General features: G+C 67.8%; 93 protein-coding genes and 2 tRNA genes (2 of these 95 running past the window's edge). 48 read left to right on the top strand and 47 right to left on the bottom strand.

The features are described 5' to 3' along the window. The 3 genes from pepN (ACNI14_RS04015) to ACNI14_RS04005 form a co-directional block, all read right to left on the bottom strand. Window positions 1-2525: the 5' portion of an aminopeptidase N gene (gene pepN / locus ACNI14_RS04015; RefSeq protein WP_420518680.1), read on the bottom strand. The gene continues 22 nt to the left of window position 1, outside the view; the window shows 2525 of its 2547 coding nt (coding positions 1-2525); its start codon is at window positions 2523-2525; its stop codon lies off the left edge, out of view. Between the two features lie 94 nt (window positions 2526-2619). Beyond that, a complete protein-coding gene (gene pepN, locus ACNI14_RS04010; protein WP_420518679.1) occupies window positions 2620-5208 on the bottom strand; it encodes an aminopeptidase N in 2589 nt (862 codons plus the stop codon). Window positions 5209-5278: 70 nt separating this feature from the next. Next, the gene (locus ACNI14_RS04005) at window positions 5279-8272 is read right to left on the bottom strand and encodes an EAL domain-containing protein (RefSeq protein WP_420518678.1); all 2994 of its coding nucleotides are present in this window, start codon (window positions 8270-8272) and stop codon (window positions 5279-5281) included. A gap of 191 nt (window positions 8273-8463) precedes the next feature. On the opposite strand from ACNI14_RS04005, the gene ACNI14_RS04000 reads away from it, so the two are divergent. Then, the gene (locus ACNI14_RS04000) at window positions 8464-9828 is read left to right on the top strand and encodes an MFS transporter (RefSeq protein WP_420518677.1); all 1365 of its coding nucleotides are present in this window, start codon (window positions 8464-8466) and stop codon (window positions 9826-9828) included. Window positions 9829-9883: 55 nt separating this feature from the next. On the opposite strand, the gene ACNI14_RS03995 is transcribed toward ACNI14_RS04000, so the two are convergent. From ACNI14_RS03995 to ACNI14_RS03980, 4 genes are read right to left on the bottom strand one after another with little or no spacing between them, the layout of a single operon-like run. Continuing rightward, window positions 9884-10618: a polyamine aminopropyltransferase gene (locus ACNI14_RS03995; RefSeq protein WP_420518676.1), complete on the bottom strand. Its 735-nt coding sequence runs from the start codon at window positions 10616-10618 to the stop codon at window positions 9884-9886. Then, window positions 10615-11112: a tRNA (cytidine(34)-2'-O)-methyltransferase gene (locus ACNI14_RS03990; protein ID WP_420518675.1), complete on the bottom strand. Its 498-nt coding sequence runs from the start codon at window positions 11110-11112 to the stop codon at window positions 10615-10617. Before ACNI14_RS03990 ends, ACNI14_RS03995 begins: the two co-directional genes overlap by 4 nt. Before the next feature lie 43 nt (window positions 11113-11155). Beyond that, window positions 11156-11815 (bottom strand): pentapeptide repeat-containing protein, encoded by a 660-nt coding sequence (locus ACNI14_RS03985; RefSeq protein ID WP_420518674.1) that lies wholly within the window; start codon window positions 11813-11815, stop codon window positions 11156-11158. Window positions 11816-11850: 35 nt separating this feature from the next. Next, window positions 11851-12687, bottom strand: coding sequence for a CDP-alcohol phosphatidyltransferase family protein (locus ACNI14_RS03980; protein ID WP_420518673.1), 837 nt, complete (start codon window positions 12685-12687; stop codon window positions 11851-11853). Between the two features lie 119 nt (window positions 12688-12806). Here ACNI14_RS03980 and ACNI14_RS03975 point away from each other — a divergent pair, with 119 nt between their 5' ends. Further along, window positions 12807-14711, top strand: coding sequence for an ABC transporter ATP-binding protein (locus tag ACNI14_RS03975; protein ID WP_420518672.1), 1905 nt, complete (start codon window positions 12807-12809; stop codon window positions 14709-14711). Between the two features lie 402 nt (window positions 14712-15113). Here ACNI14_RS03975 and ACNI14_RS03970 read toward each other — a convergent pair whose 3' ends face one another. Then, the gene (locus tag ACNI14_RS03970; RefSeq protein ID WP_420518671.1) at window positions 15114-17051 is read right to left on the bottom strand and encodes a M13 family metallopeptidase; all 1938 of its coding nucleotides are present in this window, start codon (window positions 17049-17051) and stop codon (window positions 15114-15116) included. A 115-nt stretch (window positions 17052-17166) separates the two neighbouring features. Between ACNI14_RS03970 and ACNI14_RS03965 the strand changes: the two genes are divergently transcribed. After that, a complete protein-coding gene (locus ACNI14_RS03965; RefSeq protein WP_420518670.1) occupies window positions 17167-17616 on the top strand; it encodes a ribose-5-phosphate isomerase in 450 nt (149 codons plus the stop codon). A gap of 95 nt (window positions 17617-17711) precedes the next feature. Here ACNI14_RS03965 and ACNI14_RS03960 read toward each other — a convergent pair whose 3' ends face one another. The 3 genes from ACNI14_RS03960 to ACNI14_RS03950 form a co-directional block, all read right to left on the bottom strand. Then, a complete protein-coding gene (locus tag ACNI14_RS03960) occupies window positions 17712-18974 on the bottom strand; it encodes a GNAT family N-acetyltransferase (RefSeq protein WP_420518669.1) in 1263 nt (420 codons plus the stop codon). A gap of 89 nt (window positions 18975-19063) precedes the next feature. Next, window positions 19064-20335 (bottom strand): GNAT family N-acetyltransferase, encoded by a 1272-nt coding sequence (locus tag ACNI14_RS03955; protein ID WP_420518668.1) that lies wholly within the window; start codon window positions 20333-20335, stop codon window positions 19064-19066. A gap of 82 nt (window positions 20336-20417) precedes the next feature. Next, a complete protein-coding gene (locus tag ACNI14_RS03950; RefSeq protein ID WP_420518667.1) occupies window positions 20418-20924 on the bottom strand; it encodes a CoA-binding protein in 507 nt (168 codons plus the stop codon). 117 nt (window positions 20925-21041) lie between these two features. Between ACNI14_RS03950 and ACNI14_RS03945 the strand changes: the two genes are divergently transcribed. Next, window positions 21042-21521: a Dps family protein gene (locus tag ACNI14_RS03945; RefSeq protein ID WP_420518666.1), complete on the top strand. Its 480-nt coding sequence runs from the start codon at window positions 21042-21044 to the stop codon at window positions 21519-21521. A gap of 466 nt (window positions 21522-21987) precedes the next feature. On the opposite strand, the gene cysE is transcribed toward ACNI14_RS03945, so the two are convergent. Both cysE and cysK read right to left on the bottom strand, forming a co-directional pair. After that, window positions 21988-22650 carry a serine O-acetyltransferase gene (gene cysE, locus ACNI14_RS03940; protein ID WP_420518665.1) on the bottom strand — a complete coding sequence of 221 codons (663 nt, stop codon included), beginning with the start codon at window positions 22648-22650 and terminating at the stop codon, window positions 21988-21990. Window positions 22651-22675: 25 nt separating this feature from the next. After that, window positions 22676-23611, bottom strand: coding sequence for a cysteine synthase A (gene cysK, locus ACNI14_RS03935; RefSeq protein ID WP_420518664.1), 936 nt, complete (start codon window positions 23609-23611; stop codon window positions 22676-22678). 374 nt (window positions 23612-23985) lie between these two features. On the opposite strand from cysK, the gene ACNI14_RS03930 reads away from it, so the two are divergent. Next, on the top strand, window positions 23986-24447 hold the full coding sequence (locus ACNI14_RS03930) for an SRPBCC family protein (RefSeq protein WP_420518663.1): 462 nt from the start codon (window positions 23986-23988) through the stop codon (window positions 24445-24447). A gap of 200 nt (window positions 24448-24647) precedes the next feature. On the opposite strand, the gene ACNI14_RS03925 is transcribed toward ACNI14_RS03930, so the two are convergent. Further along, window positions 24648-24721: transfer RNA gene (locus ACNI14_RS03925), tRNA-Gly, on the bottom strand. 99 nt (window positions 24722-24820) lie between these two features. Between ACNI14_RS03925 and ACNI14_RS03920 the strand changes: the two genes are divergently transcribed. Further along, a tRNA-Pro gene (locus ACNI14_RS03920) sits at window positions 24821-24894 on the top strand. A gap of 172 nt (window positions 24895-25066) precedes the next feature. Here the strand turns inward: ACNI14_RS03920 and ACNI14_RS03915 are convergent. Both ACNI14_RS03915 and ACNI14_RS03910 read right to left on the bottom strand, forming a co-directional pair. Next, window positions 25067-25297 carry a hypothetical protein gene (locus tag ACNI14_RS03915; protein ID WP_420518662.1) on the bottom strand — a complete coding sequence of 77 codons (231 nt, stop codon included), beginning with the start codon at window positions 25295-25297 and terminating at the stop codon, window positions 25067-25069. A gap of 508 nt (window positions 25298-25805) precedes the next feature. Next, window positions 25806-26543, bottom strand: a complete 738-nt coding sequence (locus ACNI14_RS03910; RefSeq protein WP_420518661.1) for a ZIP family metal transporter — start codon at window positions 26541-26543, stop codon at window positions 25806-25808. A gap of 474 nt (window positions 26544-27017) precedes the next feature. Between ACNI14_RS03910 and ACNI14_RS03905 the strand changes: the two genes are divergently transcribed. Both ACNI14_RS03905 and ACNI14_RS03900 read left to right on the top strand, forming a co-directional pair. Further along, window positions 27018-27431, top strand: a complete 414-nt coding sequence (locus ACNI14_RS03905) for a hypothetical protein (protein ID WP_420518660.1) — start codon at window positions 27018-27020, stop codon at window positions 27429-27431. A gap of 193 nt (window positions 27432-27624) precedes the next feature. Next, entirely contained in the window at window positions 27625-30324 is a 2700-nt protein-coding gene (locus ACNI14_RS03900; protein ID WP_420518659.1) for a cation-translocating P-type ATPase, read from the top strand. A 71-nt stretch (window positions 30325-30395) separates the two neighbouring features. On the opposite strand, the gene ACNI14_RS03895 is transcribed toward ACNI14_RS03900, so the two are convergent. The 3 genes from ACNI14_RS03895 to ACNI14_RS03885 form a co-directional block, all read right to left on the bottom strand. Further along, the gene (locus tag ACNI14_RS03895) at window positions 30396-32936 is read right to left on the bottom strand and encodes a cation-translocating P-type ATPase (protein ID WP_420518658.1); all 2541 of its coding nucleotides are present in this window, start codon (window positions 32934-32936) and stop codon (window positions 30396-30398) included. A 131-nt stretch (window positions 32937-33067) separates the two neighbouring features. Next, entirely contained in the window at window positions 33068-34669 is a 1602-nt protein-coding gene (locus tag ACNI14_RS03890; RefSeq protein ID WP_420518657.1) for a xylulokinase, read from the bottom strand. A 145-nt stretch (window positions 34670-34814) separates the two neighbouring features. After that, the gene (locus ACNI14_RS03885; protein WP_420518655.1) at window positions 34815-35552 is read right to left on the bottom strand and encodes an SDR family NAD(P)-dependent oxidoreductase; all 738 of its coding nucleotides are present in this window, start codon (window positions 35550-35552) and stop codon (window positions 34815-34817) included. Window positions 35553-35767: 215 nt separating this feature from the next. Between ACNI14_RS03885 and tig the strand changes: the two genes are divergently transcribed. Beyond that, a complete protein-coding gene (tig, locus tag ACNI14_RS03880; RefSeq protein WP_420518654.1) occupies window positions 35768-37186 on the top strand; it encodes a trigger factor in 1419 nt (472 codons plus the stop codon). A gap of 121 nt (window positions 37187-37307) precedes the next feature. Here tig and ACNI14_RS03875 read toward each other — a convergent pair whose 3' ends face one another. Next, on the bottom strand, window positions 37308-37871 hold the full coding sequence (locus ACNI14_RS03875; RefSeq protein ID WP_420518653.1) for a DUF4190 domain-containing protein: 564 nt from the start codon (window positions 37869-37871) through the stop codon (window positions 37308-37310). 109 nt (window positions 37872-37980) lie between these two features. Continuing rightward, window positions 37981-38253, bottom strand: a complete 273-nt coding sequence (locus ACNI14_RS03870; protein ID WP_420518652.1) for a hypothetical protein — start codon at window positions 38251-38253, stop codon at window positions 37981-37983. 148 nt (window positions 38254-38401) lie between these two features. Between ACNI14_RS03870 and ACNI14_RS03865 the strand changes: the two genes are divergently transcribed. The 3 genes from ACNI14_RS03865 to clpX all read left to right on the top strand — a co-directional run bounded on the left by ACNI14_RS03865 (window position 38402) and on the right by clpX (window position 41304). After that, window positions 38402-39019 carry an ATP-dependent Clp protease proteolytic subunit gene (locus ACNI14_RS03865; RefSeq protein WP_420518651.1) on the top strand — a complete coding sequence of 206 codons (618 nt, stop codon included), beginning with the start codon at window positions 38402-38404 and terminating at the stop codon, window positions 39017-39019. Further along, a complete protein-coding gene (locus ACNI14_RS03860) occupies window positions 39016-39810 on the top strand; it encodes an ATP-dependent Clp protease proteolytic subunit (RefSeq protein WP_420518650.1) in 795 nt (264 codons plus the stop codon). Before ACNI14_RS03865 ends, ACNI14_RS03860 begins: the two co-directional genes overlap by 4 nt. 231 nt (window positions 39811-40041) lie before the next feature. Then, window positions 40042-41304, top strand: a complete 1263-nt coding sequence (gene clpX / locus ACNI14_RS03855; protein WP_420518649.1) for an ATP-dependent Clp protease ATP-binding subunit ClpX — start codon at window positions 40042-40044, stop codon at window positions 41302-41304. A gap of 94 nt (window positions 41305-41398) precedes the next feature. On the opposite strand, the gene ACNI14_RS03850 is transcribed toward clpX, so the two are convergent. From ACNI14_RS03850 to ACNI14_RS03835, 4 genes are all read right to left on the bottom strand, one after another. Continuing rightward, complete coding sequence (locus ACNI14_RS03850) at window positions 41399-42328, bottom strand: DUF559 domain-containing protein (protein ID WP_420518648.1); 930 nt, start codon at window positions 42326-42328, stop codon at window positions 41399-41401. A 186-nt stretch (window positions 42329-42514) separates the two neighbouring features. Beyond that, window positions 42515-45337: a valine--tRNA ligase gene (gene valS, locus ACNI14_RS03845; protein ID WP_420518647.1), complete on the bottom strand. Its 2823-nt coding sequence runs from the start codon at window positions 45335-45337 to the stop codon at window positions 42515-42517. Between the two features lie 137 nt (window positions 45338-45474). Further along, window positions 45475-46245, bottom strand: a complete 771-nt coding sequence (locus ACNI14_RS03840) for an anti-sigma factor (RefSeq protein WP_420518646.1) — start codon at window positions 46243-46245, stop codon at window positions 45475-45477. Window positions 46246-46247: 2 nt separating this feature from the next. After that, window positions 46248-46877 (bottom strand): sigma-70 family RNA polymerase sigma factor, encoded by a 630-nt coding sequence (locus ACNI14_RS03835; RefSeq protein ID WP_420518645.1) that lies wholly within the window; start codon window positions 46875-46877, stop codon window positions 46248-46250. A 235-nt stretch (window positions 46878-47112) separates the two neighbouring features. On the opposite strand from ACNI14_RS03835, the gene ACNI14_RS03830 reads away from it, so the two are divergent. From ACNI14_RS03830 to ACNI14_RS03815, 4 genes are all read left to right on the top strand, one after another. Then, on the top strand, window positions 47113-47529 hold the full coding sequence (locus tag ACNI14_RS03830; protein WP_420518644.1) for a carboxymuconolactone decarboxylase family protein: 417 nt from the start codon (window positions 47113-47115) through the stop codon (window positions 47527-47529). A 51-nt stretch (window positions 47530-47580) separates the two neighbouring features. Beyond that, on the top strand, window positions 47581-47970 hold the full coding sequence (locus ACNI14_RS03825; RefSeq protein WP_420518643.1) for a hypothetical protein: 390 nt from the start codon (window positions 47581-47583) through the stop codon (window positions 47968-47970). Window positions 47971-48101: 131 nt separating this feature from the next. Then, the gene (locus ACNI14_RS03820; RefSeq protein WP_420518642.1) at window positions 48102-49562 is read left to right on the top strand and encodes an NAD(P)/FAD-dependent oxidoreductase; all 1461 of its coding nucleotides are present in this window, start codon (window positions 48102-48104) and stop codon (window positions 49560-49562) included. An 11-nt stretch (window positions 49563-49573) separates the two neighbouring features. Next, a complete protein-coding gene (locus ACNI14_RS03815; protein WP_420518641.1) occupies window positions 49574-49717 on the top strand; it encodes a hypothetical protein in 144 nt (47 codons plus the stop codon). Window positions 49718-49737: 20 nt separating this feature from the next. On the opposite strand, the gene ACNI14_RS03810 is transcribed toward ACNI14_RS03815, so the two are convergent. The 4 genes from ACNI14_RS03810 to ACNI14_RS03795 all read right to left on the bottom strand — a co-directional run bounded on the left by ACNI14_RS03810 (window position 49738) and on the right by ACNI14_RS03795 (window position 55222). Then, window positions 49738-51360 carry a cation:proton antiporter domain-containing protein gene (locus ACNI14_RS03810; protein WP_420518640.1) on the bottom strand — a complete coding sequence of 541 codons (1623 nt, stop codon included), beginning with the start codon at window positions 51358-51360 and terminating at the stop codon, window positions 49738-49740. An 80-nt stretch (window positions 51361-51440) separates the two neighbouring features. Continuing rightward, window positions 51441-53183 (bottom strand): alpha/beta hydrolase, encoded by a 1743-nt coding sequence (locus tag ACNI14_RS03805; protein WP_420518639.1) that lies wholly within the window; start codon window positions 53181-53183, stop codon window positions 51441-51443. A 75-nt stretch (window positions 53184-53258) separates the two neighbouring features. Then, the gene (locus tag ACNI14_RS03800; RefSeq protein ID WP_420518638.1) at window positions 53259-53906 is read right to left on the bottom strand and encodes a biliverdin-producing heme oxygenase; all 648 of its coding nucleotides are present in this window, start codon (window positions 53904-53906) and stop codon (window positions 53259-53261) included. A 59-nt stretch (window positions 53907-53965) separates the two neighbouring features. After that, entirely contained in the window at window positions 53966-55222 is a 1257-nt protein-coding gene (locus tag ACNI14_RS03795) for an arginine deiminase (RefSeq protein ID WP_420518637.1), read from the bottom strand. 180 nt (window positions 55223-55402) lie between these two features. On the opposite strand from ACNI14_RS03795, the gene ACNI14_RS03790 reads away from it, so the two are divergent. Continuing rightward, window positions 55403-55810, top strand: a complete 408-nt coding sequence (locus tag ACNI14_RS03790) for a ribonuclease E inhibitor RraB (RefSeq protein WP_420518636.1) — start codon at window positions 55403-55405, stop codon at window positions 55808-55810. Between the two features lie 69 nt (window positions 55811-55879). Here the strand turns inward: ACNI14_RS03790 and ACNI14_RS12770 are convergent, their stop codons facing one another. The 4 genes from ACNI14_RS12770 to ACNI14_RS03775 form a co-directional block, all read right to left on the bottom strand. Next, a complete protein-coding gene (locus ACNI14_RS12770; protein WP_518486577.1) occupies window positions 55880-55999 on the bottom strand; it encodes a DUF8730 family Cys-rich protein in 120 nt (39 codons plus the stop codon). Between the two features lie 89 nt (window positions 56000-56088). Continuing rightward, window positions 56089-56787, bottom strand: a complete 699-nt coding sequence (locus ACNI14_RS03785) for an alpha/beta fold hydrolase (RefSeq protein WP_420518635.1) — start codon at window positions 56785-56787, stop codon at window positions 56089-56091. 12 nt (window positions 56788-56799) lie between these two features. Continuing rightward, the gene (locus tag ACNI14_RS03780) at window positions 56800-57804 is read right to left on the bottom strand and encodes a LacI family DNA-binding transcriptional regulator (RefSeq protein ID WP_420518634.1); all 1005 of its coding nucleotides are present in this window, start codon (window positions 57802-57804) and stop codon (window positions 56800-56802) included. 180 nt (window positions 57805-57984) lie between these two features. Beyond that, window positions 57985-59322, bottom strand: coding sequence for an MFS transporter (locus ACNI14_RS03775; protein WP_420518897.1), 1338 nt, complete (start codon window positions 59320-59322; stop codon window positions 57985-57987). Window positions 59323-59457: 135 nt separating this feature from the next. Between ACNI14_RS03775 and ACNI14_RS03770 the strand changes: the two genes are divergently transcribed. The 3 genes from ACNI14_RS03770 to ACNI14_RS03760 are packed head-to-tail and all read left to right on the top strand — an operon-like array spanning window position 59458 to window position 61336. After that, complete coding sequence (locus ACNI14_RS03770) at window positions 59458-60507, top strand: serine hydrolase domain-containing protein (protein WP_420518633.1); 1050 nt, start codon at window positions 59458-59460, stop codon at window positions 60505-60507. After that, on the top strand, window positions 60504-61145 hold the full coding sequence (locus ACNI14_RS03765; protein WP_420518632.1) for a nucleoside/nucleotide kinase family protein: 642 nt from the start codon (window positions 60504-60506) through the stop codon (window positions 61143-61145). The genes ACNI14_RS03770 and ACNI14_RS03765 overlap by 4 nt, the downstream gene beginning before the upstream one ends. Continuing rightward, on the top strand, window positions 61142-61336 hold the full coding sequence (locus ACNI14_RS03760; protein ID WP_420518631.1) for a hypothetical protein: 195 nt from the start codon (window positions 61142-61144) through the stop codon (window positions 61334-61336). The genes ACNI14_RS03765 and ACNI14_RS03760 overlap by 4 nt, the downstream gene beginning before the upstream one ends. Window positions 61337-61345: 9 nt before the next feature. Here ACNI14_RS03760 and ACNI14_RS03755 read toward each other — a convergent pair whose 3' ends face one another. The 3 genes from ACNI14_RS03755 to ACNI14_RS03745 form a co-directional block, all read right to left on the bottom strand. After that, window positions 61346-62035: a DUF4287 domain-containing protein gene (locus tag ACNI14_RS03755; protein WP_420518630.1), complete on the bottom strand. Its 690-nt coding sequence runs from the start codon at window positions 62033-62035 to the stop codon at window positions 61346-61348. Between the two features lie 440 nt (window positions 62036-62475). Then, window positions 62476-63063, bottom strand: coding sequence for a hypothetical protein (locus tag ACNI14_RS03750; RefSeq protein WP_420518629.1), 588 nt, complete (start codon window positions 63061-63063; stop codon window positions 62476-62478). Window positions 63064-63539: 476 nt separating this feature from the next. Continuing rightward, window positions 63540-63962: a DUF6318 family protein gene (locus ACNI14_RS03745; protein ID WP_420518628.1), complete on the bottom strand. Its 423-nt coding sequence runs from the start codon at window positions 63960-63962 to the stop codon at window positions 63540-63542. A gap of 297 nt (window positions 63963-64259) precedes the next feature. Between ACNI14_RS03745 and ACNI14_RS03740 the strand changes: the two genes are divergently transcribed. The 6 genes from ACNI14_RS03740 to ACNI14_RS03715 all read left to right on the top strand — a co-directional run bounded on the left by ACNI14_RS03740 (window position 64260) and on the right by ACNI14_RS03715 (window position 71872). Further along, on the top strand, window positions 64260-65729 hold the full coding sequence (locus tag ACNI14_RS03740; RefSeq protein ID WP_420518627.1) for a glycoside hydrolase family 32 protein: 1470 nt from the start codon (window positions 64260-64262) through the stop codon (window positions 65727-65729). 101 nt (window positions 65730-65830) lie between these two features. Then, a complete protein-coding gene (locus ACNI14_RS03735) occupies window positions 65831-66505 on the top strand; it encodes an SDR family NAD(P)-dependent oxidoreductase (RefSeq protein WP_420518626.1) in 675 nt (224 codons plus the stop codon). A 150-nt stretch (window positions 66506-66655) separates the two neighbouring features. After that, window positions 66656-68680 carry a CLIPPER-2 domain-containing protein gene (locus ACNI14_RS03730; RefSeq protein ID WP_420518625.1) on the top strand — a complete coding sequence of 675 codons (2025 nt, stop codon included), beginning with the start codon at window positions 66656-66658 and terminating at the stop codon, window positions 68678-68680. Window positions 68681-68720: 40 nt separating this feature from the next. Then, window positions 68721-69671, top strand: a complete 951-nt coding sequence (locus ACNI14_RS03725; RefSeq protein ID WP_420518624.1) for a 5'-nucleotidase — start codon at window positions 68721-68723, stop codon at window positions 69669-69671. A 203-nt stretch (window positions 69672-69874) separates the two neighbouring features. Further along, window positions 69875-70546, top strand: a complete 672-nt coding sequence (locus ACNI14_RS03720; protein WP_420518623.1) for an AMIN-like domain-containing (lipo)protein — start codon at window positions 69875-69877, stop codon at window positions 70544-70546. A gap of 153 nt (window positions 70547-70699) precedes the next feature. Continuing rightward, the gene (locus ACNI14_RS03715; protein ID WP_420518622.1) at window positions 70700-71872 is read left to right on the top strand and encodes an alkene reductase; all 1173 of its coding nucleotides are present in this window, start codon (window positions 70700-70702) and stop codon (window positions 71870-71872) included. Between the two features lie 7 nt (window positions 71873-71879). On the opposite strand, the gene ACNI14_RS03710 is transcribed toward ACNI14_RS03715, so the two are convergent. Beyond that, window positions 71880-72338: a hypothetical protein gene (locus ACNI14_RS03710; RefSeq protein WP_420518621.1), complete on the bottom strand. Its 459-nt coding sequence runs from the start codon at window positions 72336-72338 to the stop codon at window positions 71880-71882. Then, on the bottom strand, window positions 72335-72934 hold the full coding sequence (locus ACNI14_RS03705) for an ArsR family transcriptional regulator (protein ID WP_420518620.1): 600 nt from the start codon (window positions 72932-72934) through the stop codon (window positions 72335-72337). The genes ACNI14_RS03710 and ACNI14_RS03705 overlap by 4 nt, the downstream gene beginning before the upstream one ends. Window positions 72935-72979: 45 nt before the next feature. On the opposite strand from ACNI14_RS03705, the gene ACNI14_RS03700 reads away from it, so the two are divergent. Continuing rightward, on the top strand, window positions 72980-73393 hold the full coding sequence (locus ACNI14_RS03700) for a hypothetical protein (protein ID WP_420518619.1): 414 nt from the start codon (window positions 72980-72982) through the stop codon (window positions 73391-73393). A gap of 6 nt (window positions 73394-73399) precedes the next feature. Here the strand turns inward: ACNI14_RS03700 and ACNI14_RS03695 are convergent, their stop codons facing one another. Both ACNI14_RS03695 and ACNI14_RS03690 read right to left on the bottom strand, forming a co-directional pair. After that, window positions 73400-74377 (bottom strand): zinc-binding dehydrogenase, encoded by a 978-nt coding sequence (locus ACNI14_RS03695; RefSeq protein ID WP_420518618.1) that lies wholly within the window; start codon window positions 74375-74377, stop codon window positions 73400-73402. 74 nt (window positions 74378-74451) lie between these two features. Further along, the gene (locus tag ACNI14_RS03690) at window positions 74452-75135 is read right to left on the bottom strand and encodes a DUF6308 family protein (protein WP_420518617.1); all 684 of its coding nucleotides are present in this window, start codon (window positions 75133-75135) and stop codon (window positions 74452-74454) included. A gap of 90 nt (window positions 75136-75225) precedes the next feature. Between ACNI14_RS03690 and ACNI14_RS03685 the strand changes: the two genes are divergently transcribed. The 3 genes from ACNI14_RS03685 (at window position 75226) to ACNI14_RS03675 (ending at window position 77349) form a co-directional block, all read left to right on the top strand. Then, a complete protein-coding gene (locus ACNI14_RS03685; RefSeq protein ID WP_420518616.1) occupies window positions 75226-75969 on the top strand; it encodes an NYN domain-containing protein in 744 nt (247 codons plus the stop codon). A 493-nt stretch (window positions 75970-76462) separates the two neighbouring features. After that, window positions 76463-76702 (top strand): DUF7660 family protein, encoded by a 240-nt coding sequence (locus tag ACNI14_RS03680; RefSeq protein WP_420518615.1) that lies wholly within the window; start codon window positions 76463-76465, stop codon window positions 76700-76702. Between the two features lie 119 nt (window positions 76703-76821). Further along, window positions 76822-77349: a hypothetical protein gene (locus ACNI14_RS03675; RefSeq protein WP_420518614.1), complete on the top strand. Its 528-nt coding sequence runs from the start codon at window positions 76822-76824 to the stop codon at window positions 77347-77349. 174 nt (window positions 77350-77523) lie between these two features. Here the strand turns inward: ACNI14_RS03675 and ACNI14_RS03670 are convergent, their stop codons facing one another. Both ACNI14_RS03670 and ACNI14_RS03665 read right to left on the bottom strand, forming a co-directional pair. Next, window positions 77524-78117: a hypothetical protein gene (locus tag ACNI14_RS03670; protein WP_420518613.1), complete on the bottom strand. Its 594-nt coding sequence runs from the start codon at window positions 78115-78117 to the stop codon at window positions 77524-77526. Window positions 78118-78277: 160 nt separating this feature from the next. Beyond that, window positions 78278-78916, bottom strand: coding sequence for a methyltransferase domain-containing protein (locus ACNI14_RS03665; protein WP_420518612.1), 639 nt, complete (start codon window positions 78914-78916; stop codon window positions 78278-78280). Between the two features lie 269 nt (window positions 78917-79185). Here ACNI14_RS03665 and ACNI14_RS03660 point away from each other — a divergent pair, with 269 nt between their 5' ends. The 3 genes from ACNI14_RS03660 (at window position 79186) to ACNI14_RS03650 (ending at window position 82993) form a co-directional block, all read left to right on the top strand. Further along, on the top strand, window positions 79186-80358 hold the full coding sequence (locus ACNI14_RS03660) for a PD-(D/E)XK nuclease family protein (RefSeq protein ID WP_420518611.1): 1173 nt from the start codon (window positions 79186-79188) through the stop codon (window positions 80356-80358). A 343-nt stretch (window positions 80359-80701) separates the two neighbouring features. Further along, window positions 80702-81472 (top strand): SDR family NAD(P)-dependent oxidoreductase, encoded by a 771-nt coding sequence (locus ACNI14_RS03655; RefSeq protein WP_420518610.1) that lies wholly within the window; start codon window positions 80702-80704, stop codon window positions 81470-81472. A 93-nt stretch (window positions 81473-81565) separates the two neighbouring features. Further along, window positions 81566-82993: a DUF2252 domain-containing protein gene (locus tag ACNI14_RS03650; RefSeq protein WP_420518609.1), complete on the top strand. Its 1428-nt coding sequence runs from the start codon at window positions 81566-81568 to the stop codon at window positions 82991-82993. Between the two features lie 114 nt (window positions 82994-83107). On the opposite strand, the gene ACNI14_RS03645 is transcribed toward ACNI14_RS03650, so the two are convergent. From ACNI14_RS03645 to ACNI14_RS03635, 3 genes are all read right to left on the bottom strand, one after another. Next, on the bottom strand, window positions 83108-83662 hold the full coding sequence (locus tag ACNI14_RS03645) for a hypothetical protein (RefSeq protein ID WP_420518608.1): 555 nt from the start codon (window positions 83660-83662) through the stop codon (window positions 83108-83110). A 272-nt stretch (window positions 83663-83934) separates the two neighbouring features. Then, the gene (locus tag ACNI14_RS03640; RefSeq protein WP_420518607.1) at window positions 83935-84918 is read right to left on the bottom strand and encodes a nuclease-related domain-containing protein; all 984 of its coding nucleotides are present in this window, start codon (window positions 84916-84918) and stop codon (window positions 83935-83937) included. A gap of 1 nt (window position 84919) precedes the next feature. Next, a complete protein-coding gene (locus ACNI14_RS03635) occupies window positions 84920-85645 on the bottom strand; it encodes a DUF429 domain-containing protein (RefSeq protein ID WP_420518606.1) in 726 nt (241 codons plus the stop codon). A gap of 59 nt (window positions 85646-85704) precedes the next feature. Here ACNI14_RS03635 and ACNI14_RS03630 point away from each other — a divergent pair, with 59 nt between their 5' ends. From ACNI14_RS03630 to drmC, 9 genes are all read left to right on the top strand, one after another. Next, on the top strand, window positions 85705-86907 hold the full coding sequence (locus tag ACNI14_RS03630; protein ID WP_420518605.1) for a DUF6361 family protein: 1203 nt from the start codon (window positions 85705-85707) through the stop codon (window positions 86905-86907). Continuing rightward, on the top strand, window positions 86904-88730 hold the full coding sequence (locus ACNI14_RS03625; protein ID WP_420518604.1) for a phospholipase D family protein: 1827 nt from the start codon (window positions 86904-86906) through the stop codon (window positions 88728-88730). The genes ACNI14_RS03630 and ACNI14_RS03625 overlap by 4 nt, the downstream gene beginning before the upstream one ends. Then, on the top strand, window positions 88727-91939 hold the full coding sequence (locus ACNI14_RS03620) for a DEAD/DEAH box helicase (RefSeq protein WP_420518603.1): 3213 nt from the start codon (window positions 88727-88729) through the stop codon (window positions 91937-91939). Before ACNI14_RS03625 ends, ACNI14_RS03620 begins: the two co-directional genes overlap by 4 nt. A 5-nt stretch (window positions 91940-91944) precedes the next feature. Then, window positions 91945-93744, top strand: a complete 1800-nt coding sequence (locus tag ACNI14_RS03615; RefSeq protein WP_420518602.1) for an alpha/beta hydrolase family protein — start codon at window positions 91945-91947, stop codon at window positions 93742-93744. Window positions 93745-93846: 102 nt separating this feature from the next. Then, a complete protein-coding gene (drmD, locus tag ACNI14_RS03610) occupies window positions 93847-96999 on the top strand; it encodes a DISARM system SNF2-like helicase DrmD (protein ID WP_420518601.1) in 3153 nt (1050 codons plus the stop codon). Next, a complete protein-coding gene (locus ACNI14_RS03605) occupies window positions 96996-101066 on the top strand; it encodes a DNA methyltransferase (RefSeq protein ID WP_420518600.1) in 4071 nt (1356 codons plus the stop codon). The genes drmD and ACNI14_RS03605 overlap by 4 nt, the downstream gene beginning before the upstream one ends. Beyond that, a complete protein-coding gene (gene drmA, locus ACNI14_RS03600; RefSeq protein WP_420518599.1) occupies window positions 101063-104788 on the top strand; it encodes a DISARM system helicase DrmA in 3726 nt (1241 codons plus the stop codon). The genes ACNI14_RS03605 and drmA overlap by 4 nt, the downstream gene beginning before the upstream one ends. Beyond that, window positions 104781-106793 (top strand): DrmB family protein, encoded by a 2013-nt coding sequence (drmB, locus tag ACNI14_RS03595; RefSeq protein WP_420518598.1) that lies wholly within the window; start codon window positions 104781-104783, stop codon window positions 106791-106793. The genes drmA and drmB overlap by 8 nt, the downstream gene beginning before the upstream one ends. Beyond that, the gene (drmC, locus tag ACNI14_RS03590) at window positions 106777-107511 is read left to right on the top strand and encodes a DISARM system phospholipase D-like protein DrmC (protein WP_420518597.1); all 735 of its coding nucleotides are present in this window, start codon (window positions 106777-106779) and stop codon (window positions 107509-107511) included. Before drmB ends, drmC begins: the two co-directional genes overlap by 17 nt. Window positions 107512-107554: 43 nt before the next feature. Here the strand turns inward: drmC and ACNI14_RS03585 are convergent, their stop codons facing one another. Beyond that, entirely contained in the window at window positions 107555-110341 is a 2787-nt protein-coding gene (locus ACNI14_RS03585) for a reverse transcriptase domain-containing protein (RefSeq protein WP_420518596.1), read from the bottom strand. A gap of 677 nt (window positions 110342-111018) precedes the next feature. On the opposite strand from ACNI14_RS03585, the gene ACNI14_RS03580 reads away from it, so the two are divergent. After that, the gene (locus ACNI14_RS03580; protein ID WP_420518595.1) at window positions 111019-111285 is read left to right on the top strand and encodes a hypothetical protein; all 267 of its coding nucleotides are present in this window, start codon (window positions 111019-111021) and stop codon (window positions 111283-111285) included. A 157-nt stretch (window positions 111286-111442) separates the two neighbouring features. Here ACNI14_RS03580 and ACNI14_RS03575 read toward each other — a convergent pair whose 3' ends face one another. Continuing rightward, window positions 111443-112099 (bottom strand): DUF6308 family protein, encoded by a 657-nt coding sequence (locus ACNI14_RS03575; RefSeq protein ID WP_420518594.1) that lies wholly within the window; start codon window positions 112097-112099, stop codon window positions 111443-111445. A gap of 131 nt (window positions 112100-112230) precedes the next feature. Here ACNI14_RS03575 and ACNI14_RS03570 point away from each other — a divergent pair, with 131 nt between their 5' ends. From ACNI14_RS03570 to ACNI14_RS03550, 5 genes are all read left to right on the top strand, one after another. Continuing rightward, window positions 112231-112857: a hypothetical protein gene (locus tag ACNI14_RS03570; protein ID WP_420518593.1), complete on the top strand. Its 627-nt coding sequence runs from the start codon at window positions 112231-112233 to the stop codon at window positions 112855-112857. Window positions 112858-112866: 9 nt separating this feature from the next. After that, the gene (locus ACNI14_RS03565; protein ID WP_420518592.1) at window positions 112867-113376 is read left to right on the top strand and encodes a hypothetical protein; all 510 of its coding nucleotides are present in this window, start codon (window positions 112867-112869) and stop codon (window positions 113374-113376) included. Between the two features lie 71 nt (window positions 113377-113447). Beyond that, entirely contained in the window at window positions 113448-114548 is a 1101-nt protein-coding gene (locus ACNI14_RS03560; RefSeq protein WP_420518591.1) for a hypothetical protein, read from the top strand. A 264-nt stretch (window positions 114549-114812) separates the two neighbouring features. Then, the gene (locus tag ACNI14_RS03555; RefSeq protein ID WP_420518590.1) at window positions 114813-115322 is read left to right on the top strand and encodes a hypothetical protein; all 510 of its coding nucleotides are present in this window, start codon (window positions 114813-114815) and stop codon (window positions 115320-115322) included. 3 nt (window positions 115323-115325) lie between these two features. Further along, window positions 115326-115343, top strand: the 5' portion of a protein-coding gene (locus ACNI14_RS03550; RefSeq protein WP_420518589.1) for a PrsW family glutamic-type intramembrane protease. 1101 nt of this gene lie beyond the right edge of the window; 18 of the gene's 1119 nt are visible here — the first part of the coding sequence; its start codon is at window positions 115326-115328; its stop codon lies off the right edge, out of view.

The raw sequence follows: 115343 nt of genomic DNA, 5'->3' as shown, positions 1-115343 counted from the left end.
GCGTGGAGGGCGCGTCGCACCTCGTCTGCGCCCTCGGTGACGACCTTGCGCAGGACTGAGGGAGCGTCCGGGTGGTCGGCGAGCCACGCGTCCAGCGTGGCGTCGAGCCCGTCGACGCGACCCGCGGCCCAGGCGGGGAACACGTAGGTCGCGACGCGCTTGCCTACGAAGCCCTCGTTCGCGGCGTAGTACTCGGTGAGCTCCGCGAGGATCGTGGGGACGAGCGGGACCATCAGGTCCGGATCGGCCGCGCGCGCCAGGCCCTGAGCGATCTCGTACTGCACGGCATTGGGCACCGGCGTGTCCGGCCGCACCAGCGATTCCCACGCCTCGCGCTTGGCCTCCGGCGTGGCGGCGGCGGCTCGCACGCCGGCGGCGCGGCGGCGGCCGATCGCGCCCGGGTCCGACTCGAGCGCGGCGGCGACGCGATCCTCGGCGTCCTCGCCGCAGGCCGCCATCCCCGCGAGCAGATCCCACCTGAGGTCGGTGTCGATCTCGAGACCCTCGAGCGACTCGTCGCCCTCGGCCAGGGCCGCGAGGTGCGCGGCGTGCTCGGGCGTCGACGCGAGCCGCGCAAAGCCCTTGAGGGCCTGGAGCTGGAGGTCCGAGCCAGCCGGCGCATCGGCGAGGATGGCCCACAGGCGCGTGGCCGCATCGGCCGTCTGCGAAGCCGCCGCCGCAGGCGGCACGTAGCGGGACAGCGCCGTGACGGTGGTGCGCAGGTGCGACTGGAGCGTCTCGGAGTTCGTGACGCCGGGCAGGGCGGTCAGGACGGCGTCGACGTACGTGGCGGCCGGCAGCTGCGCGTCCCGCACCATGTGCCACAGCGCGTCGAGCACGAGCCCGAGCGCCATGGGATCGCGCAGGTCGGCGATGTGCTCGGTCACGGCGGCCAGCGAGACGTCGTCGAGGACGATCTTGGCGTACGTGAGGTCGCGGTCGTTGACCAGCAGCAGGTCCGGGCGGGGCTCTCCGGCGGCGGGCAGCACCTCGGTGAGCGACCCGTCGACGGTGACCTCGGCGGACCAGGCCTCGGTGAACGCGCCGGCTTCACCATCGTGCATGTAGCCGGCCACGCGCACCTGGTGCGGACGGTACATCGAGTACTCCTCGGGCACGTCCTGAGCGACCCACAGGGCGGTGATCACGCCGTCTCGCTCCTCGATCACCGGGCGCAGCGTGGACGGGCCGGGCGTCTCGAGCCACGCGCCAGCCCACGCGTCGAGGTCGTGACCGGTGATCTCCTCGAGCTCGTCGAGGAAGTCCGCGAGCGTCGCGTTGCCGTGCGAATAGCGCGTGAGATACGCGTGAACTCCCGCGAAGAACCGGTCCTCGCCCACGAATGCGACCAGCTGCTTGAGGGCCGAGGCGCCCTTGGCGTACGTGATCATGTCGAAGGCGGAGACGGTGGCCTCCGTGTCCGGCACCTGCGCGACGATGGGGTGAGTGGTCGGGAGCTGGTCCTGGACGTAGGCGATCGACTTGCGCTCGGCGGTGAACGTGACCCACGAGTCGGTCCAGGGCGTGACCTTGGACGTCGCCCACGCGCCCATGAATTCCGCGAAGGACTCGTTGAGCCACAGGTCGTCCCACCAGCGCATCGTCACGAGGTTGCCGAACCACTGGTGGCTGAGCTCGTGGAGAGTCACGTTGGTGCGGAACTCCCGCATGGCGTCCGAGGCGCGCGAGCGGAACACCAGGCGGTCCTCCGAGAACGTCACGCAGCCGGCGTTCTCCATCGCGCCCAGGTTGTACTCGGGCACGAAGATCTGGTCGTACTTCTCGTACGGGTACGGGATCCCGAACACTTCCTCGAACAGGGTGAGTCCCGCCTGCACCGTCGCGATCATCTCCTCGGCGTCGAGATGGTCGGCGAGACCCGCGCGCCCGTAGACACGTGCGGGCACGTCACCCTTGGAGGACCTCAGGGTCCCGCCGGCCGATGCGTACGTCCCGGCGACCACGGCCGCCACGTAGCAGGGGAGAGGGACGGTCGGGGCGAAGACCCAGCGGTTCGCGTCCGCACCCTCCACGCCCTCGGGCTCGGGGGTGGGGGAGTTGGAGATGACGGTCCAGGCGCTCGGCGCGGTGACGGTGAAGGCGAAGGTGCCCTTGATGTCCGGCTGGTCGAAGCACGCGAACGCACGCCGCGCATCGTCCGCCGCGAACTGGCTGTACAGGTAGGTGCTGCCGTCCTCGGGATCCACGAACCGGTGGATGCCCTGACCGTCGGTGCGATAGTCGCAGTCGGCCTCGACGGTGACGGTGGTGGGCCCGTCGAGGTCCGTGAGGGCGATCCGCCCGTCCCCGTAGGCCTCGGAGACGCTCGCGGGCCGGCCGTTCACCTCGATGCGGTGGACGCGTCCCACGAGGTCGAGGAAGGTCGTGGTGCCCGGCGCGGCCTCGAAGGACACCGTCGTGACCGAGCGGAAGGTGTCGCCCGGCGGCGTGAAGTCCAGGTGCACCTCGTATGCGGCGGCGCCGATTCTGCGGGCGCGGGTGACTGCTTCTTCGCGAGTGAGCATGTCCTCAGTTTTTCACGCTTGGACGTGGCGCGTGCTCACGTGCGACGGGCAGGCGGCGGAGTGCCCGCCCACCTGCCCGTCGCACGCGGTGGTGCTACTTGTCCTTCGCCTGGTTCTCGAGCGCGCGCCGCACGCCGTCGCGACCCTCGATGACCAGCCGCTTGAGGGCGTCGTGGGCATCCGCGTTCTCGGCGAGCCAGGCATCGGCCTTGTCCTGGAGATCGTCCACGCGGCCGGCGAGCAGGACCGGGTACAGGCCCTCGATCAGCCCGGTCGCCATCTCGTTGGTCTTGTCGTTGTAGATGCGCCGGATCGACGCGAAGTACTCGTCGACATAGGGCTCGAGCAGCGACGTGTCGTTGACGTGCATGAACCCGGCGGTCGCGGAGAACTGCAGCGCGTTCGGCATGTCCTTGTCCGCGTTGACCAGCGAGTCCCAGGCACGGCGCTTGTCCTCCGGCGTCGCCATGGCGGCCCGGGCGTGCGCCGCACGGCGCTGCCCCGATGCGGTCGCGTCCCTGGCCAGCTGCAGCTCGATCGCGTACTCATTGGCACGGCCGCCCACAGCGAGGCCGATCAGCAGGTCCCATGCCAGGTCGGAGTCGATGTCCAGACCGCCCAAGCTCAACTTGCCGTCCAACAGGCCCTGGAGGTTGTCGAGTTGGATGTCGGTGCAGGCGAGCGATGCGAATGCGCGCACGAACTGGAGCTGGTGGTCCGAGCCCGGCTCGGACTCGATCGCGAGCAGCCACAGCGCCTCCGCGGTCTCGCTGCAGGTCTCCTCCGCGTGGTCGGGGTGGACGTAGAGGGACAGCGCGGTGGCGAGCTGGCGCAGCAGCACCATCACCGTCGTCGACTGGGACTCGTGCGCGATGTTGCTGAGGACCAGGTCCACGAACTGGCGGGCGGGCATCTCGCCGTCGCGGGTCATGTCCCACGCGGCGGTGAGCACCATTGAGCGGGCGAGCGGGTCGGAGAATCCGCTCACGTGCTCCACGGCAGTGGCGAGCGACTGCTCGTCCAGACGGACCTTCGCGTAGGCCAGGTCCTCGTCGTTGACGAGGATCAGTGCGGGGCGGTGGTTGCCCACGAGCTCCGGGATGTCGGTGCGCGGCCCACTGATGTCGGTCTCGACGAACATGGTGCGCTCGAGCCGCGTCTCACCGGAATCCGAGACCACGACGTCGTACCCGCCGATGCCGATGCGGTGCGGCCGGTAGGTGGGCCACTCCTTGGGGACCTCCTGGATGACGGCGAAGGCCGCGATGTCGTCGTGAGTGTCGACCTCGATCTGGGGCCGCAGGGTGGTGATGCCCGCCTTCTGGAGCCACGCCTCCGACCACGCGGACAGGTCCCGGCCCGAGGTGGCCTCGAGCTCGACCAGCAGGTCGCTGAGCGTGGTGTTGGAGTGGTGGTGCTTGCGGAAGTACTCGGCGACGCCGGCGAAGAACTCGTCCTGGCCCACCCACGCCGCGAGCTGCTTGAGCACCGAGGCGCCCTTCGCGTACGTGATGCCGTCGAAGTTCACCTCGACGTCCTCGAGGTCGGCGATGTCGGCCATGATCGGGTGGGTCGAGGGCAGCTGGTCCTGGCGCGCGGCCCACGTCTTCTCGAGAGAGTTGAACGTGACCCAGTTGTCCTTCCACTTGGTGGTCTCGACCGTCGCGACCGTGGAGACGTACTCCGCGAAGGACTCGTTGAGCCACAGGTCGTTCCACCACTTCATGGTGACCAGGTCGCCGAACCACATGTGCGCGAGCTCGTGCAGCACGGTGACGGTGCGGCGCTCGATGCGGGCCTCAGCGGCCTTGGAGCGGAACACGTAGTCCTCGAGGAACGTCACGCAGCCCGCGTTCTCCATGGCGCCCGCGTTGAACTCGGGCACGAAGATCTGGTCGTACTTCTCGAACGGGTAGTCCATCTGGAACTTGTCCTCGTAGAACGTGAAGCCCGCCTGGGCGTCGCCCCGGATCACGTCCGCATCGAGGAACTCCGCGAGGGCCTCCCGGCAGTACACATCAGCCCCGATGGTGCCCTTGCGGGACTCGATCGTGCCCGCGACCCGGTGGTAGGGGCCGGCGACGATGGCGGTCACGTAGCAGGGCAGGCGCGTGGTCTCGGAGAATTCCCAGCGGGCCTTTCCTCGGGTCTGGCCGGCGATCGCGACCTCGCCGTCCACCGATTCCTTCTCCCCGGGGTTGTTGCTCAGCACGTGCCAGTGCTCGGGGGCGATCACCGAGAACGTGAAGGCGGCCTTCAGGTCGGGCTGCTCGAACACGGCGTAGACGCGGCGCGTGTCGGCGACCTCGAACTGGCTGTAGAGGTAGACCTCGCCGTCCTCGGGGTCGATGAAACGGTGCAGGCCCTCGCCCGTGTTCATGTAGGCGCAGTCGGCCACCACGGTCAGCTCGTTGTCGGCCTGCAGGTCCGGCAGCGCGATGCGGCTGTCCGCGAAGTGCTCCGCGGGGTCGAGCTCCACGCCGTTGAGCGTGATGCGGTGCACCGTCGGTGCGATGAGGTCGATGAACGTCGCTTCCCCGGGGGTGGCGGAGAAGCGCACGGTGGACGTCGAGCGGAAGGTGTCCTCGGATGTGGTGAGGTCCAGCTCGACGGCGTAGGTCTCGGTGGAGATGATGGCGGCGCGGGCCTCGGCCTCTGCGCGCGTGAGGTTCGTACCAGGCATGCGCCGATTCTGTCATGACTGGCTGACATGCGACGGCCCACACGGAGCGCCGCTGACGGGCGCCGTCGGGTCAGTCGGGACCGGCCTCGTGCAAGGAGCGCCCCAACAGGTTGCCGGCACGCTCTCCCGTGACCGCGGGCATGAAGAGGTATCCCTGGCCCGTGGCGCAGCCGAGCTCGCGGAGCAGAGCGAGCTGCGCCTCGGTCTCGACGCCTTCCGCGACCACCGCGAGCCCGAGCGCCCCGCCCATCTTGACGAGCGAGGAGATCAGCTCGGAGCTGTTGTCCGCGCTCGACAGAGACTGGATGAATGTCTGGTCGATCTTGAAGGCCTCGACCGGAAACCGGTGGAGCGTCTCGAGCGAGGAGTATCCCGTGCCGAAGTCATCGATGTGGAGCGCGAGCCCGGCGTCGTGAAGCTTGTGCATGATGCGCAGCGCGATCTCGGGACGGCGCATCAGCACGCTTTCGGTGATGTCGAGAGTGAGGAGGCTCGGCGAGAGGCCGTAGCGCTCGAGGGTCGAGAGCACTCGGCTGAGGAGATTCTGACTCCAGAACTCCTTGTCGGAGATATTCACGCTCACGTTCGCGGCTCGCGGCGCCCATTCGGCGAGCTGACGGCAGACCTCGTCAAGCACCCAGTGACCGAGCTCGATGATGAGCGACGTCTCCTCGATGTCGGCAAGGAACTCGGAGGGTTCGATCAGTCCGCGGGTGGGGTGATTCCAGCGCACCAGCGCCTCGAAGCGATCCGTCCGGCCGGTGTCCAGGTTGACGATCGGCTGATAGTGCACCTCGAACTGGCCCTCACGCAGCCCCAGCAGCACCTCCTCGGCGAGGCGCGCCCGGCGCACCGCGCTCGCATGCATCAGAGAGTCGAAATAGGCCACCGACCCCGGCTCCGCCGACTTCGCGTTGTACATCGCGGCGTCGGCATCGCGCAGCACCTCGTCCGCCGAGTCGTACTCGACCTCGCTCGACGCGATCCCGATGCTCGCCCGCGTGACGATCTCGTGTCCGCCGACGAGGCGCACCTTGTCCAGCGCGGACTGCAGCCGGCGCGCTGCGTCGATGGCCCCGCCGGTACTCGTGTCCGCGAGCAGCACGACGAACTCGTCCCCGCCGAATCGGGCCGCAGTGTCGACGTCCCGGCACGTGGCTGAGATCTCGGACGCGACCTGGGTCAGCACGCGGTCGCCCATCTGGTGCCCCAGCGAGTCGTTGATGAGCTTGAAGCCGTCCAGATCCAGGAAGAGCACGGCGAACGGGGTTGCGGAACGCCGGTGCAGAGCGATGGCCTGATTGAGCTGCTCGATGAGCAGCTGGCGGTTCGGCAGGCCCGTGAGCGAGTCGAACAGCGCGCTCCTGCGGACCTCCTCCTGCCGTCGCTGAGACTCGAGGGCCGCGCACAGCAGCGCCGCCCAGTGCTGGAAGGTGTCGCGCACGGCGGTCGGGTCGACCTCGACCACGACGGCGAGCAGTCCCCAGTCCTGCTCCTCGGTGCACACCGGCACCACGAGGCACACCTCGCGGTCCGCGGCCGAGGCGCGGGACACCAGCGCCTCCGGGGGGAAGCTCTGGGCCGCCAGCTCGGTGCCGACCAGGTCCAGGGGCGCGCCGGATCGGTCGTATTCGCCGACGATCATCAGCTCGCCAGGGGTGGGGGCGTCCGCCCACAGGCCCAGCAGCCCGGCCTTGACGTGGGTGCCCCGGAGCCAGCCGAGGTCGCGTGGGTCCGACACTTCCGTCTCGAGCAGGCCGGCGTCGACGACGTACTGCTCGGTGATCGCGGCATCGGTCCGCTCCGCCTGGAGCTGAGAGGCCCGTGCATGCGCCTTCCACAGCGCGGACGCGATTCTGACCGAGGCCGGAGACGCCACGTCGCCTGGCGCGGTGGACCACAGCCCCGCGCGCCGGGCCGCTGTCGTCATGGCGTCCATGAACCGCCGCAACGTGTCAGGACGGGACACGACCTGGCGCAGCGACGCGGTGAACTCGGTGATCTGCGCGGCCGTCACGTCGTCGCCGAGCTCCAGCAGTCGAGCCGTGTCGCGCACGCACGCGTCGATCGCCTCCCGAGCGGGCGCATCGGCCCGCTCGACGCCGGTCAGCAGCTCGTGTTCGAGCGCAGCACGGACGCCGGCGTCCAGGGTCGCGGTGAGTGCCGCGGGAGACTGGCCCGCACCACCATCGTGAGAGTGGACGTCCGCTTCGCAGCCGCACGACTCGCGCACCATGAGCACCGCCGAGCCCGGCGTGACGGTCTCGTTCGGCCCGCTGTCGCCGCTCACGTGCGTGAGGAGCAGGCGGCCCGCGAGGGCGCCCACGCGATCGAACCGCGGGTCGATGCTCGTCAGCGAGGGAGTGGAGAACGTGCCGGCCGCAGTGTTGTCGAAGGCCACGAACGCGAGGTCGCGCGGGAGGGTCAGCCCCGCGTCGGTCAGCGCGCCCATGAGACCGATCGCGTTGCGATCAGTCCCGACCACGAGGGCCGTGGGCCGGACCGGGGATGCGAGCACGGCGTCGGCGGCGACGGCGCCGCCTGCCTCGCCGTTCTCTGGAGTCACGAACGTCAGGTCCGGGTCGGCCGGGAGGCCGTGCGCCGACATCGCGTCGCGATATGCGTCGAACCGGTCGCGGATGTCCCGCTGCGCGAGGTTGCCCGCGAAGCCGATCCGGGTGTGCCCGTGCGCGACCAGATGATCGACCGCGGTGACGATGCCCTGCCGGTTGTCCGGCCGCGCCACCGGTGCCTCGAAGCCGCCCATCTGGGTGCTCGACAGCAGCACGACCGACTTGCCGGCCTCGCGAGCGCGCGTGAGGTAGTCCTCGCCGGCGGCGGTCGTGACCGAGACGATCCCGTCGATGTCCGACCACGCGACGGGAGTGGAGAACTCGCCCGCCTCGCCGGCCTCGTCGCGAGGAGAGTGCTTCTGCCTGGTCTCCACCACGATGAGCCGTCCGTCGGCGCCGACGATCTCCCTGGCCAGGCCCGGGAGCACGCTGCCGAAGAAGTCCCCGCCGAGGCTGGGGGTGAGGACCAGAGCCGTGAGCGGGCGCGTCATGCTCCCCCGCCCTTGGCGCGTGACAGTCTCAGCATGTCGCCCCTTCATTGTGGCGTGGTGACGCATCGTGCATGCTATCCGCGGCACCTCTCGCGAGGCGTGGATAACGATTTAGTGAAACGCCCAGACTAGTCCACGCGCACCGCCTGAGTCCGCACATCGCCTCGTGCATCGGTCCGTAGAATACTCCGATGACCCGATCCGACGCTGCGGGGCAGCGCCGCCGTCGGATGGTGGACCTCGCCCCCCTGAGAGCCAGCCCCGCATTCGCGCGCCTGTGGATCGGCGGCGTCGTCGCGGGCATCGGCTCGCAGATGTCGATCGTCGCGGTCGGTCTGCAGATCTACGAGATCACCGAGTCGACATTCGCCGTGGGCCTCGTGGGCGGCATCGCCCTGCTGCCGATGATCGTGGCCGGCCTGTGGGGCGGCATGCTCGCGGACGTGTTCGACCGCCGCCGGCTGCTCATCGCCTCGTCCCTGATCGCGTGGTTGTCCGTCCTTGGCCTGGTGGCGCTGTCGACGTGGGACGCGATCCTGAGCTCCGGTCCGGGCGCCGCCCACGCGCCCGTGTGGCCGTTCTACCTGGTCACCACCATCAATGCGGTCGCCGCGACCATCTCGGGCGCCACCCGCGGATCCGTCGTGGGGCGCATCCTCCCGCCCGAGCTGATCTCCCGTGCCACGGCGTTGAACGGCATCGGCTTCGGCACCCAGCTGACGGTCGGGCCCGCGCTCGCCGGCGTGCTCGCGGCCAGCGTCGGCCTGCCGTGGACCTTCGTCGTGGACGCGGCGCTGTTCACGGTGGGCTTCCTGGGCGTGTGGATGCTGCCGTCGCTGCCGCGACTGGGAGAGCGAGTCGAGGCGGGCTGGGGTCAGGTGCGTGCGGGGCTGGGGTTCCTGAAGCGCAGCCCCAACATCCGCATGAGCTTCATCGTCGACATCGTCGCGATGACCTTCGCCCGCCCCTACGTGCTGTTCCCGGCACTCGGAGCGACGGTGGTGGGCGGCGGCGCCCTCACCGTCGGCGCACTGACTGCTGCGGGCGCGGTCGGCACGATCCTCGTGAGCCTGTTCTCGGGGCCCGTTGCGCACATCCACCGCCACGGCGTGGCGATCGCGCGCGCGATCACGGTGTTCGGGGCGTTCGCGCTGCTGTTCGGAGCCGGCACTCTCGCGATGACCGTCATCGATCACGATGCTGAGCCGGGATGGTCCGGCATCTATTGGCCCGCACTGATCCTCCTCGGCGTCGCGATGGCCGGCATGGGGGCGTCGGACGAGGTCAGCGCGATCTTCCGTCAGACCATGATCATCAAGGCCGCCCCGGACGAGATGCGCGGCCGGCTCCAGGGCATCTTCGTCGTGGTCGTCACGGGTGGCCCGCGGATCGGCGACATGTACGCCGGAATCCTCGCGACCGCCGTCGCGCTGTGGTGCCCGCCGCTCGTCGGCGGCCTCGCGATCATCGGTCTCATCGCGGTGCTGACGCGCCTGCGGCGCTCGCGAGACGGGCAGTCCTTCCGCGACTACGACGACCGTCACCCGGTCGCGTAGCCGCTCCGGCAATGCGGCCGATGCGCCAGCGGGCTGACCTCGCGCGGTGAGTGGGCTACTCGCTCGGCTTGGTCGCCAGGTAGATGGTCGCCGTGGCGTCGCGGCCCTGCAGCGGGTTGTGGAACGTGATGACCTCGGCCTCGACGTCCACGAACACCTGCTCGAGGATCGCGACGTACTCGGCGTCCGGCGGGTCGTTGGACCACATCGCGTAGACGCCGCCGGGCGAGATGCGGGAGGCGACGGCGCGCATGCCCTCGACGCCGTAGAAGCCGGCGCTGCCGTCGTCCAGCACGTGCTGCGGGGAGTGGTCGATGTCCAGCAGCACCGCGTCGAAGGTGCGCGCGGCGTCAGCCGGGTCGTATCCGCCCTCGTGACTCATCGCGAAGAAGTCGCCCTGCACGAACCGGCACCGCGCATCGGCCGTCAGCACCGGTCCCAGGGGCACCAGCCCCTGCTCGTGCCACTCGATCACCGGCTCCAAGAGCTCCACGACTGCCATGTCCCGCACGGCAGAGTGCTCGAGGGCGCTCGCGGCGGTGTAGCCGAGCCCCAGGCCGCCCACCACGACGTCCACCGGGCGGTCGCCCCGCTCGTGGTCACTCAGCCGCGCGAGACCGCGGTGCGCGAGCGCCTCTTCGGCGACCGTGAACTGGCTCGACATCAACCACTCGTCGTTCAGCTTGACCTCGAACACGTCCACGCGCGTCACCGGGTCCAGGCGCCGGCGCAGGCTCACCTCGCCGATGGGCGTGGGGCCCCAGCCGAGCTCCTCGAATCGTGCGCTCATCGGCGGTCTCCTTGCGGTGGGTCGGTGTCGTGGGCGAATCCCGCCTGTCGCCACGCCTCGTAGGTCACCAGCGCCGCCGAATTCGACAGGTTGAGCGAGCGCCGGCCGGGCAGCATGGGGATGCGCACGCGGTCGGTGACTCGCGGGTGCGCCATGGCCTCCTCCGGCAGGCCGGTGGGCTCGGGGCCGAACAGCAGCACGTCGTCCGGTCGGTAGGCGATGTCCGAGTAGACCGTCGTGGCGTGCGCGGTGAAGGCGAACACCCGCGCGCCCGGCATCGCCACGAGAAGATCGTCGAAGGACGGGTGCACGGTGACTGTCGCGAGGTCGTGATAGTCGAGTCCTGCGCGCTTGAGCTTGGGCTCGGACAGGTCGAAGCCCAGCGGCTCGATCAGGTGCAGGTGAGAGCCCGTCACCGCCGAGAGTCGGATCGCGGCGCCGGTGTTCTCCGGGATGCGCGGCTCGTAGAAGGCGACGTGGGGCGCGGCGGACATGCCGTCCATCATCCCAGGCCGCCGAGGGGCGCACGCGCGCCCTTCACGCGTCGTCGACGACGATCCCCAGATGGGAGGCCAGCATCGGTGCGAGATCGAGCAGCTGCTGCTGGGACACCGCGGCTCCCCGCAGCGCCTGCGGGTCGTCCAGGCCGGCGAAGTCGAGACCGCGCATATCGACGTCGGTCATGGTCGCGCGGCGGACGGTCAGCGTGCGCACGCGGCAGCCCACGAACGCGACGCGCGTGAGCGCGGCGTCCATGAGGTCCAGGTCGTCGAACACGCAATCCTCGAAGGCGACGTCCGTGAGCTGCGTCCCCCGGAGATTCAGGTAGCCGAACTTGCATCCCGTGACGACGGACTCCGTCCACTCGCCGCTGTGCACTTCTGCAGCGCCGATGCGCGAGCGGCTGATCTCGCAGCGTCGCCATCTGCTTGCGGGCGCGTTCAGCGACGCGGCGGCGAGGGACTCGGCGCGACAGCCCGTGAACTCCACGCCGTGCAGCGTCGCCTCGCCGAGCCCGGCGCGGCTCAGATCGCAGTCCGTGAATGCGGCGTCGGTGAGGTCGCGATCGCCGAAGTCGAGCCCGGAGAGGTCGAGATCGTCGTATCGCGGTCCCTCGTCGAGGTCGTAGGCATCGGCGCGCATCACGTGCGCCAGGGACACCGCCTCCGGGCGCGGAGCGGCGATCGGGAGGGACATGGCGCCACTGTAGGTTGCGGCGGGTCGAGCTGGTGCTAGCGAATGGGGCGCAGCTTGGGCGAGTTCACGATCGCCACGAAGTGTCCGGCGAGCACGAACGGCGTCAGCACGACCAGCGCGATCAGGGTCCACCACAGCACGGGGGCGCCCACCAGCGTCTGCACGAGCGCCGCCACCAGGATGACGTGCGTCATCTCGACCGAGTGGTACACACGGTGGAGCGGCACCAGGTTGAACGCCTTGCGGGCGAGCCGCAGCAGCGGACGGCCGATCTCGCGGGCCTCGTGAGAATCGGGCACGTTCGGCATGCCGACCGCCCCACGGGCCACGTGCACCGCGTCGTTGAGGACCTTGTTCATCAGCACCATGGCACCCAGCAGGGCGCCGAGGGCGAGCGGCATGGCGTCGCCCATCGAGATGGCGAGCGAGGCGCCCAAGGCGATGGGGATGCCTCCCTCGGTCGTGTAGTGCGCGATCTTGTCGAGGAACACTCCGCGAGGACCAGAGGTGCCGCGCACCCGCGCGACCTCGCCGTCGGAGGCGTCGACGAGCATCTGCAGCTGAGCGAAGACCGCGGCCAGCAGGGGTCCCGCGATCGAGGGGATGAGCAGCGACAGCGCGGCCATCCACCCGGTGACGATGACGCCCACTGTGACGGCATCGGCGCTCAGGCCGGCGGCCAGGAATCGCTGGGTCAGGCGCGGGGACACCTTGCGCCAGTACAGCGAGGCGCTCCAGTGCTCGGCCATCGCGCGGCCCCGGATCGCGGGAGGCTGACCGACGGAGCGAATCACGTCCACGGGGACATCCAGGCGCGGCGAAGCGTCGCGCATGACGCGCCCGTTCTCGTGCACCGGTATGTCAATCCCCATTTGCCCATTTTATCAGCGCGTTCACCTTCTGTTAAGCCCCGCGTCACCGGCTGTTTGCCAGGGCCCACGCGCACTCTCGACGCAAAGTCGGCCCCGCGACGCGCATTACGCTGACGAGCATGAGCATCTCCCCGCCGCCCGGATCGCGCCGCGCCGCGCTCGGCGGGGTCGGCCACGGTCGTGGAACGGCGGGCCGGGACGAGTCCGCGCTCAAGGCGGCGAACGCCCAGGCCCCCGACATCCCCGACCTGTGGCACCGCGTCGCCGCGCTGTTCTCGCCGTACCGGACCCAGCTGGGGCTGACGGCCGTGCTCGTAGTCGTGACCGCATCGGCCGGAGTGATCCCGCCGCTGATCATCGAGCGGATCTTCGACGATGCCCTGTTCCCGGAGGGCGCTGCCGCCCCCAACCTTTCGCTGCTGGTCGAGCTCGTCGGGATCATCATCGCGATCTTTCTCGCGGTGGCGGCCCTCGGCGTGTGGCAGACCTACGTCACGGCGTCGGTGGGCAACAGGGTCACCGGCGACCTGCGCACGCGGCTGTTCGACAAGCTCCAGTCCATGGACCTCGCGTTCTTCACGCGCACCAAGACGGGTGTGATCCAGTCCCGCCTGCAGAACGACGTGGGCGGCGTGTCCGGGGTGCTCACCACCTTCGTGTCGAGCATCGTCGGCAACTCGGTGACGGTGCTCGCGTCGCTCGTGGCGATGATCCTGCTCGACTGGCGGCTCACGCTCATCGCCGTGGTGCTGATGCCCGCGCTCGTGATGGTGCAGCGGCGCGTGGGCCAGATCCGGGCGCGACTGGCCGCGCGCACGCAGGAGTCGCTGTCCGAGATGACCGCGATCACCCAGGAGACGCTGTCGGTGAGCGGGATCCTGCTGTCCAAGGTCTACAACCGGCAGCGGCTCGAGTCGCAGCGCTACGGCGCCGAGAACGACAACCAGATCGATCTGCAGGTGCGGCTGTCGATGTCGGGGCAGTGGTTCTTCGGCCTCGTCACGGTGATCATGAGCTCGGTCCCCGCCGTGATCTACCTCGCGGCCGGCGTGCTGATCGCGCGCGCCGCCGATCAGGGCGCCGAGCCCGCCATCACCGCCGGCACCGTGGTCGCGTTCACCGCGATCCAGGCGCGGCTGCTGTTCCCGCTCATGGCGCTCATGCGCGTCGCTCTCGAGGTGCAGACCTCGCGCGCGCTGTTCGCGCGCATCTTCGAGTACCTGGACCTGCAGCCCGCGATCGTGGATGCGGCCGATGCGCGGGACGCCGCGGACGGGCCCGGCCCCTTGGGCCGGGTGGAGTTCCGCGACGTCACCTTCCGCTACCCGGACGCGGCGGCCGATGCGGTCCCCACCTTGGACGGCGTGTCCTTCGTCGCGGAGCCCGGCAAGACGGTGGCCTTCGTGGGGCCCTCGGGTGCGGGCAAGACCACCGTGGTGTACCTCGCGGCTCGGCTGCACGAGGCGAGCTCCGGCGCGGTGCTGTTCGCGGGCTCCGACGTCCGGGAGCTCACCCACGAGTCCATCGTCGAGAAGGTGGGCGTGGTGAGCCAGGAGACCTACCTGTTCCACGCGTCGATCGCGGAGAACCTGCGCTACGCGAAGCCCGGCGCCACGGACGAGGAGCTCGTCGAGGCCTGCCGCGACGCGAACATCCACGACCAGATCCAGCGCTTCGAGCACGGGTACGACACGGTCGTGGGGGAGCGCGGCTACCGGCTGTCCGGGGGAGAGAAGCAGCGCATCGCGATCGCGCGCGTGCTGCTCAAGGACCCGCCGGTGCTGCTGCTCGACGAGGCCACCAGCGCGCTCGACACGGTGAGCGAGCGGATCGTGCAGGTGGCGCTGGACCGTGCGTCGAAGGGGCGCACCACGCTCGTGGTCGCGCACCGGCTGTCCACGATCGTCGATGCCGACGTGATCCACGTGGTCGAGGGCGGCCGCATCGTCGAGTCAGGCACGGCCGCGGAGCTCGGCGCGGCGGGCGGGCTGTTTGCCCGGCTCAAGGCCGAGCAGCGGGACTGACGAGCGCTCCCCAGCCCCCGCATCGGCCGGGCAGCGCGGCTTGCCCACTGACGGGGCGCCGCAGGGCCCGTGCGGAAGCTTCAGCCGTAGGTTCCGCACGGGCGCTCAGGCAATCGGCCAGTGCGCACGCTGCAGGACTGGGCCAAGCAAGAGGCGGGCCTGTGCCAAGCAAAAGGCGGGACCGGGCCCGTAGGCCCGATCCCGCCAGTTGTCGAGAACTTATGGGTCGACTAGTGGCCGCAGCCGCAGCTGCCGCCACAGCATCCGCCGGTGTTCTCGGCGGCGGGCGTCTCTGCACCCTTGTCGATCAGGTCGATGCTCTGCTTCTCAGCCATGCGTGACTCCTCTTGCTCGGCGACAGCCCCACCACGGGGCCTGGTTCCAGGGTAACCCCGGGCTGGACTACCAGATGCTCACGCGCTTGTCGGTGGCGAGCCACAGCTCGTCGTCTTCCGTGACGCCGAACGCGTCGTACCAGGCGGCGACATTGCGCACGATGCCGTTGACGCGGAACTCGCTCGGCGAGTGCGGGTCCATGGCCAGGCGCGTGACGAGCGCCTCGTCGCGGGTGACCATGCGCTCGGTGAGCGCATAGCCGATGAAGAACCGCTGCGTGGCCGTGAGGCCGTCGACCTCGGGGGCGTCCGCGATGGGGCCGCCCAGTGCGATCTCGTACGCCTTCAGCGCGATCTCGACGCCCGCCAGGTCGCCGATGTTCTCGCCGACCGTCAACGCGCCGTTGACCACGTGCTCGTCGCTCAGCTGCGCGGGGGAGTAGCCGTCGTACTGCTCGATGAGCAGGTGCGCGCGCTCCATGAACGCCGCGCGGTCCTCCTCGGTCCACCAGTCGTCGAGCTTGCCGCGGCCGTCGTACTTGGATCCCTGGTCGTCGAAGCCGTGACCGATTTCGTGGCCGATCACGGAGCCGATGCCGCCGTAGTTCACCGCATCGTCCGCGTCGGGGTGGAAGAACGGCGGCTGCAGGATGGCCGCGGGGAAGGCGATCTCGTTCGCGAGCGGCAGGTAGTAGGCGTTGACGGTCTGCGGCGTCATCAGCCACTCCGAGCGGTCCACGGGCTTGCCGATCTTGGACCATTCCCAGTCCTCGTCGAACGTGGACGAGGAGCGCATGTTGCCCACCAGGTCGTGAGGGGACACCTCGAGGCCGGTGAAGTCGCGCCACTTCTCGGGGTAGCCGATCTTGGGCGTGAACTGCGCGAGCTTGTCGAGGGCGCGCTGCTTGGTCGCGGGCGTCATCCAGTCGAGCTCGGTGATGGAGACCCGGTACGCCTCGATGAGGTTCGCGACCAGGCGGTCCATGTGCTGCTTGTGCGTGGGCGGGAAGTGGACCTTCACGTACTCCTTGCCCACCAGCTCGCCGGCGACGGCCTCGACGAACCCCACGCCGCGCTTCCAGCGCTCGCGCTGCTGCGTCGCGCCGGACAGCACGGTGCCGTAGAACTCGAAGTTGGCCTTGGAGAGGTCCTCCGTCAGGTAGGGGGCGCGCGAGTTCACCACGCGCCAGCGCAGGTACGACTGCCACGAGGCGACGTCGGTCTCCTCCCACAGCCGTGCGAAGGCCTCGAAGTAGCTCGGCTCGCCCGCGATGAGCAGGTCGTGCGCGGCCTCGGGCAGGTGGATCGCCTCCGCCCACGCCCGCCAGTCGAAGCCGGGCGCCTCGGTGACGAGCCGGTCGAGGGTGGTCGGGTTGTGCGTGAGCTCGGCCTCGCGGGTCTTGACGACGTCCCAGTGGTGGGCCGCCAGCGCGGTCTCGAGCGCCATGATGCCCTCGCCGCTGAAGTCGACGCCGGTCATCTCCGCCATGCGGTCGATGTGGGCCACGTAGCTCTTGCGAGTCTCCGCGTGAGAGTCCTCGCGGTAGTACGCCTCGTCGGGGAGGCCGAGTCCGAACTGCGACAGGTAGACCACGTTCTTGTCCGGGTTGTTCTTGTCCGCGAACACGTAGTAGCCGACCGCGCCGACCACACCCGTGCGCTGCAGCGCACCCATGGTGACGGCGAGCGCCGTCCTGTCCTGCGCATCGGCGATCGCCACGAGGTCCTCCTCGAGCGGCGTCGTGCCCAGCGCGTTGACACGCTCGACGTCCATGAAGCTCGCGTACAGCCCGCCGATCTGCGAGGCGGGATCCGCGGCCTCGATGATCTCGCGGGTGTGCTTCTCGGCCTCGTCCCGCAGCGTGTAGAAGCTGCCGTCGGCCGCCCGGTCATCCGGGATGACCCTCGATGCCTCCCACGGGCCGTTCACGTAGCGGAAGAAGTCGTCCTGCGGACGAACGGTCGGGGAGAATTCGGACTGGTCGATACCGGAGTGTTGAGCCATGGCCCCACCCTATGTGCGGCCGATGCGCGGGCCGGGACGGTTTCGCTGTCGGCGAGGGCGGCCGGCGCACGCCCCGGTGCCCGCAGGACGGGCGGGCGCCTGGCAGGATGGACCCATGCGCATTCACATCGCTGCCGATCATGCCGGATTCGAGCTCAAGGAGCACCTCAAGGCCCACTTCCTGGAGGCGGGCCACGCCGTAGTCGATCACGGCGCCGACGAGTACGACGCTCAGGACGACTACCCGGCGTTCTGCATCTCCGCCGCCGAGGGGGTGCGCGGTGACTCCGAGTCGCTCGGCATCGTCATCGGCGGTTCGGGCAATGGCGAGCAGCTGGCCGCGAACCGCGTGACGGGGATTCGCGCCGCGCTGATCTGGTCCGAGGAGACCGCACGGCTCGCGCGCCAGCACAACGATGCCCAGGTGGGGTCGATCGGCGCGCGCATGCACTCCCTCGAGGAGGCCACCGCGATCGCGGAGGCGTTCGTGGCAGAGCCGTTCAGCGGCGACGCCCGCCACCAGCGCCGCATCGACGCGATGACCACATACGAGAAGCGCCGCTGAGCCTCACTCGACTGACGCCTGGGCGCCCCATGAGGCGCTCAGTGCCCAGAATCGGCGATTTCGGGCACTGAGCACCTGCTAGGGCGCAACGGCGGCTAGAAGTCCCAGTTGGCGAGAGGGGCGATGGGCGACATCATCGCCACCGCGAGCTCGCGGGCCTGACCGGGCGTGTGCTCGAGGACCTGGCCGGCGGCGGCGAGCGACTCGACGCTGGTGCCCCCGAGGTAGACGGTCGACAGGTGGCGCACGTCCATGCTGAGGTCGGGCTCGGCGCCCTCGGCGCGGGTCACCTCGGCCTCCCCGTCGCTCACCACGATCCGCCAGGTGCCGGCGTTGTCCGGGACGTGCTTGTCGGTGAGCCCCACCGTCACGTCGCAGTCGTGGTAGTACTCGCGTGACTGGAGAGCCGTCGGGACGTCGAGCAGCCGCACCCACAGGTTGTCGATCACCTTGGAGCGTGCGCCGCGGGCGTCCTTGAGCTGGTGCAGCAGCGGGTCGTCGGTCGCGAGGTTCTCCGTGTACGTGGTCTCGACCAGGTCGAAGTCCGTGAGCGTCTCCCACAGCCGCTGCGACGCGGCGGGCGTGAGCGCGCCGTGCTCGCGCACCTGGCAGATGCCGTCGTGGATGCCGATGTCCGAATCGGCCTTGCGGCGGAAGAACGCGTAGCCGACGGGCTCGCCGCGGTCCTCGACGATCGCGATGCGCCACTTCTCCATGCCCTTGCGGTTGCCGATCGGGTCGGTGAAGCGCGCGTTCCGGCCCGAGCCCTCGGGGTTCAGCACCGTGCCCGGGCGGGTGAGCTTGGCCTGCAGGTCGGCGACCAGCTGGTCGTGCTTGTCGAAGTCGGCGCGCTCGAGGCGCACGTTCAGCTCGTCGGCTCCCTCGACCTTCCACATGCGCGGGCCGCGCGGGATGGACGCCTTGACCGTCTGGGCTCCCATGCCGTAGCCGAAGCGCGCGTAGATCTCGGCCTCCATCGCGTACAGCGAGCTCACGGCCTCGCCGCGCTCGAGGCATCGGCGGAAGTGGTCGTGCATCATCTCGGTCATGAGGCCGCGGCGGCGGTGCGACGGATGGACGCCGAGCCACGACAGTCCGGCAGTCGGCACGCGCCGGCCCCCCGGCGTGATCATGTCGGTGCCGAAGCTCGCGTGGACCGCGGCGATCTCGCCCACGTCGCCGCGGCGCTCGTCGGTGACCTCGAGGCCTCGCGCCCGCTCGACGGGAAGCGCATCGATGTAGTCCTGGCGGTCATCGATGAGCCACTCGCCGACGAAGGCCCATTGCACCACCTGGAAGAACTCGTCGAGGCGTGCCTCGGGGACGGTGATGGACTGGTAACCCTCTGCCTTCTTCATGGTCCTAGGTTTCCAGGTTTCTGCCCCGTCCCCAAACCGTGGGGGTGATGGGGGGCGGGGGAATCCCGCGGCCGGGGTGCGAAAGGGCGCTAGAAGCCGAAGTTGGCGAGGGGTTTGACGTCGGATGCCATCGCGCTCGACAGCTCCGCGGCGGTTCCCGGCGTCCGCTCGTCGGCGAGCCGTGCGCGGACCAGCTCCATCACAGTGGTGCCACCCAGATACACGGCGCCGAGCTCCTGGATGTCGAGTCGCAGGTCGGCCGATGCGGGGTCCGTGGTGTCGTCTCGAGTCACGCTCGCCTCGCCCGCAGCGACGTGCACCCTCCACACGCCCGCATTGTGAGGGAGGAAGGCATCGTCGATCTGCACGGTGACGTCGCAGTCCGCGGCGTAGCCGCGCGCCTCGAGCGCCTCGGACACGTCGAGAATGCGCACCCAGAGGTTGTCGGCGATGGTGACCTTCGCGGAACGGAAGTCCTTGAGCCTCAGCAGCAGGGGATCGTCCAGGGCGAACTTTCCGGCGTGAGTGGACGACATGAGGTCGAAGTCGGCGAGCACGCCCCACAGCCGCATGGTCGCCGCGGCGTCGAGAGCGCCCCACGCACGCACCCTGACCTTGCCATCCGGTCCCGAGTCTGCCCAGTCCTGCTTGCGTTGGAACAGCGCCCACGCCACGGGGTCGGCGCCGTCGCGCACCAAGGCGATGCGCAGCTCCTCGCTGCCCTCTCGATCGATCTCGAGGTCCATGAGGATGTCCGCGAGGGACTGCGGGGCGAGCGTGGTGACCGTGCCCGGGCGGGACATGCGGGACTGAATGGAGGCGATCGCGTCGCCGTGACGCTCGAGCGACGCGGAGTCCACCTCCACGATCAGGTCCTCGGAGCCGGGCAGCGGGCGCACCTCCGCGCCGCGGCCCAACTGCACGCGTGCCTCCGTGGCCGCCATCCCGTAGCCGAAGCGCTGGTAGATCTGCGTCTCCGCGGCGAAGAGGGTGGAGATCACCTCCCCGCGCGCGAGCGACCGGGCGAAGTGGTCGCCGATCATCGCCCGCAGCAGCCCGCGCCGGCGGTGGCCCGGGTGCACGCCGACCCAGCTCAGTCCCGAGGTCGGCACCTCGCGCCCGCCGGGCACTCGGGTGCCGAACTTGAACGAGGCGTGGACGGCCGCGAGCGTGCCCTCGGTGCCGCGCATCGGGTCGGCGACCTCGATCGCGCGGGTGCGATCCCACGGGAGGATCTCGTGGATGAAGCCCGCGTCCTTCTCCGGGACGGTGAAGGCGAAGGCAAAGGCATCGACGTGGAGGACCTCGCGCGCACGCGACTCGTCGACGGAGATGAGGCGGTATCCCTGGGGTGTGTTCACCCGACTGATTCTGTCACCGAGGTGCGACTTCGCGCCTGAGGAAACCCGCGCATCGGCGCCTGAGAGTGGGGCGCGGCCGCGGCTACTGCGCGGCGGCCTGCTCCACCGCGTCGCGCAGGCGCTCGTACTCGACCTTGATGCAGCGGTTCTGCACCACGTCGAGACCGGCGTCGAGGGCCTGCGACGCGGCGTCCTCGTGCGAGACGCCCAGCTGCATCCACAGCGCCCCGGCCCCCACCTCGATCGCATCCTCGGCGACCGGCGGGACATGTTCGGAGCGACGGAACACATCGACGATGTCGGGCACCACCGGCAGGTCCGCGAGCGAGGCGTAGAAGCCGTGGCCGCGGATCTCCTGACCCTCAGCCATCGGATTCACGAGGTAGATCTCGTACGGGGTGCGCGTCATCAGCCACGCGGCGATCGAGTAGCTGGTGCGGTGGTCGTTCGGTGACGCGCCGACCACGGCGACGGTGCGGGCGCGAGCCAGCAGCTCCACCAATGCGTCGTCGTCAGGCGCGCTCGCGCGACCGGCGGTCGGGGTGGGGCAGGCTTCGCCCGCAGGCGTTCCAGGCAGCTCGATGCTCATAGTGTCGGAAACGTACCGTTCGGCTCAGCATTCCCGAAATCGGTGGGGGAATGGCCGGCACGGGGCACCCGTTACCTGGGTGTCCCCATACGCGGAACAGATGTGAAGGAGAGTGCCATGGCGACTGAGCCCACGCCCGAGATCGGTATCAAGGAATCGGACCTGAAGTCCATCAACGCAGGACTCGGACAGGCGCTGGCGGACACGTTCACGCTGTACCTGAAGACTCAGGGCTACCACTGGAACGTCACGGGCCCGCACTTCCGTTCGTTGCACCTCATGCTCGAGGAGCAGTACAACGCGCTGTTCCTGGCGGCGGACGACCTCGCGGAGCGCATGCGCGCCCTCGGCGTCAAGGCCCCCGGGTCGATGGCGGAGATGATCGAGCTGTCGACGCTCAAGGACCACGAGCCCACGGACGACGCGATGACCATGGTCAAGAACCTGCAGCGCGACCACGAGGCGATCGCGGCGGCGATCCGGCCCCTGTCGGTGGCCGCGGACGAGGCGGGCGACGGCGCGACTGCGGACCTGTACAACGGCCGGCTCGACTTCCACGAGGAGACCGCCTGGATGCTGCGTTCGTTCGCCTCCTGACGACCGGCCGGGCCGATTTCCCGTAGAGGCAGACTCGAAACGATTGAAGCGTGACGACAGTGCCCGTGTCTTGTCTTGACCGCTTCGTAGACCTGAGACACTAGATCCGTCCCCCCCCGGGACGAGTCCCGACCCCCCTCGGGACTGACGGGCCCCCGCCGCAAGGCGGGGGCCCGTTCTCGTTTCCCGGCGCAGGCCGTGCCCCGCAGCCAGGCCGTGCCCCGCAGCGCGGTCCGCTCGCCGAGCTGCGTCCACCAACGATCGCCGCGCCCCCAGGTGACCGTCGCTCCCGCGAACGTCGACCGCCCCCACAGACGACAACAGGCCCCCCGCCATATGCGAGGGGCCTGCCGTCCATGGCGCGGCTGAGGGGCACGCCAGGTCTCTTTTGTCCGATTCTGAGGATAGGCTAGCGCCTTCGCGCGCCCAGCAACAGCGTCTGGGTCAAGAAAACCGCAGAGAATTTTCAGATGTAGTACATCGCTGGCTCTCGCTGCTCGTGAGCCGCAGCCTCCTCGGGCACCGCGTCCGGGTCCGGGTGCCGGTAGGAGTCGCCCGCGTCGATCGACGATGCCGCCGTACCCGCCTCGCGCGGGTTCGGGTGCTCCCGGATCTTCGCGGGAATCCCCACGGCGGTCGCCCCATCCGGCACGTCCTTCACCAGCACCGCGTTCGCGCCGATGCGCGCGTCGCAGCCGATGTGCACGGGGCCGAGCACCTTGGCGCCGGCGCCGATCACCACGCGGTCGCCCACGGTGGGGTGGCGCTTGCCGGGGCTCATGGTGGTGCCCCCGAGCGTCACGCCGTGGAACAGCAGCACGTCGTTGCCGATGACGGCGGTCTCGCCGATCACCACGCCCATGCCGTGGTCGATGAACACGCGCCGTCCGACCGTCGCACCGGGGTGGATCTCAATCCCGGTGCGACGGCGGGCGTGCTGCGACCACAGCCGCGCGTAGGTGAGCAGACCGCGGTTCCACAGCCAATGGGCCGCACGGTGGTGCCAGATGGCGTGGACTCCCTGGTAGGACAGCGCGATCACGATCCACGACCGCGCGGCGGGGTCGCGTCTCATGGCGGTGCGGATGTCCTCGAGCGCGAGGCTCAGGATTCCAGTGCGGTCAGACATGCGGGGACGGGCCTCTCGTGCTCTCTCAGTCCATCAGATCGGCGTAGAGCACCGAGGACAGGTAGCGCTCGCCGAAGGACGGGATGATGGTGACGATCGTCTTGCCGGCATTCTCGGGGCGCTTGGCGACCTCGATGGCCGCGTGGAGAGCGGCGCCCGACGAGATTCCCACGAGCAGGCCGTCCTTGCGGGCCGCGGCGCGGGCGGTCGCGACCGAGGTCTCGGAGTCGACGTCGATGACCTCGTCGTAGATCTCCGTGTTGAGCACCTCGGGCACGAAGTTGGCGCCGATTCCCTGGATCTTGTGCGGGCCGGGCTCGCCACCGTTGAGGATGGGGCTCTCGGCGGGCTCGACGGCGATGATCTGGATGCTGGGCTTGCGCTCCTTCAGCACCTCGCCCACACCGGTGATGGTCCCGCCGGTGCCGATTCCGGCGACGACGATGTCGACCTCGCCGTCCGTGTCGTTCCAGATCTCCTCGGCGGTGGTGCGGCGGTGGATCTCCGGGTTCGCCTCGTTCGCGAACTGGCGCGCGAGCACCGAACCGGGGCGCTCCTCGGCGATCTTGTTCGCGGCCTCGACGGCGCCCTTCATGCCCTCGGGTCCGGGGGTGAGGATGAGCTCGGCGCCGAACGCGCGCAGCAGGGCGCGGCGCTCCTTCGACATCGTCTCGGGCATGGTCAGCACGACGTTGTAGCCGCGGGCCGCGCCCACCATGGCCAGCGCGATGCCGGTGTTCCCCGACGTGGCCTCGATGATGGTGCCGCCGGGCTGCAGCGCGCCGTCCTTCTCCGCGGCGTCGACGATCGCGACGCCCAGGCGGTCCTTGACCGAGTTGGCGGGGTTGTAGAACTCGAGCTTGCCCAGCACCGTGGCTCCCGCGCCTTCGGCGAGAGCGTTGATCTTGACGAGCGGGGTGTTGCCGATGAGGGCCGTAGCGTCCTCGTAGATCTTTGCCATGGAGACTCTTCCTTTGATGGGTGGGCCCGGAAAGGGCGTGTCTGGTGGGAACAACAGAGGTGCATCGGGATTCGATACCGGGGCGAGCGCTGGCGTGTATCGAGCCCGCTCGTCGCGGGCGCGCGTCAGCGCTCTAGAGACAGCAGCAGCACATGCAGGCGCTGGGGGTCGCGCACATCAGCGGGGCGTGCGAGTACGGCGCGGAGGCGCGGTACTCGAAGCTCATCTCGCTGACCTTTCTGTGCGGACTTTCGCCAGCGTAGCGCCGATGCGCGGGCTGAGGCAAGGCGTGCCCGTCCGGCCGCGTGCGGCGGGGCGGGCACCTGCGGCGCTACTGTGACTTCAATCAGTACCTGCGACGAAGGAGGTCGGCGATGGCAGTCGCGACAGTGCACGTGGAGCGAGAGGTCGAGGCCGATCCGCGCGCCGTATGGAGCATCATCACGGACCTGGACCGCGCGCCCGAGGTGCTGACCGGCGTCGTCAAGGTCGAGCGGCTCGAGGGCGAGGGCTACGAGGTGGGCGTCAAGTGGCGCGAGACCCGGCGCATGCTCGGCAAGGAGGCAACCGAGGACATGTGGGTGGTCGCGGCCGACGAGCCGCACACCACCACCGTGAGCGCCGAGTCCAACGGCACCCGCTACTCGACGGTCTTCGTGTGCGAGCCGATCGATGGCGGCACGCGGCTGAGCGTGGACTTCGGCGGCGAGACGGTGAGCCCCACCCTGGGCCAGAAGATCGCGTGGGCGATGTTCGGGAAGATGGGGCTCAAGGCGTCCCGGAAGGCCCTGGTCCAGGATCTCGAGGACATCGCGAAGGCGGCCGAGTCGCGCTGATCCCCATCTCCGCTCCGCCTTAGCGCCCTAGTGGGCGGCCAGTGTCGGCGCTGGAGGGTTGTCGTCTCCTGGAGGACCGTGAGCGTCGGAGTCGAGGACCGCAGCGACACCAAGCCCTTCGGAGGCCGCAGTTCTACGGCTGATGTGCGCCCGCCTGTCCGGCACTCGCTGTCGCTTAGCGCAGCACCTGCCTGGGCAAATGGAGCGGGTGACGGGAATCGAACCCGCACCATCAGTTTGGAAGACTGAGGCTCTACCATTGAGCTACACCCGCGTTGCCGGGTTGAAGGGCGTGTTCACGCCTTCCCGGCGCGTACTAGAGTAGCCGAGCCCGGCCGATGCGGGTACCGCCTTCGCAACAGCGTCGCGCGGACGGGGTGTAGCGCAGCTTGGTAGCGCATCTGCTTTGGGAGCAGAGGGTCGCAGGTTCAAATCCTGTCACCCCGACTTCTGGCAGGGGGCCTCTCCTGTCGCTTTCGGCCTTGAAGCCGTGGGGGACATGTCCTGGACATCGGCAGGAGACCCCCGTCGGAGCGCGGCCCTCATCGCCACGTAGACGGTGACGGCGGCGGTGCTGAGGTTGTCCGGCGACTCGTGCGCATAGGTGCCGCAGCGTGCCTCACCGTGCGCGTCGCGCGATCCGGTATCCCAGAATGCCGCCGACGACGGCCAAGAGCGGCGCGAGGTTCCACACCAATCCCTGCGTCTCGCGTAGCCAGCCCTGCGACGCCTCCAATGCGGGAGCGATCAGCTCGTAGAGGCCGGCGCCCACGAGGAAGCCGGCCGACGCTCCCACCGCTGTTCCGACCCATGCCCGAACCGCGCGGCCGCGAGTGTGGGGTTCGGCCATGCTCACCTCCCGTGTCGCCGGTGGACGAGCACGGCGCACGGGGCGCAGCGGTGGGCGGCAGAGCGAACACGGACACGTTCCCCGCGTCTGCGCCCGCGGACGCCAACAATGAGCAGTCCGGCCTGTCGTGCTCGCGGGGACGAGGCTGCCCCCGGCCGCGCCTTCGTGAGACCCCCGGTCACGGGCAGCCGCTCGGTGTCGGTGCTCACCTGTCCGCTGCCGTGATCGAGCGCCTCGCTGTGCGCCCGCCCGCGTCCGACCTCTGTCGTGGCGGGCGAGATCGTGATGGTGCATAGTGGCTTGGACGTCGTCAGCACGGTCACAGCAGCCCCGCGGGCACAGGGGAACTCGACGGTCCTGCGCGGCGCGACCATGCTCATCTCAGAGCCGTCTTCGCCGACCGCGCTGGCGGCGGGAGCGGTCCACGTCATCGTCACTACCCCCTTGACTGCCTGTCTACACCCGGGTCATTCGGACGTCCAGTGCCTGTGGCGAGGCGGACCCTCCACTAGCCAGTTGACAGAGCGACGGCGAGCAGGATGACCAGGCCGATCACGAAGGCGCTTGTATGAATGAGCTTCGAGCTCCAACTCTCTTGCGCGGTGAACTGTGGGATCAGGTCTGCGGCGGCGATGTAGAGGAAGTTGCCAGCCGCAAACGGGATGAGTATGGCGACATCGAACGTGCCTGCAACGCCATAAGCGACCAGGCATCCGAGCAGGAACGTCAACGCTGAGGCCACGTTGTACAGCAGTGCGCGGCGGGGACTCCAGCCGCTGTGCACTAGGAGGCCGAAGTCACCCAGCTCCTGCGGAATCTCATGCGCGGCCGCGACGAGCCAGGTGACGACACCCAGTCGGATGTCGATGAGAAAGGCGCTGGCGACGGCGAGGCCGCCGATGAAGTTGTGAAGCCCGTCCGCGACGAGAACGAGGTAGCCGACAGGACGGTGCCGCCCTAGGCCGCGGTGGCAGTGGTGCCAGTGCAGGAACTGTTCCAGCACAAGGAAAGCGACGAATCCCAGGACGAGGACACCGTAGACCGACAGTTCGTTGCCCAGAGTGTCGACCGCTTCGGGGAGCATATGGAAGAGGGCGCCCCCCAGGAGAGACCCGGCCGCAAGCGCAACCAACGGCAGCACTGCCCGCTTCAGGGCACGCTCGGGGAGAAGGAGCGTCACGCTCCCCACCAGAGCCAACGCGCTCATCGCGAGCCCTGCCAGGACGATCCAGCTCAGAACAGGCATGCCCCACCTCGTTCAACGAATCCATCATCTCAGTGATGGCTGCTGCGAGGAAGGAGACGCAGCATTCGCCGGTCAATCGGCACCGACGCGACGCCATGGCGCCCTCATGTGGGGGGTGCTTCGTCATGCGTAGCGATTCTTCGCGGCATCCTTGTCACGCCATCGCTCGCGTCGCGGGACAACACCACCGCGTGAGCAAGAACGGGGTCCAGGTGCTCGGTGAGCACCTCGGCACTCATTAACTCCCGCGAGTACGGGCGATACACGGAAGCCTTCGGCGCCGGCATACGTGGCCATTGCTGCGGTGGTCAGGGGGATGGAGAGGAGGGTGGTCAAGCCGATGCGGCCGCGCGCCGCCGCGTCTGAGCGGCGCCCCCGGCCTACACCCCGCGCCCGCCGGCCGGATTCCCGGGCCAGGCGAGCGACAGGTGACGTTGATTGACACCGTCGATCGGCGAGGGCTAGCTTCTGCAAATGAAGATCGAGCGCCTCACCATGCCGCAACGGATCTCCGCAGTTGCGATTCTGGTGGTGATCCTGGCGGCCTTTCTTCCCTGGGTCTCGGTCCTGGGAGTGAGCGTGATCGGCCTCGAGGTCGACGGCGTCATGACCCTGGTGCTGGCGTTGGCCGGCGCAGTGGTGCTGGCCGTCACGACCGGCGTCGTCGGTGGTACTCGTAAGCCCGGCCGGGCGTCGCGCATCGTGCTTCTGGTGCTAGCGATCCTCGTCGCTCTGATTGGCGTGGTGGACATGAACGGCGCAGCAGCCGTCGGTCTGTATCTGACGCTGTTCGGTGGCCTGGCCTGGGTGGTCGGCGCAGTGTGGGAATTGAATTCGATGCAGAAGCCGAGAATCGCTCCGGGCGACGGTCCTCAGCACCAGGATTGACCCCGACCCTCGTGGCCCGGCCGCGCGGATGAGCAGCCGATGCGACATGATCGGTGAGTGCGCGGGCGGCGGTCCTGCACGGGTCCGCCAGCCTTGTCAGCGCGTCGTCCGCGGCCATACGATGGGGTGAGGAGCCCCGTCCGCTCTGGTCCCGGCGGGCTCGGCCTGAGCGCGCATCGAAGGGACCATCGCCATGGCGGCCACCGCTTCTCCACCGCCCCCGGGAGCACCGACCAGCGTCGCGTGGCACGCGCGTGACGCGGACAGCGTCCTGGAGTCGTGGCACAGCGACGCCACGGCAGGACTCGACGCCGACGAGGCCCGCGGCCGGCTCGAGGAGTACGGACCCAACCGCCTTCCGGAGGCCAGCCGCCGCGGTCCGCTGACTCGGGCCATCGCACAGTTCAACAATCCATTGATCCTGGTGCTGATCGTCGCGGGCGTCGTCACGCTCCTGTTGCAGCACTACCTCGACTCGGCCGTGATCTTCGGCGTGGTCGTCATCAACGCGATCATCGGCTTCATTCAGGAGGGCAAGGCCGAGAACGCCCTCGAAGCGGTGCGCGCCATGCTCGCCAGTCACGCGACAGTGCTGCGCGATGGCCGGCGTCAGCAGATAGAGGCCGCCGAGGTGGTCCCCGGCGACGTGGTGCTGCTGGAGTCCGGGGATCGGGTCCCGGCGGACCTTCGCCTGCTGCGCGTGCACAACCTGCGCATCGAGGAGTCGGCTCTGACGGGGGAGTCCGTCCCCGTCGAGAAGAGCGTCGACGCCGCCACCGAGGGGGCCAGCGTCGGAGATCGCACCTGTATCGCGTACTCCGGGACCCTCGTCGTCTACGGCCAGGCGCGCGGCGTGGTGGTCGCGACGGGGGCCGGCACCGAGATGGGACAGATCGGGGCGCTGGTCAGCGAGGCCGCGTCGTTGGCGACGCCCCTGACCAAGCGGCTCGACCAGTTCGCGCGCCAGATCACGGCATTCATCCTCCTCGTCGGCGTCGTCGCGTTCCTCTACGCGCGGTTCGCCGGCGGGTACGGGTACCTCGATGCGTTCCTGGTGGTGGTGGGCCTCGCCGTGGCGGCGATCCCCGAGGGATTGCCGGCGATCATCACGATCGTGCTCGCGATCGGCACCCGCGCCATGGCGAGCCAGCGCGCCATCGTGCGGCGGCTCCCGGCGGTGGAGACCTTGGGCTCGGTCACGGTGATCTGCTCCGACAAGACCGGCACGCTCACTCGCAACGAGATGACCGCGGTGCGGGTGATGCTCCCCGAGGGTGACGTCGCCTGCGGCGGGGTCGGCTACGCCCCCGACGGAGGGTTCTCCGACGAGCACGGCCGTGTCCAGCGGTCGGACTTCCCGGGGCTGCAGCGGCTGGCCATGGCAGGTCTGCTCTGCAATGACGCGGTGCTGCACCACCACGACGACGACTCGTGGAGCGTGGCCGGAGACCCCACCGAGGGCGCGCTGGTGACGCTGGCGATCAAGGCCGGCCTCGAACAGCGGGAGTCGCAGTCCGACTTCCCGCGGGTCGATGAGGTGCCGTTCGAGTCCGAGAACCGGTTCATGGCCACGCTGCATCACGACCACCATGGGAATGCCTTCGTGCTGCTCAAGGGCGCCCCCGAGCGCGTTCTCGACATGTGTGGGATGGCCGAGGACGAGCAGTGGCCCCAGCGCGTGCTCCGGGCCGCGGACGGGGGAGAGCGGGTGCTCGCGCTGGCCAGGGCCGACGTCGACTCCGACTCCGACAGCCTCGATCTTGACCGCCTGCCGAGTTTCGACCTGCTCGGCATGGTGGGGCTGCTCGACCCGCCGCGTCCGGAGGCCGTCGCCGCGGTCGCGGAGTGTCAGAGCGCCGGGATCACCGTCAAGATGATCACCGGAGACCACGGCGCAACCGCCGCCGCCATCGGCCGGGACCTCGGACTGCACTCCGAGAAGGTGCTCACGGGCGAGGCCATCGAGGCGATGAGCGACGACGAGCTCCAGGCCGCGGTCGCCCAGAACGACGTGATCGCACGGGCCAGTCCGGAGCACAAGATGCGCCTGATGGCCGCGTTGCAGGCCGGCGGCGATTACGTCGCGATGACCGGGGACGGCGTCAACGACGCCCCGGCGCTCAAGTCCGCGGACATCGGCGTGGCGATGGGCGACCGCGGCACCGATGCCGCGCGCGAGGCCTCCGACCTGGTGCTGACCGACGACAACTTCGCGACCATCGCACGTGCGGTCAGGCAGGGCCGCGTGGTGTTCGACAACATCAAGAAGGCCCTGCTGTTCATCCTTCCCACGAACGGCGGCGAGGCGGGGCTGATCCTGGTGGCGCTGCTGCTGGCGCAGACCATGCCCGTCACCGTCGGCCAGATTCTGTGGGTCAACATGGTCACCGCCGTCACCTTGGCGCTGGCGCTGGCGTTCGAGCCCGCCGAGCCCGGGGTGATGCGCCAGCCGCCTCGGGCGCCCAAGGAGCCCCTGATCACCCGGCCGCTCGGCGTGCGGATCGCCTATGTGAGCTTCCTGATGGCGCTCATCACTCTGGTCGCCTTCGAGTGGGAGCTCTCGCGAGGCGCCTCCATCGAGGTGGCGCGGACCACGGCGGTCAACGTGCTCGTCTTCGCCGAGATCCTCTACCTGATCAACGTCCGGCACTTCACCAAGTCCGCCCTCAACGTGGACGCCTTCACCGGCAACAGGGTCGCAGTGATCGTGATCGGGGTGCTGATCGCGCTGCAGATGGCCTTCACCTACGCGCCGCCCTTGCAGCAGGTGTTCGCCAGCGAGGGGCTCGGGTGGGCGTCCTGGGCGGTGATCCTCGGTCTGAGCGTCGCCAAGTTCCTCGCGGTCGAGGCGGAGAAGGCGTTCTGGAGACACCGCGGCGTGCGGCGCATGTAGCGCGGGGCACATGTAGCGCGCCTGCCGCGAGTGGGGCCGCGCGAGCGACAGAACAGCGGGGGCGCTCGTCCTCAGTGCTTGCGCACCGCGCGCGTGGTCTGCACCGCGACGAGCGGCAGCAGCGCCAGTGCCATCGCGACGCCCCATGCCTCGCCGGGGATGACGGCGAGCCCCAGGATGTCGCGCAGGGGCGGGAAGGTCATGGCGAAAGCGGTGAGCGACCCGACGACGGCGAGCGCCGCCCACAGCCACGGGTTGGCGCCCGCCCCCCGGAATCCCGAGCCCGATTCCGACCGCGCGTTGAAGACGGCGAGGGTCTGGGCGGCGGACATCGCGAGGAACGTCACGGTCTGGGCCTGAGCGTCGCTCAGGTCGAGCCACAGGTGTGCCGCGCCGTAGGCGGCGAAGCCCGTGGTGGCGACCAGCAGGCCGTGCAGCCCGATGCGCACGAGCACCGAGCGCGAGATCACGGCCTCGCGCGGGTCGCGCGGCGGGTCCTTCATGACGTCGCGGCGGCTCGGCTCGAGCGCCAGCGCGAACGACGGGATCACGTCGATCACCAGGTTGTTCCACAGGATCATGAGGCCGGCGAGCGGAGCGGGCCAGCCGGCGAGGACCGCGACCGTGATCACCACCACCTCGGACACGTGCCACGAGAACAGGAACTGGCCGAACCGGCGAATGTTCGCGAAGATGCGCCGGCCCTCCTGCACGGCCAGCTCGATGGTGCCGAAGTGGTCATCGAGCAGCACCACGTCGGCCGCGTCCTTGGCGACGTCCGTGCCCGAACCCATCGCGACGCCCACGTCCGCCTGGCGCAGGGCGGGCGCGTCGTTGACCCCGTCGCCGGTGACGGCGACCACCTCGCCCTGACCCTGCAGCACCTCGATGATGCGCAGCTTGTGCTCGGGGGCCACGCGAGCGAAGACCGCGTCGCCGTCCAGGTGACCGCGAAGTTCCTGGTCGCTCATGTCTGACATCTCCGCGCCCGTGACCGCGGCTTCCGCGCGGAAGCCGAGCTGCCGGCCGATCGCCGTCGCGGTGTCCGGCCGGTCCCCGGTGATCATGAGCACGCGCACCCCGGCGGAGTGCAGCACCTCGACGGCGTCGTCGACCTTCTCGCGGGGCGGATCCTGCATCGCGACCACGCCGACGGCGCGCAGCCCCTCGAACAGCGCGTCGCCGTCGCCCGAGGCGTCGCCGCGCGCGAACGCGAGGGTGCGCAGCCCCTGCGATGCCCACTCCTCGGCGGCGCGCACCAGGACCTCGTCGCGCGCGTCGTCCAGGATCACCTCCGGCGCGCCCTTGGCGTGGACGATCCCGTCGACCACCACCGCCATGCGCTTGCTCGTCGAGTCGAACGGCACCTCGTCGTCCCGGCTGGTGGACTCCCTCAACTGTCGCCAGTCGAGGCCGGCATCGCCCGCCGCCTCGAGCAGCGCCACCTCGGTGGGGTCGCCGACGGGGTCGCCGTCCGTGTCGACATCCGCGTCATTGCACAGGGCCGATGCGTGCCACAGGTGATCTTCGTCGGCACCTTCGGCGAGGCGCGCCTCGACGACGGTCATCTCGTTGCGCGTCAGCGTGCCGGTCTTGTCGGAGCACACCACCGTGGTGGAGCCGAGCGTCTCCACCGCCGGCAGCCGCCGCACCAGCGCGTTTCCCTTGGCCATGCGCCGCATGCCCACCGCCATGGTGAGCGTCGCCACCGCGGGGAGCCCCTCCGGCACCACCGCGATCGCGAGCGCCACGGCGATCTCCACCATCTCGGCGATGTCGTTCCCTCGCCACCACCCGACCAGGAACAGCACGGCTGCGCCGATCACGACGCCGATCGCGAGCCTGCTCGACAGCTGGTTGAGCCCCGCCTGCAGGGGCGCCTGGGTCTGCTCCGCAGACGATGCGAGCTCCGCGATGCGGCCCATCTCGGTGGCCGTCCCCGTCGCCACGACCACGCCCCGTCCCCGGCCGGCGAGCACGGTCGTGCCCATGTACGCCATGCAGGTGCGGTCGGCGAGGGCCACTGAACGGTCCACGGGCTCCGTCTGCTTGTCGACCCCGGCCGACTCCCCGGTGAGACCGGCCTCCTCGATCTGCAGTCCCTCGGCGTCGATGATCCGGATGTCCGCGGGCACCTGCTCGCCGGCCTCGATGCCTACGATGTCGCCCGGCACGAGCTCCGCGGCGTCGATCTCCTCGCGGCGGTTGTCGCGCTCGACCTCGGCGACGGTGCGCAGCATGTCCTTGAGGGCGGCCATGGACTTCGCGGCCTTGAACTCGGTGCCAAAGCCCACGGCGACGTTGACGATCAGCGCGACCATGATGGCGATGGCCTCGACCACCTCGCCGATCACGAGGCCGACGACGGCTGCACCCAGCAGCAACACGATCACGGCGTTGGCGATCTGGCGCCACAGCAGCACCCACCACGGGGTGCCGCCGTCGTCGCCGATCTCGTTGCGGCCCGCTCGTTCGCGGCGTCGCGACGCCTCGGTCGAGCTGAGGCCGGACTCGCCGTCGACGTCGAGGGTGGTGAGAACCTCGTCGACGGCGCGGGCATGCGCGGCGTCGACCCTGAGGTCGGCCGATGCCGTGCGCGGGATCTTGTTCACGGATGTGCTCTCGAACGTCGGTTCGCTAGGGAGAGGACTCGATCCCACGCTACTCCCGGCGCCCCGGGCGTCGCCGGGACCGAGTTCCTACCCCCGCACAGTCGCCGCGCCCCACCGGCGCGCGCGGCAGGCTAGTGAATGGCCTCCGTCGCGGCCCGCTGAATCGCGAGGCCGGCACTGTACTGATCGAGCCACGCCTCGTACCCCGCTACGTCCGCGGGGTCGGGCTGAGCGACGTCCTGCGCCGCGCCGTCGAACACGCGCTGCGCGAGGTAGTCGCCCAGCGGCATGCCGTCACCGGTGCGCCGGTACTCCGCGAGCACCGCGATTCCCCAGGCGCCACCCTCGCTTGCCGTCTCGCCCACGGTGACGGGGGCGTCGATCGCGGCCGCAAGCAGCCGCTGCGCGACCCCCGCGGTCTTGAACATGCCGCCGTGCGCGAACATCGAGTCCAGCTGGACGCCCTCGCGGTGCAGCACCCTCATCCCGAGGCTCAGCGTGCCGAACGCCGCGTACACCTGCGTGCGCATGAAGTTGGCCAGGGTGAGCCGGCTGTCGGGGGTGCGGACGAACAGCGGCCGGCCCTCGTCGAGACCCGTGATCGGCTCGCCGGACAGGTAGTTGTAGGCCAGCAGCCCGCCGCCGTCCGCCTCGCCCTCGATGGCGGCCCCGAACAGGGCCTCGAACACGGCGTCCGGTCCGCGGTCCACACCCATGGCGCTCGCGAACTCGGTGAACATGGACGCCCACGCGCCGAGTTCGCTGGCGCCGTTGTTGCAGTGCACCATCGCCACCAGATCGCCGGCGGGGGTGGTGACGATGTCGAGCTCCTCGTGCACGGAGTCGAGGGGCTTCTCCAGCACGATCATGGCGAAGATCGACGTGCCCGCGGAGATGTTGCCGGTGCGCGGCGCGACCGCGTTGGTGGCGACCATGCCGGTCCCGGCATCGCCCTCGGGCGGGCACACCGGCGCGCCGGCGGCGAGCGTGCCGGTGGGATCGAGCAGGGCGGCACCTTCAGCGGTGAGCGAGCCGGCGTCCTCTCCTGCGGACAGGACCTGGGGGAGCAGGGCCGCGACGTCGAGCCCGGACCGGCGCTCGGCGATCATGGCCTGGAATCCCTCGAGCATCGTCGCGTCGTATGTCCCGGTGGCGGGGTCGATCGGGAACACTCCCGAGGCGTCGCCCACGCCCAGCACCCGCTGGCCGGTCAGGCGCCAGTGGACGTAGCCCGCCAGGGTGGTGATGGAGTCGAGCCTGTCGACGTGCGGCTCGTCGTCGACGATCGCCTGGTAGAGGTGCGAGGCGGACCAGCGCAGGGGGAAGGCGAAGCCGAGCTTCGCGGTGAGCTCGGAGGCCGCGACGCCGGTGTTGGTGTTGCGCCAGGTGCGGAACGGCACCAGCAGCTCGCCGGAGGAGTCGAACGCGAGGTAGCCGTGCATCATCGCGGACACGCCCACCGCGCCCACGGACGTCAGTTCGGTCCCGTAGGAGGTCTTCACCGCGGCCATGAGGTCCGTGACGGCGGCGCTCAGCCCTGCCCAGATCTCCTCATCGGGGTAGGTCCACAACCGGTCCACGAACTGGTTCTCCCACTCGTGGCTGCCCGTCGCCAGGACCTCGTGTCCCGGTCCGATCAGGCACGCCTTGATGCGCGTCGAGCCCAGCTCGATCCCGAGCGACGTGCGCCCCTCGGCGATCGCTGCGGCTGCAGTGCGGTCATTTTCGGTCATCGGGTACCCACTCCTCGAAGCTTCGCCTGCGTCGACGCAGGCGTTAGATGTGAACGTCTCCCAATACTGTAGGGCCCCCGGGGCCCTGGACGCGTGTGCGCCGCGGGGGCGGCCGCGCTCGACGACCGCCCCCGCGTGCCACGCCTCAGCCTGCCGAGCGACCGCCGTCCACGACCCACACCTGTCCGGTGACGTGAGAGGCCTCATCGCTGGCCAGGAACGCCGCGACGTTCGCGGCCTCATCCGACGTCCCCACGCGGCCCTGAGGAACCTGTGCCGCGAGAGTGTCGATGAGATCCTCGCTGAGACCGGAGAGCCACGGCGTGCGGATGATCCCTGGTGCCACCGCGTTGACGCGGATCCCCTGCTTCGCGTATTCGAGGGCGGCCGTCTTGGTCATCATGACGACGGCTCCCTTCGATGTGATGTACGCGGAGGCGGATGGGGTGGCGAAGAGCCCGCCGATCGAAGCCGTGTTGACGATCGCTCCACCGCCGTCGAGCATCAGCCTGAGCCCCATGCGCTGCACCATGAACGCGCCCCGCACGTTGACCGCTTGGACCTTGTCGAACGAGTCCATCGGGTACTCGTGGCTCAGCGCCGCCACGCCGTTGACGCCCGCGTTGTTGAACAGCACATCGATGCGCCCGTATCGGTCGCGAAGCCAGGCCTCGAACGCCTCCACTGCCGCCTCGTCCGCGACATCGAGTGCGTAGCCGATCGCGCCCCCTCCGATGGCGGCGGCGACATCGTCCTGGTGCCCTGAGATGTCCGCGACCACCACCGTGGCGCCCTCGCCCGCGAGCTTCTTCGCGATTGACTCGCCCAGACCAGATGCGGCTCCGGTGACGACCGCGATCTTTCCTTCGAACGTGGGTGACATGACAGATCCTCCTCCATTGGTGGATTGATGTCATTCGAGCCAAACACCGCGACAGCGCGCCCTTGAGGGACGTTGGTCTCAGCCCTTCCCCGTGGATGCGTGAGCAGGCTCGCGCGACCCTGCCCCCGCATCGGCCGCCGTCCTGACCGCGACGCGACATCGCCCAGAGCGAACCCGTTTGGGCCCCAGCACGCACGGTGGCTAGACTCGACGGGTTGCCGAACTGCAGCATGCCCGCGTTCGGCGAGGCCATCACCCCCATTCATTGGAGCACATTCGTGACCAGCGCCATCGAGAAGATCGACGCCACGACCGTCAAGCTGACGGTCAATCTGACCGAAGAGGACATCCAGCCCTCGCTCGACCACGCCTACCAGCACATCGGCGAGCAGGTCCAGATCCCCGGCTTCCGCAAGGGCAAGGTGCCGCCGAAGATCCTCGAGCAGCGCGTGGGCAAGGGCGCCGTCATCGAGCACGCCGTCAACGACGGCCTCCCGGGCTGGTACTCGGCCGCAGTCGAGGAGCAGGGCATCCGCCCCTTCGGCCAGCCCGAGGTCGAGGTCACCAAGGTTCCCGGCTCCGAAGAGGGCGACAACAGCCTGGAGTTCACGGCCACCGTCGAGATCCGCCCCGAGGTCGAGCTGCCCAAGTCGGAGGACCTCACCCTCGAGGTCGAGCCCGTCGAGGTCTCGGACGAGGACGTGCAGGAGCGCCTGGACCAGCTCCGTGAGCGGTTCGGATCGCTGAAGACCATCGACCGCCCCGTCAAGGACGGCGACTTCGTCACGATCGACATGGCCGCCAAGCTCGACGGCCAGGACGTGGACAACGTCCAGGGCACCTCCTACCAGGTCGGTTCGGGCAACATGCTCGAGGGCCTGGACGACGCCCTGATCGGCCTGTCCGCCGACGAGGAGACCACGTTCGAGGCGCCGCTCGCCGCGGGTGAGGCCGCCGGCCAGAACGCGCTGATCACCGTCAAGGTCACGGCCGTCAAGGAGCGCGAGCTCCCCGAGGTGGACGACGACTTCGCGCAGCTCGCCTCCGAGTTCGACACCGTCGACGAGCTGAAGGACGACCTGCGCGAGCAGGCCGCCCGCATCAAGGCCAACAACCAGGCCGTCGAGGCGCGTGAGAAGCTCATCGACGCCCTCAAGGACGCCACCGACTTCGAGCTCCCCAAGAAGGTCATCGAGGCCGAGGTCCACTCGCACCTCGAGAACGAGAACCGCCTCGAGGACGACGAGCACCGCGCCGAGGTCACCGAGGAGGCTCACAACGCGCTGCGTGCGCAGATCCTCCTGGACACCCTCGCGGACGACCTCGACATCCAGGTCGAGCAGAACGAGCTCCTCGACTACCTGATGAACGCGTCGCGCCAGTACAACATGGACCCGAACGAGTTCATCCAGCAGGTCGAGAAGTCCGGCCAGATCCCCGCGATCATCGCCGAGGTCGCGCGCTCCAAGGCCACCGCCTTCGCGCTGCGCCGCACCACCATCAAGGACACCGCCGGCAACGCCGTCGACCTGTCCGCGGTGATCGGCTCGATCGAGGACGAGAAGAAGGACGACGAGATCGACGAGGACGCAGTCGCGGCAGCGGTGCAGGACGCCGCCGGCGACGACAAGTAGCCCTCAGCTCACGCACAGAAGCCCGGGCGACCAGTGGTCGCCCGGGCTTCTTGCTGTCTGCGGGGATGCGGCCGATGCGCGGGCCGGGCGGGGCGGTTCGGCCCGCCACGGCACGGATGGCCTAGGCGGCGAAGGCCTCGATCTCGATCGAGGTGCCGCCGTCGGTGCACCAGTTCGCCGGGTTGTCGCCGCCGCACTCGCTGACGAACCAGCCGAAGAACAGGAAGAAGCCGACGAGGGCGATCAGGCCAAGCACCATGACGATGTAGCTGATGATCAGGCCCGCGAGGCCGAGGCCGCCGTTGTCCGCCTGGCCCTTCTTCTCTGCGCTGCGGCCCATGTGGCCCAGGATGATGCCGCCGATCGCCGTGAACCACGTGAAGAGCCCCACGATGCCCAGCACCAATGAGGTGATGTTCATCCAGTTCTTCTCGGTACCCGGACGGGGGCCGGTGTGCACTCCGTAGGGCTGCTGATACTGGCCCTGCGCGTACTGCGGCTGGGCGTTCGGCGGCGGCGCGGCGTACTGGGGCTGGCCGTACTGAGGTTGGCCCTGCTGGGGCGCGCTCTGGGGCTGGCCCTGCGGTGGCGGCGGCGGTGCGTCGCCCCAGCCCTGCGGCTGCTGCTGCTGTCCCTGACCGTCCTCGGGGCGACGGGCGAACGGGTCGTCGGGGGTGGTGCTCATGGGTGCTCCCTGTTGTCGTAGGTGGTGCACAGTCGAGCGTATCCCCGACGTTTCGTGCCGCGCATCGTCCGCACGCCCGATGCTGCCCCGGAGGTCGTCTCAGGGAGCGTCAGTCGAACTCGGCGAGGGCGCTGGCCCAGCCCGCCGCGAGCCACATCGTGACCGCGAGGGACGCCACGCCGGCCACCAGCCCCGCGATGCCCGCCCCGGCGTACCGCGCCTCGCCTCGGCGCGAGGCGCGCGCCCCCAGGAATCCCAGGCCGATGGCGGCCACCGCCGCGCCCATGCCCACCACCGGCAGCAGCAGGCTCGCGACGCCGACGCCAGCCGCGATGATGTTCAGGACGCTTCGGTCACGGCGCTCGTCCGGATGCGTGCTCATGCCCATCGCCCCCCAAGGTGAGGATTCGAGCGTAGCCGGGCGACCGCATCGGCCGTTCACCCCGTAGCGAAAACCAGGGGGAACTGGCATGGATGAGCACCTGCCCCCGTTAGGTTTGACGCAAGACTTCATGGACGAGAGGACGAACGTGAGCGACACGATCACGGCCCGCAGCGACGCCGGAGGGATGGGTCTCAACGACTCGATCTTCAACCGGTTGCTGCGCGAGCGCATCATCTGGCTTGGCGACGAGGTTCGCGACGACAACGCGAACGCCATCTGCGCGCAGCTCATGCTGCTCGCCGCAGAGGACCCGGACAAGGACATCTACCTGTACATCAACAGCCCCGGCGGATCGATCACCGCGGGCATGGCGATCTACGACACGATGAAGTACATCAAGCCCGACGTCGCCACCGTGGCGATGGGCATGGCGGCGTCGATGGGGCAGTTCCTGCTCTCGTCGGGCGCCAAGGGCAAGCGATTCGCGACCCCGCACACGCGGGTGCTGATGCACCAGCCCTCGGGCGGCATCTACGGCACCACGACGGACGTGCGGATCGGCGCCGAGCTCATCATGCACATGAAGAAGGTGCTGTCCGAGCTGACCGCCGAGCAGACCGGCAAGACGGTCGAGCAGATCACCAAGGACGCGGACCGCGACCGCTGGTTCACCGCTCAGGAGGCCCTCGAGTACGGCTTCGTCGACAAGGTGATCACGCACGCGTCCGACGCCGGCGACGAGTCGCAGGGAGGCAAGTCATGAGCGAGATCCACCAGGCCATTCAGGCCGCTGGCCGCACCGGCGGCTACGGCGGCACCGCCCCCGCCGGCCCCGATTCGCGCTACATCCTGCCCAGCTTCGAGGAGCGCACGGCCTACGGCTTCAAGCGTCAGGACCCGTACGCGAAGCTGTTCGAGGACCGCATCATCTTCCTGGGCGTGCAGATCGACGACGCCTCGGCGGACGACGTGATGGCGCAGCTGCTCGTGCTCGAGTCCCAGGACCCGGACCGCGACATCACGCTGTACATCAACTCGCCCGGTGGCTCGCAGACCGCGCTCACCGCGATCTACGACACCATGCAGTACATCAAGCCGCAGGTGCAGACGGTGTGCCTGGGTCAGGCCGCCTCCGCCGCGGCCGTGCTGCTCGCGGCGGGATCGCCCGGCAAGCGCCTGGCACTTCCCAACGCCCGCGTGATGATCCACCAGCCGCGCATCGAGGGCGGCGCGCGTGCGCAGGCCTCGGACATCGAGATCTACGCCGAAGAGATGGTGCGCATGCGCGAGTGGCTCGAGTACACGCTCGCCAAGCACACCGGGCAGACCGAAGAGAAGGTCCGCGACGACATCGAGCGCGACCGGTTCCTGTCCGCCCAGGACGCCAAGGACTACGGCCTGGTCGACCAGGTGCTCGACTCCCGCAAGGGCGTCGACACGGCGGCGCCCAGCGACCGCGCCTCCGGCCCGGTGATCGGCTCGTCCTCGAACCCGGGCGGTCCGCCCGTCGCGGACCCCGACGGACCCGAGACCAACCCCGACGGACCGGCGTAACCCGCCGCCTCCCAGCGCAATCACGGCCGTCCCCGATTCGTCGGGGGCGGCCGTTTGCCGTGTATGCACCCATCCGCCCGCCCGCCCCATGCGAACCCCGGGTGAGGCTCGCGGCATGCCCAGCGACCGCATCGGCCGTAGGCGAACGCGTGGGGCGGCGAGTCGGCAGGCGCGTGTCGGACAGCGTAGGTAGCCTGGACAGCAGATGGCCACGGCCAGAAGGAGGCCTTGATGACTCGACCGGCGGACAGCGGCGACCTGCTGAAGTGCTCGTTCTGTGGAAAGACGCAGAAGCAGGTGCGCAAGCTCATCGCGGGCGGTGGGGTGTACATCTGCGACGAGTGCATCGAGTTGTGCAACGAGATCATCGAGGAGGAGTTCGCGGAGGCGGCGCAGACGGAGTTCACCGAGCTGCCCAAGCCGCGCGAGATCTTCGACTTCCTGGAGCAGTACATCGTGGGCCAGGAGTCCGCCAAGCGGGCGCTGTCGGTCGCGGTGTACAACCACTACAAGCGCGTGCGCGCCGGCGAGGGGACGTCGACGGTCGCCGAGGACGGCATCGAGATCGCCAAGTCCAACGTGTTGTTCATCGGCCCCACCGGCACCGGAAAGACGTACCTGGCGCAGACCCTCGCGCGCATGCTCAATGTGCCGTTCGCCATCGCTGACGCCACCGCGCTGACGGAGGCCGGCTACGTGGGCGAGGACGTCGAGAACATCCTCCTCAAGCTGCTGCAGGCCGCCGACTACGACGTCGAGAAGGCCCAGCGCGGCATCATCTACATCGACGAGATCGACAAGGTCGCGCGCAAGGCGGAGAACCCGTCGATCACGCGCGACGTGTCCGGCGAGGGCGTGCAGCAGGCGCTGCTGAAGATCCTCGAGGGCGCGCAGGCATCCGTGCCGCCGCAGGGAGGGCGCAAGCACCCTCACCAGGAGTTCATCCAGATCGACACCACCAACGTGCTGTTCATTCTGGGCGGGGCGTTCGCCGGCCTGGAGGAGATCATCTCCTCGCGCGTGGGCCGCAAGGGCATCGGGTTCGGAGCTCAGCTCAAGGAGGCCGACAACTCGGACCTGTTCTCTCACGTCACCCCGGCGGACCTGCACAAGTTCGGGCTGATCCCCGAATTCATCGGCCGCATGCCGGTGATCGCGACCGTGACGCCGCTCAACGTCGACGCGATGGTGTCGATCCTCACCGAGCCCAAGAACGCGCTCGTCAAGCAGTACCAGCGCATGTTCGAGCTCGACAACGTGGAGCTGGAATTCGACCAGGGCGCCATCGAGGCGATCGCGGAGCAGGCTCTCGAGCGCGGCACCGGCGCGCGCGGCCTGCGCGCCATCATGGAGGAGGTCCTCCAGGGCGCGATGTTCGAGGTGCCGGGCCGGGACGACGTGGCCCGCGTGCTCGTGACTCGCGAGGTGGTGCTGGACCGGGTGACGCCGGCCTACGTCGAGCGCGAGCCGGAGCAAGAAGAAGGCGCCGCCTAACCCCCCACCCCACCCCACCCCGCCTTAGCGCGCTAGAGGGCAGTGAGTGTCGGTTTTGGCGCGGCGGACAATCCTGCAGGACGCTGAGTGTCGCTCACCGGCGGACCCGCTGGTCGCGTGCCCGCAGCACCATGTCGCGGCACCACTGCGGACGCTCGACGAGGTCGGCCGAGGCGAGCCGGATCGTCTGGATGCCGATCGCCGCGAGTTCGGCGTCGCGCCTGATGTCGCGCAACCGCTGAGAATCGGTACGGTGCCAAGTGGCGCCATCGAGTTCGACTGCCAGCCGGGAGAACGGGTCGTACATGTCCAGGCGATACGAGCGCCCGTCGCATCGGATTCGGTGTTGCCGAACGAAGGGGTCGAACTCTCGGCCGGTGAACACTGACTGTAGCCCGACCTCCTCGAGCCAACTCTCCGCTCCGCGCGCGGCGGCCTCGACTCGACTCGTCAAGCGACGCCGCTGGCGGATGCGAGGCATCGACGCGAGCACGGCACGCAGCTCAGCCACCGTCACCAGGCCTCGCGCGATGCCGCCGAAGACTGCATCGGACTGTTCGCTGGCGGTGAGATCCGCGTAACCCTGCGCAATGGCCACCGCGGCGGGGGCGACGCTGAGGTCGTTGACATGTCGCGAGGACAGCTCGTAGGTGGGACGGTGGACGCGCAGCCACGGCGGAGGACGCAGCCGGTGGGTGTCGTCCGTCGCGATGTCGATAGTCGTGGGCGGCTCGTCGAGCAGCGTCCATACGTATAGCGCGCTGGCCCCGATGAGCATGGCGCCGGGGCCGACCCACGTCAGTGCGGCATCGGCGCGAGCCTCGAACGACTCCGAGTGCTCGGCGGCCACATACACATTGGGCAGCAGACGCACGATGGTGCCGCGGTCGAGAGCCGTGCGGACTTTGCGGGGCGTGGCAAACGCCTCGAGCTCACGCCGGGTGAAGGCCTGGGGGCGAAGCGCCACGTACGAGGTGACGTCGGCGGTCGCCGCCGGATCGGGCATGGCGCGCAGGGTTCGCATGTCACCGTCGTAGCGCGGCGCGGCCACCGCACGGGGGCGCTGCGCGCCGCCACTGTGGGCGGGCGACGTGCGCCACAAGGTGGGGACGGTGGGAAACGACCGACACTCACCGTCCTGCAGGATCCCGCGCGCGCCAAAACTCGACACTGAGCGCCCACTGGGGCGCTAAGGCGGAGAGGGCAGGGGTTAGTCGGCGAAGACTACGTTCTCCGTGCGCATCACCGTGGTGTCCGCCGAGGAGCCGCCCGAGCCGTCCTCGGGGCCCTCGCCGTCGACGCTCGGATCGAGCGCCATCACCGCGTCCACGATCTGCATCTTGCGAGCACGCCCCGCAGCCATCAGGTCGGCCCTGGCCGCGAACACGGCCTGGACCTTCGCCTCCGGCACCAGCAGGTCCACGGACACCAGCTCGGTGCGCTGGGACACCTTGGCCTCCGACTTGATCTTGCGCAGCGTCGCCAGGGCCTCGCCCGCGGCGCCCACGAGCGTCATGTCGGGGGCGTCACCCGCGGCGGCACGCAGCGGATCGGCCGACGGCCACGGCGCGCGGTGCACGGATCCGGGCCGGAACCACGACCACACCTCCTCGGTCGCGAACGGCAGCACCGGCGCGAACAGGCGCAGGAACGTCTCGAGCGCGATGGTGAGCGTGGCGCGGGCCGATGCGGCCTCGGGCGAGCACTCCGCGAACGGGTCGATCGACTCGCCGGGAGCGGCGCCGTCGTACGCACGAGTCTTCACGAGCTCGAGGTAGTCGTCGCAGAACGTCCAGAACAGGGTCTCCGCGAGCTCGAGCGCCCGAGTGTGGTCGTACGCCTCGAACGCGGCGCCGGCCTTGTCCACGACGTCCGCCAGGCCGGCGAGCAGGGCGCGATCCAGCGGCTGCGTGACGGGGGAGCCGGTCGAGTCCAGCGCAGCGGGGTTCGCGTCCCCAGCGGCATTGCCGGTGAGAGCATCGGCGCCGAGAGCACCTCCCGTCACGTGCGATACGGCGCGGATGCCCTCCGCGAGCGACTCATCGGCCGCGGTGGAGATGCCGGTGGCGCCCAGCACGAACTTGGAGGCGTTGAGCACCTTCATGGCGAGGCGGCGTCCCACCTTCATCTGGCCCTCGTCGAACGCAGCGTCGGTGCCCAGTCGAGCGGACGCCGCCCAGTAGCGCACCGCGTCGGAGCCGTGCGTCTCGAGCAGCCCCATGGGGGTGACGACGTTGCCCTTGGACTTCGACATCTTCTTGCGGTCGGGATCGAGGATCCACCCGGAGATCGCGGCGTGCTTCCACGGCAGGACGCCGTGCTCGAGGTGCGAGCGCACCACGGTGGAGAACAGCCACGTGCGGATGATGTCTTGGCCCTGGGGGCGCAGGTCCATCGGGAACACCTTCGCAAAAAGCGCCGGGTCGTCACGCCACCCGCCCACGATCTGAGGGGTCAGCGAGGACGTCGCCCACGTGTCCATGATGTCCATCTCGCCCACGAAGCCGCCGGGCTGGTCGCGCTGGTCCTCGGAGAACCCCGGGGCCGTATCCACGGACGGGTCCACCGGCAGCGTGTCCTCGGCGGGCACGATCCGCTGGTCCCACACCGGCTCGCCGTCGTCGTCGAGCGGGTACCACACGGGGATCGGCACGCCGAAGAACCGCTGACGCGAGATCAGCCAGTCGCCCGTGAGGCCGTTGACCCAGTTCTCGTACCGCTTGCCCATGTGCGCGGGCACGAAGTCCAGTTCCTCACCGCGCGACAGCAGTTCCGCACGCAGAGAAGCGTCGCGGCCGCCATTGGAGATGTACCACTGGCGCGACGTCACGATCTCGAGCGGCTTGTCGCCCTTCTCGTAGAACTTCACGGGGTGCGCGATCGAGCGGGGGTCGCCGTCCATGAGGTCCGCGTCGCGCAGCATCTCCACCACGCGGGCCTGCGCGGAGAACACCGTCTTGCCGGCCAGCTCCGCGTACGCCGCAACCGCATCGGGCGTGTCCAAGCCAGCGGGCGCATCGGCCGCAAACCGGCCGTCGCGACCCAGCACCGAGCGCATGGGCAGGTCGAGCTCGCGCCACCAGATCACGTCGGTGACGTCGCCGAACGTGCAGATCATCGCGATGCCGGAGCCCTTGTCGGGCGAGGCGAGGCGGTGCGGGACCACGGGCACCTCGACGCCGAACAGAGGCGTGCGCACGTGCTTGCCGAACAGCGGCTGGTAGCGCTCGTCGTCAGGGTGCGCCACGAGGGCCACGCACGCGGGCAGCAGCTCGGGACGGGTGGTCTCGATCCACACGGAGTCGTAGGAGCCGGTGGCCTCCTCCATGTCCGCCGCGGGCTCGAACGCGATGCGGTGATACGCGCCGGGCCGCTCGCGGTCCTCGAGCTCGGCCTGCGCGACCGCCGTGCGGAAGGTCACGTCCCACAGGGTCGGCGCCTCCGCCTGGTAGGCCTCGCCACGCGCGAGCGAGCGCAGGAAGGCCTGCTGGGCGACGGCCTGCGCGTTCGGAGCGATGGTCTGGTAGGTGCGCGACCAGTCGACGGAAAGCCCTAAGTGACGCCACAGCGCCTCGAACTGCTTCTCGTCCTCCTCGGTGAGCCGCTCGCACAGCTCCACGAAGTTGCGGCGCGAGATGGGCTGCTGGTCCGCGGCCTTGATCGACTTGCCCTCGCCGCCCTCGTGAGGGGGCGTGAAGCCGGGCTCGTACGGCAGGTGAGGGTCGCATCGGACGCCGAAGTAGTTCTGCACGCGCCGCTCGGTGGGCAGGCCGTTGTCGTCCCAGCCCATCGGGTAGAACACCTCGCGGCCGCACATGCGCTGGTAGCGCGCGATCGCGTCCGTGTGCGTGTACGAGAACACGTGACCCACGTGGAGGGAGCCCGAGACCGTCGGGGGAGGCGTGTCGATCGAGTAGATCTGCTCGCGGTCCTTGGACTCGTCGAACCGGTACGTGCCCTGGGACTCCCAGGCCTCGTTCCAGCGGTCCTCGAGTCCGTCGACGGTGGCCTTGTCCGGGATACGCGAAGTCATGGGGGTCATTCTTTCAGAACGCGGCCGATGCGCGGGCACGGTTGCGTACGCCCGCGACGCTGAGCGTCCGCCAGGATTCGCGGACCCCCCGAAACCCGACACTCAGCGCCCGCTGGGGCGCTAAGGCGGGGAGGGGATCAGAGCTCGACGGCGGTCACGACCTCCGTGGGGACGGTCGAGCCGCCCTCGGGTTCCACGCTCACCGCGATCGCGGCCGCGCCGTCCAACTCCGTGAGCCACGCCTGCGCGAGGTCGCCGTCGCCCAGGACGGGACCGGGCACGGGGTCCGATCCGTCCGCCGGCACCACCCACACCTGGTAGGTCTCGCCCTCGGGCAGGTCGGGGGTGTCGCCGATGAGCGCCACTCCGCCCTCGGCCGCGGACACGTACAGCGTCGCGGCGCCGAGCCCCAGCGCGTACTCGACGGAATCGTCCGCGGTCCGGAGCCTCTCGGCCTCGTCCGCGAGCGTGCTCTCGTCGCTGCCGGTCAGGATGAACCCGACTCCCACCGCCACGACCGCGACCAGTCCCGCGGCCGCGGCCAGCAGGCGCGCGGGCATGCGACGGCGTCCGGCGCGGGCTGCGTCGAGCGACGCGGGCGCCTCGGGTGCGGCGGGGGATTCGGGCGCGGCGGGGGATCCGGTGGAACCTTCGCCGGTCTCGGGGGCAGCAGGCGCCGCCACCTGGGGCGTGCGGGCGATCTCGTCGAAGACCGATCCATGCAGGCTCTCGGGGGCGACCGTGGAAGCGTCGTCGCCGGGCTCGGCGAGGGCGTCCAACGCGCCGTCGACGCTCGCGACCTCGGCCTGGCACTCGGCGCAGGTGGCGAGGTGCTCCTCGAATCGACGCGCCTCGTCGTCGTCGAGTGCGTGGAGGGCGTAGGCGCCGCTCATCTCGTGCAGATCCATGACTAACCCTCCTCCAATGCGTCGCGTAGTCGTTTCATGCCGTCTCGTATTCGTGTCTTGGTGGTGCCCAGCGGCACCCCGAGCCGTGCTGCCACCTCGGTCTGCGTATGACCGCCGTAGTAGGCCAGCTCGATCGCCTGTCGCTGGATGTCGCTCAGATGGGAGAGCGCGCCCCGCACCCGCTCGGACTGCCAGCGGCGGAAGTCGACCTCGACCACGGTGTCCTGCTCCGCCGGCATGGACTCCCGCTCGGCGACCGCGGCCTCGGACTCCATCTGCCGGCGCTGGCGCTGTTCGCGGCGCACGCGGTCGACGGCCCGCCGGTGCGCGATCGTCAGCACCCACGTCTTGGCGCCGCCCCGCGCGGGGTCGAACTCCGGAGCCTTGCGCCACGCCTCGACCAGCGTCTCCTGGGCGATGTCCTCCGCCATGCCCGGATCCCTCACGACCCGCAGCGCCAGCCGGTACACCGGAGTCGCCATCGCCGTGTACACGCCCTCGAAGGCCTGTGCCGATCCCCGCCCCGCGGAGACCAGCAGATCGTCCAACCGCTGTGCGGAGGCGGCGTCGGGCTCGTGTCGCGACACACGTGGTGCATCGTCGTCGACGGCGCGCAGATGGCGTCGCTCCACGGGCGACCTCCGTTCGTGGCGTGCGGCTGCGTTCATTCTCGGGCTCCCCTATCGAAGCATCGATCCGTCGAAAGCGAGTCGCCGCCGCGCCGCACCCCGGCTCAGGGAGGGGTGCGACGCCGCGACTGTGACAGTGGTTCGCCCGTGACGACGCGGCGGATTGGTCGGTGGATTGATCGGCGCCTTTGGCGCGGGCTCTGGCGCGGCGTCAGTGCGCGTTGGTAGGTTCGCGCACGTGAGTGTGGCGAAGGTGAGCGCCGAGTTCCTGAAGGCGATGGAGGAGTTCGACGCGACGGTCGGCACCGAGCTCAAGCCGCGGCTGCGCGAGATGATCCGGCTGCGCAGCTCGCACATCAACGGCTGCACCTTCAGCGTCCGGCTGCACTCGGAGCAGCTCGCGGCCATGGGGGAGCGCCCCGAACTGATCGCCGCCCTCGCGCGGCCCGTGGCGCAGATGCGACCCGAGTTGGTGAGCGACGGCGACAGGGCCGCGCTGCGCTTCGCGGAGATCCTCACGGACTACCCACGCGGCCTCGAGCCTGCAGCGCGCGACGATGCGGGGCAGTACTTCAACCGCCGCCAGCTCGGGGCGATCGTCGAGACCGCCGCGCTGGTCAATGCCTGGAACCGCGTCACGCGCGGCATGGAGTAGGTGCCCCGGTTCGTCGCGCGCGCACGCGAGCGCAGGAGTAACGTCCCGATCATGATCGGTTTCCTGATCCGCGTGGCCATCTTCGTGGTCTCGTCGGCGCTCGGACTGTGGGTCGCATCGCTGCTGCTCGACGACTTCGAGATATCCGTGTCCGGCTTCATCGTCGCGGTGGTGGTCTTCGCGATCGCTCAGTCGCTGCTGTCGCCGTTCATCCTGAAGATGTCCATGAAGTACGCGAACGCCTTCACGGGCGGGGTGGGGCTGCTGTCGACCTTCGCGGCGCTGCTGATCGCCACGCTGGTGGGGGACGGGCTGTCGATCACCGGCGTGAGCACCTGGGTGATCGGCACCCTGGTGGTGTGGCTGGTCACCGCGATCGCGACGCTGCTGCTGCCGCTGTGGTGGCTCAAGGAGCACAAGCGCTCGAAGACGAGCGTCTAGCTGCACTTGGCTGTCACCGCCGCGGGGCGGCTTCTCGGGACTTCGGTCCTGCCGCCGCGGGTCCCTTTGGGGGTATACCGGGAATCAGGCGCACCGGTGCGTGTGCCGGTTCGTGGAGAAGGTGATCGAGCATGGCTCGTGTCGTGGTTCTCGGTGCGGGAGTCTCGGGTCACACCGCAGCGCTCTACCTGAAGAAGCGTCTCGGCAAGGCCCACGAGGTCGTGGTCGTCTCCCCGAACGCCAAGTACAACTGGATCCCGTCGAACATCTGGGTGGGCGTGGGCAGGATGACCCCCGATGAGGTGGTGTTCCCCCTGGCCCCCATCTATGCCAAGCACGGCATCAAGTTCGTCCAGGCCAAGGCGTTCGCGCTGTGGCCCGAGGGCGACGCGGACAACGAGCGGCCGGCCGTCGAGGTCGAGTTCACGACCGAAGAGAAGGCTGGGCAGGTCGTCAAGATCCGCTACGACTACCTCATCAACGCCACGGGTCCCCAGCTCAACTTCGGGGCCACCCCGGGTCTGGGCCCGGACGAGGGCAACACCGTGTCGGTCTGCACGCCCGGCCACGCGGAGCAGGCCCAGGCCCAGCTGCAGGACGTCATCGCCGCGTGCAAGAAGGGCGAGGACAAGCGCGTGGTCATCGGCGTGGGCCACGGCACCTGCACGTGTGAGGGCGCCGCCTTCGAGTACACCTTCAACGTCGAGCACGAGCTGCGCGAGGCAGGCGTGCGCGACAGGGTCGAGCTCGTGTACCTCACCAACGAGAACGAGCTGGGCGACTTCGGGGTGGGCGGCATGCAGTTCGAGCAGAACGGCTTCCGCACCTCGAGCCAGTTGTGGACGGAGTCGCTCTACCGCGAGCGGGGCGTCAAGGCCATCACGGGCGCGGCCGTCACCAGCGTCGACCCGGGGGTCATTCACTATGACCAGCTCGACGGCTCGCACAACGACCTGCCGTACGACTTCGCCATGCTGCTCCCGCCCTTCAAGGGAGCGGACTGGAAGGCGTACAGCCGCACCGGTGACGACATCACCGACACCGTGTTCGCGCCGTCCGGCTTCATGAAGGTCGACGCCGACTACGCCAAGCGGCCCTTCGAGGAGTGGAGCGCGAAGGACTGGCCCCGCACCTACCAGAACCCGACGTACCCGAACTGCTTCGCGGTGGGCATCGCGTTCGCCCCGCCGCACCAGATCTCCAAGCCGCGGGCGACGCCCGACGGCCTGGCGGTCGCGCCGAGCCCGCCGCGGACCGGCATGCCATCGGGGACCATCGGCAAGGTGGTCGCGTTCTCGGTGGCTGACATGATCCTCAACGGCGCCGAGGCGCCGACCCACTCGGCCTCCATGGCCGAGATGGCCGCCGCCTGCGTGGCGTCGGCCGGCACGGGGATGCGTGGCGGCACGGCGGCCGCGATGACCATGAGCCCCGTGGTTCCCGATTGGGAGAGGTACCCCGAGACGGGGCGCAACATCAAGGAGACCTTCGGGGAGATCGGCCTGGCCGGTCACTGGGTCAAGCGGCTGCTGCACACGCTCTTCATCTATAAGGCCAAGGTCAAGCCCGGCTGGACCTGGATACCGGAGTAGGCAGGCACGCCATGGACACCACCAACGAGCGCATCTCCCAGGCGCCGCTTCCCACGCCGCGCGAGCTCCGGCACCGGCGCAACCCGATCGTGCAGTTCTTCCGCTTCCTGCGCATCAACTGGACGATGTGGAGGCTCGCCCGCCGGTCGCACTGAGGTGCGGGGAGCAAGCCAGATCAGTTCCGGCCGTCCGCCTCCGCGACCATCAGGTCCGCGGTCTCGTGGACGCCCACGATCACTCGGTCGGCCCCCATCTCCGTCAGGTACTCGACGTCGACGCTGCGATGGCCGCGGCCGATGATCCGCGCCTCGGGCCGCATCGCGCGCGCCTTGGAGACGATCGCGCCTGCGTTGAGCGGGTCGGGGATCGCGACCAGCACCGCGGTCGCCTTGTCGATGCCGGCGGCCATCAGCACCTTGGAACGCACCGCGTTGCCGAGGATCGCCTCGTGCCCCTCCTCGCGCAGGGCCTCCACGCGGCGCTCGTCGTCGTCCACGACCACGGTGGGGACGCCGCGCGCCCACAGTCCATTGGCCACGCGGACGCCCACGCGCCCAAAGCCGACCACGATCACGTGGTCCTCGCCCTCGTACTCGCGGGGCGCATCGGCCGCCGGCACCACGTCCTCCATGGCGCGGTACGCGCGCGTGGCCCACGCGAAGAGCAGGGGGTTGGCGATGATCGACAGGATCGCCCCGCCCAGCACCAGGTCGCGAGCGTCGTCGGACAGGATGTCGAGGTTGGTGCCGAGCGTCACGAGGATGAACGAGAACTCGCCGATCTGGGCGAGAGCCGCCGCGACCACGAGCGCCATCTGTTTCGAGTAGCGCAGCGCTCGGACGATCGCGAAGGCGACCACGGTCTTGCCGATGACGATCACGAGGAACGTGGCGATGAGCGCGAGCGGCTGCTCGATGATGACGTGCCAGTCGAAGAGCATCCCGACCGCGACGAAGAACAGCACCGCGAACGCCTGCCGCAGCGGCAGCGAGTCCTCGGCGGCGCGCTGGGACAGATCGGATTCGCGCAGGATCATGCCCGCGAAGAAGGCTCCCAGCGCGAAGGACACCTCGAACAGGTAGGCGGCGCCCACGGCGACGCCGATGCCGAGCGCAAGCACGCTGAGCGTGAACAGTTCTCGCGAGCCAGAATCGGCCACCCGTGCGAGCAGCCACGGGATGACGCGCCTGCCCACGATCACCATGATCGCGACGAAGGCGCCCACCTTGACGATGGTCCAGGCCAGTTCGCCGGCCAGGACGCCCGGGCCGCCGGCGCCGGACGCGAGCACGGGGATCATCACCAGCGCGATCACCATCGCGAGGTCCTCGACGATCAGCCATCCCACCGCGATGTGCCCACCGCGCGTGTCGAGCAGCTGCTCGTCCTCGAGCGCCCGGAGCATCACGACCGTCGACGCCACGGACAGCGCGAGCCCGAACAGCATCGCGGCGCCCAGGTCCCACCCGATCCACAGCCCCAGCCCCGTGCCCAGCGCGGTCGCCGTGGTCATCTGCGCGATCGCGCCCGGGAGGGCGACCTTGCGCACGGCCAGCAGCTCCTTGAAGGAGAAATGCAGCCCCACGCCGAACATCAGCAGGATGACGCCGATCTCCGCGAGCTCCATCGCCAGCTCGGTGTCCGCCTCGTAGCCCGGTGTGAACGGACCGATGATGACGCCCGCCGCGAGGTAGCCCACGATGGGCGACATGCGCAGCTTCTGAGCGACGAAGCCGAGGGCGAAGGCCACCACAAGTCCCGCCGCGATCGTCGTCAGGAGCGGGGCGTGGTGCAGCATGTGTCGATTCTACGTGGCCGAGATTTCGGGCAGATGGCGACTTCGGGCGGAGGGCGCGAACCGGGGCCGGCGCCGCCGCGTCAGTCCGTGATGAGCGAGCGCTCGTCGTCCAACCGCTCGGCCCTGCGCTCGAGCAGCTCGCCCAGCTCGTCCGCATCGGCCTCGCTCCAGCCGTCGGGCCGCGTGATGCCCGCCCACGCATCGAGGTTGGCGCGGTGCGTGTAGAGGTGCCCGTGGCCCTCGGGAACCGATCCGGCGGCCGGCATGTCCAGCAGCACCTGCCACATGGTCACGAGCGGATACCAGGCCATCTGTCCCGTGATGTCGGGTGCGCGCTGCTCCGGCTCGAGCCATTCCGGGCTCTCGAAGGCCAGGCGCCCGTGGAACCAGGTCACGGGGTCCGTGCCGTGCTGCAGGTACACCACGCGAGTGGGCCCCCACGTGGCGTCGCCCTTGTCGAGTCCGTACTGCTCGCCGGTGAACCGCACCGTCCGGCCGTCGTTGAAGACCGGCTGCCACGGCGGCGTGCCCTCGTCGCGCGCGGCAGTGATTTCGGAGTGCATCTCGTTGATGAACGGCGGGCCGGCCATGAGCGCCCCGTCGATGGGCTCGTTGAGGATCTCGGCGCTGGAGAGCACGCCCTCGACGCCGGTGGCGCCCAGCGACAGTCCATAGAGATACAGGGCCGGGCGATCGCTCTCCGGCAGGGTCGACCAGTGCTCGTGGACGGTGCGGAACGTGACGCGCGAGGTCTCCTGGACCACCTCCTGATCGGCGAGCAGCGAGATCCAGCTGGGCAGGTACGAGTACTGGACCCCGGCGATCGCGGTGTCGCCGTTCCACAGGTACTCGAGGGGGTCCACGCCTGCGGGGTCGAGGTAGCCGGTGCCGGTGACGGTGGCGACCACCAGGAGCTCGCGGTCGAAGGCTCCCGTGCGCTGCAGCTCCGCGAGCACCAGCGCCGCGCGGTCCTCGACGGTGTCCGCCGAACGCAGCCCCACGTAGGTGCGGATGGGCTCGAGCGCCCCGCCCCCGGAGTACTCGTCGATGTCCTGCGCCGTGGGGCCGCTCGACACGAACGACCGGCCCTGCCGACCCATCTCGTCGAAGTCGACGGCCGATGCGGGGGAGCCTGAGCGCTCGGGCTGCAGCGGCTGCGTCGCGCCTGGGTTGGTCTGCAGGTCGCGGCCGGAGTAGACCCAGTTCGCGGTGGTGAAGAACGCGCTGACAAAGGCGCCCGACGCCACCCACCACAGCAGCGAGGTGACGATCACCGCGGCGAGGACGACGGCCAGGGGCCGGGGCAGCCACCGGTAGAGCAGCTCATCGGCCTTGCGGAACAGCAGCCGCAAGGACCTGGCGATCACCAGCAGGACCGCGGCCACGGCGAGAGCCACGGCCACGATCTGCGGCCACACCAGGGGTGACAGCGGCTCCATGCCGAACGCCATGCGCGTGTCGTTCTGCCAGCCCACGTACCGCCAGATGGCCAGCGTCGCCTGCAGCGTGATGAGCGCCAACGAGATCGCCAGCAGCGCCGCCCGGACGCGGCCGCGCGCCTGCGGCACGCGCAGGAACCGCAGCACGGCGTGAGTCGCGGCGCCGAGCCCGTAGCCGATCATGAAGGCGACACCGGAGTTGAGACCCTGGGCGTACCCGGCGCGGGGGAGCAGGGACGGGGTGAGGGAGATGGCGAAGAAGTACAGCCCGATGACCAGCCCGACGGCGGAGAAGCTGAACTCCAGCACGCCCGGCGCCCGCGGCCGCGGGGGCGGCGGCTGGCTGAGCCGGGCGAAGGCCCGGTCCAGGGTTCGGGTGGTCACGGCGCCTCCCTTCGGGTCGCGCGCGGCGGTCGCGTCATGCCTCGAGCCGACGCTAGCCGATGCCTGCTCGGGCGGTCAGGGACCTGAGGCCGGGGAGGGCTGCGTCTCGCCCAGCTCGTCGAAGATCGCCCCATTGAGCCGGAAGGCGACCAGCGACTCGTCGACGAACGACTGCTCCTGCTCAGGCGTGAAGTCGAGAGCGTCGAGGGCCGCGCGGTACTCGTTCTTGAAGCGTGGCGCGGCGGGGATCTGCTCGAACCGGTAGAACGACAGCTGATCGGCCGTGGCCCCGTAGTGGCGCGACATCAGGGTGCCGATCGCCTGGCCGCCGGAGAGGTCGCCCAGGTAGCGCGTGTAGTGGTGCGCGAGATAGCGCGGGATGTCGTCCTCGGGGATCGCCTCGAGGTGCGCGCAGTACGCGCGGGTCGCGTCCGTGGCGCCGTGAGAGTCCCAATCCGCCGCGCCCAGGTGCTTCAGGTCGCTCGCGATCGACGGGTACCGGTCCAGACGCGAGTCGTTGATGAGGGCCGGGTCGCCGGGCCGGGCGGGCCGGGACTCGAGCGCGCGGTACACGTGCGCGTACTGGACGAGGTAGCGGGTGTAGGTCGCGAGGTCGAACTCGCCGTCCATCAGCCGGGTGATGAAGCCCCGCGTCTCCGCAGCCCGGTGCTCGGCGGCGGTGGCCTCGCGGATGCGGACCGAGAGCGCGCTCGAGGTGGTCATGCGGCCGAGTGTATCCCCGGCTCCGCGTGCACACGTCAGCCCCCTCGGGCAGGCCGCGCTCAGATCCCGTCGCGCACCAGCGGCTGGGTCATGCAGTGCGCCCCGCCGCGGCCGCGGCCCAGCTCGGCGCCCACGATCTCGAGCACCTCGATGCCGGCCTCGCGCAGCAGGGTGTTCGTGTGGGTGTTGCGGTCGTACGCGACCACGACTCCTGGCTCGAGGGCCAGCACGTTGTTGCCCGAGTCCCACTGCTGGCGCTCGGACGCGTACCTGTCGCCGCCCGTCTCGATGGTCCGCAGCTTCTTGAGGCCGAGCGCGTGGGCCACCACCTCCGTGAAGGGCAGGTTCTCGCGCACCACGTCCAAGGTGACGGGCGCATCGGCCGGAAAGAGGGAGTAGGTCTCGATGCCGTCGACGATGCCTGGGAAGACGGTGGCGACGTCGCGGTCCGCGAGAGTGAACACGGTGTCGAGGTGCATCGCGGCGCGCAGCTTGGGCATCTTGGCGACGATCACGCGGCGGGCGGCGCCGGCCGTGAACAGCGAGGTCGCCACCTGGGTGATCGCCTGGCGGCTCGAGCGCTCGGACATGCCGATCAGCACCACGCCGTTGCCGATGGGCATGACGTCGCCGCCCTCGAGGGTCGCGAGGCCGTGGTCCCATTCGGGGTCGCCCCACCACGTCATGACCTCGCCCGCGAAGTCGGGGTGGAACGTGTAGACGGCCTTCATGATGAGCGTCTCCGCGTGGCGCGCGGGCCAGTACAGCGGGTTGAGGGTGACGCCGCTGTAGATCCAGCTGGTGGTGTCCCGGGTGAACAGCGTGTTGGGCAGCGGCGGCATGAGGTAGTCGCGCATGCCGGACTCCTCGCGCACCAGCTGCAGGCTGGGCGCCGCGAAGTCGATGGGCAGGTCCGAGGTGGACAGTCCGCCCAGCACGTAGCGCGCGAGCACCTCCGGGTCGAGCAGGTCGAGGAAGGCCCGGACGTCGGGCACCAGGCCCAGCCCCACCTCGTTGGCGGTGATCTTGCGGTCCATCAGCCACGTGCGCGCCTCGGGGATCGCGAGGGTCTGGGCGAGCAGCTCGTGCAGCTCGAGCACGTCGATGTCCCGCTCGCGCATGAGCGACACGAACTCCGCGTGGTCGCGGCGAGCGTTGTCGACCCACATCACGTCGTCGTACAGCAGGGCATCCGCATTGGACGGGGTGAGCCGGTTGTGCGCCAGCCCAGGGGAGCAGACCAGCACCTTGCGCAGGCGCCCCACCTCGGAGTGCACGCCGTAACGGTCCTGAGGCTTCACCGGAGCCTGTCTCATGTACAGAAAATATCACCGCGCCCGCCCGGGCGACCCGCGCATCGGCCGCCCGTCGTCACTGATGAACGGCCGCGCATGCGTGACGAGGCGCGGTTTCGACCGTCCCCACGCATGGGCCCGGCGCACGTGAGTCGGGACGCACGCGCACGTGGCGCCCGCGGGAGCGACTAGCGTTGGCTCATGGGATTCCTCTCGAGGTTCACGGGCAGCCGCAAGCGTGTCGACCCATACGGCCTGTTCGAGGACGACGCCGCGCAGCTCCAGCGGTTCGTGGATGCGGGCGCGGACATCTCCGCCCCGCGCGACAGCGAGTTCTCCGTGACGTTCAAGGACGAGGACAGCGCCCGCGCCGCCGCGAAGGAGCTCGGGGAGGGGCAGTTCCGCGGCGAGCTCGTCGAGCCGAGCCACGGCGTGGACGAGTGGTCCATCATCATCTACGGGCGCGACGAGCCGCTGGTGCCCGACTTCCTGCGCGAGACCGTGGACGTCGCCGAGGGCATCGCCTCAACGCACGGCGGGGAGTACGAGGGCTGGGCCGCTCTCTACACCGCGGAGGAGAAGTCCGGCTGGGGCATCGAGCCCCTCTAGGGGTGCGAACAGCCCCGCGGCCGATGCGCGGGCCGGCCTGGCAGCACGAGCGTCAGTTCAGCAGGCGTGTCAGTTCTCGCAGGTGCAGCGGTCCGAGTCGGGCACGTTCGCCAGTGCCTGGTCGATGTGGAGGCCGCAGCCCGTCCAGGTGGTCTTGCCGCAGGCGCGGCACGCGATGGGGGAGCACATGCGGCGATTCTTTCATGCTCGCGCCGGGGCTGCGCTGCTCGTCACCCGGTGCTGCTCGTCACCCTCCGTGCTCCATTGAGCGTGTTCGATCAAGTGTGGGCAGCGAGGTGCGCGGCGATGGCCCGGTGCGCGGGCGGCAGGTCCTGCGGCCGGTGTTCCGCGCCCGGCACGACCAGGTGCTGGGCGCCGCGCGACTCGAGGTGCGCTGCGACGTCCTCGTAGATGTCGTCCCAGCCGCCCGTGATGACCAGCGTCGGCACGCGCATGGTCCACTTGCGGTCGAGCGGCGCCTCCCACGGCGCGCCGGCCTGTCGCATGGTGCGTCCTACCGCCTCGTTGAGCGGATCCTCGCGGTGCATGCGGCCACCCAGGGCGGTGAGCAGCGCGTATCCCAGCTGCGCGTCGGTGCAGTCCAGGTCGGCTCGGCTGGCGAAGATGGGCCCCACCTCGGCGATGTGCGCCTCGGTCGCGGCGGTGTGGCGGGTGAGCGCGAGGGCCGACGGCTCGATGAGCGTGAGGCTCGCGATCTTGTCCGGGTAGTGCTGCGCCGCGATCAGCGCGCCGTTGCCGCCAAAGCTGTGGGCGATCACGTGGACGGGGTGAGACGCGCTCGCCCCGGCGACCGCCCACTCGGCGTGGTCCGCGAAGCCGCCGTTGGGCTCGCGGAAGTCGTGGAACCGCGCGCGGCCCGAGTCGAAGCCGGGCAGTGCGCTGTCGAGGTAGCGCACCAGGTGACGCCACGCCTCGGGTCCGCCGGAGGCGATGCCGGGAAGGAACGCGACGTCCATGGGAACAGTGTGTCAGTCGACCGGCTGCGCGGTGCGGTTGACGCGGGAGGACACGACGGCTCCGGTCGAGTCGAGCACGACGGTGCGCGCGGGACCGGTGTCGCCGTTGATGCGCCCGAGCAGCAGGCGCGCGGCGTGCTCTCCGATGGCGCGTGCGGGGGTGGGCACGCTGTGGAGTCCTGGCAGGGGCACGGGCAGGTGCGGCAGCGAGTCGCACACGGAGACGGTGATGTCGCCGGGTCTCATGCCGCGTCGCGTCAGGGCCGTCAGGATGCCGATGGCGATGAGGTTGTTCGCGGCCACGATTCCGTGGGGCGGATCCGGCAGGTCGAGCAGCTGCTCAACGGCGCTGGCCCCGCCCTCGACCCGGTAGTCGGCCCAGATCAGGTAGTCGTCGGGGGCGCCGCCACGGCGGTCGACCACGTCCCGCCAGCCCTGGGCGCGCTCGCGGGCGGTCTCGACCTGCGGGGGTCCGGTGATGCACGCGATGCGCGAGCGGCCCTGGGCGAACTGCCATTCGGTGGCCTCCACGGCACCGGCGTGGTTGTTGGCCCTGACCGTATCCGCGCGTGGGTCCGCGATGCGGCGGTCCACGGCGACCAGCGGCTGGCCCTGGTCGAGCATGGGGACGAAGGCCTCGCCATCGCCGCATGGCGCGACGATGGCGCCCGGCATGTGCTCGCCCTGGATCGCGTCGACGTAGGCGGCCTCGTAGTCCGGGTCGCCGTCCGTGTTGCACAGCACGAGTGAGTAGCCCGCCTGGCGGGTGACGTGCTCGGCGCCGCGGGCCAGCGCGGTGAAGAACGGATTCTCGAGGTCGGGGATGACCAGCGCGATCATCTCCGCGCGCTTGGTGCGCAGCGCGCGAGCCCGCCGGCTGGGGCGGTACTGAAGGGCCGCGATCGCCTCACGGACGCGCGCGTCGAGAGCCGGGCGGACGGGTATGCCGTTGATGACCCGGCTTACCGTCGCTGGCGACACGCCTGCGTGTGCAGCGACCTCGTAGATCGTGGCCATGCCACATTCTGGGGCCCCGTGGCGCCGCGCGGGCAGGACTTGGGGCCCGCGACATCCTCAGCTCCCCGTGCCACCTGCCCCCTCCCCAGATACCCAGCACGTCCAACGCAGGGCGCCGCATGTGCGCTGGATACCCAGTAGAGCCAACGCTTCGAGGGGATGGGGTGGTCTGGGGGTCGGCTATGCCGCGGCGGGCTCGTCGACCTCGTCCGGCGCCACGGGGTTGCGGATGCCGGCCCACGAGATCGCCGCGCCCAGCGCCATGGCGATCGCCGTCGCCCACATCGCGCGGTGGAACCCGTCCAGGTCCAGCGCGCCGCCCACGATGGCTCCCACGGCCGCGATCGCGATCAGCCCGGCGATCCGCGAGATCGCGTTGTTGGTCGCGGAGGCGATGCCGGCGCGCGACGGCTCGATCGCCCCCAGGATCGCGGCGGTGAGCGGCGACACGGTCAAGGTCAGCCCCAGGCCGAACACCACGACGCCCGGCAGCAGCTGCCACCAGTAGTTGAAGTCATCGTCCACCGCGAGCATCATCAGCGATCCCACGGCCATCGCGAGCGGCCCGGCGGTCATGAACAGCCGCGGCCCGAACCGCCCGGCCCAGGCCCCCGCGCGCGACGACAGCGCGATCATGATCAGCGTGATGGGCAGCGTCGCGAGCCCGGCGAGTGTGGCCGAGAGCCCCGCCTGCTCCTGCAGGTACACCACGATCACGAACCCGTTCAGCGACAGCGCGCCGTAGATCATCCAGGTGGACAGGTTTCCCCACGCGAAGTTGCGCACGCGGAACAGACTCAGCGGGAGCATCGGCGATCGCGCGATGGCCTGCCGCCACAGGAAGCCGCCGAAGGCGAGCGTGCCGACCACCGCAGGCCCCCACACCAGCGGGTCGCCGAGCCCCAGGTTCGGCTCCTCGATGAGGGCGAACACGATCCCACCCAGCCCCGCGACGCACAGGAGCGCGCCCACGTAGTCGATGCGCGCATCGGGCAGCCGGACGTCGCGCTGCTCGAGGCGCGTGAGCAGCCACAGGCAGGCCGCAATGGGCAGGACGTTGATGAGGAACACCAGTCGCCACGAGGCGAGGTCCACGAACAGCCCGCCGATGATGGGCCCCGCGATCATGGCGCCGGCCGTCGCCCCGGTCCACGTGCCGATCGCCTTGGCCTGCGCCGGGCCGCGGAAGTTGGACGTGATGAGCGCGAGCGAGCTCGGCACCAGCATCGCGCCCGCGACGCCCTGCAGCAGCCGCGCCACGATCAGGAACGGGGCAGAGGGTGAGACGGCGATCAGCACGGAGGTGACGCCGAACGCGATCAGTCCCCAGCGGATCACCCGGATCCGGCCGTACGTGTCGGAGATCGACCCCGCTACCAGGATGAACGCCCCGAGGGTGATGAGGTACGCGTCCACGGTCCACTGCTGCGTGGTGATGCCGCCGCCGAGCTCCTCGACGATCGCGGGCAGCGCGACGGTCACCACGGTGCCGTCGAGAAAGCTCACGAAGCTCGCCATGATGGCGATCCACAGGATCAGCTTCTGCTCGCGGGGGACGTCCGTGACGCCGGGAGGCCCGGCCGGGGCTGGGGATGACACGGCCCCAGACTACGGCCGATGCGCGGGCTGGGTGGGGCCGGTAGCGTCAGGGATATGAGCATGGACGAGCAGGCACTGGACGGTGCCATCAACCCCGCTGCGATCGACGCGGCCGCGCGCGAGGGCGACTTCAGCGGAGTGGTCGCGATTCACAAGGATGGCCGGGGGGTCCTGACGCGCGCCTTCGGCTACGCGCACCGCGGGCATCAGGTGCCGGTGACGCCGCAGACCCGGTTCGGGATCGCGAGCGGGTCGAAGGCGTTCACCGCGCTCGCGGCCGTCCGCCTGGTCGAGGACGGCGCGCTCACTCTGGAGGCGCCCGTGCGCCGGTGGCTCGGCGAGGACCTCCCGCTGGTGGACGAGAGCGTCACGCTCGAGATGCTGCTGAGCCACACGTCGGGCATCGGCGACTACCTGGACGAGGACGGGGATAGCGAGATCTCCGACTACGTGCTCACGCGCCCGGTGCACTCGCTGGTCACCGCCGAGGACTTCCTGCCCGAGCTCGAGGGTCACGCGCAGCGCGAGGCCCCGGGCGAGACGTTCCGCTACAACAACGCGGGCTTCGTGGTCGCGGCGCTGCTGATCGAGCGTGCCGCCGGCCGGCCGTTCCAGGACGTGGTGGCACGGGAGGTATTCGCGCGCGCCGGGCTGGCCGAGACGGCGTACGAGCGCTCGGACCGGTGGCCCGGCGATGCGGCGCTCGGGTACCTGGAGGCCACCGGCGACTGGACCAACGTGCTGCACCTGCCCGTGCGTGGCGGGGGCGACGGCGGGGCCGTGACGAGCGCGGCGGACCTGGACCGGTTCTGGCGCGCGCTCGCCGACGGGCGGATCGTCAGCCTGGACTTCGCCGCCGAGATGACGCGTGCCAGGCACGACGTGCCCGATGAGGGCATGCGATACGGGATGGGGTTCTGGCGGCACGCGAGCGGGCCGCAGTGGATCATCGAGGGCTACGACGCGGGAGTGTCGTTCCGCTCGACGTTCGACCCGGACACGCGCGTGACCGCCACGGTGATGGGCAACACCTCCGAGGGGGCGTGGCCCGTGATCGGCGCGGTCGCCGAGCGGCTGTTCCCCGACGTGGCCGAGGGCTTGTGACGTCTCTCGAGTCGTCGGTCGCGCGGGCGCGCTCGCTGGTCGCTGCGGCTGGTGACGGCCGGGTGGTGATCGGCGTCGTCGGCGCACCTGGGGCGGGCAAGTCCACGCTCGCCGCTGCGCTGGCTTCGCACCTCGGTACGGCCGATGCGGCGGTGGTCCCCATGGACGGGTTCCACTTGGCGCACTCCGAGCTCGAGCGCCTGGGCCGCGTCGAGCGCAAGGGCGCGCCGGACACGTTCGACGGCGGAGGGTTCGTGTCGCTGCTGAGGCGGATCGTGGCGCGCGACGAGGACGTGGTCTACGCGCCCGAGTTCCGCCGCGAGATCGAGGACCCGGTGGCCGGCGCGATCCCGGTGCCGCGCCACGTGCCGGTGGTGATCGTCGAGGGCAACTACCTGTTGCTGGACTCCTCGCCGTGGGACGAGGTCCCGGGGCTGCTGACGGAGAGCTGGTACGTCGAGGCGCCAGAGGACGTGCGGCTCGAGAGGCTGGTCGCGCGGCACGTGTCGTTCGGGCGCACCCCGGAGGCCGCCCGGGCGCACGCGCTGGGCAGCGACCAGCGCAATGCCGAGCTCATCGCGGCCTCGGCGCACCGGGCGGCCCTGCGGGTCGACCTGTCACCTACGGTGGGGTCATGAGCAACCGCTGGAGGCTGTCGGTCTGGGTGACGGGCGTGATCGTCGCCGTCGTACTCGCGGTCGTCCCCGGCATCACGGTCTGGCAGGCGCTGATCGTCTTGGGTCTCTGGGTGATGGCCGGCTCCGTCGCCCGGATTCTCGTCGACTACGTGCAGGTGACGCGCCGGGCGAACCGCGACCGGAAGTCCTAGGCCGCCCCCTCAGTCGGGCTGGTCGACGGACTGCGCGAGCGCGGTGAGCCAGTCGGCCCAGAACTCCTTCCACGGCTCGGTGGCCGCTGATGTCGCGATCTTCTCGTGGCTCACGGTCAGCCGTGTGCCTGCGGGTGCCGGGTCGAAGTTGAACAGCACCGAGCCCAGCGCCGCGCCGTCCGAGCTGTCGGTGAGCGCGTAGCGCGGCGACTTCACTCCCGCCTTCGAGGTGCGGGTCGCGACGAGATCGGGGAGCAGCGCGGCGCGCGACTCGTCGTCCTCGATCAGGGCCTTGAGCGCATCGGGCAGTGTGGGAACAGTGCGCGAACGGGAGATGGTGAACGTGCCGTCGGGCATCTGTCCTGGCAGGCGCTTGCCGGTGATGCGCTCGTAGCCCACGGTCACACCCTGTGCCCACCAGCCGCCGATCTCCGTGTGGGCGTTCAGCCACGCCGCGATCTCGGTGTGCGTAGCGTCGCGGCCAGGACCCGCGTCGATGAGCGCGACCCATTCGTCCCACCCGCGACCGGTGGCCTTGCGGACCTGCTCGTCGGTGGACTCGGGCTGCGAGACCCAGCCGGCGGGCGCATCGGCGCTGCTGGGCTGGGGGAGGAGCGCGCGGCGTGCGGCGGAGTACTTCTCGCCGGTCTTGGCCATGCGGGCGCGAATGCGCTTCTTGAAGGATTCTTGAGTGGTCATGGGAACTCCCGTCGTCGTGCGCATTCCCGGTCGCTCGCGCCGGCCGAGCCGCGCATGTGACACGGCAGCTCTTCCGCGTCGAGCACTCGATGGTCCCCTTTGCCTCCACCGGCGGGCCGGTCTGCGGCGGCGCGAGCGCCGCATCGGAGGTCGGGCGAGACGGGTCGCCTTCGGGATTCAGAATAGCGCCGATGCGGGCGCCGGCACAGGCGTTCGCGTCCAGATTGGTGCGGCGGGGTACGTGGCGTGCCGCAGGGTCCGGGGGTTGGGCGTGCTGGGCGTCCAGGTGACGGAGAGTGCGAAGGTCGCATCGCCGTTGACGCGACCCCCGCAGTCCTGCGCGCGTACCAAGGCCGCGCGACTGTTTGTCATGGTGTCAGGCCTGGCAATCGGGCGTCACCTTTGTGAGGGTTCACATGGGAACCGTGACCGGATTGTTGCTATTGGACGGCCGATTTGCGCTCGCGGGATGACCATTTGTGGCCGTTGGCGCGGGCGTCGAGGTAGGCGTCGATGGCGTGGTCGGGGATGAGGTGGTTGTCGATGCCGTCGCCGTCGGGGTCCGTGAGGGTGGAGGTCTGCTGACCGGGCGTCGAGCCGGTGGAGCAGTCGCCGGTGGTGTCGCAGTCGACCAGCTGCACGCGCGGATTGAAGATGTGTATCGAGGTGCTGGCGGAGGTGGTGGTTGCGGTGCCGGGTGCCTCGGCCCAGGTCGCGCCTCCGTTGAGGCTGTAGTGGCCGGTCCAGGTGGTGGTGAGCGTGAGCTCGGCGCGGTGCTCGCGGCGCTCGAAGGTGAGCGGCTGCGCGCCGGACCCGTCGCCGGCGTTGGCACCTGAGGTGGTGATCTCGGTGCCGTCGGAGGTGGACCACGCGAAGCCGGTGGGGGTGGCGCGCAGCAGGACAGTGGTGCCGAGGACCGTGACGGCGTTGGTCTGTGGGTCCGTGCTTGCGATAGGGATCACGCCCATCGAGGCGATGGCCCAGCCGGTGGCGGGTTGGGTCGTGTAGCTGGTGGGAGTGATGTCCATGGCGCGCCACGCGCTCGCGATAGCGGCGGGGAGGGGGTTGGCCCCGCAGTCGTAGCCGGTGATCTGAGTCCAGGGACCGTAGTTGCCGCCGCCGAGGTGTCGCGAGACCCACAGGGGTGGGATTACCGATGAGCCGACTGGGCAGTCGAGGTCGGGCGTCGCGTAGGTTTCGATGCACGCGGGGATCTCGCCCTCCCACTGGCGTGCGATCGGCGAAGTTCCTTCCTCAAACTCGAACCAGTCCTCGCACATGGCCCGGCGCTGAAAGCGGTCTTGTGGGGTGTCGCTTGAGGGGGTTGGTGCAGTCAGTCCATCGCCACTGTTGTTCTCGCCGTACCCCACCTCTTCGCCGCATGTGGCAGCAAAAATCTCAGCGGAGCGGTCTGGGTCGCATCCCGGCGCACTGACTGCGGAGGCGTCTGGTGTGGCGACAAATATCGCCATTGCCATCGCCAGCACCGAGACAACCGTGGGCCTCATCCGCGCTCGGCCCCTACCGCAACGACGATCCAATGATTTTTGAACTCAAGAATCAGCGTCGCTTCACCAGTGCCGCCCTCGGTTCGGTCGACCTCGGTGCCGTTCGAATCGACCTCTATGAGATCCCGGCTCTCTATCGGCAACGAAAGGCTCCAGGTTCCGTCTTCACGGAGTCCACCCTGTGAATCCGCTGCGGTTGCGATCACCTCACCACCTTCGAGGGTGTGGCCAGTTTCGGCCACCGACGCATAGTGGGTCCGAACCGTCTCGCAGAAGTCACAGTTGTCTCCAGCGAGTGCATCGAAGAGGCGTGGGTCTTCGCGCATCAAGTCTTGGTACTCAGCAAGAAAGAACTTGGCGAACTCTTGGGCCCCCGTGAGATCCTCTTGCCGCGCCAGCGGGGGGATGGCCTCGATCACTTCATCGTCGGTCAGCTCGGTCGTGGAGGGGGAGGGCGTCGGGGTGGGGCTCGGCGTCGAGACGGGAGCGGCAGTCGGCGTGGGCGTCTCGGTGACGATCGGCGCAGGATCGCCAGAGCATCCGGCCGCAGACAAGCCGAGTGCAGCCGCGATGACCGCGACTGCGACTCTGGACCCACCCCGCCCGTGGTGCATGTGCCAGACATTACCGACATACGCGACGGCACGACAGGGTGAGTCGCGAACCTGTGGACAACGCCGTCACAAGCGAAGCCGCCATGACTTAGGGTCTTGACGGTGGAATCACCGACGACTCAGGCGAACGAAGAAGACCAGCCCAGCGACGGCATCGGCCGTCCGTCGCCTCGCCCCACGTGGCACCTGACGCCCGCGCGCAACTGGATGAACGACCCCAACGGGCTGGTTCACGTCGACGGCGTCTACCACGCGTTCTTCCAGTACAACGCGGGCGGCGAAGGCTGGAGCGATATGAGCTGGGGCCACGCCGTGAGCGAGGACCTCCTCGCGTGGCGCGAGCTCGACGTCGCCATCCCCGCGACCGCCAATGAGCAGGCCTACTCGGGATCGGCGGTGGTGGATCACGGCAACACCTCGGGCCTGGGGGATGGCGGTACCGACCCCATCGTCGCCGTCTACACGGCCGCGACCAAGGACGGCCTGCAGGCCCAGTCGCTCGCGTTCAGCCAGGACCGCGGCGCGACGTGGCAGCGCTACGACCGCAACCCCGTCCTCGACCGCGGCTCGCGCGAGTTCCGCGACCCCAAGGTGTTCCGCTTCGAGGGCGCCGACGGCCACGCGCGCTGGATCATGGTGGTGGTCGAGGCCGTCGCCCACGAGGTGCTCGTCTACTCGTCCGACAACCTGCGCGACTGGACGTGGGAGAGCGCCTTCGACCACCCCACGCCGCTCGACGAGATCTGGGAGTGCCCCGACCTCTTCCCGCTGCCGGTCGACGGCGACGAGGCCGACCAGCGCTGGGTGAAGCTGCTGTCGACCCATGACCACGACCGCACCGACGAGCAGGGCTCGACCATGCGGTGGATCCTCGGCGACTTCGACGGCCGCCGCTTCACGCCCGCGCCGGGGGAGACCTGGCGCCTGCTCGACCACGGCCGCGACTTCTACGCGGGCGTCACGTTCTCCGATGCGCCCGACGGCCGCCGCCTCATGCTCGGCTGGATGTCGAACTGGCAGTACGCCCACGAGGCGCCCACCGCCCCCTTCCGCGGAGCGATGTCGCTCGTGCGTGAGCTGTCACTACGGACCGTTGTGAGCGATACGGGGGCCGATGCGCGGGTCGAGCTGGTGCAGACGCCCATCGTTCCCGAGGGGCTGGGTTTGCGCTCGGAGGACGAGGGGGACGACGAGGGCCTCGTGGTGGGACTCGCTGGCGTGGTGTCCATCGAGTCGGTCGGATCTGCGCGCACGGTGTCGGTTGAACTCTGTTCCGGCGATGATGCGCTCGCGACCGTGACCCTCGACGCGAACGCGGGCGAGGTGGTGTTCGAGCGCGCCTCGGCCGGCGTGGACGCCATCGACGGGCGGTACGCGAGCGTGCGGCGCATGCCGTGGGACGGGGGCCTCGTGGAGGTGTTCCTCGATGCGCACCTCGTGGAGGTGTTCGCGTGCGACGGCGCCTCGGTGATGTCGCACCAGGCGTTCGTGGGGCCCGACGGCTGGCGCGTGCGGGTGATCGGTGGTGCTGCCGCCGATGTGACCGTGGCCGTCCCCTCCGACACTGAGTGACCACTGCGGCGCTCAGGCGGGGAAGATCAGTCGCGGGATGGTGACACGGTGCGGGGGCGTTAGGTTGAGAGCAGTCCCGCAAACCTAGGAAGGACGTGGCCATGCCCACCATCGCGATTGTCGGAGCCGGACCCAACCTCGGAGGCGCCGTCGCCCGGCGATTCGGCCGTGAGGGATTCTCCGTCGCCCTGATCTCCCGTGACCTCGCCAAGCTCGATAATCTCGCTGAGGCGCTCGAGGAGGAGGGCGTCACCGCCAAGGGCTACTCGGCCGACGTCAAGGACGGCGCCCAGCTCGAGGCCGCGCTCGCCAACGCAGCGGCGGACCTCGGGCCCATCACCGCTCTTCAGTACAGCCCGCTGCCGTCGCGCGACTACCTGAAGCCCGTGCTCGACCTCACCCCGGAACTGGCGCTCGAGGCGCTGCAGTTCTCGGCGCTCGGCCTCATCCACGCGGCCCGCGCCGTCCTGCCCAGCATGCGCGAGGCCGGCGAGGGAAGCATCATCCTCATCAACGGCGGCACCTCGGTGAAGGCACGTCACGGTTTCGCGGGCACCTCGGTCGCGTTCCCCGCGGAGAGCGCCTACGGCGAGATGCTGCACGATGCTCTCGCGGACGAGGACATCCGCGTCACCCAGCTGGTGATCCCGGGCGCGATCCCCAAGCTCCAGCTCGAGAACGGCATCGACGATGTCGCGCAGAAGATCTGGGAGCTGCACTCGACGGGCGAGGACTTCCGCACCATGCTGATCCCGCTCGAAGAGGGTCGCGAGTAGAGAGAGGCCGCAAGGAGCGGCCCGTGACGCGCGGGGATTGGGCCCTAGCCTGATCCGACCATGGACGATATGGTTCCTCGGAACACGACACCAGCATCCGCTGGCGCCGGGGACGCGGTGGTTGGCGGTTGCAGATTCTGAGGGGAATCCATGCCGACATCGCGAGCCCACGCGCCACGTTCCACGCTGATCCGTACCGTCGCCGCTGCCGCAGTCGCGGCCCTGGGCCTGATGGTCCTGGTTCAGACTGCACCGGCGGCCGCCGCTGAGCCTGAGGTGACAGTGACGTGGGGGCCCCCCAGTCTGACTCTGGATGACAACGGCGATGGGACGCCGGACGTCGATGACATCGTGACCTCCCCGATCGACTACACGGTCAACGCGCAGGGCTACACCCCCGTCGACCTGTGTCGGGAGTCTGGCTCCACGTCCGTGTGCTCCTACCTGGCGCCGTCGGTGCTCGCCATCGGCACTCACGTGACGGCCGACCACCTCGATGCCGACGGCTCGGGCCCGCACTATGACCGCGTATACGTGGTGCTCGAGGAGGATGCCACTGGAGATCAGATCGAGGTCGACGTGGCCGCGCCGGCGGTGTACTACGAGCCGGCCGTCACCGTGGACCCGCCGTCCATCGAGGTGGATGAGACGGTCGGGGACACCACGGACGGAGCACCCGCCGAGGGCGATCGCGTGCGGTATTCGATCGACGTGTACGGCTTCAGCGACGTGGACTCGATCACGGTGACCGGTGACGATTCGACGGACTCCGTGCGCTACTCGACGCACGACACGTACTTCTCGCCATGGATCGACGTGACGCAGCAGCACATGCTCGATGGCGAGGTGCCGCTTCCTGAGATCGAGGTTCACTGGGAGGACGGTCAGGTGAACGATTCGATCGTGGTGCAGCCCGGCCCGGTGGCCACCGAGGCCCTCCTTAATGCCGTGGAGAACGTCGAGTTCGAGTTGTCCTTCTCCAAGCAGGACGGAACGCCGCTGGCGCCGCACGAGGTCGAGGCCGGATCGCGTGTCGACGTCAGCGTGACGTTCGACCACACCGGCAACTACACGTACGGCTACGTGGGGCTGAGCTTTACGGGGATCGATGGCCTGACGTCGGTGGGCAACAACAACGCGAGCCTGGCGCCCGGCATCACGGCCGACCAGGGGCCGTGGTGGGATACGACCAACGGCTCGGGTGGCGAGGTCAACCAGGCCCAGGTCGATGCTGGAGTGCTCGAGGCCAACATCCGCCTGGGAGTGGGGCCGGACATTCCAGGCGCGGAGACCCTCGTGACGGAGGATGTGGTCGTCGACCTCACGGCCCCCGCGCCCGTGGCGACGGTCGACGTCACCGGGACGTTCGATGACGCGAATGCTGACGGGGTGCCCAGCGTGGGCGAGACCGCAACGTTCCACGTGACCGTGGAGAACACGGGCAACGCGCCGCTGGCCGGCGTCACGTACACGGAACTGGGCGACGCGACCGCGACCGCGCTTCCGTCCGAGCAGAGCATCGCGCCTGGTGACACGGTCGCCTGGAGCGCGGAGCGAGTCATCACCGCTGAGGATACCGCCACGGGCGCGGTCAACTACGGGGTCGAGGTGCAGGCCGATGGCGGCATCAGCGAGACGGCCTACGCCTGGGTGAGCGGCCTGCCGTTCGTCCCGGTCGAATCGGGACTGACGCCCGGCCTCGAGGGCGAGATCACGCTGTGCGATGGTGACGGCAACGTGGTCACGGAGGCCGAGCACGGCGATGAGGTGACCGTGGTGCGGAGCGCTGACGGCTGCTCCGGCCCACTCCCTGGCTCGTCGACCACGGTGTACGCGTTCTCCGAGCCAGTCATTCTGGGGGCGGGCGACGCTCCCGTGGCGCTGCCGGAGTCGCTGCCGCTGGGTGAGCACAGCATCGCGCTCTACGGACCCGAGAACACTCTGTTGGGGTGGGCGGCGCTCGAGATCGTCGCCCCGGCGGAGCCGGGTGGGCCCGAGGAGGCCCCCGAGCCCGCCCCGGAGGAGGTCCCCGAAGGCGATTCGGAGGAGCTCGCCGCGAGTGGCCCGGGGGACAGCGGCATGCTGCTGAGCGCGGCAGGTGCCCTGATCGCCGCGGGCGTGGCGGTCGTGGGCGTGACCCGTCGCCGACTGGGCGAGGTCTCCGCCGGGAGATAGGGTCGAGACCCCGCCTGCACCACCCGCCCTGGAGGCCTCAATGCCCGCCTACGACCTCTCTGACCGGCTGGTCGTGGGTGTCGCCTCGAGCGCGCTGTTCGACCTGACGGAGTCCGACGCGTACTTCCGCGAGCACGGCGAGGCCGCCTACGCCGAGTACCAGGACCGCAACGTCGACGAGCCCCTTGATCCGGGTCCGGCGTTCCCGTTCATCGAGCGGCTGCTTCAGCTCAACGACCTGCGCCCAGGCGACCCGCTGGTCGAGGTGATCGTGCTGTCGCGCAACGCAGCATCGACGGGCCTGCGCGTGATGCGCTCCGTCGAGCATCACGGACTGACGGTCACCCGCGCGTTCTTCACGCAGGGCCGCTCGCCGCTGAACTACATCCCCGCGCTGGGCATGAGCCTGTTCCTCACGCAGAACAAGGACGACGTCTGGACCGCCGTGCGCGCGGGCCATCCCGCCGGGCACGTGCTGCCGAACACCGCGGCCTACGAGGACTCCGATAAGTCGCTGCGCATCGCCTTCGACTTCGACGCGGTGCTCGCCACGGACGAGTCCGAGCGGATCTTCCAGACCGAGGGCATGGCGGGGTTCGTGAAGAACGAGGTCGCCAAGCGCGACGTCGCGCACTCGCCGGGGCTCCTCAAGCCGCTGCTCGAGGACCTCAACCGGATTCAGACGCTCGAGCAGGAACGCCAAGCGGCCGATGCGACCTACGAGCCACGTGTGCGCGTCGCCTTGGTCACGGCTCGGGCGGCTCCGGCGCACGAGCGCGCCGTGCAGTCCCTGCGGTCGTGGGGAGTGACGGTGAACGACGCGTTCTTCCTGGGCGGCATCGAGAAGGCCAAGGTGCTCGAGGTGATGCGCCCGCACCTGTTCTTCGACGACCAGGACGGGCACCTCTCGGGCGCGCTCGAGCACGTGGCGGGTGTGCACGTGCCGTATGGCGTGGCGAACGAGGCGCTGGAAGAGGCCGCAGGCTCCTAGGCGACGGCGCGTACCTGACGCCCGCCGCCGCGCCGTCACGAGGAGGGTGATGTCGTTCCGCGCATTCTAGGAATTCTTAGAATGGCGATGGCGAGTCTGCCTGCAACGCGGAGGCCTTGCGAGCCGTCCTGCCTGGGACGACAATGGAATTGCACGCCTGTGTCGGCGGAGCGTCGTCGGCTGGCTTGCACGGGAGCGACACGATGCGACGAGATCATCTCATTCGAGTCTTCGCCCTGGCGGCGGCCGGCGCCATGGTCGTGGCGGGTTGCTCGACCGAGGACCCTCAGCCCACGGTCACCGCGACCGAGACCACGTCGCCCGAGCCTCCGCAGGCCTCGGCTTCTCCCACGCCTTCGTCCTCGCCATCACCCTCGGCGTCCGCCTCGGAGGCGCCCCTGCCCGACGAAGACCCGCCGGCCGATGCGGCTCCCTTCCCTGCGGATCGCGCGCCCGACACCGCCGAGGCCGGTTCCGACTCTCGCCTGAGCCCCGTCGACCTGCGCTTTGGCGTCCACGACGGGTTCGACCGCATCGTCCTCGACCTGGCAGGGGAGGGGGCGCCCGGATGGGACGGCCGGTACGTCGAGGACCCCACGCAGGCGGCGTCCGGTGAGCCCGTCTATCTGTTGGGCGAGGACTACCTGCTGATCCTGGTGAACGGGGTGGTGTACCCGACGGAGGACGGCGCGCAAGACTTCGACGGCCCGCGCAGCCTCACGCCCACGGCGGGCGGCGTGGTCGAGGAGGTGCGCTACGGCGCAATGTTCGAGGGCCAGGTCGAAGTGTGGGTGGGCCTCGCGTCCGACGAGCCGTTCCGGGTGTTCAGCCTCGAGGACCCGACGCGCGTGGTGATCGACGTCCAACACCCGTGAGCGGGGCGCGCCGGACGGTCAGCAACTCCCGACGTGGCGACCTTCTGATGATCGGACGCGGCAGGGTTCTTGAAGGGTCCTTCGTCCTGCACGAACAAAATTTCCGGTGAGAGCGTGGAAGCACAGAAACGCCCGCACGGAAGGTTCCCGGAAATGCCTACATTGTTCGACGAGTTCCAGCTCAAGGACCTCACGCTCCCCAACCGCTTGGTGATGGGCCCCATGACCCGCGCGAAGGCCACGCCCGAGGGCGTCCCGACGCCCATCATGGCCACCCACTACGCGCAGCGCGCCAGCGCGGGCCTGATCATCTCCGAGGGCACGTGGCCCGAGCGTCGCGGTCAGGGGTACTGCGACATCCCTGGCATCGAGACCCAGGAGCAGGAGGACGCGTGGCGCACCGTCACGGACGCCGTCCACGAAGAGGGCGGCCGCATCTTCCTGCAGATGGAGCACACCGGGCGTGTGGGCCACGAGATCAACAACGGCGGCATCCAGATGGTCTCGTCCTCGTCGCAGCCCGCGGACTTCCAGATCTACACGCACGAGCAGGGCATGGTCCAGATGACCACGGACGTGCACGCGCTGACCACTGAGGAGGTGCACGAGGTCATCGACAAGTACTACGAGGCCGCGGTGCGCACCAAGGCGGCGGGCTTCGACGGCATCGAGCTGCACGGCGCCTCGGGCTACCTGCCGCACCAGTTCCTCTCGGACGTGGCCAACACCCGCGACGACGAGTTCGGCGGCACGCCCTACAAGCGCACCGAGTTCGCGATCCAGGTGCTGAAGAAGCTGATAGAGGCCTGGGGAACCAGCCACCGCATCGGCATCAAGATCTCCCCGAACATCCGCTTCAACGGAATCTCCGAGGAGGACCCGGACCCCACCTACGCGATCCTGCTGGAGCGGCTGAACGAGCTCGACCTGGCGTATGTCGCGTTCCAGACGCCCGAGAGCCTGCGGTCGCTGTCCGGCCTGGAGAACGAGGACCTGGCCGACGGCGAGATCTGGCACCGCTACCCGTACGAGTTCATCCGTGAGCGCTACAACGGCACGGTGATCGCCTCGGGCGACCTGACGCAGGAGTACGCGCAGAAGGCTCTCGAGGCCGGAAAGTCGGACCTGTTCGTCTTCGGTCGCGACTACATGTCGAACCCGGACCTCGTGGAGCGGATGAAGTACGGCTGGCCCATCACCACGGTCGACATGCGCCGCGCCTACGGGTCCGCGAACGCCGAGGTGGGCTACCTGGACTACCCGACGTACCCGGAGGAGCGGGAGCAGGCCAAGGCCGCGGCCGAGCCCGAGCACAAGGTCTCGTAGTGGAGAGTTAGTCAGTGATGCCCAGGTCTCGCGCCGACTGGAGCAGGTCGTGCGCGGCGACTGCGGCGAGTTCCGCATCGGCCGCACCGACGGGGGCGGCGCCATACCTTTGCTGATTCCGGGAGCGGCGGAGTTGGTCGAAACGGCGGGCGGCGCTATCGCCGGGCGGTTCAATTACGACTGCACGGAGGAACCGTCCTAACGCCTCGTGCTGCCCAGCCCCGTTGGAGGTGCGGTAGCCGTACGTCGCGAGCAAGGCCTCCCCGACGTCGTGGCAGGCGTCGTAGGCGACGTTGTATCGAATAGACGCCTTGGTGAGCACGGCGAGTTCCTCGAGGGCGTCTGTCGCTTGGCCAAGGAACGCTTGTGCGCGGAGCGCATCGACGGGAACGCGCTCGATGCGCCGCGACTGGACAAGGGCGTCGACCGCCGACTGCTGTGCGGTGGTGAGAGGAGTGACGGTCATGGGTGATCACCCAAGATGTGAACTATTGGGCTCGTGCGCACGCTTTCGAGGAACCCAGAATCGGCTTCGAACTCGCTGTGAGTCAATATCGTGGGGTTGACGGGCCGCGCCACATGTTCCTCCACCCGTGCGCACGCGTCATAGATTGCTTCCGGGTCAGGCGCGCCGATCACCATGAGATCGATGTCGCGAGGCGATTCGCCTGTCACACCTCTCAAGCGAGCTGCGTAGGAACCGTAGAGGAACGCGGCCTCGACTCCTTCAATCGAGGAGAGCTCTTGAGCAAGCAGGACCACGGGCCCCGTGGAGACCAAAAGGATCTCACGCAATGGCTTCACTATTGGGCTGTCTTGGTTGGCCCGGACCATGCGTGTGCGGCCGGCACGGCGCTCTGCGAGGATCCCAGCCTCAAGCAGGCGCCCCACCTCTCGGTGCGCTGTGGGGTACGTGAGTTGGCTGCGGTCTGCGAGTGTGGTCAGGCTGATTTCATCGCCGGCGAGAATCAGAGCCGCGAGCAGGCGCGCCTGGCCGTCCGATCGAAAGATCGGCGCCAGTACGGGGGCAGCTTCTCTCATAAAATGGAGGATATCCTCCATTTTATTGATAGTCAACGGCGCGCAGACCGGTGTTAAGTTCCGCTCATGAACGTCGCGCGCCTGACCACGCCCCAGAGAATCTCGGGCGTGGCGATTCTTGTCCTGATTGTCGCAGCGTTCCTCCCGTGGGTGTCGATCCCGGGTGTCAGCAGGATCGGGATCGAAACGGGCGGCATCACTACGCTCGCGCTGGCGCTTGCCGGCGCGGTGATTCTCACCGTGACGTCCGGAGTGGTCGGCCGTGCCCGGGCTCCCGGGAGCGCGTCCCAGAAGACCCTTCTGGTGCTGGCGATGCTTGTCGCGCTGGTCGGTCTTCTCAACATGGCCGGCACGCCCGCGGTCGGCGTCTACGTGACGCTCTTCGGTGGCATCGCGTGGGTAGTGGGCGCCGTGTGGCAACAGAGTGCCTCCGGTAGAGGCCGGATCCCACGCGGGTTCGGTCCTCAGGGCCAGGACTGACCGGACTCAGGGGCGCAGCAGGATCTTGCCCGCCCGGCCCGGCGCGAAGTTGGCGCGTGCTGCATCGGCGATCTCGCTGAGCGGGTAGGTGGCCTCAACCGGAAGGGTGAGGGTGCCGTCCGTAAGCCGTGCGAACAGTTCCTGCATCAGCCGGGTACGGTCGTCGGCGGACATCGAGCCGCTGACCTTGCTTCCCCAAAAGCCGCGCACCGTCGCCTGCTTGAAGATGACGTCGCCCGAACTGAGCTGGAGCGTGGGCGAGGCCATGGCTCCGAATACGACGAGCGTGCCGTTCTCGGCCAGCAGCGACAGCACGTCGGAGGCCGCCGCTCCGCCTACAGAGTCCACGCCGGCCTTGATCGGAGCACCGCCCGTGATGGCTGCGACCTCGTCCTTCCATCCGTCGTGGTCGGTAGCGACGATGCGCGCGATGCCGTGGCCGGCCATCTCCTCGATGCCCTCGGCGCGGCGCACCAGGCCCACCACATTGATGCCGCGGGACGGAGCAAGCTGGGCGACCATGCGACCCACGGCGCCGTTCGCGGCGTTCTGGATCATCCAGTCGCCCTCGCTGAGGCCCAGTGAGTCGAGCACGCTGATGGCAGACATGGGCATGGCCACGAGCTGCGCGGCGACCTCGTCGGGGATCTCGTCGGGAACGGGGATGAGCGAGGCCGCATCGGCGACGAACTGCTCGGCCCACACGCCGAAGGTCCCGGCGCTGGCCACCCGCTGGCCGGGGGAGAGGTGGTCCACGCCCTCGCCGAGCGCCTCGACCACGCCGACGGCTTCGCTGCCGGCGCGGGCCGGCATCTCAGGCTTGAAGCCGTAGGTGCCGCGCGCGGTCCACAGGTCGTGGTTGTGGATGGGAGAGAGCACCATGCGGACCACCGCCTGGCCGGGGCCGGGCTCGACGTCGGGGACGTCCTCGAGAGCGAGCTCGGTGGACGGGTCGCCGAACTGGTGCTGGACAAGTGCGCGCATGGTGATGCCTTTCGTTGCTGCGGGGTTTCCCTCGGCAACGTCAGCGGCGCTTCACGAATTTAGTGCGGGTCGAACTATTTCTTGGCAGCGTCCGCAGCGCAGGGCGGACCGTCCGGGTAGGTGCCGCGGCTCCAGAGCACCACGTCGATCACTCTGAGCGGGCTCACCAAGGAGTTGACGCCGGCGGCACGTCGCCATTCCTTTGCCGTGGCCCACAGGTCCCGTCGACCATCGGTGAAGAGCCCTTGCATGGCGGCCCAGTGCTCGCCAGGGTCGCTGACCTCCATCTGGTCGGCGACAACCGACCCGTACGCGGGGACGAGCTTGCCGCGCTTGCGGGCGAGCAGCTTGCTGACCGAGACCGGACCGAACCCGGGCGCCTGGCTCCAGTGGTCCCAGAGCTTCGCTGCGGGCCCGCCGTCCTTCAGGAGCTTGGTGCCGCTCTTGGTGCCGATCTTCGCCTTGACCGGGATCTTGCGGAGCAGCTTCTCCGTCTTCTTGAGGTTCTTCTTGTCGAGCATCCAGACAGCGGCCGGTCCTGCGACAGGCGTGGTGAGGGTGGCCAGCGCCACCAGGTCGCCGGGGCTGACGGTGTTGACCTTGGACTTCTTGTCCCAGGGGTGCCCGATGGTCTCGAACGCTGCGCCGCTTTCAGGGGCCGCGCATTCGCACGTGCCGAAGTAGTGACGCAGTCGCGAGACGGCGTCGTCACGGTCGGCGACGGTCAAAGTCTTGGACTCTTGCGATGTCTTGTTCATTCTTCGACCGTACGCTCATCGGGCCAACCGCGCCGATGCGCGGGACGCCTGGGCGCGCGGGTGAGAGCCCATCAGTGGGACAGTGGGCACATGGCAGAACCTACGAATGACGCCCGGTTGGCCGTCCTGATCGACGCCGACAACGCCAGCGCCCAGCATCTTGACCGTTTGCTGGTCGAGATCGCGAAGTACGGCACGGCGACAGTGCGCCGCGCCTACGGAGACTGGACGTCCACGCGGCTGGCCAAGTGGAAGCCGGAGCTGCTCGCGCATTCGGTGCAGCCCATCCAGCAGTTCGCATACACGACGGGAAAGAACTCCACCGACAGTGCGCTGATCATCGACGCCATGGACCTGCTCCATGGCGGGACGGTGGACGGCTTCTGCCTGGTGTCGAGCGACAGCGACTTCACACGGCTGGCGGCGCGGATCCGCGAGCAGGGCCTAGCGGCCTATGGCTTTGGTCAGCGCAAGACGCCCAAGCCCTTCGTGGCGGCGTGCACGCAGTTCGTCTACGTGGAGAACCTGGTCGAGCCGGAGGCCGCGCCGGAGCCGGAGGCAACCCCCGCCTTCAAGAAGGACCCGGCGCTCGACAAGCTGCTGTCCGAGGCCGTGGAGTCCGCCGCGGGCGACGACGGCTGGACACAGTTGGGCACCGTCGGTTCCAACCTGTCTCGACTCGCCTCCGACTTCGACACCCGCACGTGGGGCTACGCCAAGCTGAGGGACCTCATGGAGGCGCACCCGTCGTACGAGATGACGTCACGCAAGGCCGGCGACGGCAGGCAGTCGAACGCGTATGTGCGGAAGGCACCGCGTCGCAAGACTCGGTGACCCTGCTGCACGATGGTGGATTGCACGCGGCTGATGCGGCCTTCGAGCCGCGCGTGGGTGTCCGCAAGGGGCGGGCGCGGGTGGCACCCGCGCGCGAGCCGGCGGTGTAGTGGCCGTGTTGAGAGACGCACCGGGTCCGTCGTGATGAGTTTCACCGCTACTCGTCAAACGCGAGAGCGACTGCGGACTGCTGGCGTGTCGTCCCGTATCTCTGATGCGAGGGACCCGTGGGTCGGCCAGCCATGAGAGAACTCGTCGGGCAACCTACTGATGGCCGGAGAGAGCCCATCGGCGACGGAAGAGCCGAGCGGGCGTATCCGGGACCTGGCCGCACGGGGCTGCGTGTTGAGCGGCGCTCGGAGGAGTATGGCGGCTATCAGGGAAAACCTAACGCCGTGAAACGCGGCGATCTGCGCGAGACTGTCCACACAGAAAAGAACAAAACCCTCTACGGCTTCCCCGGCGGACGGGGGAACTGGGACAGGTGGCAGCAATGACCGACCACAACGCACTTGACGGACGCGACGAGGTGCTGGAGGTGCTCGACAGCCTTCAAGCCGAGCTCGCGAACGGGCCAGATTGGGAGAATGTGGCGCTGGACCGATTCCTAGACGCGTTCAATGCACTTCTGGGCTCCATCGAGAACGCTTACACGAACACGGACCGTCCGATCCCAGATTCGCCGTGGACAATGGTCGCGGAGGCTCTCCGCGGTGCACGATTCTATGAGTAGGAATCCCGCCCAAGATTCATCGGGCTGGCTGTTCTGGCTTCTGGGCGCGGTCGCGCTCCGTTGCGTCCCCAGCCCCGACCGAGAGTTGCGCGCATCACAAGCAACTGAAGGAGAGCGTCATGAGGGTCAGATCCGTCGCGGTCGGCACCGTCGGCACGCTGGTGACCCTGGGCGTTCTGTCCGGGTGCGCCAGTGACGCCTCCAGTGAAGCCGCGCCCCAGGTGACCGTCACGGTTGAAGCGCCAGCCCCCACCGTGACGGTGACGCCTGCTGAGACGGCAGCGCCCGTGGACACAACACCTACCGCCGAGGCCGGTTCGGATATCCAAGTAGCAGTCGAGGCCTTCACGACCGCTCTGGACGATCTTGGTATCGAGTACACCGAGCCTGTTCGCGCCGAGGTCGGCTTGTCCGGCGCTCAGGCACGATTCGACATGACCATCAACGGCTTCGACTCGGGTATCAACGTGTTCGGAGACCCCGACACGCTCGCACTGTGGCAGGAAACCAGCGACTCCCTTGGCGGAATCCACGTTGCCGTCGACAACAGCGTCCTGTCGCTGAACTCGTCAGGAGGCATCGCCACCTCTGCTGAGATCGCGCCGGAGATCGCTGAGGCCGTTGGTGGCGAGGCGCGCGGCATCTGAAATCCGCAAGTCACGTAGCTTTGATCTATTCGGCTGAAGAGTCGGTCGCGTTGCGGGTAGCTTTCAGTGAGTTGTTGCCCGGTAGGACGGATTACGCGTGGAAGGTGCTCCCGCCGCCACGTGCGATCGCAGCGACGGACCACCTTCCCACCCCGAAACCGCGTAAGAGGCGTGTCAAGGAGTGAGAGGCCCGCTCCGCAAGATGGCGGCGACGCGCACTTCCGGGCTGGTGTCGCCACACATTAGTTCGAGCGATGAGTCGCCAGCGGTTGCTTGGCGAATGTACTCGAGTCGCTCTTGATCACCGCGCAAGCCCATCATGCTGGTCAACTCAGGTAGGCCGCCCGGTCCAGTCCGCGCCCAGTAGGGGGAGACGCCAAAGTGCGGCACCGTGGTGTCCTTCCCGTACGCCTCTAGCCACTGAGCGGCTTGCATCCCCGTCTTTCCACCAAGCCCAGTCATCCGCATGGCGAGGTCGCGGTTGCGGTGACTGTCTGGGTGCCGGGTAGAGGCATGACTTAGCCAGTCCGCAGGAGACGTTGATGTTGATGGCGAGAGTGGTTGCCTGGCAGCACTTCGCGTGTTGGCGGAGATGTCCGTCTCACTTGCATTGGGATTACGCTTATCGTCGTCAAAACCGGTGATAAAACTGGCGACTCCGATCAGGATGAGAGCGAGGACTATGTACGCCGCGGAACCCTCTGCCGCCCCATAGAACAGGGTTGCAACTCCCGCAAGGCCAAACACGAAGGTTGCAAACAGCTTCATGATCAGTATTGAAGCACAGGGTGAACTGAGACTGTCCTTTCGACGTGCGGCGCAAGGTTGGCAGCCCTGGATGCGCGAGTCGCAACCCCCCGCCGGGATTTCCTGGTTTCGGGTCGGATGATGAGTATCACCGCTACTCATCGTGCTGCCCCGTGGATTCTCAGCGGACGTACGTTTCGACTTCGTTCCCAACCGCGTGAATGAACACCCGGTTGGCAATCTTGCGAGCAGACGCCGCAACCTCGCTCGAGAAAGCGTCGTCATCGCCGACAATCAGCGTCACCACATCGAACTGGCGCTCAGTGAAGTGGCCATTCGCAAGTGCTTCCTCAACGCGCATCGGGTACAGGCGAGCAACTGATGGGTGCTTGCGGACCAACTGGTTGAGCATCGGCGCGCTCGCATCGACCCCTGCGTAGCGCTCTGGCATGGCGAGCTCCAGGTCGAGCACTCTTCCCGTGCCGCACGCCAGGTCGAGCACGTGCGGAGGATACGGTCCGGTATGGTCGCGGACAGCTCGACGCAGTCGGTTGGCAAGCGTCTCCGACGTAGCGTTGGAGACATCGAATGAGGTCGCGATCGAGTCGTACCGCGTCTCGATGCCCGATGCGGTCGTCGGCGCGGTCTGGACACCGTAGAGCCTCGTATTAGTGGCCCGGTTGATGAGCGCCGTGTCGCTCACATCGGAGTCCATGGTCCACCACTTGACGCCCGCGTCGCGATCTTCGAGGTAGATGTTGGTGATGCCGTAGTACTTGCCCGGCTGTCCGCAGGTGTGGATCACTCGGGCGGCGCGCACGAAGTCTCCGTGGTCCAGTCCGCGAGTGCGCCCCTCCACGATGTAGTCGCGCGGCGCGGCCTCCGCGTAAGTCTTCGCCCATGTCCACTGCAGGTGCGTCGCAGTAGTCAGCCACCACTTGAGGTCTCGTCCATTAATCACCGCTGTCTCCTAGTTGGGTGCCGCCCTCGAAGTCGGCACGCAGCGAAACGTAGTCGACGCGTCTGACACGTCGTTAGCAGGGGCGCTAGTCTGTGGCCAGACGAGGGCGTCCATTAGCTGGAGGACACGTGGCAACTGACTTGATGGTGGACATGGTCGCGATTCTGGGCAGGTCGCGCGACCCCGGGTTCAATGTCTTTGATGTCATGCACCACGGCGGCCACGAGAAGCAATTGTCGAACGTTTTTCAATGGCTGCTCGAGCCCGAAGGTAGCCACGGTTTCGGCGACACGTTCGTTCGCATCTTTATCGACTCTGTGAATCAGCGGCTGGGCGATGGTGAGTATCTGCCTCACGGCTCCTACTGGGCGCGCCAGGAAGTTAATACGTCGGGCGCAGGCTCAAGTGGTGATATCGCAGACATCGTGGTCGAGGGTGAATCTGCTTTGATCGTTGTGGAGAACTACTTCACTTCCGATGGGCACGGCCACAGCTACGACGGCTACATGAACTTTGCCCGGCGTGAAGGTAAACGCGGAGTGGTTGTGCTCCTGTGTCGCGATGTGGACAGTTCGCGGCAGCGCGAGGGCTGGCAGAACGCGGTAGTTCTCAGTTACAGGGATCTAGTGGGCCGGTTGCTCGCCACGCTTGGCGCTGATCGCGTGTACCAACGCAAGAATCCGCATGCGTTTGTGTTTGTAGAGCAGATGCACAGCAAGTATGTGAAGGGGAAGGGCCGCATGGAGGACCACGACGTGTTGGGTTTCGTCGTCGCGATGTGCGACACCGGTGAGGCGCGCCGATACGGAGAGCAGCCTGGCCCGGCGGGCGAACGGTTTGCGAGCGACCTGGCGGACCAGGCGCGCGAAAGGTTCGGTGAAGGGCGAGAGCTTCTCCAGCGCGTGAAGGACCGGTTGCGGACCTTTGCTGCTGGCCCACTGACGAGCCAGCTCAACACCACGCTCGGCGCTGGGGCGGTTGGAAAGGTCAATATTGGTTTCCAGGGCACGTACCAGTGGACCGTCAACATCACGATCGCCGACGAGGGCGAGGCACTCGAGGGGAACAGGCTCCAGTTCAAGTTCGGGCCGTCGGCGTGGTTCGCCAACGAAATGGACGCCGACTGGCAGCGCACTGTTGATTCCAGTGTGGTCGACTACTCGCGCATCTTCATAACCCGAAGCGCACGCAAGGAGATCAGACAGTCATCCGTGGGGATGGCAGAGGTGCTCGACGGTCTGGAAGCCTCAGACACCAGACTTCATGACGAGATCGTCGCACTGCTACGTGAAGACATCTAAGACACGACCGGGACTGGTTGACGGTTCCTTCCACCCGTCTGAGGAAGCGGATGTTGGCCCGCCAACCACTATCAGGCAGAGACGTGTCAGCAGGCGCGACTCGTAGGGCTCCTGGACGCGGTACCCACTGCGGGCTGATGACGCGTTGGGGCTCTACTCGTCCTTGTGTAGTTCCTGAAACCGAGCCCGAGCCGACCACTCACCGCCTTGGGTCGGAGTGCGCCCCGCCGCAAGTCGCGCTGAGGGCGTCAAGCGGATCTCGAGCGGCCCGGGGGGACGATAGTCGGGCACTGAACACGTCCCTAGGCCGGTCTAGAGTGACTGGTAGAACAAGGGAGTTCTCATGGGTACGTCACTGTCGCAATTCGATCTCGCCGGCCGCACGGCGGTCATCACCGGATCGACAAGGGGGCTCGGTCGCACCTTCGCACTGGCGCTTGCCGAGGCCGGAGCCAACATTGTGATCGTCGGCCGGGACGCCGATGCTGCGGCGTCCGTTGCGGCGGAGGTCGCCGACCGCGGTCGCGAGAGCGTGGTGGTGCTCGGGGATGTGACCGTCCGTCCCGATGTGGAGCGCATGCTGGCTCAGGCGATTAGTGCGTTTGGAAGTGTCGACATCCTCGTCAACAACGCGGGTACGTGCATCCATAAGCCCGCGCTCGACGTCACCGACGACGAGTGGCGCCAGGTCATGAGCGTCAACGTCGACGGCGTGTGGCTGTGCTGTCAGGTCTTTGGCCGGCACATGGTCGACCGGGGCAGCGGGTCCATCATCAACATCGGCTCGATGTCGGCGCAGATCGTCAACAGGCCGCAGTGGCAGCCTGCGTATAACGCGTCGAAGGCGGCCGTTCACCACCTCACACGCTCGCTCGCGGCCGAGTGGGCTCCCCTGGGGGTGCGCGTGAACGCGCTCGCACCCGGCTACATGCGGACCGACATGTCGCCCGTCGACGAGCCGCAGTTCCAGCGGTACTGGAAGGCCGATGCGCCGCTCGGGCGGGTAGGCGAGCCCGACGAGCTCGCGGGGGCGATCGTGTACCTGGCGTCGGACGCGTCGTCGTTCGCCACGGGCACAGTGCTGACGGTCGATGGTGGATACACCGTCTTCTAAAGCACTGTCTTCTAGGCCACCCGAACTTGGCCGTGTACGTGTGACGATGGGGACGTCGCCCGCCGCCGGGGCGCGGCGGAGGGGATGGATCGCGTGAGCAAGGAAGAGGCCGAAGGTCACGATGTCGTCAGCGATGGCGACACCGACCGGTTCGCATACCAGTCGCTGCGAAAGCGTCCGGCAGACCGTTCCGAGCGCTACGCGCTCGGCAAGGCCCTCCGTAAAAAGGTGGCGAGGAGTTCGCTGGGTGAGTGGCGCATCGGCCGCGAGGACCGGGACCCCATTGCGCTCGTGGAGGAGAACCACGAGGGCCGCATCTCGGATCTGGTTGCCGTGCGCGTCGCGCGGATGGCCGCCTCGCCGTACGGGTTCCTTCGCGGTTCCGCGGTGGTGATGGCGGATGACGTGTCACGTCTTCCCGCGACCGGGATCATGCCCGTGGTGTGCGGAGACGCGCACCTGGGCAATGTGGGCTTCTACGCCTCGCCAGAGCGCGACCTGGTGCTGGACCTCAACGACTTCGACGAGGCGCACCCGGGCTCGTGGGAGTGGGACCTGCGCCGGCTGGTGGCGAGCACGTGGGTGGCCGGCCGCGAGACCGGTGCCTCGGAGAAGAAGTGCAAGCAGGCGGTGCTGACGTGCGCGCGGTCGTATCGCGAGGAGATCCGCCATCAAGCGAACCAGGCTCTCTTCACCCGCTCGTTCGAGCGGCTCGACATGGACCGGATGGCCCTCCACGAGACGGGCAGTTCGCTGGACTCCGAACTCAAGCGGGCGGCGAAGCGGGCGCGCAAGCGGACCTCGGACCGCGCCCTTCCGCGCTTCACCACCGAGAACGGTGGCGCCCGCCAGATCGTCGAGGAGCCGCCGCTCATCACCCGACTGCCCAAGGCCGAGGCCGAGATGGTCGCCGAGGGGCTCGATGAGTACCTGATGACTCTCGACCCGCACTGGCGGCGCCTGCTCGGTGGCTACACGCTCGTCGACGTGGCTCACAAAGTGGTGGGGGTGGGGTCCGTGGGCCTGCGTGCGTATGTGGCACTCCTCGAGGGTTCGAGCAAGGAGGACGTGATCTTCCTTCAGCTCAAGCAGGCTCGAAGGTCGGTGCTCGCGCGGCATGTGCACGGCGACAAAGCACTGCACGAGCACCAGGGTCAGCGAGTGGTGGAGTATCAGAAGGCACTGCAGACCGTGAGTGATCCGCTGCTCGGATGGACCACCGTGGATGACCGGCAGTTCTACGTGCGCCAATTCCGAAACATGAAGGGCGCCGTCTCGCTCAAGAACATCTCCGGCAAGGCACTTGCGAACTACGCGGGCATCGCGGGTCGCCTGCTCGCCAAGGGCCACGCACGCACCAGCGGCGCGTCGATGATCGCCGGCTACGTGGGAAAGGGCACCAATCTGGACAAGGCGATGGCAAAGTTCGCGAAGGCCTATGCCGACCAGACGGAGGCCGATCACGAGGCGCTGCTGGCCGCGGTCAAGAGCGGCCGGTTGCCGATCGCCGAGGGTGCTTAGCGCGGTCGGCGGCCGATGCGGGGGCTGCGTGGGCTCTCGTTCGGAGCATTCTCGGAATCCTGAGAATGCCTGCAAAGAGGCGCGAAGGCTCCGGTCGCTCGCCGCTGCGAGCGTTCAGTCTGCGTCAGGCGTCCGGGGCGTCCTCACCAGCCGTATGCCGTCCGGATCAAGCGGCTCGCTAGCCAGGCCGGCATCGTCAATGGTGAGCCCGCAACGCGCGGTCGCAGATTTCTGCGCGGCATGCACTCCGTCGAGCGTGAACAGCTTCCGTTCGAGTTCGACCTGCAGTTCGTAGAGGTCCACCCATTCGTCGTACAGATCTCCGGCTAGGACATCGTTGGCGGCCTTGAACTCCTCTGAAGGCCATGGGTCGGACCTGTCGTGGGTGTGCATCTGTACGAGCCACATGCTGTTGGCGTCTCGGAACTCCGGACTCGCCGCGGTGAGCACCGCGCCGTTGACGGCCTCTCTCACGATTCCGCCGGCGACGATGTCGGTTGCGATCGCCTCCGGCGCTGCTTCGACCACCCCGCAGAGCTTGGCGATCCCCAAGTTCACGAGTTCTTCGATGTCCGGCTTGGGCTCCTCGGTGTCGCCCAAGTCGATCAGGTCTTGATGCCACGGGTTGTACGTGACGTCGGTGCCCGACTCGCCGATCCGGATCGCCATGTGGGTCACCGCCATGTTCCAGTCGATCTCACCTGGATCAAACTCGGCGGTAGGTGCCGGTGCGCATGCGCTGACGGAGAAGAGAACTGCCGAGCCAACGATTGCGCGTGTCCACGACCTTGTTCGCATGATCCCCCGAACCCTCAGCCGCCGATGACGGCCATCGTATGGGACACCGGCGCGAGTGACGTGGGCACCCCACCCGCGGTATATGCGCAGTGCCGATCGAGCCGGCGCTTGCGGCATCACGTTACGCGCAGCATTTCCATGGCCTATGAGACCCAGGTGGTGGAACGCCGCGCGACATCGAAGACCGCCTCGACCTGTTCCGGCGACAGCACCGCTGGGCGCTTCTTGAACCAACGCGGCACGTCCCATTTGTCGAGCACGCGCACGTCGTCGGGCATCTGCTTGTAGGTCACTTCGGGCACGAGCGAGCCGGTGAGGACCACCACGCATCCCATGACTGGAACCTCGAAGTTGAGCCGCGCGTCCAGTAACTTCTTGGCCCGCCCGGCCTCATGCCGCGAGTTGCGGAGGTAGGGGACAGGTGTGCCGTTCACGCGCATCTGGTACTGGGCGACCCAAATCTTCTTGCTGGCGTGGTTCTTGCTATTGATGGTGAACACACCGCCGGGTCCGATAGCGATGTGGTCGATATCCGAATCGCCCTTGCCGACAGGGACGCTGTGCAGCACATGCCAGCCCTTGTCGTGGAGTCTGTTGAGCTTCATGCCAACGAACTCTTCGCCCTCAGCGCCTTTGCGCCATGCGCGCTCCTGCGTGTGGTTGTCGAACACGTAGCGGTTGAGCGTCGCGAACACCTTGGAACGGTCCTTGGCTGCCGCCCACTCGGCCTCGGCCATCTGCCGGACGCCCTCGCCCGGCCGATGCGCCGCGAGGTCTGTCCACTCCGGCGCCGGCGCCGCAAGGGCTGGCTCGGTAGGCGCGGGCGGCGCGGTTGGCTCGGCTTCCGTCTCGGTCTGCCCGGCCGATGCGGTGGTCACCTCGGAGACGGGAGGTGGCACAGGGCGTGGATCGCCGGCGATCGGCGCGGCAGTCCCCGGAACCGCGATTCCATTCTCGCCACACCACCGCTCGAAGGCGCTTGCAACCACCTCCGCGTCGGCACCTGGCTCGAGCACGTACTCGCCGGAGTCGAGGTCGACGTAGCCGAGCTTGGTGCCTTCGGAGTCGGAAATGTAGGCGCGGTGGAGCTTCCACTTCTTCCACTCGGCGATCTGGATGCTATTCAACTCAGTACCAGATCGCGCTCAAGAAGCCGTCCGAGAAGCGCTCGGGAGGATCGGGCATCGACCGCTCCTCGCCACGCTCGGCCCGGCGGGCGGTCCATGCCATCGCCGCGGCGTCGTGGATGTCGTCAAGAGCGGCGCTCTTGACATCGCGTTCAATACCGCGCGGCAGTTCAATGCCTTCGCCGTGGAGCAGTTCGCGCCGGTGCAATGCTCCTTCGATCGACTTCTTGTAGTCGAGAAGCGGGACGCCAGCCATCGCGCGAAACGACACCTCGGGATGGCCTTCGAGAATGCGCACGTGAGACTCTCCGCTTCGCACGTGGTCGTCGACGTCGCGAATACGGTCGCAGATCGCCCATGCCTGCTTGGACAGACTGGTGCCGCCGGTGGCTTGGATGCTCGCCGCCCTCGCCTCGTCGTAGGACGAGGCGGCGAGCACGGGGCGCACTGGAGTGGAGAAGACACTGCTGCTGCGGGGACGGATGAAAGCTCGCGCTTCGACGTCTGCGAGGCGTGGTCCCGAATCGGGCAGCCCGATAGGGATGTCGACCACGATCGTCGCGACGGCCCATCGCTCGCGTCCGGTGCGCTCAGCAACGCCGATCGAGGACGCCACGAACGCGTCGACATAGCCCGTCTCGTCGATAGCGACGGCAACCCAGCCGCCCTTGCACGAGTCCAGCCCCAGCACTGTCACGGTGTTGATCCTGACAGAGCGCTGTGACATTGCCAACCATCGCCTGATCGTTCATTGGAAAAGTCAGGCCGATACGCCAGGATCGCACCATGACTTCGGCGTTCGGGTGGCTCGACAACGATGACGAGCAGCGGCGTCGCATGCTTGAGATCGTCGATCTCTTCCGCGAGCAAGGCACCATTGACGAACTGGGCATCGGTTCAATACGCGACACTCTCGCGAACGCCATGTTCCCTGGCACGTCCACCCTGCACACTCGACTCCGGTACGTCCTGTTCCTGCCATGGCTCATGAAGGCCGCCTCGCGCAAGCACACCCCCGCTGAGATGTCCGCGGAGTTCCGGCACCTGCAGTACCGCTTGATTGACAGCCTGCTCGCGGGCGGCGAGACCGAGGGTGTCATGGGCAACGTCGCGCGGCGCTCGCTCAAGAGGCTACCGGGTGACGTCTACTGGTCGGCGCTCGGCAACTGGGGCCTGGTGGACGCCGCTTCGCCCGACGCCTATTACCGGCGCCTTTCCGACTTCAGGTCGCTCCGAGACCGGACTGCGGACGCAGACGACATCGACTCGCATATGTCGCTGCCGGGAGACGGCATCGATGCCGAGCTTCCAGCGCCTCCCGACGGGTTCCTCAGCGAGGTGACTTTCCAACTGACGCCGCGTGAGGAGGAGTACCTCTCGTACCGGGTTGCGACACGTACGCGGGGGACGCTTCTCGCGTGGCTCGCGCGCAACCCGCCGCCGAACATGGACGGGCCGGATCGTGCAGGCTACCCGTGGGAGGTCGGCAACGCCGACGAGCTCCCAGAGGACCTGCGAAACGTCGTCGATCATGCCCGCCGATTCAGCGCCCTCGTTCACGGCGCGGCGCTCATCTACAACGTGGCGCTGGCGCGCAAGGCGGCACGCGACGATGTACTCGCCGGCCATGAAGAGTCACTCGCTGAGTGGCAGGACTCCGGCGCACGTGAGCTTGCCTCGACGTGGGACCGAGTCGCGTGGTGGCGGTTCATCGGGACCCACAACCCTCAGCTTCGGCACTCGACCAGAGCCTTCGTCGACTCCTGGGTGGACATCGCGAGCTCCGGCGGGGAGCTCCTGACGAGCCAAGAGGCGGCGCGGCTCGCCGAGACCCGCGAGCGACAGATCAAGGGCAGCCGTGCTCGATTCGTGAACCAGTCCGCGCTCGATCGCTGGTCGGGATCGAGCGGGCTCAGTCGTCTTGACTTCCGCTGGGCCAATACCTCGGCGCATTTGCGGGACCTCTACCAGGCGAGGGACGCCGCATGACGCTCACCCCTGAGACCCGCGTGCTGCTCACGGACGCGCTCCGACCGCCGGCGGGCATGGGTGTCGACGTCGCTGTCGGCACCACCTACTCGATGGATCTCACCGCCCTGCTGCTGGCACCGCTCTCGTTCGCGCTCGAGGACCGCCTCGCGGGCTCGGACCTGGATGTCGCCGACCCGGTGCGTCTGCTGGAGGCGGTGCGACGCTACGCGGGCCGGACCACCGTGTTCTGCCAGGCCGGCGGCATCCACGTCCCACCGAACTACCGCAGCATCATGATCTTCGTGGAGGACAGTGTCCGCGAGGTCGTCGCGCCGCATGATGGCGCGATCTTCCACCCCAAGGTCTGGGTGCTGCGATTCGCCGACGAGTCGCGGTCCTCCTTCCTCCACCGGGTCGTCGTGCTGAGCCGGAACATCACGTTCGACCGGTCGTGGGACACGGCGCTCGTGCTCGACGAAGCCCCAGGCGGCACCATCGACGCCGCGCCGATGGCCGGGTTCGTCGAGGCGCTCCCCGGCCTCGGTCTGCAGCCGCTGGCAAGCGACCGCGCGCAGCAGATCGCGAGCCTTGTGAGAACGCTCAGGAAGACGCGGCTCGAGGCGCCCGCGCCTTTCACTTCCGGTGAGCTGCTACCGATCGGCATCGCCGATGCGGACGTGTGGCCCTTCCCCGAGCACGCGCGGCGAGTGCTCGCGATCAGCCCATTCCTGTCGCGCGGCGGCGTCCACGCAATCGGCGCTCTCGCGAAGTCGCGGACGCTGATCACGCGGCAGGAGTCTCTCGACCTTGTCGGCGCAGATGCGCTTGGCGGCTGGGATACGAACGTTCTGCAGCGCTTGGCGGAGGTGGCGGCGGGCTCCGAGGTCGGAGAGGCGGAGGCCGTCGGATTCGAGTTCGGCGGCGTCAACGAGGGGCTCCACGCGAAGACCTTCGTCGTCGACCTCGAGGGAGACGAGTCCGAGGTCGTCACCGGCAGTGCCAACCTCACGAGCGCGCGATGGGGCGGGAACGTCGAGTTCGACGTGGTGCTGCGCGGTGCGACGCGCGAATGTGGCGTCAAGCACGTGCTCAACGGAACGGACGAGGCGCCGGGCCTGATCCGCATGCTCGAGCCCGCATCTGCCGCCGAACCTGACGGGATCGACGACGCCCAGATCGCGACGACCTATCAGATCGAGGCGTTCCACCGCGCCGTCGCGGAGGCCGGCGTCTTGGCTCATGTCGCGGCGATCGACGAGGGCCGTGCGCAGATGGCACTCGCGCTGGTGGTGCCGCCCGAGCTGCCCGGCGACACCGTCGTATGGCCGATCTCCGTCGCGCGGGATGGCCACGCGCGCGAGGTGGCCTCGACGATGGAGTGGACCGTGGCGACGGAGAATGTCACGCCGTTCATCGCCCTGGAGACGACGGCGGGCAGAGGCGACGCGAGGGTGACACGGCGGTGCGTCGTCAAGGCCGAGCTCACCGGCGATGTGGGCGATCGGCGCAAGAACGCCGTCGTTTCCGTGCTCAAGTCCCAGCGAGACGTGTTGCGCTATCTCATCTTCCTGCTCGGAGACCCGTCCTATGACGCTCTTCTCGCGGAACTGTCAGGCGCCGATGCGGTGACATGGGGCGCCGGTGTACGCGGCAGCAACGACGATGTCGCGCTCTTCGAGCCTCTCGTACGCGCGATCGGGCGTGACGACGGGGCGCTCGCGCGCATTGCAGGAGCCATGGCCGAGCTCCGCGAGGCAAGAGGCGGGTCGGACCTGATGCCGGAAGGCTTCGAAGAGCTGTGGGACATGGTGTGGTCCGTCCACCAGGAGAAGCGCTCATGAGTGCCACCCGTGATCGCCCGGATACGGACAAGATCCTCGCCAGCCTCAAGGACTTCCAACGCCGGACGGTCGACTATGCCTTCCGGCGCCTCTGGGCCGACGAGGACTGGACCAAGCGCTTCCTGGTGGCCGACGAAGTGGGCCTGGGCAAGACCATGATCGCGAAGGGCGTGATCGCCAAGACTGTCGAGCATCTGTGGGACAAAGAAGACCGTATCGACATCATCTACATCTGCTCCAACACGCAGATCGCGCGGCAGAACCTCAGCCGGCTCAACGTCGTCGGCGGTGCTGAACTCCGCCACGCCGACCGGCTCACGCTCCTGCCCAAGGCGCTCCAGGACCTACGCGCTGAGAAGGTCAACTTCATATCCTTCACGCCAGGGACCTCGTTCGAGGTCGGCAATCAGGGTGGCAAGTACGAAGAGCGCGTGATGCTCTACTGGATGCTCGCTGGCGCGTGGGGTGCTGATGCCGTGAGGGCTCGGCGATGGAAGCGGTTCTTCCAAGCCACGATGAGTGAGAGCAACTTCCAGTGGCACCTTTCCCAGTTCGACCGCAGCACGCTTGATGGTGAACTGGTGGACTCGTTCGGCGCGGAGATCGAATTGGCAACCGGGCCCGATGGAGGGTCGCTGCGCGCGGAATTGGAGGCGTGTGTCGAAGACTTTAACTACCTCCGCGGAGACCCCGATTGGCGACTCAGCGCCCGGCGCAATCGTCTGGTTGGAGCCTTGCGTCACGTGGTCGCTCGCGCAGCGGTCGAGCATCTCGAGCCTAACCTCGTCATCCTCGACGAGTTTCAGCGGTTCAAGGACGTGCTTGACGGCGACGGCTATGGATCAGACCTCGCCCGAGAAGTGTTCGACCACGAGAAGGCGCGTGTGTTGCTGCTATCGGCGACGCCGTTCAAGATGTACACGCTGCCTGACGAGCCGAGCGGCGACGACCACTACGACGACTTCCAGCGGACGGTCGGGTTTCTCGCGGGTGAGGACGCAGCCCGCGGAGTGCGCGAGGACCTACGAGTCATGCGGGAAGCGGCGGTCGCAGGCGCCCCGACGGAATCCGCGCTCGAATCGCGCGCTCGAGTCGAACAGACCTTGAGGCGCGTGATGAGCCGGATGGAGCGTCTCTCCTCGACCCCGGATCGAGACGGGATGCTGCGCGAAGTACCGATGCCACGTGCCGTCATCGACCGCGCTGACCTTCGGTCATGGGCCACGTTCGATGCCGCATCGCGGCACCTCGGCCGGCACGACGTGTTCGAGTACTGGCGTTCGAGTCCGTATCCGCTGAACCTCATGGAACGAGGCTCGTACCAGATCCGCAAGCGCTTCGAGGCTGCAGTGGACACTGGCGATCCGTTCCTCGCCAAGCTCCTTGAGAACGCGCCGGGCATGCTTCGTCGCGAAGACATCGCGGCGTACGCCCGCGTCGATCCGGGCAACGCAAAGCTCCGTGGGCTGTTCGCCGATGTGCTGGATCGGGGCGCATGGAAGCTCGCGTGGCTACCGCCATCGATGCCGTACTACGAGCTACGGGCTGACTATGCAGATGCCGAACTCCGGAAGTTCACCAAGCGCCTGATCTTCTCGGCGTGGGCGGTGGTGCCGAAGGCCATCGCGGTTATGACGAGCTTTGAGGCTGAGCGCCGAACGCTCGAACGTGCCGGACTAGAGGGCCGTACATACGACGAACAGCGATCGACCACCGCCCCGCTCCAGTACCGGCCTGCCGGCACGACGATGATGCTCCTGTACCCGTCGGCGGCGTTGGCGCGGGTCGGCGATCCTCTCGCGATCGCGCGCGAGGTCGGCGCGATGCCGATGGATCGCAATCACATGATCGGCATCGTGCGCGACCGGGTCGATGGCCTCTTGAGCCGCATGCCGCCGTTGCCAGAGATCGGAGGCGCGACCGACTCGCGGTGGTACTGGGTCGTGGCGGCCATGCTCGATCGCGACGTCGAGAGTCTGAGCGTGCGCGAGCTCTCTCGGCAGGTCAAGTCACGTGCGATCGACGAGGGTGAAGGGACAAGCCGCCTCAAGGAGCACCTCGACCTCCTTTCTCGCCTCGACTCAGTCCGCACTTCAGAAGACCTGGCGGCGCTCGGTCTCGGCGCAGTGCCGAGCGATCTCGCAGACGTACTGACCGATGTTGCCATCGCCGGCTTAGGGGTCGTCGGACTTCGCGCACTCTCACGCGTGGCCGGAGGCGCCAATGCCTTGGCCGATGCCGCAGTGCGCGGCGGTGCGATCGAGATCGCTCTGGGACTGCGCTCAATGTTCAACAAACCCGAAATCATCGCCCTGTTGCGTTCGCACGACGGCGAGGCCTACTGGCGCTCAGTGCTGCACCACGGTATCGATGGCGGCGTGCAGGCGGTGCTCGACGAGTACGTCCACGTGTTGCTGGAGTCAGAAGGGCTCCAGGACGCTGGTCCGGATGATCGCGTTGGGCGCATCGCGGCTGTCATTGGCGAGGCACTGTCCACACGGACGGCGACGAACGTTGTCGAGGACATTGCCGTCAAGTCTGATCGGATCGAGCTGACGCCTCACCGCGTCGGCAGCCACTTCGCGGCTCGTTACGGTCGAGCGCAGTCGGACGACAAGGCGGTTGTGCGAGAGGGTGCCGTACGCGTCGCCTACAACTCGCCGTTCAGGCCCTTCGTTCTCGCGTCGACCTCTGTGGGCCAGGAGGGTCTGGATTTCCACACCTACTCCCATGCGATCGTGCATTGGAACTTGCCGGGCAACCCGGTGGATCTTGAGCAGCGCGAGGGGCGGGTGCACCGTTACAAGGGCCATGCCGTCCGCAAGAACGTGGCACACGACTATGGAGTAGCGGCGCTTGACCACGACTACGACGACCCTTGGGGCGCGGTCTTCTCTTCTGCGGTCGATGGTCGCGCTGAGGCAGATTCCGAGGTGGTGCCGTTTTGGATCTACCCGCGAGTCGGCGGCGCCGCGATCGAACGGTACGTGCCCGCGCAACCCCTGAGCCGCGAGCTCCAGCACTACAACCGCTTACTCAGGACAGTGGTGACGTACCGACAATTGCTCGGGCAGCCGCGGCAGGGTGATTTGTTGAGAACAGTCGGACGCTCGGCCGAGTGGATGCGCATCGACCTGACTGCGCCCATCGCGCGCGACATGCGAGTAGACGCCAATCGCGCCTGGAGAACAGATGGGTCGATAGGCTAGCTACTGTGGCAGAGCAAGTGAGGGTGCTTTTCCTGCACGGCATCAATAGCGCGGAGGTTGTTGATTGGCGCGCGCCGCTGAATGAGGCGCTCGCGAACGACCAACGTTCTCCCGTTGAACTATCGGACCTAGTAGAGCCTCACTACGACGACTTGCTCTCCGCCCTCGTCGACGCGGATGGGGGCCAGCCGCTTGAGTACTCGAATGGTGTCGGGCGTAGTGACTTCGCCGCGCGACAGAGCGTCGTGGCGCGGCGCGTGGCGGGTGCGCGGTTTGCTCCGAGTCGGGGGCCATTCGACGACGAGCGCCTGGAGAAGCTCGGCGTAGCAGCACTGCCGATCTTCGCGCAGGTGCGCGCATTCCTCGCAGTCCAAAGCCATCCGCAGATCGTCCGGCGCGTGCTCGACGACCTCGGGGACGCCAGCGGCGACTGGGTAATCATCGCCCACTCTCTCGGGACCGCGGTCGCTTTGGAGTTGCTCGGACACCTGCCGCAGCGTATGAACGTCCGCCTGCTGGTGACCATCGGCTCACCTCTTGGACGCCAATCGTTCAGGAAATTCGCGGTCAGTGCATACAAGCACGCGAATCTTGCTGCGGTCGGTGCCTGGATCAACGTCTACAACGCGATGGACTTCGTGCCGAGCGCGGGCGGTATTGGCAGCCCGATCCCGGAGGCTGTCAACCTTGCGCTCAATGGGCGGTTCAGGGACCACGGCGTAGCGCATGCGCTACAGCAGCCGCAGATCTGCAGGGAGATCGGCAATGCACTTTGCGGTGTCCGAGAGCGCGGGCTCGTGCCGTCTGCGGAAGGTCCCAATCGGGACGAGTGGTCGGGCAGTGACCTCCTGACCTCGGTCACACTGCAGCACTGCTACCGCATTGAGATGGCTCTGCAGACCTCGCCCCAGCGAGACGCGAAAGACAAGCGGGAACGTGTCCGTGGCATCCGCGAGTGGCTGGCCTCGCACGCGCTGAAGGCCGCACAGGATTCTGGGTCGCGTCCGATCTTCGATGACCTCGACCGAGACATGAAGCCTTGGCTGCACGGCAGGGTTGCGCCAGAACAGATTCCGATGTTCTTGGTCCACCTTTACCGAGCAAATCCCCTCCTGCCATTCAGCGTGGACTACTCCAAAGTCGCGCCGGGAGTGCGTCGTCAAGTAGCGATGGACTTTGGAATTCCCGAGAACTACGTCGACATCGTTGAGAGAGCGGTCGACGAGGTCAAGACAGTCGGGGAGGAACAAGGGCGGACAGTCAAGCGCGTCGCGACGCTGGCAACCGCAGTTGTTCTGGCAGGTGTGGCCGTGGTGGCGGCACCGTTTCTTGCCGTCGCGGCTGCACCTGCAGGCCTTGCCGGAGGAGCAGCCTTTCTTGCAGGGCTCTCGGCCCTGGGACCGGGAGGCATCGCAGGCGGCCTGATGGTAGTTGGTGGCGTCGCGGGTGTGGGAAGTGGTGCTGCGGTCACGCTCGGGAGAACGCTCGGCGCTCAATCGTCGGAGGCGGTTCTCGCGGGGCTCCGAGACCTCCTTGCGGCGCGCCTCGTCGCTGAACGCATTGGAGTCGACACAAAACCGGGCTTCGAGTGGGTAGCTGCCGGCAATGCCCTCATCGAAGCGACCGGCGCGCTGCTTGCCTTCGAGGAGCTCAACGACCCTTCTGGGCAGGGCAAGAAGCTCACGCAGGATGCGAAGAAGAAGGTCGACGGGGTTCAGCGCTTGATGGAGTGGATGGCAACTCGCGGCATGGTGCCGCCAGACGGCGTCATGATCGAGTCCGACAGGCGCGACGACGATGCCTGACTGCGACTCGCCCGCAAGCGCGACTCAGACCCCAAAGCCACCGTTAGGATCCGAGAAGTTTCACCCGCACGCCCGCGTGCCGCCTCGCGATAGGGAAGATCTGTGACTGCTGTGCCGACGACGCCCGAACCCGGTCAGATTGTCGACGTCCGCGGAGAGGTATGGGCAGTCTCCGACGTGCGCGAACAGGCGTTGCCGCGCAGCCCCGCCGACGACGGACGACCGCGCCTGAACCACGTTGTCTCGCTCCAGTCCCTTGCGGAGGACCGCCTGGGAGATGAACTCGACGTTGTGTGGGAGCTCGAGGTCGGCCACTCGATTGCGCCAGACCAAGGCCTACCGGAAGTGATCTCCGAGGACGGCTTCGACGACCCCAACATGCTCGCTGCATTCGTCGATGCTGTGCGGTGGGGAGCGGTCACAACCGCGAACCCCTCGGCCTTTCAAGCGCCGTTCCGCTCCGGCGCGAACGTCGAGGCCTACCAGCTCGAGCCGCTGCGTAGAGCGCTCCAGGCGCCTCGCGCCAATCTCTTGCTCGCAGATGACGTTGGCCTGGGAAAGACCATCGAGGCCGGCCTGGTCATCCAGGAACTCCTGCTCCGCCACCGAGCCCGGTCCGTGGCGGTCGTGTGTCCCCCGAGTCTCGCCACCAAGTGGCAGGAGGAGATGCGGGACAAGTTTGGTCTCGACTTCGTCATCGTGAACAGCGAGCTCATGGCAGAGGTCCGACGCACCCACGGACTCGGGGCCAACCCGCTCAAGCTCTTTCCCCGGGTCATCATCAGCATGGCGTGGCTGCCCGGCCTGCGTGCCCAGCGCCTGGTGCGCGACGTCTTGAGTGACGTCGGCATCGAGAACTCGGCGCGGCGCTACGCGTTCGACATCTTCGTCGTCGATGAGGCTCACCACGCCGCGCCCTCGAGCCCGTCGCGGATTGGCCAGGCTCGCGGCTACGCGGTCGACAGCCAGCGCACCATCGCGGTGCGCGCGCTCGCGAAGCAGTGCGAGCACCGCCTGTTCCTCAGCGCCACGCCGCACAACGGGCACACCGAGTCGTTCACCGCACTCCTCGAGATGGTCGACGACCGCCGCTTCAGCCGAGGGGCACTCGTCGACGAGAAGGCCCTCGCCGAGGTCACCGTGCGCAGACTCAAGCGCGACATTGCGGAGAAGAACTTCCGCAAGCGCGAGGTCAAGACCATTACCTTCAGCCCCTCCGGTGACGAGTCGGAGGCGTTCGAGACGCTCGACAGCATCCTGACCGAGAGCGCACGCGCAAACGACACGAAGCGCGGCGGCGACATCGTGTCGATGCTGCTCAAGAAGCGATTCCTGTCGAGTCCCTACGCCTTCGCGTCCACGCTGAGTCTCTATGCCCAAGCCGCATCCGGTAGCTCGGAGTGGGAGCCGGAGGCCGACTACTATCTGGAAGTCCTCGGTAGCAGTCAGAGCGACGAGGAAGAGGGCGCGGTCGAGCACCCGGAGTTCGACGCCCTGCGCAAGTCGAAGGGCAACAATCCCTTAGTGGCGGCGACTCCGGAGCAGATCGCGACACTCACCGCATGGGGGCTGTCCTACGAGCACAAGCCGGATTCCCGTCTGAGCGCCCTCATCGAGTGGCTCGATGCGATCTGTCGTCCAGACACCAAGCACTGGTCCAACGAGCGCGTCGTGATCTTCACGGAGTACGCCACCACACTCGAGTGGATCGTCAGCAACCTCCGGCAGCGTGGGTACGACGAGTCTCGCCTGGGAGTCATCCAGGGGTCGACGGATGCGGAGGAACGCGCCGACGTGCGCGCTCGATTCACCGCGAACCCGGCACAGGACCCGATCCGCGTCCTCGTGGCAACTGATTCTGCAGGCGAGGGCATCGACCTCCAGAACCACTGCCATCGACTTATCAACTTCGATGTCCCGTTCAATCCGTCGCGTCTCGAGCAGCGCATTGGTCGCATCGACCGCTATGGACAGACCGAGACTCCACAGATCTTCCAGTTCCTGCCCGAGTCGACCGCGGCGACATACGCAGCGGACATGGACTTCATGCGGCGCGTCGCCGAGAAGGTATCGACCATTGCCGGGGACCTCGGTTCGGTGAACCCCGTCATCGACTCTGACATTCAGGGTCACTTCGGCAGCATCGCGATAGCAACGGACAAAGCGGGTGCGGACAAGAACACTCAAGCCGTCAATCGGGCTATGGCGGGCAGCGCCCAACTCAACCGGGAACTCACCCAGTTGGCGCGCACCTTCGATTCTCAGAAGGAGCGCATGCACCTCACCGCGTCGAACGGCAGGAGGGTCGTCGACACGGCCCTCGCCGTGACGGCACAGCCCCCGCTTCGCGAGATCGGCAGTGACCTGACGGACGCCGACGTCTTCGAGCTCCCTCCGCTCGCGCGCGGCTGGCAGAGTGCGACATCAGGACTCGCCACGCGCCTGCAGCCGGACAGGCTCCGTCCCATCACCTTCGCAGACGACATCGCAGACGATGATCCTGACGAGACCATCGTGCGGGTCCACCTGGGTCATGCGCTCATGCGGAAGGCGTCGCGAACCCTGCGAGCGTCATTGTTCAGCGCCGATGCCGCCATGAACCGCGTGACAGCCGTGGTGGTCGACGATCTCGAGGAGTCCTGTGTGGCCGCCGCGAGCCGCCTCGTACTCGTGGGTCGCGGGGGACTGCGGCTTCACGAGGAGGTCTTCCTGGCGGGCGTGCGTTTACGAGGCCAGGCACTGGCGGAGGCGAAAGTGGAGGCACTGCTCGAGCGCACCTTAGACGACCCGGATCTGGCACTCGCCGACGCAGACCTCCGCAGCCATGTTTCGCAACTATGGACCTCCGAGGGAGGGCGTTTGCGGACGCGTTTGGAGAACGCGATGCATCGCCGGGCCGATGCGCGGCGCGAGAGCGTGAGCAGTGACCTTGAGAAGCGCGAGGCCGCGGACATCGCGCGCGCGGAGCAGATATACGGTGCGTTCCGGCTCAACCTGCAAGAGTCCGTGGGGACGATGCGACGCTCGCTCGAGGATGAGCGAGAAGCGCTGTTCTCGATGAACCCCGACCAATTGCGCCAGTACCGCAAGGACATCGAGTCGATCGAGCGGCGACTCGACGAGCTTGCCGACGAGGAGGCGCGGGAGATTGCCGAACTTCGGGCGCGGTACGTGGATGTGCAGCCGTACGTCTCGGCGGCAGCCGTCGTGTTCGCACTGACGCCGGCCGATGCGGCGGCGGGGAGGGTGTCATGAAACCGCCTGTGAAGCCGGTTGCCCAGCGCTTCCGCGAGTGGCTCGAGTTGGTCGATCGCGATGGTCCGTTCATCTCTGTCCCCGCGTTGCGCAAGGTATGGCCTCAGGGTGTGCCTGCCATGGAAGACGGGGCCAAGGCGGTGCTTCGTGACGCAAAGCCGCAGTTCGAGCGCGCATGGGACACGTATACGAGCGATCCCGCTGCGGAGGGCGCTGCCGCTGCGTACCGCGGTGCCCGGGACGCGTGGGTCAGGGTGGTTCTCGAGTCGATTGCGGGATGGGGAGCTCATCTCGTTGACGCAGCATCCTCACCTCACCTGAAGCACATCGAGTCACCAGACGGCTCCGTCTCGGTGGCTCCTACGCTCGCATTCTCGCGAGAAGGATCGGCGCACGTGCTCGTTCTCGCCGTCGATGCGGTGACGAGCCTGCGGGAGCCAGGAACCGATGGATGGGCGGCGAGCCCCATCGATCGCATGGAACACCTGTTGCGAGAGAACGAGGTGCCCGTTGGGGTCGTCACGGACGGCCGATGGTGGGGTCTCGTCAGTGCGTCGGAGGACACCTTGGTGGCCTCGGGCATCGTCGACGCGCAGACGTGGATTGATGAGCCCGATGTGCGCGACGGGTTCCTCGCGCTCCTGAGCCCCATCAGACTGGCAGGAGGTAAATCCGAAGAGCGGACTACCGCCATCTTTGCGGACTCGGTTACCGCTGCAGAGGACCTGACGGTCGCCCTGGGCACTCAGGTGCGCCGAGCGGTCGAACTGCTGGTGGGGGCGTTTTCGGACGAACTGCTGGCGTCCCGTGAAGCTGGTAAGGCGGACCCATTGCCTGCGGATCGCCATCGCGTCTACGACGCGGCGGTGACCGTGATGATGCGCGTGGTGTTCCTACTCTTCGCCGAGGACCGCGCCATGATGCCGCAGTCCGCACTCTACGTCGATGGCTACGGTATGGGCGGCCAGTTGCGAACACTGGAGCGACGCCTCAACCATGAGGACGCGGAGTCGCTGGACGCGACGAGCGACACGTGGCACCGGCTTCTGGCGACCTCGCGTGCCCTGTACGAGGGTGTGAGCGCCGAAGATATGCGCCTTCCTTCCTACGGCGGGTCCCTGTTCGACCCGTCGCGGTTTGAGTTCCTCGAGTCCCGCGATGACGTCGGGGCGCTTGCCGTGACCGTCTCCGACCGCGTCATGCTCGAGGTGCTTCGGGCGCTGCAGTACGCCACCATTGGCGGCCAGCGCCGTCCGGTCTCGTTCCGAGACGTGGACGTTGAGCAGATCGGCTACATCTACGAAGGCTTGCTCGGCTACACGGCACGGGAGGTCATGGAGACGACGCTGGGGCTCCTCGGACGCGAAGGCGAGGAGCCGGAGATTCCCCTCGAGACGATTGAGGGTCTGGCCACGGAGAGTCCAGAACTCAAGAAGCTCGCCCAGAGTGTGCTCGCTTGGGTCAAGGACTCCCAACCCGCAGCGAAGGCTCCATCAGTGCCTGCCCTGGCGAAGGCGCTTGCAGCCGAGGTGGACGATGATGCCGAGCGTGCCCTGGTGGCGGTGACGCGTGACGAGGCGTTGCGTGAGCGCTTGCGCCCCTTTGCTGGTGCGATCCGGCGTGACCTGCGCGACCGCATGGTCGTCACTCCTGTGGGCGGTCTCATCGTCGCGGAGACGCCTTCTCGCGCAACCTCCGGAGCGCACTACACACCCAAGGACCTCGCACGAGAGGTGGTGCTTCACGCGCTCGAGCCGTTGGTCTACCAGCCTGGGCCCTATCAGACTCCCAACAGGGACGCGTGGCGCCTCCTCTCATCGGATCAGATCCTCAATCTGAAGGTCGCGGACATTGCGTGCGGCTCTGGAGCGTTCCTGGTCTCGGCGGCTGAGTACCTCGCCGACAAGTTGATCGAGGCGTGGACACATGAGGGGGTCGCATCGGCGGCGGCTGACCACCTTCGTGTGAGAGCGCGCCGACAAGTGGTCGCGCGCTGTCTCTATGGCGCCGACATCAACGGCATGGCCGTCGAGATGTGCAAGATCTCGCTGTGGCTTGTCTCGCTCGACCCGGACCTGCCGTTCTCCTTCGTCGACGACAAGGTCCTGCATGGCAACTCGCTCCTGGGTATCACGTCCACAAAGCAGCTCGAGGCGCTGCACATCGATCCCGATGCGGTCGCGTCCCGGTCGCACAGCCGGCACGCCGGCCTCCTCTGGGCGGCCGAGGGGGAAGAAGCGGGCTACGTGGAGTCGCTCGACGTGGACGCGACGATTCGCCGTGCCGTCGACCTTCGCCGCAACCTCGCAACGGCAGTGGACGATGCCGATCCCCAGCGTTCCTCACGGACCAAGCGGCGTCTGTGGGACCAGTACCAGGAGACTGTCGCGCAACTGACGCATGTCGCGGATGGGATCATCGCGGCAGGGCTCACGCTTGGGGGCAAGCCCGGCAAGAAGCTCAACGAGGCTTACGAGAACCTCCGCATCGCTGTTGACCGTGCCTTCGGCGCTGGCGGGGGAGATATGGCGATGCTCGACGCGATCGTCGATTCGGGGCTCACTCCCGAAGTCGAGACCGACTACGAGCGCTGGAAGCCGCTGCACTGGCCGCTTGCGGTGCCGGATGTCATGGAGCGCGGGGGCTTCGATGCCGTCATCGGAAACCCGCCGTTCTTGGGTGGCAAGAAGATCACACCGGCCATGGGCATGAACGTGAGGCAGTGGTTCAACTTCGTGCTCGGTGACAACCGCGGCAACGGGGATCTCGTTGCCTATTTCTTTCTGCGAGCCATGGCCCTGCTCAATGCGCATGGCTCCGCTGGACTTATCGCGACCAACTCAGTGGCTCAGGGGGACACCCGTGAAGTCGGCCTTGATCGGATGGTAGAGATCGGGTTCGAGATCACGCGATGCATCCAATCCCAGACTTGGCCTGCCAGGAGCGCTGCACTCGAGTTTGCCGCAGTGTGGGGAACTGTCGCGAATGTAGCTGAGTCTTCGCACCGCGTCGCCGATGGCATCCGCACTCGCACAATCGCGACGGCACTGGAGCCTGCCGGTCGCACTGCTGGTAGCCCGCGGCGACTTGCGGCCAATGTTGGAATCGCATTCCAAGGGTGCATCGTGCTTGGCAAAGGCTTCGTGGTCGATGCAGTTGAAGCGACGCAGTGGATTGCCTCGCAGCCTGAGAACGCCGAGGTGGTGCGCCCATACCTGATCGGCGATGACCTCAACTCTCGACCTGACTGCTCTCCGGCGCGCTGGGTGATCGACATGCGTGAGAGAAATCGCACTGAAGCCGCGACTTACACCGTTCCATGGCAACGACTTGAGTCCGAGGTACGGCCGTTCCGAGCGTCCAAAGACTCCAAGAAGTACCCTCGCATGGTCAACGAGTGGTGGAAGTTCTGGAATGGCCGAGTACGACTCCGCGAAGCGCTTGAACCCCTGGACTCGCATCTCGCAATCGCGAGGCTCAGTGACAGCCTCATGCCGGTCCGCGTACCGAACGTCGCGGTTCCAAGCGAGCAGGTAGTGGTTTTCGCTACGGAGTCGTATTCGCTCCAGGGCTTCCTATCGTCGAGTCTCCATCAGTTGTGGGCGATTCGGCACGGTGGAGCGATGCGTAACCACCCCCGCTACGCACCCACGGACGTGTTCTTGACCATCCCGATCCCGATGCTGACGCCGAGCCTCGCCCGTGCAGGAAAAGTTCTTGACAGCGAGCGCCGTGAGGTCATGGTGCGCCGCGATCTCGGTCTCACCAAGCTCTACAACGCCGTGAACGACCCCTCAGTCGCGGGCTCGGCTGACGCTGACGTCGCGCGCATGCGCGAGATCCATGTACAGCTCGATGAGGCCGTCATGGCTGCCTACGGCTGGGATGACGTTCCGCTCGACCACGGTTTTCACACCTATCGCCAGATGGAACGCTGGACCGTGAGCCCTGCTGCACGCGTCGAGCTCCTCGACCGTCTGTTGGAGGAGAACCTGCGACGCGCAGCCGCTCAAGGCGACGCGGAACCGGCCGAAGACGACGATAAGGAAGAAGGTGACGACCAGTGACGGACAACCCCGGCACGCACCCGGCTCTGCCCGTCGAGTATGCGCTGGCTCACGAGCCAGACGGGGCTTCGTGGACCGACCGCGAGAATCTCACCGACATCCTCGAGCGCGAGCTGTTCGGACCCGCCAACGGCGAGGACGAGGTGCTTGAGGCTCAGCCAGACGCGTTGTACCTGGTGGGGCGCATCGCTCCCGCCAAGCTCGTCGATGATGGCGGGCCTGTCGCCGCCGTCGATGACGACGAGGAAGACCAAGCGGTCGACGACTCCGAGCAACTCGACCGCGGCGTGCCTGTTGAATTGGACGGCAACGATCCCGTCGCCAACGATGATGACGGAACTGAGGACGCCCCGCTACGGCGCGGCCTCATGATCCCTGCCTCGATGGGGCTGCGGTTTCAGGTACCGCGCGACCTTGAGTCGGTGACCGTTCACTCCTCATGGGGGACTTACCACTCGCAACGCTCAGACGAGGAGACACCGTCCGGCCGCCCTGTACGCCGCTACGCGCGCAATGACCACCTTCACCACAGCATCATCCCGGTGCAGTCGTTCACGCCCGGCCATACGGAGACCGTCGTGCTCGAGGACCGAGTGGTGCTCCGTGTCGACGTGATGGACCGAGGCGACATGCGCATCGTCGAACTCGCCCTGTGCAACGACAAGCACACTCCGCGTCGCATCCCTGTCGACGCGTGGCTCTATCAGACGCGTCTTGACATTGACGCCGGCGGCAAGGACGTGTTCCTGCCGGTCACCGATCCGCTCGCGGACGGGAGCTCTGAGACTGACTACGAGCTCGCGCGGCTTGAGCTTCAGTACCGCGACAGGCTCGAGTTCGCTGTGGGCCGCACATGCTCGGTGGACTGGGCGCCGATGAATCCCGAATCGCGGCGCACGACGCACGTGCGGACCACGTGGCTGCCCGTCTCCGAGACACCGCAGACGCGCGCCCGGGAGATCGAAGGCGCCACGCTGGACATGCTCGCGCTGGCTGACGTCGCCGACGCCGGCGACGGCGCCGCTCTGGCGAACGCGCTGCGCCCCATCGTCGACGGTTACGACACTTGGATCGCCGAACGCCAGGCAGAAGCCATGGCGCTGCCAGAGCACCTACGAGAGACGGCTCTCGACGCTGTTGAGGATGCCGGGGCCGTCGCGGTGCAACTTCACGCGGGCCTGGACTTCCTCGCTGAAGACCCTGAGGCGCAACTTTGCTTCGCATTCATGAACCGTGTGATGGCTGACCAGCGGATTCAGAGTCAGGCTGCCGAGAAGCGAAAGGCGAAGCCCGAGTTGTCCTTGGCGCAGGCCGTCGACCAAGTGAAGGCCAATGGTCCGAAGGCGCACTCATGGCGCACCTTCCAGATTGCCTTCGTGCTTATGCAGATCGAGGCGCTGGCCAAGCCTGACCTCGACCGTAGGTCGAGCGACGTCGCCCGAGCGGAGCTCCTGTTCTTCCCGACCGGCGGCGGCAAGACTGAGGCGTACCTGGGTCTCGCCGCGTTCACGTTCGCGATCCGGCGGCGCCAGGGTGTGATCGAGTCTGCCGACGGCAAACTCGATGGGCGCTCCGGCATCGCGGTGCTGATGCGCTACACGCTCCGCCTGCTCACGGCGCAGCAATTCCAGCGAGCGACGGCGCTGGTATGTGCCGCGGAGGTTGCACGACTCAGAGCTCCGGAGGTCTGGGGCAACGAGCCGTTCCGCATCGGCCTGTGGGTGGGCACTGCCGTGTCTCCCAAGCGCTATAAGGAGGCGGCCGACCAGCTCGCGAAGGCATCGTCCGAAGGCAGCAAGCGCAGTCTCACGGTGCTCCAGCTCAAGCGCTGTCCGTGGTGTGGGTCGCCGATTGGCGCCAAGAACGTCAAGGGCTCCGACGTCGAGCGACGCATCCGTGTGTACTGCGGTGATGAGTTCGGAGATTGTCCGTTCTCCGAGGGTGGCAGCGCCAGGGAGGGGTTGCCGGTTCTCACAGTCGATGAGGAGATCTATCGTCTCACTCCGTCCTTCGTGATCGCGACCGTGGACAAGTTCGCGCGGCTGGCGCGCGAAGGTGAAGCGGCTTCATTGTTTGGGTACGTGACGGAGAAGTGTGCGCGGCACGGGTACGTGCACCCGGACTCATCCGGGTGCGACCTGACTCCCGGTGGCAAACATCCCGCCAAGGATGGGCGACCATCCGAGGGCAAGGCGCCCGTGGATCGCCTGCGGCCTCCGGACCTGGTCATCCAGGACGAGTTGCACTTTATCACTGGTGCACTTGGAACGGCTGTGGGCGCTTTCGAGACCGCGATCGACCTGATGTGCAGTTGGAAGGACAGTAGGGGTCGGCCTGTGCGAGCGCTCGTCGTGGCGTCTACGGCGACGGTTCGGAACGCGGCGGCGCAGATTCGTGGCCTGTACGGGCGAAAGCCGACGATCTTCCCACCGCAGGTGCTCGACGTGTCCGACACGTACTTTTCTGCAGAGGTCCCGGTCTCCCGCGAGACACCCGGGCGCCGTTACTTGGGCGTGAGCACCACGGGGGTGCGTCTCACCGCCGCCGAGATCGTCGTTGCCGGGACCCTGCTTTCAGCGGGCCAGCTACTGGCAAACCGAGCATCTGCGACCAGACGCCCGTTCAGCGCGGATCCGTACATGACTCTTGTGGCCTACTTCAATGCCACCCGCGAGCTCGCGGGCATGGCCCGATACATGCGTGACGATGTCCAGACGGCAGTGCGGAAGAAGCGGGCGGGAAAGAACTTCCCGCAGCGCTTCGGCACCGAACCGAACGGGCTGCACATCGCCGAACTGACGTCCCGCGCATCGTCCACCGACATCACCGCCACCTTGGATCAGATGGCGGTGGAGTTCGGTGCCGAGTGGGACACGACAGCGGCTCGTCGCGCCCGTGCCGAGAAGCGCAAGGCAGGAGAGACGATCTCATATCGAGACGTCGTTCCGTTCGACACGGTGCTCGCGACCTCGATGCTTCAGGTGGGTGTTGACGTCACTCGTTTGGGCCTGATGATGGTGGTGGGCCAGCCCAAGAATACGGCCGAGTACATTCAGGCGTCCTCCCGGGTGGGTCGAGACGCGGGCCGGCCCGGACTCGTCGTGACTCTCGGGAACTGGGCACGGCCACGTGATTTGGCGCACTTCGAGCAGTTTCGTCACTACCACGAGACGTTCTACTCGCAGGTGGAGCCGCTCTCTGTCACGCCATACTCGTTGACAGCGATCGAGCGGCTGTTCGACGGCGTGCTCGTGGGCGCTGCGCGGGTCCTCGACACGCGCTCGGACGACACTGTCTCGACCGAGAAGGGCGCGGCCAATGTCTCGACCGCGAAGGAGCGCCTGAAGCAGATGATTCAGGTGATCGTCTCGCGTGCCAAGGTGGCCAGCGGGGAGTCGGAGGCGAAAGAGGTGTCCGAGCGGCTACTGAACCGGCTTGGCCAGTGGGAAAAGCGGAAGGCGTTCGCCGTCGCGCACGGCAAGGAACTGGTCTACGAACGGGTGACTGACGACACCAAGCAGGCGGCTTTGCTGTTGTCGCCAGAGAGCTCGCGCGCGCTATCCGATACTCCCGATACGCCTCCGCTCATCGTCGCCAACTCCATGCGTGAGGTGCAGCCGGAGATCAACGTGCTCGTGACGCCACTCCAGGAGAAGCTGATGGCTTACGAGCTGTCACACGCGCCTGCGTGGCATGCGCCCCAGGGAGCCGACGATGACTGAGACGATGCCGAACGAGGCGGTCCTCGATCCGCTCGGGGACCAGGACGCAACGAGCGCGCAGAAGACCTCGCGCAATCGTGCGAAGGTTGGCTCGGCGCGACCATCGTCTTTGCTGTACACGTACGGTCCCGGCGCTGTGATGGACCTCCCGCAGTTGACGGCCATGCCCGCAGGGCTCGACGACTGGGACCGAATCTGGGAGCGACGGGAGAGCGTGCCCACCATTCACGCACCGCGTCTGTTGGCAGTCGTGAAGAACTTCCTCCCTGGTGTCACGCAGCTGCGGCCCTTCCCGTGGGCCCCGAAGCGGTCCTTCGCGGATAGGGAGGGCGAAGACCTTGGCATTCCAGCGCGGGTTTTCCCGCAATGGCTCAGGTGCACCGGATGCAACAAGTTGGGGCCTCTCAGCCAGTTCACCTACGTCAACACGAACCCGTTCCGTCCTGACGAGGCTCGCTTCGAGCATCGAAAGTGCCCCGGCCCGGATGGTCGCATCCGCAAGGTGCCGTCGCAGGTCGTCGCCGCGCGATACCTGCTCGCGTGCACTGATGGCCACCTCGACGAGTTTCCCTATGACTGGTGGGTTCACCAGGGGCAAGCGTGCTCATCCGGCGCGGAGATTCGCCCGCTCGCGATGCTCGAGCGGACGGTAGGAAAGGGTGCATCGGCCACCATCGAGTGCAAGGCATGCAGCCTCAAGCGGCCCATGAACGAGGCCCAAGGCGACGCTGGCCGCGACAAGCTGCCGCGCTGTCGTGGGCGGCATCCACATTTAGGGCTCTTCGCTAAGAATGGCTGCGATCATCAGGCGCGGGTGATGCTGCTCGGCGCCTCAAACCTATGGTTTCCCGCGACCCAGTCCGTCATTGTGATGCCCGAGAGCGAGACCGAGACAGTCATGACCCGTGGCGACGAGTTGCGGGCTGCGATCGGGCCGAAGAAGCTCGAAAAATACCACGCCGATGTGGACCGCATCCGCGAGGAACTGGACGACGTCGACTCGCGCCTGGTGGCTCTGTCGGACGACGAACTCCTTGCCGCCATCGCTGCGTCCATGGCGCCACCGCCAAGCGAGGACGAACGGCAAGCAGAGCTTGCGCGGTTCGATCCGATCGACCTGCTGGTGCCGGAGTGGAACTACCTACAGCGCGATCCCGCTGGCGCTCATCATGTGGACGAGCAGACCGGGCTCGCGATGACCAGTTTGGGTGACCTCCATCCTGACTTGCGTGGTCTCGGGATCTCTCGCGGTCTTGCGGTCGACAGTCTGCGCAAGGTCAATGCTCTCGTGGGCTTCACACGCATCGACGAGATGGAGCGTGCGAACGACTTGCCTTCGCGGCTGGTGCCTCTGACCCGTAGTGCGCGAACCGAATGGGCCGTGGCGACCGAGGACAGGGGTGAAGGCATCTTCCTCCAACTCGACGAAGCGCGCGTCGCCGAGTGGGAAGCGCAGATCGAGTCGACTGACTTGTGGGAGGCGCATCGGGCCTCCCATCAGAGGAACTTCGACGCTCGGTTCTCGGAGACCTCGAAGGACATCGACGCTGACTCCCGCTTCTTGCCGGCTCGGTACTGGCTGGCCCACACGTTTGCCCACCTGCTGATCCGCGAGATGGCGATGTACTCGGGGTACTCGGCAGCGAGCCTGTCCGAGCGCGTGTACGCGTGGAACGAGACCGATGACCGCCCTGCGGCTGCCGGGTTGCTGATTGTCACGACGGCATCGGACTCCGACGGCACGCTCGGTGGCCTGGTGAGTCTGAGTGAGCGCACGTCCCTCAACCGGATCGTGGGCCGCGCGCTCACGCGTGCACGCCGATGCTCGTCCGACCCCGTGTGTGCGCAGCGTGTTCCCAAGGACCCGGAGGATTTCCTTCACGGTGCTGCGTGCCATACGTGCGCGATGGCGTCTGAGACGTCCTGCGAGCGGGCAAACCGCTTCCTTGACCGGCGGTTTGTGCTGGACCTACCGGGGTACGGCGGGTATGGGTTCTTCTCCTGATCTTGGGGAGGCGATGCGCCGGCTCGGGGAGATCCTGAGTGGGACGGAGGCGCGCCTTGTCGCCTCGTCCCTCGACGAGGGCGAGAGCTTCGGGTCGGCGTTGAGTGTCCTTCGGGCGGAGCAGCGGGCCGAGGTATCGGCAGTGGCTGTGACGCACGGCTTGCGCGCTCGACGGGAGGTCCTTGTCGCTGCCCTGTGGGCTATCGAGGGTGCCAAGTCACAGGTGACCTCGGTGGACGCGATCTGGACCATGCCGGGGCACCTGGCTCAGTCAGGTGCGTTGACAGGCTCGCTGGTAGATCTCGTCCGAAGCGCGCGGCGCTCTGTCGTGGCATCAACGTTCAACTTCCAGGAAACGTCCGGGATGTGGAGCGAGCTCCAGGCAGCCGCCACACGGGACGGAGTGATAGTCACCGTGTACATCGACGCAGACGCCGCTGGCAATGGTTACGGTCCGAGTGCCCGTGAGATCTCCGCCAACGTTTCGCCAGGCGAGGTGTACGCGACAAAGCCGTTTGACGGCAAGAACGTGCGAAACCACGCCAAGTTCGTGTCGGTAGACCACCGCTTCGTGGTCGTGACAAGCGCCAACATGTCGTGGAGTGCAGAGAACGCGAACGTCGAGCTCGGTGTGAGGGTCGACGACGCTGGGTTTGCTGAGAGGCTCGAGCGGCAGTTGCGCGCCGCAGCGAGCGACCTCTATAGACGAATCGAGTAGCAGAGCTCGAGTCTGAGTCGGGCCCCTGCGTGTGGCACGGCGCCTAATGGTTCTCCTTCGAACGCTGGCGCGCGAGAGCTTGCTGCCCGGCAGTCTTCACAGGCGGAGACTTCTTTCTGGCGGGTGTGATCTCGAATCCGCTTGGGCAGGGCTTGAAGCCGGTGATGTTCGGGTCGGGCCGGTACATCGACTGATGGATGCGGAGCGCATCGATGTCAAGCGTTGCGGCGACTACGTAGTCTCTAGTCCCACGAGAGACGCGAACGAGGTCGCGCTGGTAGTCCTTCTTTCTAGGTGCGCGTACTCTGCTGTCACCGAAACGTCGATCGTTAGCTTGGACAATGTACGCGTGAATGTCGAGCGCTGACGACTCCACCAGCGACGAGAAGCTCTTGATGTCCTGGTTGTGCTCAGGGACAAACAGAGCATCGACTTTTCCACGAAGGTAAGCGCGCGCCGAAATGTCAGTCAGTTCGTGGCAGATTAGGACGCTGAAGTAGAAGCCCCCGTGATCGATGACGGGAATCTGCTCAGAGTTGGTGCGTGGTGAAATGGGTTCAAAGCGCAGGTCCCCGAGCTCGGTCAGCAGCTCCTCTTCGTGTGGCGCCGGAAGTTGCTTGTCTTGCTTGTGGATATACATAGAAGGCACGTCGGGATGGTGCACTGGCAATGCAGCCCAAACCTGGTTTGCGACAAGCCTAGGTTCCCGGGTGATGTACTCGACGCCGGAGACTAGCCCAATCCCGTGAGCTCGCAGTTTCAGTGCAATTCGCATGAACCACGCTGGAGGGATTGCGAGCTCGTGGAGGACGAAGTAGTCGAGAGCATCCGACGTACGGAGCACGTCATTGACGAGTCGTGCGAGTCGGTTGCGCTTCGCGAGTGTCAACTCGGGCGCTCCCAGCGCCGCACCTTTCCAAGTGTCGGTCTCGCTCTGCGTAACGCCGAGCGCAACATGAACTTCCCGCGATCGGGAAGAGGCGCGGCCGCCCTTGATCTTCAGAACTTGATGCTTGAGCTTCGGGGATTCCGACTGGGTCGTACTCTCGTGGGCTACTGAGGCTAGCGAATCGCCTGGCTCGTACCCGCGTGCACCGATCATGGCCTGAACTAGGAGTTCACTATCGGGGTAGAGATCTTTCTTCCGCTGCGCGAGGTACAACTCATCGAGTCGGACGGGGCGCGTCGCAAATGCGACCCCCGCTTGCAAACCTGCGGGGATCTCGAGAAGTTCGCACACGGCCTCCGCGCCAGCCAGGATCTCGGCTGGATAGGCGGTGCCCTTTCCGAGCCGCGGAAGTGGACTTGTTGATGAGGTGCCGAGAAGGTCGCTTTGCAAGAAGTATCGCCTCAGCGGGCGATAGCCTAGGTCTCTAGCATTGATGGAGTGTACCTGCAGCAACAACTCGTTCTCATCACCCACCCATTCGTGGTCTGGGTTTAGAGACGAGAGCGCGTCGCTGACTTGGTCAGGTTCCCAGGTCGTTTGGCGGTCAAGGGGGAGCGCGACTAGGACGCTCGCCTTTAACTGCTCCGCAAGATCACGCCTCCACTCGTCCCAGATCCGTGTCTGATCGGTCGCCTCTTTGTCGCTAGTGACCTTGCTGGTGCCTGCGACGTCGACGGCGTAGTGATCTTTGGCGTCCGCCACCATTGAAGCGATGCCCTTGATCAGGCTCGCGACCTCCTCGAAATCGCCACACGATACTCCTAGCCGCACAACTCGCCCGGCGGCGTTGCCGAGCTCGAAGAACACGCTGGGGATCAACAGGTGATCCTGGACAGCGCGCAGGAACCTCTTCCGCTGAGCGGACCAGGCGGTTGGTGGAAGGTCCTGAGCGTAGGCCTCATAGTCGGATAGGCAGATCGCAAATCGGGACCTGGTCAGCGTCACAAGGTCCGCATCGCGCAGGGTTCCGCCATGCTCGGCACTCGGTTGAACTGCTCGCGCGACTTCCGCTCCCACTTCGTCTAGTTTCTCAGGCACTGTCGATAGGAGGCGCCACTCGCTCGACGCCTCGCTGATCCGAGCGGCGAGCGCATTCAACTTGTCCGTACCCCGAGTACCTTCGAGCCTCAGCAGCGAGTTCTTCTTGTTCCCGAACTCAACCCGCGTGCTCGGCATGAACGGAGGCGTGAAGATCGTGGCGCTCGAATCGTCGTTGCGTGGATGCTGCTTGCTGCCTTGGTCCTGGTCGCTGTTGACCGTCGGGGGTGTAATCGTGCCCTCAGACCGTTCGGAGATCCAACGCCACACTTCAGTCGCATTGGTGAACCGGGGGTTGTCGTGAAGGACGATCGCGATGTCGTCGACGTAGCGCGCGTACTTGAGCGGCATGACCTCGTGCTCGACGATTCGGTCGAGCTCGACGAGCGCCAGATTTGCGACGACCGCGCTAGCAGGAAGCCCGACGGGCAATCCCCGGGCTCTCAATGAACTCGAGATCGCCTGTGAGTTCATCCAACCGCCGAGGGAACGTACAAAGAGCTGATTGATATGACTCTCGTGAGTGTTTAGGTCTAATCCAAGTTGCTCGATATATCCACTTTCAGTGAGAAAATTGGGGTCAAGTGAGTGAAAGAACCTCGTGGCGTCACCTGTCAGTACTGCAACGTCTGCACCTGCTTGGAGTGCATCGCGTGCTGCGTCGAGCGGGCCGTCTCGCCATTTGCGGTACCGAGTCATGTATGGGGGAAATGACCCGCTTCCGAGCACATTGAACCGCTCGCCTTGGGTCCTGCGGAGTCGGTAGCCCAGCACGTTGTCAGAGAGGCGAGCATCTAGCTTCTCGCCGACAGTCATCATCCAGTAGGTCGAGAGCACGTGCATGTCGATACTGCAGCGTGACATGAGCCGAAGTTCGGCTGTCTCCCCACATTAGAATCCTGCGAGGTTCGAATGCCCTTGGGGGCAAGGTACGAATCGCCTAGAAACGCTGGATCATCCACCCACGCGTCGCTATCGCCGTTGATTCGTTGACGAAGCGAGCGCAAATTGTCCCCGAGTGCGGCCTCGTACTGGATGAGATCGAGAGCGCGAGTGTTCTGGGTGAAGAAGAGGTCCGTTTTGGCCAGCCTGTACGCGATCACGAGATCGCGCAGGCTTGCCGATGTGCGGCTTCGGCTGTCTAGCATTCTTCACCGGTCTCTCATGCTCGCCCTCGCCTGCGGAGCTGGCGCCCACACAGCGCACGAAGAGCGCCAACTGATCTGACGAGGTGGTGTGGCTTCGCACTGCATATCGGACGGTTCGGCGCATGACTTCAGTCGTAGGGGGAAGCGAGGGCGTTGCGCCACCCCGCCCGCCGGGAAGGTGCTGGCGCGGTGGAGCTGCACCCGACCTCACGCTCCGTGCTGACCAGCGGCAGGGGTTCCCCGGCCCATGTGCGATGGGGTACGCGGCAGGACCGCTGTTCCCTGCCATGGCGCCCACCGCTGAAGCCAACCCGCGCATCGGCCGGGCTTCGAGCCCCACCGCCGTCACACCTGCCAGCTACCGCGTTCCACATGAGCGAAGCATTGACCAAGCCCTCGTCGGCGATCAGCCTCCCCGACGACTTCAAGGAGCGTGTGTTCAAGGCGATCGCGGTGCAGCGTCCCGCGGCGACGGCCTACATCAGGGAGATTCGGCGGCGTAAGCCGGACGCGACTCCGGCCGAGGTCATGAAGATCATCGAGCAGCAATACATCGCGACCACCACGTCGGCGAGTGCGGCGGCGGGTGCCACGGCCACGATTCCGGTGGTGGGCATCCCCGTGGCTATAGGCCATTGAGTTGCGGACCGATTGTTCGTCTACAAGGCCTGGTGCGAGCGGCTCGAGTTCATATGGACACCAATGCCTTGCCCCGACTGCTACACAACGTATTGCCGACGCGGACAACGGGTGGCATTGGCGTACTGAGGCGCAGGCTCTACTCCGCCATTGGTATTCATGAGTCCTCTTCGACAACACGTCCTGCATCTTTGCCGTGTCGCCAGAGGATGATGTCGATGACCCGCAGCGGCGAAATGCTCGGACTCAAGCCCGCCTCTTCTCGGAGCCGCGCGGCGCGGCGGTAGAAAGCACCATCCTCGCGCGTGACTAGATCGCGCATCGTATGCCAGTGGTTCAGGGAACTACTGAGCCCGAGTTCGGCGGCGATGACCGAGTCGTATATCGGGATAAGAAGCGGGCGTTTTCGCGCGAGAAGTTTGCTCGTGCGAGTGGGACCGAACCCGGGCACCGTGCGGATCACGCGCCACAGCTCAGAAGCAGTACTCGACTCGTCCGGCATCGGTGCGGCGTCGGGGTCGGCGAGCGCCAGAGTTGGCGGGATCTTTGCCAAGAGCTCAGCCACTTGAAGGCGGAGGTCCGACTCGAGCAGAGCGATCGCCGCCGCTCCCTTGACTTCCACGGACAGCGTCGCGAGTGCGACGAGGTCGCCTGGCGTGATCTGGTTGACGCCCTCGAGGTCGTCGGGCCGCGACGCAATGGTCTCGAAGGACGCTCCTTCGTGGCGTACCGACCCGTCTGCCAGTCCGAAGTATCTGCGGAGTAATTGCAGAGCATCGTCGAACGACTCTTCACTCAAGATTTCGGGCACCATTGCCAGATCAACTCCCTCAGTTGGTCCCGACGGTATCGCGATGAGGCCGCGGGACCAAGGTGCGTTGGGTGTCGATCTCGTTGTAGGCCAGCCCGCGTGCGATGTCGGTGTCTGCAAATAGCGTGCTCCTCATGGCGGTTGACAAGGTTTACGCGCGGGCGCGGACCCAGGGGTACCGTGTTGCCTACCTTGAGGACCCGGGTGCTCACGCGCTGGGATTTGCACGGCACCTCAACGCCGAGGCGATCCGGACCTGGCCTGATCGCGATGCCCCGCGGATATTTGACGAGGCGACTCGTGTTCTTCAATCGGCAGCCGGAGCCGAAGAGGTCGATGCGCGCGTACTGCGTGACCTCGCGCTGATTCTTCACAACGCTGCGCAGCTGCGCACTTTTGAGGCAATGACGTACTTGGACGAACTGCCCCAGGCGCTCGACAACGCTCGTGAGGCGGCTGCGTTGCAGAGCGAGCTCGTTGGCCTGGCGCGCGAATCCCCGCTCCCGCAAGCGCAGGCTCAAGTTCCTGACTTGGTCGAGGGCCTACTGGTGATGCTCCTGACGCTCGCGCGAGTGCTTGCTGCGTGTGGCGTGCTCGATGAGTCACAGGATGCGTTGGCGGAGGCTTCGGCATTGACCGACGAGTTCGAACAGGATGCCGATTGGCTAAAGTGGTTGAGGTTGGTGCGCCGCGAGCTCGCGCCGGTTGGCGATGTGTCGGGAGAGCGGCCGGAGCGAAAACTGTGGCTCTGGCTCGCATAGGGTCGCTGTATGAGTGAGAACGAGGGCGCGGTCCCCATGACTTCACGTTGGCTCCCCAACAACTTCGAGCATCCGCTTCGCGTCGACATCACCAACGAAGCCCACATCCGCCCCATCAGCCCCGACGACGTCGACATCGACATGCCCGCCGTGATGGGCAACCAGGCGATGCTCTGGGAAAAGTACGGCGACGCCTGGGGCTGGCCGCCCGCCACCATGACGGCCGAGGAGGACCGCGAGGACCTGGTGCTCCACGCCGAGGACATGGCCGAGAATCTCTCGTTCAACTACGCGATCCTGCCCAGTGACGAGAGCCGCCTGTTCGGCTGCATCTACATCGACCCCGCCGGGCTTGAACCCGGCTCGGGCGTCGAGCAGCCCGCCGCCGACGTCTCGTGGTGGGTCGTGCCAAACACGCCCATAGGCCTCGCCGAAGCAGTCCGCGAGTTCGTCCCGGAATGGCTAGCGACGGCGTGGCCCTTCGCAACCGTGCGCTACCCGTTCGGTGAACTGAACTAAGCCCGCGCATCGGCCGTATTGCCGCTGAGCCGCATACTGGGCCTAGTACCCAAGCCGCACCAGGGAGCCCCATGAACGAGTCGCAGAGCAACGTCGCTAGCAGCCCAAAGTCCTCATCGAGCGCCATCGCCCTCCCAGACGACTTCCAGGAGCGCGTGTTCAAGGCGATCGCGGTGCAGCGGCCCGCGGCGACGGCATACATCAAGGAGATTCGGCGCCGTAAGCCGGATGCGACTCCCGCCGAGGTCATGAAGATCATCGAGTCGCAGTACGTCGCGACCACCACGTCGGCGAGCGCCGCAGCGGGCGCCACGGCCGGCATCCCCGTGGTGGGCGTGCCGGTCGCGATCGGCCTGGGCGTCGCGGACCTGCTGTTCTTCTACGAGACCACGGCTCTTTTTGCTCTGTCGATGGCGGAGCTGCGCGGCATCTCGATCGACGACCCCGAGCGTGCGAAGGCCGTGGTGCTCGGCGCGCTCCTGGGAGAGAAGCGCAAGAGCCGCATCACCGAGGTCGTGCTGAGCGCGCTGCCCGCGGGCGCGACGGTGGGCACCGCGCGGCGGACGGCCGGCGCCACCGTGTCGAAGGTCAACCCCAAGTGGGGCGACCTCCTGGCGACGCAGCTGCCCGACTCGGCGCTGGTCCCCGTCACCATCGCCCTCGCCAAGCAGATGGGCACGCAGGCGGCGCTGTTCGGCAGCGTGAAGATCGGCACCAAGGCGATCCCGGTGATCGGCGCGGTCGCCGGGGGAGTGACCAGCTACTACTTCGGGTCGAGCGTGGTGAAGGCGTGCCGCGAGGGCTTCTCCGCGCCCGCGGAGACCTGGCCCGCGTGGCTCGAGCCTCGGGACGGCGATACGGCCGATGCGCTTGCTGGCTCGCGCGCCGCAGTCGCCATGCGCTCGGCGTCGGGATCCGCGAAGGACTTTGGCGAGAGCGTGTGGACGCGCGTGGTCGACGGCACGGCGGCGTTCCGTGGCACGGATGTCGATGGGGAGCGCCGCGAGCCACAGGCGCTCACTACGGTCAAGTCCGCTGGTGCTTCCGTGGGCGGTGCTGCGGTCGGTGCCGCGAAGGCAGTCCGGGGAGCCGGCGCGAGCGCTGTGGGCGCGGTCGCTGGTGTGCTCAAGCGCGGCAAGCGCGACGGGGACGACCAGCCGGCCGAGTTGTAGTAGCCCCGCCCTCCGGGACTGGAAAGGCGAGCCGGCCCGCGCATCGGCCGTATGGCGCATGTGAACCGTGCGAGGGCCGCTGCTGGCGGGCACTACGCGGTGCGGAGAATCCGAGCGGCATCACGCACTAGTGAATACCTGCCTATTTACCTCTCAGCCGATCTCGCTATGGTCGATCCGTGATGTAGGTGCGAAGGCCTGGGCCAATCGGGTCCCGCGCGCGCCTGAGGGCTTGACGCCCTGATGAAGGTGAGGAGCACACCGATGCTGCTTGAGGTCCTCGTGGATGCGTGCACGGCGTGCGCGCCATCGTCCCCGCCGATTGTGCCCACGCTCGCAGGCGATGTCGGTTCGCCGACGACGGGCCCGCCTCCTGGTGAGAGCGACCGACCCGGCAACGACAGTCCCGGCGACGCTGGCCCCAGCGATGACCCCGCATCGGACGACAAGCCGTCGTTGTGGGACCGATTCTTTGACAGCGGCAAGGACGACGGGTCTCACGATGTCGCCGTTGACGTCATCAAGACCGTGGGGCAGGACGTGGCGACCGAGGTCGCGCTCGATATCGCGGGCAAGGCGCTGCCGGCGGCTGCGGGAACTGTGGGTGCCCTCGGAACGGTGGCGAGCGGAAGTCAGACCATGGCCGAGGGGATCACCATCATCAACGAGAACCAGGGACGTGGCATGGGCGGCAGCTCCGAGAGCGGCAAAGCCGTATGGGAGGCGCTGGAGCAGGAGCGCAATTACGGACCCCGCGGGCGTAGGCGCGACTGAGCCATGAGTTCACCAACGCCG

The sequence above is a fragment of the Demequina pilifera genome, assembly GCF_048814985.1.
In the GTDB taxonomy this organism is placed as follows: Bacteria; Actinomycetota; Actinomycetes; order Actinomycetales; family Demequinaceae; genus Demequina.
Note: the sequence above shows the minus strand (reverse complement) of the source record. Positions and strands in the feature narration are given on the sequence as shown.

Excerpts from the sequence above, each read along its gene's own strand:
- ACNI14_RS03825 (WP_420518643.1), top strand. The coding sequence starts at position 47,581 with ATGATCGGTTTCCTGATCCGCGTGGCCATCTTCGTGGTCTCGTCGGCG.
- ACNI14_RS03630 (WP_420518605.1), top strand. The coding sequence starts at position 85,705 with ATGACTTCGGCGTTCGGGTGGCTCGACAACGATGACGAGCAGCGGCGT.
- cysK (WP_420518664.1), bottom strand. The coding sequence starts at position 23,611 with ATGGCAAAGATCTACGAGGACGCTACGGCCCTCATCGGCAACACCCCG.
- ACNI14_RS03980 (WP_420518673.1), bottom strand. The coding sequence starts at position 12,687 with ATGGGGATTGACATACCGGTGCACGAGAACGGGCGCGTCATGCGCGAC.
- ACNI14_RS03560 (WP_420518591.1), top strand. The coding sequence starts at position 113,448 with ATGAACGAGTCGCAGAGCAACGTCGCTAGCAGCCCAAAGTCCTCATCG.
- ACNI14_RS03810 (WP_420518640.1), bottom strand. The coding sequence starts at position 51,360 with ATGCTGCACCACGCCCCGCTCCTGACGACGATCGCGGCGGGACTTGTG.
- ACNI14_RS03580 (WP_420518595.1), top strand. The coding sequence starts at position 111,019 with ATGAGCGAAGCATTGACCAAGCCCTCGTCGGCGATCAGCCTCCCCGAC.
- ACNI14_RS03635 (WP_420518606.1), bottom strand. The coding sequence starts at position 85,645 with ATGTCACAGCGCTCTGTCAGGATCAACACCGTGACAGTGCTGGGGCTG.
- ACNI14_RS03780 (WP_420518634.1), bottom strand. The coding sequence starts at position 57,804 with ATGGCCACGATCTACGAGGTCGCTGCACACGCAGGCGTGTCGCCAGCG.
- ACNI14_RS03905 (WP_420518660.1), top strand. The coding sequence starts at position 27,018 with ATGAAGATCGAGCGCCTCACCATGCCGCAACGGATCTCCGCAGTTGCG.
- cysE (WP_420518665.1), bottom strand. The coding sequence starts at position 22,650 with ATGTCTGACCGCACTGGAATCCTGAGCCTCGCGCTCGAGGACATCCGC.
- ACNI14_RS03655 (WP_420518610.1), top strand. The coding sequence starts at position 80,702 with ATGGGTACGTCACTGTCGCAATTCGATCTCGCCGGCCGCACGGCGGTC.
- ACNI14_RS03605 (WP_420518600.1), top strand. The coding sequence starts at position 96,996 with ATGAAACCGCCTGTGAAGCCGGTTGCCCAGCGCTTCCGCGAGTGGCTC.
- pepN (WP_420518679.1), bottom strand. The coding sequence starts at position 5,208 with ATGCCTGGTACGAACCTCACGCGCGCAGAGGCCGAGGCCCGCGCCGCC.
- ACNI14_RS03930 (WP_420518663.1), top strand. The coding sequence starts at position 23,986 with ATGGCAGTCGCGACAGTGCACGTGGAGCGAGAGGTCGAGGCCGATCCG.
- ACNI14_RS03625 (WP_420518604.1), top strand. The coding sequence starts at position 86,904 with ATGACGCTCACCCCTGAGACCCGCGTGCTGCTCACGGACGCGCTCCGA.
- ACNI14_RS03700 (WP_420518619.1), top strand. The coding sequence starts at position 72,980 with ATGAACGTCGCGCGCCTGACCACGCCCCAGAGAATCTCGGGCGTGGCG.
- ACNI14_RS03725 (WP_420518624.1), top strand. The coding sequence starts at position 68,721 with ATGCCCGCCTACGACCTCTCTGACCGGCTGGTCGTGGGTGTCGCCTCG.
- ACNI14_RS03755 (WP_420518630.1), bottom strand. The coding sequence starts at position 62,035 with ATGACCACTCAAGAATCCTTCAAGAAGCGCATTCGCGCCCGCATGGCC.
- ACNI14_RS03620 (WP_420518603.1), top strand. The coding sequence starts at position 88,727 with ATGAGTGCCACCCGTGATCGCCCGGATACGGACAAGATCCTCGCCAGC.
- ACNI14_RS03965 (WP_420518670.1), top strand. The coding sequence starts at position 17,167 with ATGCGCATTCACATCGCTGCCGATCATGCCGGATTCGAGCTCAAGGAG.
- ACNI14_RS03815 (WP_420518641.1), top strand. The coding sequence starts at position 49,574 with ATGGACACCACCAACGAGCGCATCTCCCAGGCGCCGCTTCCCACGCCG.
- ACNI14_RS03990 (WP_420518675.1), bottom strand. The coding sequence starts at position 11,112 with ATGTCCGCCGCGCCCCACGTCGCCTTCTACGAGCCGCGCATCCCGGAG.
- ACNI14_RS03870 (WP_420518652.1), bottom strand. The coding sequence starts at position 38,253 with ATGAGCACGCATCCGGACGAGCGCCGTGACCGAAGCGTCCTGAACATC.
- ACNI14_RS03690 (WP_420518617.1), bottom strand. The coding sequence starts at position 75,135 with ATGAACAAGACATCGCAAGAGTCCAAGACTTTGACCGTCGCCGACCGT.
- ACNI14_RS12770 (WP_518486577.1), bottom strand. The coding sequence starts at position 55,999 with ATGTGCTCCCCCATCGCGTGCCGCGCCTGCGGCAAGACCACCTGGACG.
- ACNI14_RS03785 (WP_420518635.1), bottom strand. The coding sequence starts at position 56,787 with ATGGACGTCGCGTTCCTTCCCGGCATCGCCTCCGGCGGACCCGAGGCG.
- ACNI14_RS03995 (WP_420518676.1), bottom strand. The coding sequence starts at position 10,618 with ATGAGCGCACGATTCGAGGAGCTCGGCTGGGGCCCCACGCCCATCGGC.
- ACNI14_RS03695 (WP_420518618.1), bottom strand. The coding sequence starts at position 74,377 with ATGCGCGCACTTGTCCAGCACCAGTTCGGCGACCCGTCCACCGAGCTC.
- ACNI14_RS03670 (WP_420518613.1), bottom strand. The coding sequence starts at position 78,117 with ATGAAGCTGTTTGCAACCTTCGTGTTTGGCCTTGCGGGAGTTGCAACC.
- ACNI14_RS03680 (WP_420518615.1), top strand. The coding sequence starts at position 76,463 with ATGACCGACCACAACGCACTTGACGGACGCGACGAGGTGCTGGAGGTG.
- ACNI14_RS03820 (WP_420518642.1), top strand. The coding sequence starts at position 48,102 with ATGGCTCGTGTCGTGGTTCTCGGTGCGGGAGTCTCGGGTCACACCGCA.
- ACNI14_RS03585 (WP_420518596.1), bottom strand. The coding sequence starts at position 110,341 with ATGCACGTGCTCTCGACCTACTGGATGATGACTGTCGGCGAGAAGCTA.
- ACNI14_RS03775 (WP_420518897.1), bottom strand. The coding sequence starts at position 59,322 with ATGGCGAGCTTCGTGAGCTTTCTCGACGGCACCGTGGTGACCGTCGCG.
- clpX (WP_420518649.1), top strand. The coding sequence starts at position 40,042 with ATGACTCGACCGGCGGACAGCGGCGACCTGCTGAAGTGCTCGTTCTGT.
- ACNI14_RS03860 (WP_420518650.1), top strand. The coding sequence starts at position 39,016 with ATGAGCGAGATCCACCAGGCCATTCAGGCCGCTGGCCGCACCGGCGGC.
- ACNI14_RS03565 (WP_420518592.1), top strand. The coding sequence starts at position 112,867 with ATGAGTGAGAACGAGGGCGCGGTCCCCATGACTTCACGTTGGCTCCCC.
- ACNI14_RS03850 (WP_420518648.1), bottom strand. The coding sequence starts at position 42,328 with ATGCGAACCCTGCGCGCCATGCCCGATCCGGCGGCGACCGCCGACGTC.
- drmB (WP_420518598.1), top strand. The coding sequence starts at position 104,781 with ATGACTGAGACGATGCCGAACGAGGCGGTCCTCGATCCGCTCGGGGAC.
- ACNI14_RS03675 (WP_420518614.1), top strand. The coding sequence starts at position 76,822 with ATGAGGGTCAGATCCGTCGCGGTCGGCACCGTCGGCACGCTGGTGACC.
- ACNI14_RS03645 (WP_420518608.1), bottom strand. The coding sequence starts at position 83,662 with ATGGCGATCCGGATCGGCGAGTCGGGCACCGACGTCACGTACAACCCG.
- ACNI14_RS03910 (WP_420518661.1), bottom strand. The coding sequence starts at position 26,543 with ATGCCTGTTCTGAGCTGGATCGTCCTGGCAGGGCTCGCGATGAGCGCG.
- ACNI14_RS03800 (WP_420518638.1), bottom strand. The coding sequence starts at position 53,906 with ATGACCACCTCGAGCGCGCTCTCGGTCCGCATCCGCGAGGCCACCGCC.
- ACNI14_RS03790 (WP_420518636.1), top strand. The coding sequence starts at position 55,403 with ATGGGATTCCTCTCGAGGTTCACGGGCAGCCGCAAGCGTGTCGACCCA.
- ACNI14_RS03730 (WP_420518625.1), top strand. The coding sequence starts at position 66,656 with ATGCCGACATCGCGAGCCCACGCGCCACGTTCCACGCTGATCCGTACC.
- ACNI14_RS03890 (WP_420518657.1), bottom strand. The coding sequence starts at position 34,669 with ATGACCGAAAATGACCGCACTGCAGCCGCAGCGATCGCCGAGGGGCGC.
- ACNI14_RS03960 (WP_420518669.1), bottom strand. The coding sequence starts at position 18,974 with ATGAAGAAGGCAGAGGGTTACCAGTCCATCACCGTCCCCGAGGCACGC.
- ACNI14_RS03945 (WP_420518666.1), top strand. The coding sequence starts at position 21,042 with ATGGCGACTGAGCCCACGCCCGAGATCGGTATCAAGGAATCGGACCTG.
- ACNI14_RS03950 (WP_420518667.1), bottom strand. The coding sequence starts at position 20,924 with ATGAGCATCGAGCTGCCTGGAACGCCTGCGGGCGAAGCCTGCCCCACC.
- ACNI14_RS03795 (WP_420518637.1), bottom strand. The coding sequence starts at position 55,222 with ATGAGACAGGCTCCGGTGAAGCCTCAGGACCGTTACGGCGTGCACTCC.
- ACNI14_RS03710 (WP_420518621.1), bottom strand. The coding sequence starts at position 72,338 with ATGACCGTCACTCCTCTCACCACCGCACAGCAGTCGGCGGTCGACGCC.
- ACNI14_RS03570 (WP_420518593.1), top strand. The coding sequence starts at position 112,231 with ATGGCGGTTGACAAGGTTTACGCGCGGGCGCGGACCCAGGGGTACCGT.
- ACNI14_RS03900 (WP_420518659.1), top strand. The coding sequence starts at position 27,625 with ATGGCGGCCACCGCTTCTCCACCGCCCCCGGGAGCACCGACCAGCGTC.
- ACNI14_RS03715 (WP_420518622.1), top strand. The coding sequence starts at position 70,700 with ATGCCTACATTGTTCGACGAGTTCCAGCTCAAGGACCTCACGCTCCCC.
- valS (WP_420518647.1), bottom strand. The coding sequence starts at position 45,337 with ATGACTTCGCGTATCCCGGACAAGGCCACCGTCGACGGACTCGAGGAC.
- ACNI14_RS03750 (WP_420518629.1), bottom strand. The coding sequence starts at position 63,063 with ATGGACATCACTCCCACCAGCTACACGACCCAACCCGCCACCGGCTGG.
- ACNI14_RS03735 (WP_420518626.1), top strand. The coding sequence starts at position 65,831 with ATGCCCACCATCGCGATTGTCGGAGCCGGACCCAACCTCGGAGGCGCC.
- ACNI14_RS03915 (WP_420518662.1), bottom strand. The coding sequence starts at position 25,297 with ATGGCCGAACCCCACACTCGCGGCCGCGCGGTTCGGGCATGGGTCGGA.
- ACNI14_RS03770 (WP_420518633.1), top strand. The coding sequence starts at position 59,458 with ATGAGCATGGACGAGCAGGCACTGGACGGTGCCATCAACCCCGCTGCG.
- drmC (WP_420518597.1), top strand. The coding sequence starts at position 106,777 with ATGGGTTCTTCTCCTGATCTTGGGGAGGCGATGCGCCGGCTCGGGGAG.
- ACNI14_RS03975 (WP_420518672.1), top strand. The coding sequence starts at position 12,807 with ATGAGCATCTCCCCGCCGCCCGGATCGCGCCGCGCCGCGCTCGGCGGG.
- ACNI14_RS03875 (WP_420518653.1), bottom strand. The coding sequence starts at position 37,871 with ATGAGCACCACCCCCGACGACCCGTTCGCCCGTCGCCCCGAGGACGGT.
- ACNI14_RS03685 (WP_420518616.1), top strand. The coding sequence starts at position 75,226 with ATGGCAGAACCTACGAATGACGCCCGGTTGGCCGTCCTGATCGACGCC.
- ACNI14_RS03840 (WP_420518646.1), bottom strand. The coding sequence starts at position 46,245 with ATGGATCTGCACGAGATGAGCGGCGCCTACGCCCTCCACGCACTCGAC.
- ACNI14_RS03705 (WP_420518620.1), bottom strand. The coding sequence starts at position 72,934 with ATGGAGGATATCCTCCATTTTATGAGAGAAGCTGCCCCCGTACTGGCG.
- ACNI14_RS03555 (WP_420518590.1), top strand. The coding sequence starts at position 114,813 with ATGCTGCTTGAGGTCCTCGTGGATGCGTGCACGGCGTGCGCGCCATCG.
- ACNI14_RS03885 (WP_420518655.1), bottom strand. The coding sequence starts at position 35,552 with ATGTCACCCACGTTCGAAGGAAAGATCGCGGTCGTCACCGGAGCCGCA.
- ACNI14_RS04000 (WP_420518677.1), top strand. The coding sequence starts at position 8,464 with ATGACCCGATCCGACGCTGCGGGGCAGCGCCGCCGTCGGATGGTGGAC.
- ACNI14_RS03760 (WP_420518631.1), top strand. The coding sequence starts at position 61,142 with ATGAGCAACCGCTGGAGGCTGTCGGTCTGGGTGACGGGCGTGATCGTC.
- ACNI14_RS03720 (WP_420518623.1), top strand. The coding sequence starts at position 69,875 with ATGCGACGAGATCATCTCATTCGAGTCTTCGCCCTGGCGGCGGCCGGC.
- ACNI14_RS03970 (WP_420518671.1), bottom strand. The coding sequence starts at position 17,051 with ATGGCTCAACACTCCGGTATCGACCAGTCCGAATTCTCCCCGACCGTT.
- ACNI14_RS03575 (WP_420518594.1), bottom strand. The coding sequence starts at position 112,099 with ATGGTGCCCGAAATCTTGAGTGAAGAGTCGTTCGACGATGCTCTGCAA.
- ACNI14_RS04005 (WP_420518678.1), bottom strand. The coding sequence starts at position 8,272 with ATGACGCGCCCGCTCACGGCTCTGGTCCTCACCCCCAGCCTCGGCGGG.
- ACNI14_RS03985 (WP_420518674.1), bottom strand. The coding sequence starts at position 11,815 with ATGTCCCTCCCGATCGCCGCTCCGCGCCCGGAGGCGGTGTCCCTGGCG.